Raw genomic sequence first — 86455 nt, forward strand, 5'->3', positions numbered from 1 at the left:
GCTGCCGAACTGTGCCCCGCCTGGGCCGCCGGACTGGGCCCCGGGCGAGCCGCCCGGTAGTGCCCCGGCCGAGCCGCCGGGTGTTGCCGCGGTCGGCCAGTCGCCTCCGAGTGCCGCCGGGGTCGGCCACTCCTCCGCGGCGGACGCGCTTGCCGCGCCGCCCGGGACCGCGGCCACCGGCCACTCTTCCTCTTGCGCGGCGGCTTGCGGCGCGGCCACCGGCTGCGGGGCGCTCGACGGGCGGGCCTGCTGGGGCGCGGAGTACGACTGGCCGTTGCTCCCAGGTGCCGGACCGGAAGGCGGCGCGGGTGACGACGGGCCGGAGGGCTGGGGCGTCGGCTTCGGGGGCGCCGGGCGGTTGCCGCCGCCTCCTCCGCCGGGCGGGCCGCCGATTTCGCAGCGCACCTGCCAGCGGCCGCCCAGGAGCTCCTGGAGCGCCTTGAGCAGCACGTCCGGGGAGGCGTTGAGCATGTCGGCGTGCGTGGAGTACTTGAAGCCGAGCACCAGCGTGGTGCCCTCCACGCTCTGGACCGTCGCCTCGCGCACGATGGCGCCGGCCTTCTTGCTCTTGTCGTTCACCAGGGCCAGCAGGTCGGGCCAGACGCGGCGGATGGCATCGGCGTCCATGCCGCCTCCACCGCTCGCCGGCGGGGCGGACACGACCGGCTCGGGAGGCTGAGGCGCGGGTGCCTGGGCGGCCTCAGGCTGGGGTGCAGGGGCGACCGGCGCCGGGGGATCGGGATCGGGTGCGGGCTCGGACCAGGTGCCCGGCGGCGGCGCGGCGGCCGGCGGCCCCGGCGTGGCGCCGTTCGAACGCGCGTCCCTGATGTAGTCGAGGCCCCGGTTGCCGCCATCGCCCGCCGCCGGCGAGACCGGAGCGGCGGAAACGGGGCCCGGAGCCGCGGAAACGTGGGCCGGCGCGGCAGAAACGGGTGGTGCGGCGGAAACGGGTGGTGCGGCGGAAACGGGTGGTGCGGCGGAAACGGGTGGTGCGGCGGAAACGGGTGGTGCGGCGGAAACGGGTGGCGCGGTGGACACGGCGGGTGGAGCGGAAGCTGGGGCCGGGGCGGCCGCGGGCACGCCGCCGGCCTGGAGGCGGCGCTCCATGCGCTCCAGGCGCTGCAACAGCGCCGAGCTGGAATCGTCGGCGCCCGGCAGGAGCATGCGCGCGGTGACGAGCTCGAGCAGCAGCCGCGGGGCCGTGGTGCCGCGCATCTCGGTGAGGCCGTTGTGCACGATGTCCGCGTAGCGCGAGAGGGTCGCCTGGCCCAGCTGGGCGGCCTGGGCGCCCATCCGCTCGAGCTGGTCGTGCGGCGCGTCGAGCAGGCCCTTCTCGACGGCGTCGGGCACCTGCTGCAGGACGATCAGGTCGCGCAGGCGCTCGAGCAGGTCAGAGGCGAAGCGGCGCGGGTCGTGGCCGGCCTCGACCACGCGGTCGATGACCCCGTAGGCGCCGCGGCCGTCGTCGGCGGCGAGGGCCTCGCACATCTCGTCGATGAGGGCCACGTCGGTGACGCCGAGCAGGGCGACCGCGCGGCTGTAGGTGACGCCGTCCTCGCCCGCGCCGGCGATGAGCTGGTCGAGCACCGAGAGGGTGTCCCGGGCGGAGCCGGCCCCGGCGCGCACCACCAACGGGAAGACGGCGGGCTCGACCTTCACGCCCTCCATGGCGGTCATCTGCTCGATGTACGGCCGCAGGACCCCCGGGGGGATCAGCCGGAAGGGATAGTGGTGCGTCCGGGACTTGATCGTGCCGAGCACCTTCTCGGGCTCGGTGGTGGCGAAGACGAACTTGACGTAGTCGGGCGGCTCCTCGACCAGCTTGAGGAGCGCGTTGAAGCCGGCCGAGGACACCATGTGGGCCTCGTCGATGACGTACACCTTGAAGCGGCTCGAAACCGGGGCGAAGAATGCCCGCTCGCGCAGGTCGCGCGCGTCGTCGACGCCGCCGTGGCTGGCCGCGTCGATCTCGATGACGTCGATCGAGCCGGAGCCGTCGGGCGCTAGGTCTCGGCAGGACTGGCACTCGCCGCACGGCTCCGGGGTCGGCCCGCGCTCGCAGTTGAGCGAGCGGGCCAGGATGCGGGCGCTACTGGTCTTGCCGCAGCCGCGGGGGCCGGAGAAGAGGTACGCGTGGTTGAGCCGCCCCGAGCGCAGGGCCTGCGACAGAGGTTCGGTGACGTGTTCCTGGCCGATGATCTCGGCGAACGTGCGAGGCCGGTACTTGCGGTAGAGCGCGAGCGCCACCAGCGGTCCTCCGTTCGACTAGAGCCGGGACCACCGTACTCCCGACCACCGACAATTTCGGCGGGCGTCACCGGGCGGGCTCAGGATGCAAAGAGGCCACCCGTGCACCCGACAGAGCTCACTTATCCTTGCTGCCTTCCGGCCCTGGGGAGGTTCATGAGGTGCCGCCGCACGAGTGGCTTACGGACCACAATACCCGGTGCGCGAACCCCGCGAGCGATGGGTATCCTGGCGCACGGAGGATTCGCCTAGTGGCCTAGGGCGCACGCTTGGAAAGCGTGTTGGGATAAAACCCTCACGAGTTCGAATCTCGTATCCTCCGCCGTTCGACCAGGCAAAACGCCGGGCTGCCCACTGCGGGCGCCCGGCGTTCGGCTTTGCGGGTGCGAAGAGCGCCGCCGGAGCCGGGCCGCCGGGGGCGCACGGCGGGGTGTGGTGCGCGTCTCACACCGGCCTCCCGCTCACCCGATCGTGGTCCGAGATCCCGGAACGCCATCCACCGGTCAGGCAATCGTCACGTCGCCATCTGCGATATGGCAGGTTGACGCCTGTTCCGGGGTGACGGCGCATGGGACCATCTGAATACCGGCACGCTGTTGGAGGGGGCGGCGATGTTCTATCGGAGCTCGGACATCCTGATCACCAGCACGCACGTGGTTGTGATGTACCCCGAGGCCCAGCGGTTTCCGCTCGACGAGATGGAGGCGCCGTACATCGTGAGGCACGGTCGGGGGGCCGGCTTCCGTACGGGGCACGAGATCCGGGCACGCTTCGGATCGACCGACGTGCGCATCTTCTACACCACCGACCGCGCCACGTTCGGGGCCGTCCGAAGGGCTCTGATCCGCGCTCTGGAGTACCGCTCCGACCCGCTGCCGATCTGACGTCGACCCCCGGGGCGTCACCGTGCGTAATTTGCAACCGGCTTTTCGGCTATCTGCGATATAGCAGGTTGTGAGCTAGCGCGTAGGGATGCGGCCATGCAACCATCGAAGGAGAGCCACGAGGGGGTTAGTGGCGGAAGCGCACCAGCGCCCGGCGGCGAGCGGGCGCTGTTCTGGTTGCGGCCGCCACGTCCGGTTATGCGGAGAGGCGGCATCGACGTCCGATGCCATCCTCACCGCACGGCCGGCCCCTCGAGCAAGGCCGAGGGGAAAGGGATATGCGAATGTTCTACCAAAGCCCCGACCTGGTCGTGACCAGCGATCACTTCGTGATCCTGCGCCCGGCGCAAGTGCAGTACCGCCTGGACTTCCTCGAGGGCGTGTACGTGCTGCAGCACCCTCGCTCGGGCCGGTCCCGCCCGGCTCAGGAGATCCGCGCCCAGTACGGACCCCATGACGTCAGACTTTTCCACAGCACCGACCGCCAGACCTTCGGGCAGGTGCGGCGGGCCCTGATCCGGGCCCTGGAGTGGCGCGCTCGCTACGCGACGTCGGGTTGACCACTTTCGCCGGGTCGTTACCCTACTGTCCGGTAGGTAACGATCCGGCGAAACTGCCATATCCCCGAGTGCCGTATCGCAGTTAGGTTCTACACTGGGCGACGGCCTGACAGGGTCACCCGTGCGAGTGACATATTTCCCGACAAGGTGGGGTATGGCCGACTCGCAACTTTTCATGGCTTACCCACACGCCACGGCCCGGCGCGTAGGCTGAACTACGACCAGCGATATGGCAACTAGGCATACGTCCAACGAGGGACACGATGAGTTCGGGTGACGCGCCCGCGGCCGCTCGCCGGAAGGTTCGGCTGGCGATCAAGGATGCCCGCTCCCGCAAGGGAGACACCCAGTCTCAGGTCGCCGAGGCGATGGAGTGGTCCCTCTCGAAGGTGATGCGGATCGAGTCCGGCGAGGTCACCATCTCGGCGAACGACCTCCGCCCGCTGCTGTCCCACCTCGGCATCAGGGATCGCGAGATCGTTGAAGATCTGATCCAGGCGGCCAAGGCATCCAAGCGGCAGCGGAAGCAGTGGTGGGACGACCGGCGCTATCAGGACATGCTGACGCCGGCCATGCGTCAGATGATCAGCTACGAGGCCGAGGCCACGGTGATGCTGAGCTTCGCGCCGGCGGTCATCCCCGGATGGCTGCAGACCGAGGCCTATGCCCTCGCCGTGAACAGCGGCTTCGTGGGTGATCTGACCGATGCCGAGATTCGCACGCGCGCCGAGATCCGGACCGCGCGTCGCCACGCGCTGCGCGATCGCGATCCGCGCCCCAAGCTTTTTGCGTTGTTCGACGAGTCGGTACTCCTGCGCCAGTACGGCGGGGCCGAGGCACTTGGTGAGGCGCTGTCCGCGGTCAGTTCGGCGATCGCCGAAGGCTGGATCAGCGTGCGCATCCACCCGCTCTCGAGCCCTTATCCGCCGTTCGGCCAATTCGATTTGCTGTACCTGTCGAGCGAAGACAACAGCCACGCCGTGTTGTACCGAGAGAGCTACACCATCGACGAAATCGTCGACGATTCCGTCCGCATCGCGCGTCATCGCGAGGGCTGGGATCGGATGTGGGACGCCTCTATCGGGGAAGTCGAATCGGCCCGGAGGATTGCTGCCGCCGCGAAGGCCCCCGCCGCCGCGGATCTCTGGCCGGCCGATGAAGGATCTTCGGCCTGAAGCCGAAGAACCCGACCGGAGGCGATCTGCCTCCCTGTCAGAAACCCAGGTGAACCATGCACGAATCGGCCATGCCACGCGTCTTCCGCCGCAGCTCCTACTGCAGCAACACGACGTGCGTCGAGGTCGCCGCCGCGAACAGTGTGCTCGTTCGCGACGGTAAGAACCCCGGCGAGGCTGTGCTCTCCTTCGAGTCCGGCCCGTGGCGGGCATTCATGGCCGGCGTCAAGATCGGCCAATTCGACCGCGCCTAGTCGTCAGCGGTTCGCCGCGATTTCGTCAGACCGCAGGCCGGCGATGAAGGTCCGCCAGGCCGGGCGGTCGAATCTCAAACGGGCGGAGTCCCGATCCTTGCCGTCGCGAACGAGCACCACGTCAGCGCTGGATGCCACCTCAACGCACGTGTTCGCGCCGCAGAATCGGGACCTGCGCCAGTCGAGGGCGTTGCTGTTCTCGGCCATCGGGTCGACCTCCTGAAACCCCAGGACGTGAGCCCTCAGCATACGTAGCGCCTTGCAACACGACACGTGAGTATGCAAGGTTGGCCCATGAATGCATATTTCCGGCAAACCGGGCAACGGGCGTTGCCCGCGGGACTACGAGTCCCGCGGGCAGGCGCTGGAGTCCACCCCTCAGGGCAGGGAGTTCAGCCTCCGGTAAGCCTCGGCGTAACCGGTGCGGTCGAGGCGCTCCAGGCTCGCCGCGTTGGCGGCGAAGGCGCGCATCAGGCTGCGCCGTATACGCAAAACCGTAATCGCGTTGTTCGATGCGAATAGCGTGACCCCGGCGCCGGCGTAACTGGCGCGAAGCAGCCAGACGACCGGGGTGAAGATCCGGATCGCCCGGCCGGTCAGCGGCGGCACCGACAGCACCACCGCGGCGACCACGAATTGACCGGGGCCATCGGTGAGCGTCATCGCGGCCACGGCCCCCACCGTGACCAGGGCGCCCGCGGCAACGAGCGCCGCGCGACCGGAGCGGCCGCCGTGCTCGATGCGCAGATCTTCGAGGGCCTCCAGGTCGTACACCTGGGGCTCGGGTTTCCAGACCGCGAAGACATCGTCAGTGATGACGATGTCGTGACTCTGATAGAAGACGGTCGGCATCGGTTCCCCCCTTAGCCTCGTCAAACAGTATGAGTCGGCTGCGTCACAGATCGCCAGACCACAAGGTGCCATATCGCAACCTGCGAAACTCCTACTCGCCGTGCGACCGTCGTCACCGTGGGTGGGCCGTGTCGTCCTGAACGCCCCACCAGCGTGGCGAAGGCGGACGGATGCGCGCAAACGAATTCGGAAGAACCAATCCCTCGGTCGGTGGGTGCCGGTACCGTCCCGGGGTGATGCGGCGCGACAGGCCCTAAGCTGGATCGACGGTCACGCTGACAACAATGAAGGAGCGCTCTGTGCGGCCCGGTGGACAGCCCAACCTGCAGCAGATGATGAAGCAGGCCCAGAAGATGCAGCAGCAGATGGTCGCCGCCCAGGCGGAGCTGGCCGAGGCCGAGCTCACCGGCACGGCCGGCGGCGGGCTCGTCACGGCGACGGTCAAGGGGACCGGCGAGGTCGTCGCGGTGAAGATCGACCCGAAGGCGGTCGACCCGGACGACGTCGAGACGCTCGAGGACCTCGTCGTCGCGGCGGTGCACAACGCGGCTCAGGCCGCCAAGGAGCTGACCGAGCAGAAGATGGGCCCGCTCACCGCCGGCCTCGGGGGCCTGGGCGGCGGGCTCGGCCTGCCCGGCTTCTAAGGGCGACCGGCGTGTACGAAGGCGCCATCCAGGACCTGATCGACGAGCTTGGGCGCCTGCCCGGGGTCGGTCCGAAGAGCGCGCAGCGCATCGCGTTCCACGTGCTCGCGGCCGACCCCGTGGACGTCAAGCGGCTCGCCCAGGCGCTGCAGCGCGTCAAGGAGCTCGTGCGCTTCTGCACGCGCTGCTTCAACGTGGCCGAGGCCGAGCTCTGCCGGATCTGCCGCGACCCGCGCCGCAGCGATGACGTGTTCTGCGTCGTCGAGGAGCCCAAGGACGTCGTGGCGATCGAGCGCACGGGTGAGTTTCGCGGGCGGTACCACGTGCTCGGCGGCGCGATCAACCCGCTCGAGGGCGTCGGCCCCGACAACCTGCATATCCGGGAGCTGATGATCCGGCTGGCCGAGGGCACCTGCAAGGAGCTGATCCTCGCGACGGACCCCAACACCGAGGGCGAGGCCACCGCGACGTACCTCGCGCTGCTGGTCAAGCCGATGGGCCTCAACGTGACCCGGCTCGCCAGCGGCCTGCCCGTCGGCGGCGACCTGGAGTACGCGGACGAGATCACCCTCGGCCGGGCGTTCGAGGGGCGCCGGGCGGTCTAGCCCTCGGGACGGTTCAGGATTCCGGCGACGACCGCGTGGACGGCGGCCAGGTCGGCCGGGTCCTTCAGCGTGCCCCGGGCGCCGGTCACGGAGTACCACTCCTCGGCGTCCTTGTATTGAACCTTCACGACGAACGACCCGTCGGCGCCGGGCGCGGACTCCAGGGTCAGGTCCCCGGTCACGACCCCGACCTCGTCGGTCATGACGCCGCCGGGGCCGGCCGTGATGTCGGTCCGCAACGGCGCGGGGGGAGGAACCGGAACCGCAGTCGTGGTCGTCTCCGTCATCCGGTTCCTCCAGAAACGCATCAGCAGGTCGCCAGCATGTCCGCGAGCGCGGTCTTCTCGGCCTGGGTGACCGACAGCTTGTAGTACACCTTCACTGTTACCCAGTCCGTCGCGTACGTGCACCAGAACGCGTGGTTCGGCGGCTTCCACGTCGACGGGTCCTGGTCACCCTTGGACCGGTTGGACTGGAGGCTGACCGCGAACAGCTGCGGCCGGGTGAGGTCGTTGGCGAAGTCCTTGCGCTGGTCGTCGGTCCACTTCGCGGCGCCCGAGCGCCAGGCGGCCGCGAGCGGCACCATGTGGTCGATGTCGAGGTCCTGCGGGTCCGTGAGGTTCTTGTCGTCGTACGGGCTGTGCCACGAGCCGGCGGTGATCTTGCAGTCGGCGGTGGCCTTGACGCTCTTGCCGTCGCGCTTCAGTACGACGTCGCGCGTGTCGCAGCCGTTCCCCTGGCTGATCCAGTGCGTGAACTTCTCGCGGCTGTACCCGGACATCGAGCCGGCCGCGGCGACGGTCAGCCCGTTCAGCGACGCGGCCCCGCCGCCACCGCCGGAGCCCGCCGTCGGGCCGGAGGTGCCCTGGGCCGAGCCGGGGGTGGAGGAGACGTCGCAGCTGCCGGCGCCGGTGAGCACCGTTGCGAGCGCTAGAGCGATGAGAACGGCTTTGCCGTTGGTGGAGGGGCGCACGCCCTTACTGTGCGGCATCGATGCCCGCAACGCGCGCAGGACCCGCCCGTGACGATCACCACGGGCGGGTCCGATTGCCGACTAACCGCGGTTGGCCGCGCTCAGCACCGCGCGCAGGGATGCCGTGACGATGTTCGCGTCGATGCCGACGCCCCAGTAAGTCGTGCCGTCGACCGAGCACTCGACGTACGCCGCGGCCTGGGCCCCCTCGCCCGACGTCAGCGCGTGCTCGGCGTAGTCCAGCACCCGCACGTCGACGCCTACGTCGCCCAGCGCGTGGACGAACGCGTCGATGGGGCCGTTGCCTGTCGCGTGGACGCTGCGGGCCTCGCCGTCGACGGTGATCTCCGCGGCCAGCGTGACCTTGCCGTCGGCGGTGTTGGCCTCGTACGAGTTCAGCGTGAAGCGCCGGTCGGAGAAGTACTCGCCGGAGAAGATGTCCCACATCTGCTGCGGGCCGACCTCGCCGCCCTCGTCGTCGGTGTGCCGCTGCACGACGCCCGAGAACTCGATCTGCAGCCGGCGCGGGAGGTCCAGGTGGTGCTCGGACTTCATGACGTACGCGACGCCGCCCTTGCCCGACTGCGAGTTGACCCGGATGACGGCCTCGTAGGAGCGGCCCAGGTCCTTCGGGTCGACCGGCAGGTAGGGCACGCCCCACGTGAACTGGTCGACCTCGACCCCGGCCGCCAGCGCGTCGCGGTTGAGGGCGTCGAAGCCCTTCTTGATCGCGTCCTGGTGCGAGCCCGAGAACGCGGTGTAGACCAGGTCGCCCGCGTACGGGTGGCGCTCGTGCACCGGCAGCTGGTTGCAGTACTCGACCGTGCGCTTGATCTCGTCGATGTCGGAGAAGTCCACCTGCGGGTCGATGCCCTGCGAGAACAGGTTCAGCCCGAGGGTTACCAGGTCGACGTTGCCGGTGCGCTCGCCGTTGCCGAACAGGCACCCCTCGACCCGGTCGGCGCCGGCCAGCAGGCCCAGCTCCGTGGCCGCGACAGCGGTACCCCGGTCGTTGTGCGGGTGCAGCGACAGTACGACCGACTCCCGGCGCGGCAGGTTGCGCGACATCCACTCGATGGAGTCGGCGTAGACGTTGGGCGTCGCCATCTCCACCGTCGCCGGCAGGTTGACGATCAGCGGGCGGTCCGGGGTCGGCTGCAGTACCTCGATGACCGCGCTGCAGACCTCCAGCGCGTAGTCCAGCTCCGTGCCGGTGTACGACTCGGGCGAGTACTCGTAGAAGATCTCGGTGTCCGGGGTGATCGCCTCGGCGTACTTCTGGCACAGCCGCGCGCCCGAGGTGGCGATGTCGGTGATCCCGGCCTTGTCCAGCCCGAACACCACGCGCCGCTGCAGCGTCGACGTCGAGTTGTAGAAGTGCACGATCGCGCGGCGGGCGCCGACCAGCGACTGGAAGGTGCGCTCGATCAGGTTGTCCCGGCACTGGGTCAGGACCTGGATCGTGACGTCCTCGGGGATCAGGTCCTGCTCGATCAGGGTGCGCACGAAGTCGAAGTCGGTCTGGGAGGCGGCCGGGAACCCGACCTCGATCTCCTTGTACCCCATCCGGACCAGCAGGTTGAACATCCGCCGCTTGCGCTCGACCGACATCGGGTCGATCAGGGCCTGATTGCCGTCGCGCAGGTCGACCGCGCACCAGCGGGGCGCGACCGTGACCTCTTTGCCCGGCCATTGCCGGTCGGTCAGCGGGATCGTGAACTGTTCAGAGAACGGCTTGTACCGGTGAATGGGCATGCGGCTGGCGGTCTGGCGGGCGATCTCAGACATGTTCTTCATGCTCCTGGGTTGTCGCGCTCGATGCGCGGGAAAGGTCTGGGATGTCAGACCGGCAGGAGCGCGGACGCGCGCATCATCCCCGCGACGAGGTGCCGGCCTGTAGGGCCTCGTCGCGGCGACGAAGAAGAAGCGTCTGCCACATGTCGAAAGCCACCTTACGCCCCGAGCCCCCGTCGGCGAACCCGGTCCCGCTCAGTGAGAGGACGCGGAGGCGTTCGGCGGGGCCGGGGCCGGGGGCGCGGTGCCCAGCGGCGCGCCGGCCCCGACCGGGCCGGGCAGCGAGACCGTCGCCTGCGCGGCCACCACCTCGCCGGTCAGCATGAGCTGGCCGATCGGCAGCTTGGCCGCGGTCAGGATGCCGTTGTCGTTGTAGCAGAACGTGCCCGGGTCGATCGGGGGCGCGATCGCGGTGACACCCGGCTCGACCGCGAAGCACGGCGCCGAGGTGCCCGCCAGCGGCTCGGCCGTGGCCACCGACAGGGGGATCTGGCGGTCCAGCAGCACGTCGAGCCAGCTCACGAAGACGTACTGCACCCGCGGATCGATCGCCGCGGGCAGCTTCTTGCCGGCCGCCGCGACCCGGACACAGCCGCCGCCGGACGGGTTGATCGGGCACTGGAACTGCCCGTCCGGCCGGCCCACGATCGCCACGTCCGCGGTGCCGCCGAGCGCGCCGCCCTGGATGTCGACCCGCCAGGTCCGGTCGGAGGCGATCGACACCAGGATCGAGCGGGGTGCCCGGCCCTGGGCGGTGAGGGTGTACGCGGCGACGTACCGCTGGTCCTTGGCCACCGCCACCCGCGCCGCGAGCAGCCCGCGCGGGTCCGGCTGGGCCGGCACCGGGATGCCGGCCGGAGTGGTCGGCGACTCCGGCGACGGGCTCCCGGAGGAGCCGCACCCGGACAGCAGCAGGCCGGTGAGCACGGCCAGCGCCGTGCCCGTGGTCACAGTGATCGCACAATGGCCGATCCGACGCTCCCGCACCCGCGTATTCTCGCCCGGCGGGCGGGCCGGATCGTGGAACGCCACTCCCGGGGGGTTTGCAACCCCGGTAGGCTCGGCTGCGTTGGATTCACCCGGAAGGAGCTCGGCGGCGTGGCGCTGATCGTGCAGAAGTATGGCGGTTCCTCTGTCGCCAACGCCGAGCGCATCAAGCGTGTCGCCGAGCGCATCGTCGACACGCGCAAGGCCGGCCACGAGGTCGTCGTGGTGGTCTCCGCCATGGGCGACACGACCGACGAGCTGCTCGACCTCGCGTCGCAGGTGAGCCCGGTCCCGGCCGGCCGCGAGCTCGACATGCTGCTGACCGCGGGCGAGCGCATCTCCATGTCGCTGCTCGCGATGGCGATCAACAACCTCGGGTTCGAGGCCCGCTCCTACACCGGCAGCCAGGCCGGCGTCATCACGACGTCGACGCACGGCCGGGCCCGCATCATCGACGTGACCCCGGGCCGCCTGCGCAGCGCGCTCGACGAGGGCGCGATCGCGATCGTGGCCGGCTTCCAGGGCGTCTCGCAGGACACCAAGGACATCACCACCCTCGGCCGGGGCGGCTCCGACACCACCGCGGTGGCGCTGGCCGCCGCGCTGCAGTCGGACGTCTGCGAGATCTACACCGACGTCGACGGCATCTTCACGGCCGACCCGCGGGTCGCCAAGAACGCCCGGCACATCAAGCAGATCACCTACGAGGAGATGCTCGAGCTGGCCGCGTGCGGCGCCAAGGTGCTGCACCTGCGCAGCGTGGAGTACGCGCGGCGGTTCTCGCTGCCGATCCACGTGCGCTCTTCGTACTCAACCGCCAACGGCACCATGGTCACCGGATCGATGGAGGACCTTTCCGTGGAGCAAGCGCTCATCACCGGCGTCGCGCACGACCGCAGCGAGGCGAAGATCACCATCGTCGGCGTGCCCGACCAGCCCGGTGTCGCCGCGCGGATCTTCCAGACGGTCGCGGCCGCGGAGACCAACATCGACATGATCGTGCAGAACGTGTCGACCGAGAGCACCGGCCGCACCGACATCTCCTTCACGCTGCCGAAGACCGACGGCCCCGCCGCCAAGGCGGCCCTGGAGCGGATCAAGTCCACGGTGGACTACCGGACGATCCTCTTCGACGACCACGTCGGAAAGGTCTCGCTCATCGGCGCCGGCATGCGCTCCAACCCGGGCGTGGCGGCCACGCTGTTCGCGGCCCTCGCCGAGGCCGGCGTGAACATCGAGATGATCTCCACCTCGGAGATCCGGGTCTCGGTCGTGTGCCGCGACACCGACCTCGATGTCGCCGTCCGGGCGATCCACGACGCTTTCGAGCTGGGTGGAGACGAGGAAGCCGTGGTGTACGGCGGGACCGGAAGGTAGGTTCGTCCATCATGGGCGGTCTACCGAGCCTGGCCGTAGTCGGAGCCACCGGGGCCGTCGGCTCCGTGATGTGCGAGCTGCTTTCGTCCCGCAAGAACGTGTGGGGCGAGATCCGCCTCGTGGCGTCCAAGCGCTCGGCGGGCCGCAAGCTCACCGTGCGGGGCGAGGAACTGCTCGTCCACGAGCTGGCGCCCGACGTCTTCGACGGGATCGACGTCGCCATGTTCGACGTGCCCGACGAGGTCTCCGCCGAGTGGGCCCCGATCGCGGTCGCGCGCGGCGCCATCGCGGTGGACAACTCCGCCGCCTTCCGCATGGACCCCGACGTGCCGCTCGTGGTGCCCGAGATCAACCCGGAGCAGGTGCGCAACCGCCCCAAGGGCATCATCGCCAACGCGAACTGCACCACGCTGACGATGATCGTGGCGCTCTCGCCGCTGCACCGCGAGTACGGCCTCAAGGAGCTCGTCCTCGCCTCCTACCAGGCCGTCTCCGGCGCCGGCCAGGACGGCGTCGACACCCTGCTCGACCAGCTCGAACGCGTCGGCGGCGACCGCACGCTGGGCTCGCGCTCGGGCAACGTGCGCCGCGCCGTCGGCGACGACCTCGGCCCGTTCCCGGCGCCGCTGGCCCTCAACGTCGTACCGTGGGCGGGCTCCCTCCGCGAGGCCGGCTGGTCCTCGGAGGAGCTCAAGCTCCGCAACGAGTCCCGCAAGATCCTCGGACTGCCCGACCTCAAGGTCTCGGCCACGTGCGTCCGCGTTCCCGTCGTCACCGGCCACTCGGTCGCCGTGCACGCGGTCTTCGGCACCGAGGTCGACGCCGACGGCGCCCGCGAGGTGCTGAGGCACGCGCCGGGCGTGATCCTGGTCGACGACCCGGCCGCGGGCGAGTTCCCGATGCCGATCGACGCCGTCGGTACCGATCCCTCGTGGGTCGGCCGCATCCGGCGCTCGGTCGACGACCCGCGCGCGCTGGACTTCTTCGTGACGGGGGACAACCTGCGCAAGGGGGCGGCCCTGAACACCGCGCAGATCGCGGAGCTGCTGTCCGCCGAACTCACCGCCTGATCCGGCGCCACCGGGTTTCGCGAAAAGTCGGGCGCTTCGCGCCGCGACTTTTCGGACTTATCATCATTTTTCCGGGCGTGGCTCGCGGGCCTGGCGGGCGCCGGTCGCGGAGCCCGATGGGCCGCAGTTCATGCGATGGCTGGGCGCGGGTCGTGGCGCGCTGGTTGCTGTCCGAGGGGCGGGCCGCTTCATGCAGGTGTGGAGCGCGAGGGGCGCGGCGTGAGCGCGAACGTGCGGGGGTGCGGCGTGCGAGGGCGCGGCGCGCGGTGTGCGAGCGCGAAGGGTGCGAGCGCGAAGGGTGCGAGGGGCGCGGTGTGCGGGGCGCGGCGCGCGGGGTGCGAGCGCGAAGGGCGCGGCGCGGGGTGCGAGGGGCGCGGTGTGCGGGGCGCGGCGCGCGGGGTGCGAGCGCGAAGGGCGCGGCGCGGGGTGCGAGCGTGAGGGCGCGGCGTGCGGGGTGCGAGCGCGAAGGGCGCGGCGCGTCGGCGTGCCGGCGCGAGACCGTGGAGTGCTGAGTGGGGGCGCCGACCGCGCGGGGCTGGATCGATCTGACGGCTGCCGGGGCGTTGTCGGGACACGCAAAGCGCGAACCGCCGAGGAGCCATCCAAAAAATGTGAAGTAGCCCGCAATTGACAGAGGCACTCAAGTGGTAGTTACTGTCAAAATATGAATGCTGTTACCGCGAGCCCCCGCCGGTGGTGGGCGCTCATCGCGATCGTGCTCTGCGTGCTCACCGTCGGCTTCGACACCACGATCCTCAACGTCGCGCTGCCCACGCTCGCGACCGCGCTCGATGCCGGCTCCGACGACCTGCAGTGGATCGTCAACGCGTATGTCCTGGTCTTTGCCGGGCTGCTGCTCCCCATGGGGGCGCTCGGCGACCGGTACGGCCGCAAGCGACTCCTGGCCATCGGCCTGCTGCTCTTCGCCGCTGCGTCGCTCGTCGCCGTGTTCGCCACCGACGCGGCGCAGGTCATCGCGGCGCGGGCGCTGATGGGCGTTGGTGGTGCGATTCTGACCCCGCTGACCATGGCCGTGCTGCCGGTCCTGTTCGACGAGCGGGAGCGCGGCAAGGCGATCTCCCTGCTCACGATGGGCATGGGCCTCGGCCTGCCGCTCGGGCCGATCATGGGCGGCTACCTGCTCGAGCACTTCTGGTGGGGCTCGATCTTCGTGATCAACGTGCCGGTCGCGCTCATCGCCCTGGTGGCGGTGTTGTTCCTGGTTCCGGAGTCGCGCTCGGCCACGCCGAAGCGCGTCGACCTGCCCGGTGCCGGATTGTCCACGCTGGGGCTGATTTTCCTGGTGTACGGCGTGATCGAGGCGCCCACCCAGGGCTGGACGGCCCCGAAGGTCCTGGGCGTCCTGGTCGCGGGCGCGGTCCTCCTGGCGACGTTCGTCCTGGTGGAGCGCCGCGCCGCGAGCCCGATGATCGACCTGAGGCTCTTCCGGAAGCCACGTTTTGCCTGGGGTACCGCCGCCGGAACGCTGGCGTCGTTCGCGCTCTTCGGCGTGCTGTTCATCCTGCCGCAGTACCTGCAGGCGGTTCGCGGCAACGACGCGCTCGGCGTGGGCCTGCGCCTGCTCCCGCTGATCGCCGGCCTGTTCGTGGGCGCCCCGCTGGGCGAGCGCATCGCCCGGCTGACCGCGACGAGGCTTCCGGTGGCGCTCGGCCTGCTGATCGGCGGGGTCGGGCTGGCCCTGGGCGCGCGGACCGAGGTCGGCTCCGGGTACGGGTCGGTCGCGACCTGGCTGGCGATCGCCGGCGCCGGCATCGGGCTGGCCCTGACGCCGGCCATGGACGCGGTCCTGGGCTCCCTGCCGCGCGACGAGGCGGGCTCCGGCACCGCGATCACGATGACCTTCCGCCAGGTGGCCGGCGCCCTGGGCGTGGCCCTGCTGGGCAGCCTGACCACCGCCGTGTACCGCGACCGCCTCGACCAGGCCCCCGAGGCGGCGAAGCGCTCGATCGCCGCGGCCGTCAGCCTGGGCGATCCGGCGCTGGCCGCGGCCGCCCGAACGGCGTTCGTGGACGCGATGTCGGCGGTCATGCTGATCTGCGCGGCCATCGCCGTCGTGGGCTCGATCCTGGTGGCGGTGTTCCTGCCCAATGCCCAAACGCGCCGGGGTACGGAAGAATCGTCGGATGAGCTCACCAGGGTTGCGTGAACGCAAGAAGCAGAAGACCCGCTGGGCGATTCAGGAGCACGCCGTGCGCCTGTTCGTCCAGCAGGGTTACGACGCGACCACGATCGAGCAGATCGCCGAGGCCGCCGAGATCTCCCCGAGCACGTTCTTCCGGTACTTCAAGACCAAGGAAGACGTGGTGATCCAGGACCGCTACGACGAGCTGATGGCGGAGAAGATCCGGCAGGCCCCGGCCGAACTGGCCCCGCTCGAGGTGATCCGCCGCGCGTTTGTGGACGGCTTCCAGGCCATCACCGAGGACGAGATGGACCAGGCCCTGCAGCGCGCGAAGCTCCAGCTGAGCGTGCCCGCGCTGCGCATGCGCGCCCTGGACAACCTGCAGGACTCGATCCGCTACCTGGCCGTGCCGTTGGCCGAGCGGCTGGGCCGCCCGGCCGACGACTTCAGATGTCAGGCCTTCGTCGGGGCCTGCGTGGGCGCAATGATCAACGCCCTGCTGGCCTGGGCGAACGACGGCGGCGACGGCAAGGCCGCCCTGCAGCTGATCGACCAGGCCCTGGACGTGGTGGCCAAGGGCCCCTGAACGCTTTTACGCCACGACGTCATCGGCATCGGTGATCGTGTAGGCGTAACCCTGCTCCGCCAGGAACCGCTGCCGGTGCGCCGCATACTCCGTGTCGATGGTGTCGCGGGCCACCACCGTGTAGAAATGCGCCTGCCGGCCGTCGGACTTGGGGCGGAGCACCCGCCCGAGCCGCTGCGCCTCCTCCTGCCGGGACCCGAAGGTCCCGGACACCTGAACGGCCACGGCCGCCTCCGGCAGGTCGATCGAGAAGTTGCCGACCTTGGAGATCACGAGCGTCCGCAGTGACCCGCTCCGGAACTCGTCGAACAGCTTCTCCCGCTCCCGGTTGGTGGTCGAGCCCTGGATGATCGGCGCGGCCAGGAACTCCCCGAGCTGTTGCAGCTGGTCGATATAACCCCCGATGACCAGCACCTGGTCGTCCTTGTGCCGGTCGATCAGCGCCCGGACCACCGGCAGCTTCGTCTTGGCCGTGGCCGCCACCCGATACCGCTCCTCGGGCTCCGCCACCGCATACGCCATCCGCTCCTCGTCGGTGAGCGTCACCCGCACCTCGACGCACTCGGCCGGCGCGATCCAGCCCTGCGACTCGATGTCCTTCCACGGCGCGTCGTAGCGCTTCGGCCCGATCAGCGAGAACACGTCGCCCTCGCGCCCGTCTTCCCGCACGAGGGTCGCGGTCAGCCCGAGCCGCCGCCGGGCCTGCAGGTCGGCGGTGAACCGGAAGATCGGGGCCGGCAGCAGGTGCACCTCGTCGTAGACGACCAGGCCCCAGTCGCGGGCGTTGAACAGGTCGAGGTGGGCGAACGTGCCGCTGCGGCGGGTCGTCAGCACCTGGTAGGTCGCGATGGTGACCGGCCGGATCTCCTTGCGCTCGCCGGAGTATTCGCCGATCTCCTCATCGGTCAGGCTCGTGCGCGCGATCAGCTCGCGCTTCCACTGCCGGCCCGCGACCGTGTTGGTGACCAGGATGAGCGTCGTCGCCTTGGCCTCCGCCATCGCCGCCGCGCCGACCAGGGTCTTGCCGGCCCCGCAGGGCAGCACCACGACGCCGGAGCCGCCGGCCCAGAAGGACTCGACCGCCTCGCGCTGGTAGGAGCGCAGGACCCAGCCGTTCTCGGCCAGGTCGATGTTGTGGGCCTCGCCGTCGACGTAACCGGCCATATCCTCGGCCGGCCAGCCCAGCTTCAGCAGTGCCTGCTTGAGCCGCCCGCGCTCGGACGCGTGGACGATCATGGTGTCGGGGTCGAGCTGGGCGCCGAGCATCCCGGCCAGCTTCTTGCTCTTGGCCACCTCGATCAGCACCGCCCGGTCGGACGCGTGCAGGACCAGGCCGTGGACCGGGTCGTTGAGCAGCCGCAGCCGCCCGTAGCGGTCCATCGTCTCGGCGATGTCCACCAGTAGTGCGTGGGGCACCGGATAGCGCGAGTAGCGCAGCAGGGAGTCGACCACGCCCTCGGCGTCGTGGCCCGCGGCGCGCGCATTCCACAGCCCGAGCGGGGTCAGGCGATAGGTGTGCACATGCTCCGGCGACCGCTCGAGCTCGGCGAACGGAGCGATCGCCATGCGGCACGCCTGGGCATCGGGGTGGTCGACCTCGAGCAGGAGCGTCTTGTCGGACTGGACGATCAGGGGACCTTCAGGCACCGGACCAGTGTTGCATGGAGGTGTGACATTTCTCGGATAGTGGGAACGATCCATACCCATGCAACCGCGGACCCCGTGGGATGCGTTCCAAGAATTGACGGTCTCGGCCGGACGCGCTCGGGGGGATCAGTTCGGGGGCGAGCGCGTCCCGCCGATTCCGCCCCGCCCCGACATCCGGATTTTCACCGGATCCGCAAGCGGGCCGGACCGGCCTACCATCGATACATGCGTCCGAGGGTGACCTTGACGTTCGGGGGAATCGCCGCCCTCGCGGTGGCGGTCGGCTGGTTTTTGCTCTCGCACCAGGTCGCGCACACCGACGTGGAGACCGCGGTGAGCGAGTCGCTCGGTGCCATCCTCGTCGTCATGCTCGTGGCTTCGGTCATCGGCTCGATCCGCCGCAGCGACGGGAAACGGAAATGAGCGAACTCGACCACGCGCGGCCGCAGACCCTCTCACCCCTGGCCAAGCTCGGCGTCACCGTGGTCGTCATCGCGGCCCTGAGCTGGTTCTTCGTCTCCTGGCTGGTGCTCGGCAGCCCGCTGACCGACGCCATCGGCGAGACGGCCGGCAGCCTGGCGGTGGTGCTGCTGATCGTCTCCGTGATCGGCACGGCCCGGGCCGACGACGGGGCTTAGGGGCTGTGTCGAAGTGGATGGCCGGGCTGCGGCGGACTCAGACGCCGCCGGGAACCGTAGCGGTCACACCCCGATACAACCCCGGTATCGGGGCGCGCCCGGCGCGGCCCCAGCCGACGCCTGAGCCTCGCCTCGCTCCGACCCCCACTTCGACACAGCCCCTAAGCCTCGGCCTCCGGCACGGCGCCGGTGATCCGGTGCAGCGCGAACGTGTGCAGCATCTCCGTGCGCTCGTCCTCCGCCCGCAGGTAGCCCGAGCCCATCGACACCGGCCGGACCAGCCGCGACGCCGTGGCCCCGTGCGCGTCGACGTAGCCCACCCAGACCCGCGTCTTGTCCCGCAGCGCCTGCTGGAGCACCTCGAGCGCCTCGGTGTGCGAGGCCCCGGAGCCCCCGTTGGTCCGCACGGTCACCGGCGCCCGCCGCGCGACCCGGGCCGCCGCGTCGCCGCGCCGGATCTGCTCGATGACCCCGGCCAGCCGCGGCGGGGAGAGCCGGACCGCCGAGGTCGGGTCCTCCACGCCACGCGAGGCCCAGGTCGGCCGCGGCGCCCCCCGGCGCGCCTTCGGCCGGCTCAGCACCGCGGCGCCGGTCGAGTCCTCCTGCACCGGCGGGTAGCCGGCCTCGCGCAGCGCCTCCAGCAGTCGGGCCGGCGTGTGGCGGCAGGCCAGCACCGTCGGGGCCAGGCGGCGCAGGCCGAGGGTCTGCAGGCGCCGGTCGGCGAGCACCTCGGCGACCAGCGACTCGTCGTCGCTGCGCACGTAGGAGTTGGCCGAGCCGATGCGCATGCCACCGTGCCGGCGGGCGACGTCGTCGATGAGGTACGTCAGCGTCTGTGGCACCGGCGTGCGCGAGCGCCGGGCCAGCAGCGCGTGCAGGTCGGCCGCGGAGTAGCCGGCGTCGAGGCTCCGGCGGACCGTGTCGGCGGTGATGCGGTACACGCTGGCGGACTCCTGCTGCCCGAGCAGCTCCAGCTCCCCGGCGAGGGTCGGCTCGGGCGGGCCCGGGACGATAGCGGACAGGTCGGCCTGCAGCAGGAGGTGGTCGACCGGCTCCGGCAGCAGCGTGTGCAGCAGCGCGGCCGAGCCGGACAGCGCGTAGCCCTCGGGCGAGCCGATGCCGAGCGGGTCCTCCGGGTCGGGGGCCTCCGCGGCGAGCTCGGCCAGCAGCAGGCGCCCGTAGCCGGTCAGGCCGCCGAACCCGGTCAGCCCGACGAACGCGGCCTCGGCCAGGCTCGCCTCGATCGCGGCCGACGCGCCCCGGCTGATCCGCCGCGGCGTGCGCCAGGCGAGGGTCTCCACCACTCCCGCCGGGGTCGCGGTGCGGCCCGGGGCCAGGTCGGCGAGCACCTGCAGCGCGGAGCGGCGCTGGGCCGGCGCGCCGGGGCGCGACAGCTCGGGCGCGAGCGCGTTGAGCGGGCGGTCGCGGTCGTCGCGCTGGCCGACGAGGGCGGGCGCGCGGGTCATGGTCAGCCAGGCCACCGCGAGCCGGTGCCAGCGGGCGGCGATGCCGAAGGCGCGCCAGGCGTCGTACGCCACCGTGGGCAGGAAGACGCTCTCCACCCGCTTGTTGTCGACGATCTCCTCGCCGACCAGCCCCGCGGCGGTGACGATCTCCACCAGCAGCGCGGCCTGCTGCTCGTCCACGCCGGTGTTCTTGGCGAAACGGCGCAGCTCGCGGATGCCGAGGCCGCCTGAGCGCAGTACCGACGGCGGCTCCTGACCCATCGCCTCGATCAGCGTCTCGGCGTTGCGGACCAGCTCCAGCACCTGCCCGGCCCCGGCCCGGTCCAGCTGGGCGGGCTCGCGCTGCGGGGTCTCCGTCGGCGGTGGGTCGGGGTGCAGCGGCCCGAGCGGCCCGGCGTCGCGGCGCAGCAGCAGCGCGACCTCGACCGGCAGCTCCACCGCGTCGCGGCCGACGATGACGAGCAGGTGCCGGTCGACCAGCCAGCGCACCGGCGAGTCGGAGCCGGGCTGCAGGCCGGCCGCGGCGACGGTGCCGACCGGCGGGCCGGCGGCGAGGCGGTCGAGCACGGCGCGGGCCGCGGGGGAGGCGGCCAGGAGCGTGCGGCGCAGCCCGGCGGCGTCGGCGACCAGCGCACCCGCCACCGGGTCGAGCTCCTCGGCGGGGCGGCCCAGCCCGGCCGGGTAGGGCGAGCAGACCTCGTCGACGGCGTTCACGATCCGCAGCGCCGGGTCGGGGCCGAAGACCACCGCGCAGGCCCGCAGCCGGTCGATCGCCGCGCGCACGCGGGCCGCCTCCACGCCGGACTGCGCGGTGAGCGCCAGCACCGATTCGGCCGACGAGCCGTGGCCGACGCGGGTGTACCGCAACGCGTCGAGGATCTCCAGCGTGAACTGGTCCAGCGCGTCGAGCGCGCGGGCCACCGCCACCCGCGACTGCGCCCGGTGCGCCAGCGCCGAGAAGTCCGGCGGCGGCGGGATGACCAGGTCAGGGCGCAGCCGGATGAGCGCCGTCAGCTCGTCGTCGGGCAGGGCGCGCAGGTGGTCGGCCAGCGTAGTCGTCGTCATCTCGCCTAATACGCTAACCGGCGGGTACGACAAAAGAGGGCGGGCCCCGGGGGCCCGCCCTCGATTGCTGAACTCGGTGTTACTTCAGGCCGCCGCTCACGGCGGTCATGAGCTCGCCGTTGCTGGTGTCACCCGAGAGCTCCCAGACGAACGCGCCGCCGAGGCTCTGCTGCTTGGCGTAGGCCATCTTGCTGTTGATCGTGGCCGGGGTGTCGTAGCTCCACCAGTTGTTGCCGCACTTGGCGTAGGCGGTGCCGCCGACGGTGCCGGTGGCCGGGCAGCTGGTCTTCAGGACCTTGTAGTCCTCGATGCCGGCCTCGTAGGTGCCGGGGGCGGCGCCGGTCGCGCTGCCGCCCGGGGCGTCCTGCGTCACACCCGTCCAGCCACGGCCGTAGAAGCCGATGCCGAGCAGGAGCTTGCTGGCCGGGATGCCCTTGGACTTGAGCTTCTGGATCGCCGCATCGGAGCAGAAACCGGCCGTCGGGATGCCCGAGTAGCAGGTCAGCGGCGAATGGGGGGCGGTCGGGCCCTGCGCGCTGAAGGCGCCGAAGTAGTCGTACGTCATCGGGTCGATGAAGTCGAGGTTCGAGATCGCCCCGGCGTAGTCGGCCAGGTCGATCTTGCCGCCGTTGGAGCCGTCGGCCGTGATGGCCGCGGTGACCAGGGCGCTGGAGCCGAACTTGGCGCGCAGCGCGGCGATCACGCTCTTGAACGCGTTGGGGCCGCTGGAGTCGCACTGCAGGCCACAGGCGTTCGGGTACTCCCAGTCGATGTCGATCCCGTCGAACACGCCGGCCCAGCGGGGGTCGTTGACCAGGTTGTAGCAGGAGTTCGCGAACGCGGTCGGGTTCGCGGCGGCCTGCGTGAAGCCGGCCGACCAGCTCCAGCCGCCGAAGGACCAGATGACCTTCAGGCCCGGGTGCTTCGCCTTGAGCTTCTTGAGCTGGTTGAAGTTGCCGCGCAGCGGCTGGTCCCAGGTGTCGGCGACGCCGTCGACGGAGTCGGCCGTGGTGTAGGCCTTGTCGTAGTCGGCGTAGCTGTCACCGATGGAGCACTGGCCGTTCGTGGTGTTGCCGAACGCGTACATGATGTGGGTGAGCTTGGCCGCCGAGCCGCTCGTCTCGATGTTCTTCACCTGGTAGTTGCGGCCGTAGACGCCCCAGTCGGTGAAGTACGCGACGACCTTCTTGCCGCCCGTGGCGGGGGGCGTGGTCGTGGTCGGCGGCGGGGTCGTCGGCGGCTTTGTCGTCGGTGAGGTCGTCACCGGCGGGGTCGTCGGCGGCTTCGTGGTGGTCGGCGGGGCCGTGGTCGGGCTGCCACCGCTACAGCTCACGCCGTTGATCGTGCAGTTGCTCGGCGGCTTGGCCCCGGCCCCGTTCATGCCCCAGCTGAAGGTCGCGCCCGCGGCCAGCGTCGGGGCCCAGGACTTGTTCTTGGCGACGTAGTGCTGACCCGCGTGGGTCACGTCGGCGTCCCAGAAGCTGGTGATCTGACCGCCCGCGGGCAGGTCGAACTCGAGCGTCCACCCGTTGATCGTGCTCGAGGTCCCGTTGGTGATCTTGTAGCTGGCGCCCCAGCCGGAGCCCCAGTCCTGGTCGACGGTGAACGTCGCGCTCAGGTTGCCGGCGGCGTTGGCGGTGGTCGTGACGATGGGAACCACGGCCCCGGCCACCGCCAGAGCGGCGGCGACGATGAGGCCGTTGCGGACGGATCGTTTCATCGCGTCTCCTGGATGGTCTCTTAGGAAACTTTCCTAAAAGTGAAGGTGACGGTAGTGGTCTAGATCTCACCCGTCAATAGATGCGCGAGCGCGTATTTCGATGGCATACCCACTGTGACCTGGGCATCCTTAAGGGTGTCTCAACAACCGGTTGTCATTGGCTTTGACCTTGACATGACGCTCCTCGACACCCGCCCCGGTATCGCTGCCACGTGGCGGGCACTCACCGCGAAGACCGGCGTCCCGGTCGATGCCGACCTCGCCGTGACCAGGCTGGGCCCGCCGCTGCGGCTGGAGGTGGCCGAGTGGTTCCCGCCCGAGCGCGTCGAAGAAGCGGTCGGGATCTATCGGGCGCTCTACCCGGACCACGCCATAGCGCCCTCGGTGCCGCTGCCGGGCGCGGCGGAGGCGCTGGCGGCGGTCCGCACGGTGCCCGGCCGGGTCGTCGTCATCACCTCGAAGCTCGGCCGCCTGGCGGAGCTCCACCTGGCGTACCTCGGCATCGAGGTCGACCGCGTGTACGGCGACGTCTTCCACGCCGAGAAGGCCGAGGTGCTGCGGGAGATCGGCGCCGCCCTCTACGTCGGCGACCACGTGGCCGACATGCAGGCGGGCGTGCTGGCCGGCATCCCGGCCGTCGGGGTGACCTCGGGCCCGTGCTCGGAGGAGGAGCTCCGCGCGGCCGGAGCGACCGCCGTCTTCGCGGATCTGCGCCCGTTTCCCGCATTCCTCCAAGGCATGATCTCGGTTGGCCGGGCCGTTTCGGGTGACTAGCCTTGTTGTGCAATCCCGGGTGCCGGTGACGCGGCCGCCCGGGACGGGTCCGACACTGGGGAGTAGGGCAGCGTGCCGACGGGTCGAGTGAAGTGGTACGACCAGGAGAAGGGTTTCGGTTTCCTCACCAGCGACGACGGCGGAGACGTCTTCGTGCACAAGGCGGCGCTGCCGTCGGGCGTGGATGAGCTGAAAACCGGTCAGCGGGTCGAGTTCGGGGTGGCCGAGAGCCGCAAGGGCAGCCAGGCCCTGCAGGTCAAGCTGCTCGACGCGCCGCCGTCGGTCGCCGAGGCCCGGGCGGTGGCCAGCCGTCGCCCGCCGGAGGAGCTGCACGGCCTGATCGAGGACATGATCAAGGTCCTGGAGGCCAAGATCCAGCCCGACCTGCAGCGCGGCCGCTACCCGGACCGCAAGGCCGCGCGCACCGTGGCCGAGGCCGTCCACCTGGTGGCTCGGGAACTCGAGGTGTGAGCCGAAGAGGGGGCCGACCGGCCCCCTCTTCGCTTATCGCTTCAGGCTCCGACGAGCGGCGTGGCGGGCACCAGCCCCTCGGCCGCGGCCCGGTTGAGCAGCGCGTCCACGGCGGCGTGCCCGTCGGGCCCGAGGGACGCGGTGAACTCGTTGACGTACAGGCCGATGTGCTGGTCGACGACCGACTGCTCCATCTCCTGCGCGTGCTCGAGCACGAACGACCGGCTGGCGCCCGGGTTCTCCCAGGCCAGCCGCACCGACTCCTTGATCCAGGCGGTCGCCTGCCCGGGATCGACGCGCTCGCGGTGCGCGAGGATCGCGCCGAGCGGGATCGGCAGTCCGGTGTCGTCCTCCCACCACTCCCCGAGATCGGCGAGGGCGTGCAGGCCGTACCGCTGGTACGTGAACCGCGCCTCGTGGATCACGAGCCCGGCGTCGAACCGCCCGGCCGCGACGGCGGGCATGATCTCGGCGAACGGCACGACCTCGATGTGCGCGGGCGGCTCGGCGGCCGACCAGAGGCGCATGAGCAGATAGGCGGTGGTCCGATCGCCGGGGACGGCGACGCTCTTGCCCGCGAGCGAGGCGATCCCGGCGTCCTTGACCAGCACGAGCGGCCCGCAGCCCCGGCCGAGGGCCCCGCCGCAGGGCAGGAGGGTGTACTTGTCGAGCAGCCACGGCAGCGCCGCGTAACTGACCTTGACCAGGTCGAACTGCCCGGAGAGCGCCGCCGTGTTGGTGACGTCGACATCGGCGAAGGTCACGTCGAAGTCGGGCGCACCGGGCACGAGCCCGTGGGTCAGCGCGTGGAAGACGAACGTGTCGTTCGGACACGGCGAAAAGGCGAGCGAAAGCGTCACAAACCCGAATCTAGACCCGCAGCGGAACGGCGCACCTCAAGCGGAAAAACCGCCGGTGTGACACTGAGCGCACCCCACCGCGCCGCGAGCGCACCTCACCTTGCCGGACACCTCCGCGGAGCAGCGCCGCCGCCGGGGGTCCGTCACGTCGCCCAGGCCGCCCGCGCCCCTCGCGGCGTCATGAGTGCCCAAATCCGCGCACCCGTCATGGTGCCGCGAGCTCCCCACGTCGCACCCCCTCACAGTGCGCGAGTGCCCCGCATCGCACCCCCTCACAGTGCGCGAGTGCCCCGCGCTGCATCCCCTCACGGTGCAGCGACCCCTGCACCGCCCGCCCGTCGTGGGTGCGCTGAAGATCTCGCAGACCAGCGGCCCGGGGGAGTCCGCCACGCCGCCCGTGCCCGTCGCGGTGTCGTGAGTGCCCGCACCGAGCGCCCGTCGTGGGGGCCGCACGCGCCGCACCGTGCGCATCTCGCGGGGCCGCGTGTGCGCCTCAGCGCGCCGCTAGTGCGCCGAAGACCTCTCGCAGCACGGAGAGCGCCTGGGGGATCCGCCACGCCGCTCGGTCGCGCGGGCCGACCGCGTTCGACACCGTTCGGATCTCGCCGAAGGCCGTGCCCGGCCAGAGTCGCGCCGCCGACGCCACGCCGAACCCCTCCATGCCCTCGGCCACGGCGTCCGGGTGCCGCTTCTGTACCAACTCCTTGGACTGGGTCGACCCGGTGACGGTCGACACGGTCAGGACGGGGCCGCCGACGGCCTCGGGCAGCGCCAGCCGGAGGGTCCGGAGCAGCTGCGGGTCGGCGTCCAGCCGCGACGACCCGAATCCGAGCTCGTCCACGCTGAGGAACCCGTCGGGCCCCTCCGCCCCGAGGTCGGCCGCGATCGACTCGGTGGCCACGACCAGGCCCCCGATCTCGACCCGCCCGGCGAACCCGCCGGCGATGCCCGCCGAGAGCACGAGATCGAAGGCGGGGCCCATGTGCATGGCCGTGGTCAGGTGCTGCGACGTCGCCGCCGCGCTCGCCGCCGGGCCGACGCCGCCCGCCACCACGACGACCGGGGCGCCCTCCTCCAGCGCCTCGGGCCCCTGCTCGCCCAGGCCCAGCCCGGCCAGCACGCTCTCGCGTTCGGCCGCGACCGCGGTCACGATCAGCGTCCGCGAGTACCCCAGTAACGGCCTCATCGCTCGTCGCCCTCCAGCCGGGCCGTCGGGTCGGTCCCCGACGGCCGATACAGCGTGTACCCCGGCGGGGCGAGCGGCGAACCGTCCTCGACGTCGACGGCGGGCATCTTCTTCGTCTCCGTTGCGGCCGCGGCCGGGGCCGGCGCGGTGACCGTCGGCTCCGCGCTCTCCCGCCGCCGGCCGAACCCGAACCGCCGCCGCTCGCCGTCGTCCCCGGCGGCCGCCGGGCGCGGGACGGTGCGGGCCTCGGGCGCCGGCGCGGCGGGGGCGGCGGGCGCGGCGGGCGTGACCGGGGTTGCGACCGTGGTGGCCTCGGCGTCGGGCACGTCCGGCGGGGCGCCGCGCAGCCGTTCCTTGCGCAGGACCACGGCCGAGTACAGCGCCCGCACCGCCGCCAGCGTCACGAACGACGCGGCCACGAACAGCCCCCACGCCCCGCCGAACGGGATGAGCCCGACCGCCCCGCCGGCCACCCACGCGATCATGAGCAGCGTCTCGGAGTGCGCGAACGCGCTGGCCCGCACGTTCTCGTCGATCCGCTCCTGGATCGAGGCGTCGACGGCCAGCTTGGCCAGGCCGCTGGCGACCGCCGTGAACAGGCACAGGAGCGCCACCGTGCCGAGTGAGTCGCGGTCGGCGGCGAGGATGGCCATGAACGCGGTGAGCACCACGCCGATCGCCTGCAGCAGCGCGGGCCGATGGATGCGCAGCCGGGTGCCGATGGCCGTGGCGAGGAACGACCCCACGCCCAGCGCGCCCGCCACCACGACGACCGCCACCTGCTCGGAGAGCCGCCAGGTCAGCAGCGTGACCGGGAGCGTGCCCTCCTTGATGGCGAACGCGAGATACAGCGTGAGGAACCCGTAGAGCGCCCGCAGCGTCGCGCTGCCGACCAGCGCCGCGATCACAACGCGCCCGCTGAGTACCTTGACCCCGCGCCCGGACGGCCGCAGGACCCGCGGCATGGTCTCGGGCGGGTCGGAGTCGGCGCGGGGTGGCAGGCGCAGGGAGGTCACCATGCCGTACACGAAGACGAGGATCGAAACGCGCAGCGGCCACTGCGGGCCGAACTGCCCCGCGAGCAGGCCGATCGGCAGCGCGATGGCGCCGGCGAACGTGCCGAACACGGAGGCGCGCGCGCCCGCCTCGGACAGCCCGAGCCCGGGCGGCAGGACCCGGGGCACGGCGGCGCTGCGGGCCACGCCGTAGGCGCGGGACAGCACGAGCATGCCGAACGCGGCCGGGTACAGCAGCCAGCTCGTCAGGTGTTCGGAGAGCAGGAAGGCCAGGAACGCCCGGCCGAGCATGGTGACCGCGAGCGCGTAGCGGCGGCCGTGCCGGAACCGGTCGAGCACGGGGCCGACGACCGGGGCGAGCAGCGCGAACGGGAGCATGGTGATGAGCAGGTAGAGCGCCACCCGGCCGCGGGCCTCGCCGGCCGGCACCGAGAAGAAGACCGTGCCCGCGAGCCCCAGCGCGACCAGGGTGTCGCCCGCACACGAGGCCGCGTGCAGGTCGAGCAGGCGGAGCATGCCGGACTCGCCGCCCGCGCCGCGCTCGCGCACGCGCAGCAGGTTGCGGCCGAGATACCGGCCCGCCCTCGTGGTGCCGACCGTCGCGACCCGCGCCGCACGCACGGTGGTCACCATGGTCTGCGCCACTCCTCGAATCACCGACATGCCACCCATCTTGACTGACGGGTACGACAGTTTTGGGCGCGCCGGGGCCGCCGTGCTCGTCGGGCGTGGCGATGAGGAACAATGGACCTGTGACTGCCTCGACTGCGCCCACCCGGGGAAGCCGTGCCGCCAAGCCCGACCAGGTCCTGACGGACGCGGTCGAGATCGCGCTGCAGGGCCTCGACGTTGTCGATCCCGACCACATCGGTGCCCATTTGGGCGTTGTCGCAGAAGGCGAACGCCTGGTCACCCACTTCTTCGAGTGCGGCCTGCCCGGGTACCGCGGCTGGCGCTGGGCCGTCACCGTGACGCGCATCTCGCGCAGCAAGCAGGTCACGATCTGCGAGACGACGATGCTGCCCGGCCCCGAGGCGCTGCGCGCGCCCGAGTGGGTGCCGTGGCAGGAGCGCCTGCAGCCCGGCGACCTCGGCGTCGGCGACCTGCTGCCGACCCCGTCCGACGACCCGCGCCTGCAGCCCGGTTACGTGCAGTCCGACGACCCGGCCGACGAGTCGCTCAACTGGGAGCTCGGCCTCGGCCGCCCCCGCGTGATGTCCCGCGACGGGCGCCTCGACGCGGCCCAGCGCTGGTACGACGGCGACCGTGGCCCCAACGCGCCGATCTCCGTGGCCGCCCCGTCCGCGGCCCGCTGCGGCTCGTGCGGCTTCTACCTGCAGCTCGCCGGCTCGCTGCGCCAGGCGTTCGGGGTGTGCGGCAACGAGTACGCGCCCGACGACGCCCAGGTCGTCTCGGCCGACCACGGCTGCGGCGCCCACTCCGAGGTGCTCGTGGAGCAGGCCCAGGCGGTCGACGAACTGCCGACCGTGTTCGACGACAGCGAGGTCGAGGCGGTCGCGGTCAGCCGTGCCCCGGGCTCCGTCGACGGTGACGAACCGGCCGAACCCTATGGGCACGGCTGATTTCGGCTACACGGAACGCGCGTCGCGGCTGCGCGGCGCGGTCGCCTGGCGCCACCGCGCGGGGGCGGGCGGCCCGGCCCGCATCCTGCCCGACGGCTGCATGGACGTCATCCACAGCGACGGCCGCCTGATCGTCGCCGGCCCCGACACGATCGCGCACCTGACCTGGATCCCGGACGGCGCGCGGACGGCGGCGGTGCGATTCGCGCCCGGCCAGGGCCCGGCGCTGCTGGGGATCTCGGCGGACGAGGTGCGCGATCAGCGGGTACCACTGGATGCGTTTTGGCCTTCCGACCAGGTGCGCCGCCTGACGGAACGGCTCGAGGAGGCGCTCGATCCGGTCGCCGTGCTCGAGGCCGCCCTGCTCGCCGTCGACCGGGCGCCCGACCCGCTGGCGCCGCGCCTGCTGGCTCCCCTGCGCGCCGGTCGGCCGGTGGCCGGGATCGCGGCGGAGGTCGGGCTCAGCGAGCGGCAGTTGCATCGGCGGGGGCTGCGGTTGTACGGGTACGGCCTCAAGCACCTCGCCCGTGTCCTGCGCCTCGGCGCCGCGCTCGACCTGGCGCGGGGCGGGGTGGCGCTGGCGGCGGTGGCCGCGAGCGCCGGCTACGCCGACCAGGCCCACCTCGCGCGCGACGTCAAGGCGCTGGCGGGGGTACCGATGAAGGAGCTTGTTCCTTAGTTGTTGCCGGCGTACAGGTCGACGCCGTTGCCGTCGGGATCGTGGACGACGGCGTACCGCATCCCCCAGAACGCGTCCCACGGCTCCTTGTGGCCCTCGTAGCCGGCCGTGAGCAGCTCGGCGTACACCTTGTCGACCTCGGCCGGCGACTCGCACTCGAACGCGAGCCCGATGCGGCTGCCCCCGACCGGCGGCTGCCATTCGGGGTCGAACGAGTGGATCGTCTCGATGGTGTCCCAGGTCAGCTTGACCCCGCCGGCGAGGACGTGCTCCACGTGCGGGCTCGCGTCCTCGGCGGCCGGTACGTCGAGCCCGAGCCGGCGGTAGAAGGCGAGTGAGCGCGGCATGTCGGCCACGACCAGGCCGAATACGTTCAGTCTCATGCCGCCCACGCTAGGGTGCGGCCGGGGTGTCCGTCTTGAACGAATCGGACGCGGCCCGGGCTCCCTCGCGGCGCCGCCGCCGGTTCCGGTCGTGCACGACCATCGTGAGCCCGCCCGGAATGCCCCACAGGGCGCCGGCGACCGCGATGCCGAACCAGTTGCCGTGCCCGTGCGCGGCCAGCTCGTCCCGGAACGGCAGCATGATCAACGCCGCGACGACCCACAGCGCGATCCCCGCGATCGCGAAGGGCACCATCGGCGGGTCGAGCGGCTTGGGCGGGGTGGTCACGCCGCTCACGGTACCCGCCCGGATCTCCTCGCCGCAGGCCTCCCGTGACCCAACCCACAGGTCGTTAGCCATGCTCATTAGATAAGCTAACTAACGTGATGGTTCGCGTGCCCCGCCTCGCCGCCGCCCAGCTCGCGGCGGCCCTCCGGGACAGCATCACCCGCCTCAACCGCCGCTTGCGCCAGGCCCGCCCGATGGGCGACCTGACAATCACGCAGCTGTCGGCGCTGACGAGCCTGGAGCTCGGGGGCGCGCTGACGCCGCGGGAGCTGGCCGAGCTCGAGCGGGTACAACCGCCGACCCTCACCAAGATCGTCGCGAAGCTGGAGGAACGCGGTCTCGTCCAGCGCTCGCCGCACCCGACCGACGGACGGCAGGTAATCCTCGCCGCCAGCGAGTCGGGGCGCGCCGTCGTGGCCGAGCACCGCCGCACCCGCGACGAGTGGCTCGCCAAGCACCTCATGGCTCTGACCCCGGAGGAGCGCGAGGTGCTGACCAAGGCCGCCGAGATACTGGGGAGGATCGGTCGCAGCACATGATCGGCAGTACGTTCGGCTCGTTGCGGGTTCGCAACTATCGATTGTTCACCATCGGCCAGCTCATCAAGCTTCTCGGCACCTGGATGCTCTTCACGGCGCAGGACTGGCTCGTCCTGCAGCTCTCCGACAACTCCGCATCCGCCCTCGGCGTCGTCACGGCGCTGCAGTTCACGCCGGTGCTCCTGCTCACCCTGTACGGCGGCCAGCTCGCCGACCGCTTCGACAAGCGGCGCCTCCTGCAGCTCGCCAACGCCGGCTCGGCGGTCGTCGCCACCCTCCTCGGAGTCCTGGTCGTCTCCGGCATCGTGAACCTGTGGTGGGTGTTCGTGACCGCCGCGCTCTTCGGGGCGATCAGCGCGATCGAGACGCCCGTGCGGCAGTCGTTCGTCTCCGAACTGGTCGGCAAGGAACTCCTGCCCAACGCGCTGTCGCTGTCCTCGGCGACGTTCAACACCGCCCGCATCGTCGGCCCCGCCGTGGCCGGCCTGATCATCGCGGGCCTGCACGACCGCACCGGACCGATCTTCCTGCTCACCGCCGCGTTGTGCACGGCCCCGCTGGTGGCGCTGGCCCGGATGAGCCCTTCCGAGTTGTACCGTGTCGAGCGCGACGCCCTCGCCGCGAGCGAGGCGCGCACGATCGACGGGCTGCGGTACGTCCGGCAGCGCCCCGACCTCAGCCTCGCGATCCTGCTCGTCTTCCTCGTGAGCCTCTTCGGCTTCAACTTCCAGCTGACCCTGGCCGTGCTCGCGCGCGTCGAGTTCCACGTCGACGCGAAGTACTTCGGCCTGCTCACCACCGCGATCGCGGTCGGCGCACTGGCCGGCGCCCTGTCCAGCTCGCGGCGCCGGGGCCGCCCGTCGGTGTACCGCGTGCTCGCCGCGGCCATCCTGTTCGCCGGCTTCGAGTCGCTGGTCGGCCTGGCGCCGAACTTCGTGACCGCCGTGGTCCTGCTCCTGCCGACCGGCTTCTTCATGATCTACTTCGCCCAGGCCGCCAACCAGCGCATCCAGCTCGGCGTGGAGGCCGCCTTCCGCGGCCGGGTGATGGCGCTGTACGTGCTCGTCTTCCTCGGCAGCACGCCGGTGGGCTCGCTGATCATCGGCTGGTGCGCGGAGCGGTTCGGGCCGCGCTCGGGCCTGTGGACGGGCGGGCTGATCTCGCTCTTCGCGGCCGTCCTCCTGGGGGTGCTGCAGCTGCGCCGCGTGCGGGGGCGCATCCACGTGGCCTGGCGCCCTCGCCCGCGGATGCATGTGCACGAGCGGGCCGGGGGCGTGCCGGCGGTGCGTCCGGCGGTGCGCTGAGCCGAGCACTCGGGCTGCCGGGATTTTGTCGTACCCGTGTGGTTGAGTCAGGTTCATGGAGCGATCGCGACTGCTGCAGTGCCTGGCCGCCGACTACATGCGCCTGCGCGAGGTGGCGGGCGCCGGCCTGACCGCCAAGGTCCCCACCTGCCTGCCCTGGACGGTGTCCGACCTGGTGCGCCACGTCGGCCAGGTGTACCTGCACAAGGCCGAGGTCATGCGCATCGGCTCCTGGCCCGACCCGTGGCCGCCGGCGGAGGTGCTCAGCGAGCATCCGATCGCGCTCCTGGACCGCGGGTACGGCGCCCTGACCCATGAGTTCTCCCGCCGCCACGACACCGACCGGGCCAAGACCTGGCACAACCCCGACCAGACCGTGAAATTCTGGATTCGCCGCATGGCGCTGGAGACCGTCATCCACCGCCTCGACGCCGAGCTCGCCCACGACGTCGAGGCGGCCCCGATCCCGGACGACCTGGCGTCCGACGGCGTGGCCGAGCTCCTGGAGCTGTTCGTCGGCTACGCCTCCCGCGAGTCGCCGGACGAGTTCAAGCCGGCCCTGGAGCACGCGAAGGGCCACGCCGTGCTGGTCCGCCTGCTGGCGCCGCCGCCCTTGTCGCGGTCCTGGCTGGTGACGGCCGCAAACAACCATGTGGCGGTGACCGCGGTCAACGGTTCGCCGCCCACTCCTCCCCCGGCGGCGACGGTAACGGCCGCTCCGGTCCCTTTGTTGCGGTGGCTTTGGGCACGCGAATCGACCCCAACGACCGATGCGCATTCCCCGATCGAGGTGGATGGTGACGAGGAGGCCATCGCAGAACTCCGATCTCTGTTGCAGGCCGGCACGCAGTAGGCGCTCCCGGGCGGGCCCTTGGGAATCGCGGCAGTGAGGCCTGGGTAGGCGACGGCGAGGGGGCGCCGCCTGCTCGGCCTCACCGCCGCGCAGTCCGCTTCGGATCCCGAGGTGTGCCTCGCGCCTGCCTGTGCCTCGAGTCCTGCAGTGTGCCTCGTGCCTGTGGTGTGTCTCGTGCCTGTGGTGTGTCTCGCGCCTGCCTGTGCTTCGGGTCCTGCGGTGTGTCTCGGGTCCCCCGGTGTGTCTCGTGCCTGCGGTGTGTCTCGCGCCTGCCTGTGCTTCGGGTCCTGCGGTGTGCTTCGGGTGCCTGCGGTGTGTCTCGGGTCCCCCGGTGTGTCTCGTGCCTGCGGTCTTGGCGGCGCTGTGCAGCTGTGCCCGTCGCCGAGCGAGCTCGTGGTCGCCCTCTTTCGCCATCGCACCCGGGTTGGCCGGTGCAGCGCAGGGAGCTGGGCCGACGGTTTTGACTTGCCGGTGCGGTGCGGTGCGGTGCGGTGCGGTGCGGTGCGGTGCGGTGCGGTGCGGTGCGGTGGTCTCAGCGCGCCATGTGGCTTGGCGAGTTGCCGCGCTGTTTCGTCTGTGGAGCCTGATCGGCTGGTGCAGGGAGGAAGATCGGCACTCTGCGCGACCGGCAATAAGTCGGGAGCAACCGGACGGCGCCGGCACCTCGTCAGCCAGGGCGCCCGCAGTGGTCGCGCTTGTCGTCACATGCCGCGACGCCCGGCTGGTTCACGTCGAGCGCCCTTGTGAACCGCCGGGGTGCGGGCAGTATTGAAACCGCTTCTTTGGGCTCGAACGCCGTGCCGTCGGTTGTTTCTCATGGCTTGCCGGGCCGTGATCGCCGCGCCTGGGCGATTTGACAACCGCGGCCGTCGCGGCACCACCGCCCGCGCGTAAGAATGGGTGCGTCGCTGTTTCGTTTGGAGCGTCTCGTGGTCGGGGCGCTCAAGGAGTTCGACACCGGTGGTCCGTTGGAATAATGGATGATCGATGGCGACGCTCGGGGATTTCGGCGGAATACGGAATGCGCCGGTCGGTGCGGCTTCGGTTGATTGTTCCGCATCTTGGTGCGTCGGCGGGATCGTGGTGCCGGTTCGGGGCGGTGTCGAGGTGCGGGGTCGGGCCGGTCGGCGTCGTCCGCGCTGTGCCCCGGCGTGGGGTCGTTGTCGGTGCTGGTCTGCTCCGCGGAGTGTGCATCCGACGGGATAGGACATTCGGTGTGCTCGCCCGGCGGGGTCGTGCGTTCGGCCTGGTCAACCGTCGGGACCGGCAGGGCGGGCCATTCGGCCTGGTCAACTCGCGGGACCGGCGGGACGGGCCATTTGGCCGGGTCAACCACTGGGGCCGGTGGAGCCGGGCATGCGGCCTGCTCAACCGGCGGAATCAACAGGACCGGGCTTTCGGTCTGCTCAGTCGATGGCACTGGCCCAGCTGGCGCAAGGGCAGCCGCCGAACGCTGCTCGTAGGCCGCCTTCGCCTCCGCGGCCCGTCGCCCGAAGCTCGCATACCCAGCCGCCTCGCTGCCGTATTGCCGTCGAAGCTTCTCCGCATACCGCCGCCGCAGCCCCCAGTAGCGACGCTCCGAATGCTCCCGCCGAAACGCATCCCGAGAAGGCGACCAATTCCGCGCCCGAGTCCGATCCCGCATAGCAGCCACTTGCGCCCGACTGAACAACGATATCTGCCCCACCACAAAACAATTATCCCAACCACCCCCGAACCCCGCCGCCCCACTTCAAATGGCGCACAAATCCGGGACCACCGAATGACGACCCGCACGAACCCGCCGGCAAACCACAACGTTGCCGGAGCGCAGGCTCCCGCCACCATCGGCCGAGCGTCGGGGCAGCCCACGAGCGGCCACCGCGGAAGGTTGGCGCGGCGAAGGTCGGCAAATCGGTGGCGATCGTTCCCCTGTGAGCTTAGTCTCATATCGTGGGCGTGTTGCACGGCCTGCTGGTGGCCGGGGTCATTGGGCTGATCGCCGTGGCTCCGTGTCTTGTCTGTGTGCTGCTCATGTCGGCCGATGAAGTGTTCGCTCGAGGGTGGGAGCGGGTTCTCAAGGTGTTGCCCGAAGGCGTTCGGCGGCGGATCGAGGAGCGGTCGCGGCGGCGGGGTGAAGAGCGTGTCGCTGAGCACCGGTGGGGGGCGCGCGGTCGGGAGTTGCGCGGTGGTGGGTGGTTGCGGCGGCGGTGGGTGATCGGCCGCGTCGGGCGTGGTGTCGACCGGGTTGTCGGTGCTCGTGGGGCGCGGGCCGTCGGGCCGCCGATCGAGCAGGTCGCCGGGGATCTTCGGCGGCTCAATCGGCTTCGGGAGAGTGTGGCCACGCGGTCTCGGGTGTGGTTCGTTGCGGTGCAGGAAGCGTATGACGAAGGGTTGCACACGGCGTGTGTGCAGCTTGGCATCGAGGAGCACCTCGACGAGGTCTCCGGGATCGATCTCGAGCTCGAGCGGCTCCGGGTCGAGGGGGAGCTGCAGCGAGCCGGCCTGGTGCTCCGTAACGCCAGTGCGCAGCCGCGGTGAGCAGGGTGTTCATGGCGGTCTACCCGCCGGCCGAGGTGCGGGAGCACTTCAAGCGCATGGTTGACGGGCTGGCGGTGGCGCGGCCGCGGGAGAAGTCCGTTCGGCTTGCGCCGCCCGAGCGGTGGCATCTCACCGTCGCGTTCATCGGGGACGTCGAGGACGAGGACGCCGCCGTGGAGGCTTTGCTCGAGGTCGGAGAGGCCGAGGCGCCCACCGTGCGTATCGCGGGCGGGAAGACGCTCGGGCGCAAGCAGTTCAAGCATCTCGTCGCCGAGGTCGAGAGCGACGACGGGGGGATCGCGCTGCGGCGGCTGGGGGATGCGGTGCGCAAGGCGTTGCGCCGGCGCCGGCTGCCGTTCGACCGGCGGGACTGGCAGCCGCACCTGACGATCGCTCGGCCCGGGCAGCTGGTCGGGGCCGAGGAGCTGGCGATGGATCTCGAGCATCTCGCCGCGTACCGCTCGCCCGAGTGGCGGCTCGACGAGGTACGACTGATGCGCAGTCGCCTTGGGCCCCAGCCCGAGTATGACGTCATCAGGACCGTCGGCCTGCGATGAAAACGGCGCCGGTCCGGCTGGGACCGACGCCGAAGACAAACGAACTACCAGGCCCAGGCCTCCGGGCCGGGACCGCCCTTGCCCACAGGCGGGAAGATCTCGTCCAGCCGGTCCAGCGTCGCCTGCGACAGCTCCAGCGACAGCGCGCCCAGCGTGCTGTCCAGCTGCTCGAGCGTGCGCGGGCCGATGATCGGGGCCGTCACGCCGTCCTGGGCCAGGAGCCAGGCCAGGGCCAGGTTGGACGGGTCGGCGCCCAGCTCGGCCGCGAGCTTCTCGAACTGCTCGATCGCGCCGCGGTGCTTCTCCAGGTCTTCGGCGGAGCGGCCCTCGCCGCTGCGGCCGGCCGCGCCCGCGGCGATCTTCGCAAGGGCGCCGCTCAGCAGGCCGCCGTGCAGCGGGGACCACGGGATGACGCCGAGGCCGTACTGACGGGCGGCCGGCAGCACCTCGAGCTCGACCGTGCGGGCCATGAGGTTGTAGATGCACTGCTCGGCGACGAGGCCCAGGAAGTGGCGCGCCTTCGCCGACTCCTGCGCGGCCGCGATGTGCCAGCCGGCGAAGTTGGAGGACCCGACGTACAACACCTTGCCCTGGGCGACAAGGAGCTCCATCGCCTGCCAGATCTCCTCCCAGGGCGTGCTGCGGGAGATGTGGTGCATCTGGTACACGTCGATGTAGTCGGTCTGCAGGCGCCGCAAGGACGCGTTGGCCTCGGCGACGATGTGCCGCGCGGAGAGGCCCTGGCCGTTGGGCCACTCCTGCATCTTGCCGTAGACCTTGGTGGCCAGCACGACCTTCTCGCGCCGGCCACCGCCCTGGGCGAACCAGTTGCCGATGATGTTCTCGGTGATGCCCTCGCCGGTCTTCCAGCCGTACACGTTCGCGGTGTCGAAGAAGTTGATGCCGTGCTCCAGCGCGCGGTCCATGATCGCGAAGCTGTCGGGCTCGGTGGTCTTCGGCCCGAAGTTCATGGTGCCCAGGCAGAGCCGGCTGACGGACAGGCCGGTGCGCCCGAGGTTGGTGTACTCCATGGACACCAACCTACTCAGGAAGTCTCCCGGGCCGCCGGGGCGCCGCCGAAGAGCACGTCGTCCCAGCTGGGCAGGCGCTTGCGCGGCTTCTCGTTGGCCGCCGAGGGCTGCTCGACCGCGTTCGCCGCCGAGGTCGTGTTGCGCCGCGGGCGCAGGACGGCCAGCGACGGGACCGCCGGCACCTCCTTGGCCTGGTCGGTGTCCTCGTCGAACGGGGAGCGGCCGATCAGCGCGGCGGCCCCGCGGGCGCGGCTCTCGTGCTTGGCCGGCGGCGTGACGACCGGGGCCGCCTCGGCGCCCGGCTGCGAGCCGAGCGGGCGGTCCAGCGAGGCCAGCAGCGCGTCGCGCCCGGCGCGGATCGGGTCGTTGCCGAGCGTGCGGCCGCCGGGGCGGCGCTCCGGCGCGGACGGGCGCATGGGCTCGTGGCCGCCGCCGCGCATCGAGTCGGTGCGCAGGCCGAGGTCGCCGCGGCTGGTCTCGCCGCGGCTGGGCAGCGCGCGCTCGGGCGCGGGCGGCTCCGCGCCGAGGGCGTTGGGGCCGCGCTCGGTGCACAGGTACTGCGCCATGTCGTCGTGCGGCGCGACCAGCTGCCGGGCCTTGTCCAACTCCCAGACCGCCTGGGCCGTCGCCTTGCCGCTCGGCCAGGTCGCGGTGATGCGCCACGTGCCGTCCTCGCGGCGGTACGCGTCCCAGGAGATCTTCTCCGTGTCGATGCCGTGCTGCCCGAGGCGCGTGTCGACGACCTCGGCCAGGGACGAGCCCCGATCCGAGGTCTTCAGCCGCGTCCGCCGGGCGTGCTGGGCGAGCATGGCCCGCTCCTGCAGCACCGGGCCCGCGTAGCGCAGCACCCGGTCGACGGGCACGCCGGCGACCCGCGCGACCTCCTCGGCCGACTCGCCGGAGCGGATGCGGGCCTGGATGTCGCGCGGCGCGAGCTGCGAGGAGCCGGTCTCGGGCGTGCTGGTCGGGTGGCTGTGGTCGGCGCGCAGGGCGCCGTGGACACGGTCATCGATGGGCAGCGCCAGCAGTCGCCCAACCTCGTCGGCAAGAACGAACGCCTGGCCGTCCTCCGAGAGGGCGACGAATCGCACAGGCCGCATCGCGTGCCTCCGTCCCACCCGCATCAGGCGCCATCGGCCGGCGCCTTCCGGTCACAGTACGGCAACCCTAGCTGGCGTCACGTGCGCCGCGCCGACAAAAAGCTGATCAGAGCCGTTCGATCACGTGGTCGATGCACACGGTCAGCGCCTCCACGTCCGCCGGGTCGACGCCCGGGAACATCGCGACGCGCAGCTGGTTGCGGCCCAGCTTGCGGTACGGCTCCGTGTCCACGATCCCGTTCGCGCGCAACGCCTTGGAGATGGCCGTCGCGTCGATCGAGTCAACGAAGTCGATCGTGCCGACCACGTTGGAGCGGACCGCCGGGTCGGCGACGAACGGGGTCGCCACGCTGGAGCGCTCGGCCCAGCCGTACAGCAGCGCCGCCGACTCCTCGCTGCGCTTGGCGGCGAAGGAGAGCCCGCCGCCGGCCAGCATCCAGTCGACCTGCTCGGCGGCGATGAAGATGGTGGCCAGGGCCGGGGTGTTGTAGGTCTGCTCGAGCCGCGAGTTGTCGATGGCGGTCTGCAGGTCGAGGAAGTCGGGGATGTAGCGGCCCGACTCCTTGATCTCGGCGGCCCGCGCGATGGCGGCCGGCGACATGAGGGCGATCCACAGGCCGCCATCGGAGCCGAAGCCCTTCTGCGGCGCGAAGTAGTACACGTCCGTCTGGCTGACGTCGAGGTCGAGCCCGCCGGCGCCCGACGTCCCGTCGGTCAAGTGCAAAGAGCCGGCGTCGGTACCGCTCAGCCGCTGCACCGGCACCGCGACGCCCGTCGAGGTCTCGTTGTGGGGCGAGCAGTACGCGTCGACGCCCTCCTCGGCACGCAGGAACGCGCCGGTGCCCGGGTCGGCCTTGATCACGGTCGGCTCGCCCAGGAACGGGGCCTTCCTGGCCGCCGAGGCGAACTTGGCGCCGAACTCGCCGAAGCTGGCGAACTGGGCCCGGTCCCGGATCAGGCCGAAGACCGCGACCTCCCAGAACGCGGTGCTGCCGCCGTTGCCGAGCACCACCTCGTAGCCCTCGGGCAGGCTGAACAGCTCGGCGAGGCCGCGGCGCAGCCGGGCGACCTGGTCGCGGACCGGCTTCTGGCGGTGGCTCGTCCCCATCCACGTCGAGGCGACGGCCGCGAGGGCCTGCAGGGCCTCGGGCCGCACCTTGCTCGGGCCGGAGCCGAAGCGGCCGTCCTTGGGCTTGATCTCGTCGGGGATGCGGATTTCAGCCATGTGAGTACTCCGGGGTGCGGCGGGCGAGCGGGTACCTCGCGGATCCTGCCACCTTCTGCGCCGCACCCCTGGGAAAATTAACCTTCGTCACACGCGGCGCCTCCGCTTCGCCCCGGACCGCTACACGGTCAGACGCCGTGGGTGACCTTGTCCCACCCCTCGACGTCCTGCGGCTTGCGCGGGGCCGGCCCGACGTACGTCGCCGACGGCCGCACCAGCCGGCCCAGGTCCTTCTGTTCGAGGATGTGCGCGCTCCACCCGGCCACGCGGGCGCAGGTGAACATCGACGTGAACATGTGCGCCGGTACCTCGGCGAAGTCCAGGACGACGGCCGACCAGAACTCCACGTTGGTGGCGAGCACGCGATCGGGGCGGCGGCTGTGCAGCTCGGCCAGCGCGGCCTTCTCCAGCGCCTCGGCGACCTGGAAGCGGGGCGCGCTGAGCTCCTTGGCGGTGCGGCGCAGCACGCGGGCGCGGGGGTCCTCGGCCCGGTACACGCGGTGCCCGAAGCCCATCAGGCGCTCGCCGCGGTCGAGGACGCTCTTGACGTAGCCCTCGGCGTCACCGCTGCGCTCGACCGCCTCGATCATGCCGAGGACCCGCGACGGCGCGCCGCCGTGCAGCGGGCCGGACAGGGCGCCGATCCCCGAGGAGATGCAGGCGGCCGCGTCGGCGCCGGTGGAGGCGACCACGCGGGCGGTGAACGTGGAGGCGTTCATGCCGTGCTCGGCGGCGGAGATGAAGTACGCGTCGACGGCCTTGACGTGCCGCGGGTCGGGGTCGCCCCGCCAGCGGCGCATGAACCGCTCGACGATGGTCTCGGCCTTGTCGATCTCCTTCTGCGGCACGGCCGGCAGCCCGAGGCCGCGGGCGGCCTGGGCGACGAAGGAGAGCGCGGTGACGCTGACCCGGGCCAGGTCCTCGCGGGCCTGCGGGGTCTCGATGTCCAGCAGCTGGCCCAGGCCCCAGTACGGGGCGAGCATGGCGACCGCGGACTGCACGTCGACGCGGATGTCGCCGGAGTGGACGGGCACGGGGAACGGCTCGGCGGGCGGCAGGCCGGGGCCGAACTTCCCGTCGACCAGCAATGCCCAAACGTTGCCGAAGGACACCTGGCCGATGAGATCCTCGATGTCGACGCCGCGATAGCGCAGGGCGCCGCCTTCCTTGTCGGGCTCAGCGATCTGCGATTCGAAGGCGATCACGCCCTCGAGTCCCGGCTTGAAATCGGACATGACGCACTCCTGCATGAAATCGGGGTGTCAACCTCCAGCCATCTTCGCCCAGGAGCGTGGCGACTGCCGACTGAACGTTGGCTCAAATGTGTCCTGCACGACACATCTTCACGCAAATCCGATCTCCGGAGGAAGGATGTGGGCGTGACACCCAGCACATCACCGCAAGATTTGTCCCGCATGCGTACCGAGTACACCGGCGAACTGGCCGAGGAAAAGCTCGCCGCTTCGTGGTTCGACCAATTCGCCACCTGGTTCGCCGACGCCCTCGAGGCCGGCCTTCCCGAGCCGAACGCGATGCTGCTGGCCACCGCCACGGCGGAAGGCCGGCCTTCCGCGCGCACGGTGCTGCTCAAGGCGTACGACCAGCGCGGTTTTACGTTCTTCACGAACTACGACTCGCGCAAGGGACACGATCTTGCGGGGAACCCGCGGGCGACGCTGGTCTTCCCCTGGTACCACCTCCACCGCCAGGTAATCGTCGGCGGAACGGTCACGAAGATCCCGCGGGAGGAGACCGAGGAGTACTTCGCGGTGCGCCCGCGCGGGGCCCAGCTCGGCGCCTGGGCGAGCCCCCAGTCGACGGTGATCGGCTCCCGGGCCGACATCGAGGGCTGGCTGGCGGCGGCCGAGCGCCGCTTCGGCGATGGGCCGATCGAGGCGCCGCCGCACTGGGGCGGGTTCCGGGTCGCTCCCGACGAGGTCGAGTTCTGGCAGGGCCGGGCGAGCCGGCTGCACGACCGGCTGCGGTATGTCACCGCGGACGGCGTGACCCGGGTCGAGCGGCTCGCGCCGTGACCGCGGTCGAGGACGAACATCAGCAGACCGAGCGCAAGGGGTGGCTGCGCCGGCACGCGATCGACATCCGGCCGCTGCGCCACAGCGCGTACCGCCGCATCTTCGTCGGCAACGCGGTGTCCTTCTTCGGCGTGCAGTTCACCGCCGTCGCCGTACCCGTGCAGGTCTACGCCATCACGAAGTCCTCGCTGTGGGTCGGCGTGGCCAGCTTCGTCGGCCTCGTCCCGCTCATCGTCTTCTCGATCTGGGGCGGCGCCATCGCCGACGCCTACGACCGGCGCAAGGTGCTGCTGACCAGCTCGGTCCTGATGTGGCTGACCACGCTCGGGCTGCTGGTCCAGGCCGTGCTGCACCTGAACAACGCCTGGCTGATGCTCGGGCTCATCGCCGCCCAGTCGGCCGCGTTCGGCATCAACAGCCCGGTGCGCCAGGCGATCATCCCGTCGCTGGTCGGCTCCGAGGAGGTGGCCTCGGCCAACACGCTGGGCTTCACCGTGTCGAACGTGGCCGCGATCGGCGGCCCGGTCGGGGCCGGCATCATCATCGCCGCGGTCGACTTCTCGGCCGCCTACGCGGTCGACGCCGTGCTGTTCACGGTGGTGCTGTGGGCCACGCTGCGCCTGCCCGCCCTGCCCCCCACCGGCGAGAAGCAGTCGGCCGGCCTGCGCGACATCGGCGTGGGGCTGCGCTTCCTGGCCGGGCACCGCCTGATCCTGCTCACCTTCGCCATCGACATCGCCGCGATGGTGCTGGCCATGCCCAAGGCGCTGTTCCCGGTCGTCGCCGACGAGCGCTTCGGGGCGGCCTCGCTGGGCTGGCTGTACTCCTCGATCGCGATCGGCGCCGTGCTGGCCGGGCTCACGTCGGGCTGGATCAACCGGGTGCACCGCCGCGGTGTGGCGCTCGTGGGCGCCGTCGTCGGCTGGGGGCTCGCGGTCGCGGCGGCCGGGGCGGTGCCATGGCTGTGGGCGTGTGTAGCTTTCATGGCATTGGCCGGGGCGGCGGACATGATCAGCGGGGTGTACCGCCAGACCGTGCTCCTCAGCGCGCCCGACGAGATGCGCGGCCGGCTCCAGGGCGTCTTCTTCGCCGTGGTCGCCGGAGGTCCACGTCTGGGTGACCTTCGGGCCGGATCGGTGGCCGACGTGGCGGGCTCGACGTTCTCCTGGGTCGCCGGCGGCATCGCGGCCGCCGTGGTGGCGGTGCTGCTCGCGGCGGCGTTCCCGGTCCTCCTCCGCTACACCGACTCGACGGGGTGACGATATTGTCACTGACCATGGAAACCGCCGCCGCCGCGCAGCTACAGCAGGCGCCCTCGGGTACACAGTGGACGATCCGCTCCGGCGGCCAGGAGGCCGTCATCGTGGAGGTGGGCGGTGGCGTCCGCACCTTCACCTCGGATGGGCGCGACGTCGTCTCCGGCTATGAGGAGCGCGAGCACGCCGTCGGCAGCGCCGGGCAGGTGCTGGCCCCGTGGCCGAACCGGATCCGCGACGGGCAGTACGCGTTCGAGGGCGAGCACTACCAGCTGCCGCTCACCGAGCCGGAGCGGCACAACGCCATCCACGGGCTCGTGAACTGGACGCGTTGGACCGCCGTGGACGTCGCCGAGGACCGCGTGACCGTCGAGCACGACATCGTGCCCCAGCCCGGGTACCGGTGGCCGCTGCGCCTGCGCACCACCTGGTCGGTGAGCGAGGACGGCCTGCGCGCCGAGCACGAGGTGACGAACAACGGCGGCACCGCGGCCCCGTTCGGGCTCGCCACGCACCCGTACGTCCTCGTGCCGGGCGTGCCGGTGGACGACCTGACCCTGCGCGTGCCGGCCCGCAGCCGCGTCCTCGTCGACGTGCGCCTGCTGCCCATCGGCGCGGCGCGGGTGACGGGCACCGAGTACGACTTCGTGGAAGGCCGCCGGCTCGGCGCCACCGTGCTCGACACCGCCTTCGGCGATGTGGACGCCGGCCCCGACGGCGGCTCGGAGGTGGAGATCACCGCGCCCGACGGCCGCGGGGTGACCGTCTGGGCCGACGCCGCCTTCACCTGGTGGCAGGTGTACTCCTCCGACACGCTCCCGACCGACCGGCTGCGCAAGGCCCTGGCGATCGAGCCGATGACCTGCCCGCCGGACGCTTTCCGCTCCGGCCGCGACGTGGTGATCCTCGAGCCCGGTTCGACCTGGCGCGGTACGTGGGGAATTCGCGCGATCTAGGCTGCACTTCGTGGAGCTTTCCGAGGTGATCCGCCGGCGGCGGATGGTGCGCAACTACGACCCCGACCGTCCGGTGCCGGCGGAGGCCGTCGAGCGGCTGCTCGGCTACGCCACCCACGCCCCGTCGGCGGGCTTCTCCCAGGGCTGGGAGTTCCTGCTGCTCGACACCCCCGGGGACGTCGAGCGGTTCTGGACCGTCACGACGCCCGAGGAGCAGCCGCCGACGGGCTGGATGGAGGGCATGACCAAGGCGCCCGTCATCGTCGTGCCGCTGAGCCACCGCGACGCCTACCTCGACCGTTATGCGCAGCCGGACAAGGGCTGGACCGACCGCGACGAGGCCCGGTGGCCGGTGCCCTACTGGCACATCGACACCGGGATGGCGAGCCTGCTCGTGCTGCTCGGCGCGGTCGACGAGGGTCTGGGGGCGTGCTTCTTCGGCATCACCCCGGACCGGATCCCGCAGTTCCGGGTCGAGTTCGGGGTCCCGGAGGCGTACACCCCGATCGGGGCCATGACCATCGGCTTCCGCGCGCAGGACAAGAAGTCGCCGTCGCTCAAGCGGGGCCGGCGGGAGTCACCGAGCGTCACGCACCGCGGCAACTGGGGTAACCGGCCGGTCTCGTGAGGCGGTTCTTGTCGCACCCAGTCGGTACCCTGGCACGGTCAGGGGGGTGACGCGTTCATGATCTTCAAGGCGGTCCGGGAGGGTCGGCCGTATCCGGAGCATGGGCTCACGCTGAAACAGTGGTCCGAGATTCCGCCGCGGCCGGTGCGGCTCGACCAGCTCATCACCACCAAGCGGGAGCTGGCGCTCGACCACCTGCTCGCGGAGGACTCGACGTTCTACGGCGACCTGTTCCCGCACGTCGTGCAGTGGGACGGCGGGCTCTACCTGGAGGACGGGCTGCACCGGGCGCTGCGTGCGGCGCTGCAGCAGCGAACCTCGATCCACGCCCGGGTCCTGCAGGCATAGCGCCTGCTTCATGACTGAGGCCGGGCTGCGCCATGCCCGGTCATGAAGCAGGCGGTGTGCATATTCTGGGGGCGTGACGACACCGGCGCGCCCCCTCGACCTGCTCGACATCGACGGACTGCACTCCGAGGAGGAGCTGGCGATCCGGGCGCTGGTGCGCCGGGTCGTCGACGACCACGTCCGGCCCAACGTGGCCGAGTGGTACGAGCGGGGTGTCGTGCCCGTCCGGGAGCTGGCCAAGGAGCTGGCCGGGGTCGGGCTGCTCGGCATGCACCTGGAGGGCTACGGGTGCGCCGGGGCGAGCGCCGTGGCCTACGGGCTGGCGTGCCTGGAGCTCGAGGCCGGCGACTCCGGCGTGCGCAGCCTGGTGTCGGTGCAGGGGTCGCTGGCGATGTTCGCGATCTGGAAGTTCGGCTCCGAGGAGCAGAAGGCCGAGTGGCTGCCCCGGATGGCGACCGGCGACGCGATCGGCTGCTTCGGGCTGACCGAGCCCGATCACGGCTCCGACCCGGCCTCGATGACGACCCGGGCCCGGCGCGACGGCGACGACTGGGTGCTCAGCGGCGGCAAGATGTGGATCACCAATGCTCCCGTCGCGGACGTGGCGGTGGTGTGGGCGCGCACCGACGACGGGGTGAGCGGTTTCGCGGTACCGACGCGGACGCCCGGATTCAGCGCGCGCGAGGTGAGCCACAAGCTCTCGCTGCGGGCATCCTGCACCGGGCAGATCTTCCTCGACGAGGTCCGGCTGCCCGCCTCGGCCCAGCTGCCCCTCGCGCGCGGGCTGAAGGCGCCGCTGTCGTGCCTCACCGAGGCGCGCTACGGCATTGTGTGGGGCGCCCTGGGGGCGGCCCGTGACAGCCTGCACACCGCGCTGGACTACGCCGGCACCCGGGAGCAGTTCGGCCGGCCGATCGCCGGATTCCAGCTGACCCAGGCCAAGCTCGCCGATGCGGCGGTGGAGCTGCAGAAGGGTTACCTGCTCGCGCTGCACCTGGGCCGCCTCGCCGACGCCGGGAAGCTGCTCCCCGAGCAGGTAAGCGTGGGCAAGCTCAACAACGTGCGCGAGGCGATCGGCATCGCCCGGCAGTGCCGCACGATCCTCGGGGCCAACGGGATCAGCGCGGAGTACCCGGTCATGCGTCACGCCGCCAACCTGGAGACGGTCCTCACGTACGAGGGAACCTCGGAGATCCATCAGCTGGTCATCGGCCAGCGCCTGACGGGACTCGCCGCGTTCGGCTGAGATCGATTCGCGGGGCTTTACTGTGCCCCTTACCGTTGTCGGTAGGTAGATCCGCCGCCATCCAGGAGTCAGCATGGCCGACAGCGAAGAGTCGAAGACCTCCGAGTACCCGGAGGTCACGTCTGGTCCTGGAAAAAGCCTGGAGATAGGCGACCGCCTCGATCCGCGCGACGACCGGGAGCCGCGCAAGACCGAGCCGCCTCAGCCGGTGATCCTGAAGCAGGGCGGCGGCGCGATGCGCGGGCTGTTCTGGCTCGTGGCCGCCATCGGCCTGGTCGTCGCGCTCGTGCTCGGCGCCAAGACCATCGGGCTGTTCCCCGGCCTGAAGAACCCGTTCGCCCAGGAGCAGACCGACCGCTCCGGCCCCGCGCTGCTCAAGTCCGTGCAGGACCTCAACCAGTTCGTCGCGGCTGAGGGTAACTTCCAGGTCATCGTCGATGTGCAGAAGGACCGCAAGTACATCCCGGACTTCCTGCTCAACGAGCGCATCCTGTTCGTGGCGGCGGGCTCGGTCGAGGTGTACGTCGACTTCTCCAGCATCGGCCAGGGCGCGGTCAAGGAGTCCGAGGACCGCCGCACGGCCGAGATCACGCTGCCCGCCCCGCAGCTGCGGCCGGTCCGGATCGACAACGACCACAGTTACGTGTATCAAGAGGAGCGCGGCGTCTTCAACCGCATCGGCGACGCGTTCAGTTCGGACCCGAACCGTCTCCAGGAGGTCTACAAGCTCGCCGAGCAGAAGATCGGTGACGCCGCCAAGGACGCCGGCCTGCAGAAACGCGCCGAGGACAACACGCGCAAGATGCTGCAGCAGTTCCTGGGAGCCCTTGGCTACACATCGGTCACGGTGAACTTCCCCGCCGGGTGACCCGGAGGACCACCAGGAAACTTTCGCGACAGTAGTTGCGCGGTGACGCCTTGAACACTGGTCATTTACCCGATGGACCAACTTGCGTGCGCCTCATCACAGTATTTGACTCGGGGTAACTGACCGAACCGCGAATTGCTGACCTGGGGTGGAGGTGACGGTGGCTACCGTCGCACTCAAAGATGTTATGAAGGTCTTCGCCGACGGCACGGTTGCCGTCGACCGAGTGAATTTGGATGTGGGCCAGGGCGAGTTCATGGTGCTGCTCGGTCCCAGCGGCTGCGGGAAGTCGACGCTGCTGCGCATGGTGGCCGGGCTGGAGGACCCCACCTCCGGCGCGATCATCATGGACGGGGAACTGGCAAACGACCTGCCGCCGCGGGAGCGGGGGGTCGCGATGGTCTTCCAGGACTTCGCGCTCTATCCGCACATGACGGTAGGCGAGAACATCGGGTTCCCGCTGCGGCTGTCCGGTATCGAGCCCGAGCCGCGGGCCGAGCAGGTCGCGGAGGTGGCCAGCGCGCTGGGCATCGGCGACGTGCTCGCGCGCAAGCCCGGACAGCTCTCGGGTGGTCAGCGCCAGCGCGTTGCGATGGGGCGGGCGATAGTGCGGCGGCCGAAGCTGTTCCTCATGGATGAGCCGCTGTCCAACCTGGACAGTGGTCTGCGCGCCGAGCTACGGGCCGAGATCTCGGGCCTGGTACGGGAGCTCGGCGTCACGACGATCTACGTCACGCACGACCAGGCCGAGGCGCTCACCATGGCCGACCGGGTCGCGATCCTGCGCAAGGGCGTCCTGCAGGACGTGGGAACGCCGACGCAGGTGTACGGCCGCCCGGCCACCCTCTACGTGGCCGCCTTCCTGGGCAGCCCGCGGATGAACCTGCTCGAGGCCGAGGTGTACGTCCACCTCGACCGCCACATCGCGCTGCACATGGGCGACCAGGTGCTGCACCTGCCGTGGAACGACCTGCGCTCGCGTCAGGTCGCGCACTTCCACGGCGAGCGCATCGTCATCGGGGTGCGGGCGGAGGCGTTGACCCCGGTGCCGGACTCGACCACGGGTGACGTGCTGAGGGGCCGCATCCGGTACCTCGAGCACCACGGTCACGAGTCGCTGGCGTTCCTGGACATCGGCGCGACCGCCGTGATCGTCGACGAGATCGGCAAGCCTCCGACCGACGTCCCGATCAACGGCGGCGGCCTGCGCCGGTTCGTCACCAAGCTCACCGGGCGTGGCGGCGAGGACGAGCTCGTCGGGGCCGGCGTCAACGGCCGCGGCGGCACCCAGCGCCGTCCGCAGAACCGGGAGAGCGTGCTGAGCGACCCGGGCCGGCACCACCGGCGCCCGGCCGAACTGGCCGTGCGTCTGGCGCCGTACCCGAATGTCACGCATGGTCATCCTTTGACCGTCGCTGTGCGCATGGAAGCTCTGCACTTTTTCGACGAAAGGGGACAACGCATCGACGTGGGGTGGCGCTGAGTGATGTGCGTCGCTTAGCCTGCGCCGATGGCAGCCTATGGCGAATCCAGTTCCGGCTTGCTCATCATCGAACGCATCCTGCGTGACCGCGAGGGAATCTGGCGGCAGATCGGTGAGGAGCGCGAGCTCGGCAAGCTGACGAGGCAGATGCTGTACAGCTCCGTAGTAGCCCTGGCCTGCTACGGAGCTGTACTCGGAGCCTCCCACAGCGTCGCGATGGCGGCGCTCTCGGCGGTGAAGCTGCCGCTGTTGTTCCTCATGACGCTGGCGATCTGCCTTCCCACGCTGTACCTGTTCAACCTGGTCTTCGGGGCCAGGCTCCAGGTGAAGCAGGCATTGTCGCTCGTCATGGTCACGATCACCGTGACGTCGGTGCTCTCGCTGGCGTTCGCGCCGATCAGCCTGTTCTTTCTCATCACCGCGTTCAGCTACGACTTCTACAAGGTCCTGAACGTCGGCATCCTCACTCTCACCGCCTTCGTCGGCCTGCGGTTCCTGACCAGCGGCATGCGCTCGCTCAACGAGCACACCGCGGCCACGGCCCGGGCCCGGCGGCTGGAGCGGGAGCGCCAGGAGAGCGAGGCGGCCGCCGCCCTGGCCGCGCTCTCGGCCCCGGCCGCCGCCCCCGAGTCCGAACCCGTCCCGGCCGGATCCGTCCCGGCCGAGTCCGAGGCCGTCTCGCCGGTCTCCGCGGTCCCGGCCTCCGCGCCCGTCGCGGCCTCCGCGCCGGCCGTCCAGCCGAACGGGCTCGTCACCACCATCGTGTCCCCGCCCCTGCCGCCGGGGGCGCTCGTGCCGCTGGGGCCGGACGGGCTGCCGCTGTACCGGCAGATCCAGGTGCCCCCGCGGCCCATGCCGCGCCCGGTCGACCTGCCGCCGGGGGAGCGGCCGGCCAGCATGACCCTGCTCAACGTGTGGATTCTGCTGTTCGGCTTCGTCGGCACGCAGCTGGCCTGGACGCTGCGGCCGTTCTTCGGGTCCCCGGACGAGCCGTTCCAGATCTTCCGTCAGATCGAGGGCAACTTCTACGTCGAGATCGTCCGGGCGATCGGTCGGCTGTTCTCCTGAGCTCCGCCGGACCTACTCGCCGGTAACATCTCCGGCATGACTCTCGACATGAAGGCGGTCGCCGCGAACCTCATCGCGGCCGTACCGTTCGCGCGCACCCTCGGCATCGAGATCACCGATCTGGAGGCCGAGGGTGACGCCGTCCGGGCTGTGGCGACGCTCCCCGACGAGGAGCGCCTGCACAACCACGTGGCCGGGCCGCACGCCGGGGCCCTGTTCACGCTCGGCGAGACCGCGTCCGGGGCCGTGGGGATGGCCGCGTTCGGGCCGTACATGCACCTGGGGACGCCGCTGGCGGTGCGGTCGGAGATCGCGTACCTGAAGCTGGCCCGCGGCCCCGTCCGCGCCACCGCGACCCTCGGCCGGCCGGTGAGCGAGGTCGTCGAGGAGCTGACCGCCGGCGGGCGCCCCGAGTTTCCCGTGCACGTCGAGATCAACCGCGCCGACGGCGCCGTCACAACGACCATGACGGTGGTGTGGACGATCCGCCCGAACGGGTAGTTCTGAACTGGGAAGACCCTGTTAACTACTGGAAAGTTTCTTGACTATTACCAAGCCGTGATGTGACCATTTTCGCCAAGCGAAGGGTGGGTCACGCATGGATGCACGCACGGGGGTCGAACTCGGGAGCATGGCCGACGCCGTGCTCCAGCCGGGATTCGTGGGCAAAGAGCCACCACCCTGGCTCCGGCGCCGCCTCGCCGAAGGGCTGGGCGGCGTCGCGCTGTTCGCCCGCAACGTGGTCGACCGCGACCAGGTCGCCGCGCTGACCGCCGCCCTGCGCGCCGAGAAGCCGGACGTCATCGTCGCCATCGACGAGGAGGCCGGCGACGTCACGCGGATCGACGCGCACACCGGCAGCCCCTGGCCCGGCAACCTCGCGCTCGGCGCGATCGACGACCCGGCGCTGACCCGCGACGTCGCCTGCCACATCGGGCGCGACCTGGCCGCGGCCGGCATCACCCTCGACTACGCGCCCGACGCGGACGTCAACAACGACCCGAACAACCCGGTCATCGGCTCCCGCGCGTTCGGCGCCGAGCCCGACCGCGTGGCCCGGCACACCGCGGCCTGGATCATCGGGCTGCAGGAGGCCGGCGTCGCCGCCTGCGCCAAGCACTTCCCCGGGCACGGCAACACCAGCGTCGACTCGCACCTGGACGTGCCGCTGATCAAGGCCGGCCGCGCCGAGCTCGACGCCCTCGAACTGGTCCCGTTCCGGGCCGCCATCGCCGCGGGCGTACAGGCGGTGATGAGCGCGCATCTGCGGGTACCGTCGCTGGATCCCGAAATGCCGGCAACGCTCAGCCGCCGGATCATGACGGACCTGCTCCGGGGCGAACTCGGCTTCGACGGCCTCATCGTCACCGACGGCATCGAGATGCGCGCCATCTCCGACCGCTACGGCCTGGCCAACGCCACAGTCCTCGCGCTCGCCGCCGGCGCCGACGCCATCTGCGTGGGCGGGGAACACGCCGACGAGGAGACCGCGATCATGCTGCGCGACGCGATCGTCGCCGCCGTGCACGCGGGCGAGCTCTCCGAGGAGCGGCTCGCCGACGCCGCCGCGCGGGTCGCCCGCCTGGCCGCCTGGTCGGTCGCGGCCCCGAAGATCGCCCCGGACCCGCGCGCGGCCGCCCTCGGCCTGTCCGCGGCCCGGCGCGCGCTGCGCATCTCCGCCCCCGACGCGCTGTTCCCGCTCGCCGCCGCGCCGCACGTGATCGAGTTCCAGCCCCAGCTCAACCTCGCCATCGCCCCCGAGACCCCCTGGGGCCTGCTGGCGCCGCTGGCCGAGCTGGTGCCGGCGACGGGCGTGCGGCTGTCGTCCCCGGACGGCCTGCCCGACGCGCTGGCGGCCTCGATCGGGCGCCCGCTCGTGCTGGTCGTGCGGGACCCGCACCGCTATCCGTGGATGACGGATTCCCTCAAAGGCGCGTTATCGGTACGTCCCGATGCGATAGTCGTCGAGATGGGCGTCCCGGCCGCGCCTCTGGGTGACGTGCACATCGCGACCTTCGGCGCGACGGCCGCGGCCGGACGCGCGGTGGCGGAGCTGCTCGCGGGACGCCCCTGAGACACCGGGTTGTTACCCGTGTCGGTCTAGCATGCCGGTATGTCTCGCACCCAGTCCCGCCCCGGTCTGCTCGTCGCCGGCATCGTCGCGCTGACGGCCGCCGTCGTCGCGCTCTCCGGCTGCTCCGACGGCACGGCGAGCTCACAGCCCGCGACCGACCCCGACCTGCCGGCCGCCCAGAACCTGCTCAAGGACTCGTCGACGGCGATGGGCGGCATCAAGACCGCCAAGTTCCTCATCACCGCCGACGGCACGATCGCGGGCCTGGCCCTCAAGCGCGCCGAGGGCGTGCTCACCAAGGAGGGCAACGCCCAGGGCACGGCGCAGGTGGAGCAGATGGGCACCACGACCGACCTGAACTTCACGATCGTGGGCCAGACGATGTACCTCAAGGGCCCGACCGGCGACTACCAGCAGCTCCCGCTCGCGCTGGCCGCGTCGGTCTACGACCCGTCGGCGATCCTCGACCCCGAGCGCGGCATCGCGAAGGTGCTGAGCACCGCGACCGACGGCAAGACGGAGGCGTCGGAGAGCGTGGACGGCCAGGCGACGTTCCGTGTGGGCGCCAAGTTCCCGGCCGAGAACCTCTCGAAGATCATCCCCGGCGTGACCGGCTCGGTGCCGGGCAAGGTGTGGATCGCCAAGAACAACACGCGCGTGCTCAAGGCCACCTTCGACCTGCCGGGCACGGGCGACGCCAAGGGCGGCACGGTGACGGTCACCTTCACGGAGTTCGACGCCGCCGTGACGATCACGCCGCCGAAGTGATGCCGCTCGCCGTCGCTCTCGCCCCGGACGCGTGGGCCGCTTCGCGTGGCGTGAAGCCGGATATGTCGGGCGCTTCGCACCGCGACATATCCGACATATCCGGATTGCCGGTAGGTTTCGGTGTTGGCGCTGGTCAGGGCGGCGGGGAGTGATGTGAGCGCGGGTGGCGGTGGCGAGGCTGGGGTTCCCCGCGGGGGCGCGGGGGTGCCGGCCGGCGGGGACGTTGCGGATGCGGGCGCCGCTTCCGGGGACGGAGTGGGGGCGCCTGCGGGCGCTTTGGGCGTGGGCGGGGCGGTTGTTGGCGGCGCGGGGGCGGGTGGCGGCGTGGGCGTGGCGAACGAGGGTGGCGACCCGGACGGGACCGGCGCGCGCGGGGGAACGGGTGGCGGTGTGGCCGAGGCGGCTCTGGCCGGCGCGGGCGCGTGGGCCGGTGGCGACCCGGGCGCGGCGGCTGGGAGCGACACGGGCGGGGCCGCTGGCGGCGGCGGGGGCGCCGTGGCTGGGAGTGGCGTGGGCGGGGCGGCTGGGAGTGGCGGCGTTCGGGTCCGGCGGCGGCTGGCTATCGGGGTCGGCGGGGTCACGGTGTTGCTGGCGGCTTTGGACGCGTACGTCGTTGTGGGGGTGCTGACCGACATCCTCGACGCGCTGCACATTGCGACCAATCGGCTCGAGCGCGTTACGCCGGTCGTGACGTTGTTCCTGCTCGGGTACATCGCTGGGATGCCGTTGCTCGGGTCTCTCTCGGATCGGCTCGGGCGGCGGGCGGTGCTCGTCGGGTGCCTGGTCGGGTTCGCGGGCGGGTCGGCGCTCACCGCGGCGTCCGGAGACTCCGTCTGGCTGCTCGCGAGCGGGCGGGCGGTGCAGGGGCTGGCCGGCGGGGCGCTGCTGCCGGTTACGCTCGCGCTGGCCGGGGACCTCTGGGCCGAACGGCGGCGGGCGGCCGTGCTCGGGGTCGTCGGGGCCGCGCAGGAGCTCGGGAGTGTGCTCGGGCCGCTGTACGGGGTCGGGCTCGCCGCGCTCTTCGGCTCGTGGCGCGGGATCTTCTGGCTCAACATTCCGCTTGCGGCGGTTGCGATTGTGCTCGTGTGGGCGGCGTTGCCGGGGCGGGCTCAGGGGGTACCGCCGCGAAAAACTGATGTCGTTGGTGGGTTGTTGCTGGCCGTGACGCTCGGTGCGGCGGTGGTGGCGCTCTACAACCCGGATCCCGAGCGCGCCGTGCTGCCGCCGTGGGGCGGGTGGGCGCTCGCCGGGGCCGGGGGCGTGGCGCTGCTGTTCGTGCTCTGGGAGGCGCGGGCGCGTACGCGGCTGGTCGACCTGCGCGGGGCGCGGCGGCGGCCGTTCTTGGCCGCGCTGGGGGCCAGCTTCTGCGCGGGCGCGGCGCTGATGGTGACGCTGGTCGACGTGGAGCTGGTGGCTCAGACGCTGCTCGGGCGCGGCGGGGTGCAGGGGACACTGGTGCTCACCCGGTTCCTGGTCGCCCTGCCGGTCGGTGCGGTCCTGGGCGGGTGGCTGGTGGCGCGCCTCGGGGAGCGTCTGGTCGCCGTGGCGGGACTGGTGGTGGCCGCGGCCGGGTACGTTCTCGTGGCCGGCTGGCCCGCCGACGTGCTGTCCCGGCACTACCTGGGCTTCCTGCCCCGCCTCGACACCGACCTCGTGATCGCGGGCTTCGGGCTCGGGCTCGTCATCGGCCCGCTGTCGTCGGCGATCCTGCGCGCGACGCCGGCCGCCCAGCACGGCGTGGCGTCGTCGGCGGTGGTCGTGGCGCGCATGATGGGCATGCTGATCGGGGTCGCGGCGCTCACCGCCTGGGGGCTGCACCGATTCCACGAGCTCACCGCGCACCTGAACTTCCCGCTCGTGTTCGGCAAGTCCCCGGACGAGCAGCGCCGGCTCCTGGACGCCTACAAGGGGGCGCTGCAGGCGGCGTTGCGCACGGAGTACCGCGAGATCTTCCTCGCCACCGCGGTCATCTGCGTGCTGGGGGCGGTGTGCGCTCTGCTCCTGCCCGGGCGTACGGCGGCGTCCGCCGTGGGTCAGACGTAGCCGCCCGCGCGGGCGAGGGAGCAGATCGCGATCAGGCGCAGGGCCGGCCACTCCACGCTCGACCAGTCGATGTCGGCCGTCGGGGGCAGCTGCCACTGGGCCTCGATGAGGGCGTCGCGCACGGCGGCGGCGTGCTGGTCGATCACGGCCTGCAGGCCCGCGGACTCGCGCGCCGCGGCCAGCCCGGTCTCGCCGAGCCAGGTCATGAGGCCGTTGAGCGTCGATCGCGCGACGCTGCGGCGGGTGGCCTCCGCGTAGTCTCCGAAGGCGCCCTTACCGGCTGCGGTGTAGCTCGTGTCGTTGGACATGCCACCGACTTCGGCCGTCGCGAACCCGGCTGAAACGCCTGAACCGGCCCGCACCCCGCAATACCCGGGCCGCTCCCGAACGCCCGGTGCCCGCATCTCCCGGGCCGGCCGCGTGGCGGGTTGGGAGCGTTCCGCAGAGCAACCGCACGGCGCACCAGACCCGTCCCAAGCGCCGTGAACGCCGCGAGGGCGAAAGCCGACACGCCCGGCGCCGCGCGGGATGAGCGGGAACGCCAGGTGGCAACACGAGACTCCGTCATATTCGGACCTGACAGGCCTATACCCCGGCAGGCGATAAATCCGATAAGTCGAGGCGCGGAGCGCCCGACTTATCGGGCCGAACACCAGGCGAGGCGGTGGCCCGGGCCGCACCCCGGGCCACCCCGTTCCCCGCCACCGAGTCCGCTGTGGAGAGAGGAGGGCGGACTCAGTTGTAGCTGCGGGCCTTGGACTCGTCCGGCATCAGCACCCACAGCACGATGTAGATCACGAACTGCGGGCCCGGCAGCAGGCACGAGATGACGAAGATCAGCCGCATGATGTTGGGCGAAATGCCGAAGCGGCGGGCGAGGCCTGAGCAGACGCCGGCGATCCAACGGTTGTCACGGGGCCTGACGAGACTGGACATCCTCGCTCCTTCGTCGATGTGTATCTCCAACGGTAGGAATGCCCGGGCGTTCTTCCCTCCAACCTTTGACCGAAATCGTGCGCCCCAACCACTAGGGATTGCTCCGCACGGGTAGCCGGTCGGTTGCCGCGCGTTGCTTGCCGGTTGACCGGCTAACACCCACCGTGACGGACCCGATGCCCACTGCGTCAGACCTCACCTGTTCCCGAACGGAAGGCCTACGTCCAGTGACCCGGTTCGCCCGCCGCGCCCGTCTCGGCCGGTGTCGCGCACGTCGTCGAGGCGGTGGGTGCCGTCGCCGCGGACGACGCGGCCGCCTCGTCGCCGCCGCGCGCAAGCACAGCAGCTACATGGTCAGCAGGAACTTCTTCGATCACACGGGCTCCGGCGGCAGCAACTTCGTGCAGCGCGAGGTCGCGGCCGGGTGCACCGCCGGTGCCTCGGCCGAGAACATCGCGTGGGGTTACCGCACCGCGCAGGACGTGGTCACCGGCTGGATCAACAGCCCGGGGCGCCGCGCCGACATCCTCAACTGCACGAGCGTGGCGGTCGGCGTCGGCCTGGCCTACAAGGCGGACGGCACCCGTACTGGACGCAGGACTTCGGCCGAGTGTGAACAGCGTGTAGAAAGCATGAGTGACCCTCACTCTTCGTAGAGTGCTGCTGCTGGCGAGCGCCGCCCTGGTGCTCGCCGGCTGCGGCGACGAACAGGCGGCCAAGCCGCCCGAGGCGAAGTCCAACGCGGCCGCCTACGACGCCGTCGACGTGTGCGCGCTCGCCACCGACGAGCAGTACAAGACCGCGCTGGGCGAGAACGCCGCCGGCAAGGAGCGCCGGGACACCGCGAGCCTCAAGGCGTGCGCGGTCGACGGCTCGTCCGGCGCGTTCTACATCTTCCTGAGCATCCTGCGCCCGGCCATGGCCGCGCCCGAGCAGGTCGACTACGACAAGGCCGCGGCACAGGGGGCCAAGGACGTGGATGCCAGGACGTTCTCGTTCTTCGATGACGGCCAGGCGTACGTCGAGACCTCTGACGGCGACCTGGTGCTGCGCGCGTCGTTCGTGTACTACGTCGACAGCGGCAAGATCACCGATGGGCCGGGAATCGTCAACCGCCTACATACGCTGCTCGGGCAGATGACACAGAAAGTCTAGGAGCGGTTCACTGCGCCTGCCTACCGTGCGGGCGATGAAGAATCTTCGACGCGTCGGCCTCGGCGTAGGCATCGGCGCGCTGGCGCTCACCCTCACGGCGCCGAGTGCCGGCGCCCACGAGGGCCACGACGGCCGGGCGACCCTCACCGGCTGGGCCCAGCTGCCGGCGGCGACGTTCGTCTCCGCGAGCGACCCCTCCGGTGCGCTGCTGGGCGGCACCCCGTCCAACGGCATCACCCCGCCCTTCGACGACCAGCCGATCCAGGGCTTCAGCGGCATCGTCAAGAACGGCGACGGCACGTTCGACGTCATCTCCGACAACGGCTACGGCAACAAGGCCAACAGCGGCGACTTCGTGCTGCGCATCCACCACCTGGCGCCCGACTACGGCAACAAGACCGTCGACGTGCTGGGCGGCATCAACCTGACCGACCCGAACAGCTTCGTACCGTTCGCACTGACCCGCAAGGACAGGGTGCTCACCGGCGCCGACTTCGACATCGAGTCGATCCAGCGGGTCAAGGACGGCTCGTACTGGATCGGCGACGAGTTCGGCCCGTACCTGCTGCACTTCGACCGGGCCGGGCGCCTGCTGCAGGCCCCGATCTCGCTGCCCGGCGTGCGCGCGCCGGAGAACCCCGAGGGCAACCCGAACCTGAACAGCAGCAAGGGCTTCGAGGGCATGGCGCAGTCGCCCGACGGCCGCACGCTCTACCCGCTGCTGGAGGGCACGGTGGCCGGCGACCCGGCCGGTGCGCTGCGCTTCAACGAGTTCGACCTGGGCAAGCAGAAGTACACCGGCAAGGTGTACACGTACCAGCTGGAGGACCCCAGCAACTCGATCGGCGACGCGATCGCCGTCGACGACGACCGGTTCCTGATCATCGAGCGCGACCAGGGCCAGGGCGCCACCGCCAAGCTCAAGCGGATCTACCTGGCCGACAAGCGCGACCGCAACCACGACGGCAAGATGGACAAGACGCTGGTCGCCGACCTCATGAACATCGCCGACCCGCGCCACCTGTTCAGCTCGGCCGACACGTTCACGTTCCCGTTCCAGACCATCGAGGACGTCGTGATCCTCGACGACCGCACGCTGGGCGTGGTGAACGACAACAACTTCCCGTTCTCCAGCGGCCGCACCGCGGGCCAGCCGGACAACGACGAGTTCATCACCATCCGCCTGGCCGACAACCTGCACGCGGACAAGCGTTTCCTGCGCTGATGCAAACAGCGGTGTGCGGCCCGGGAAGCCGTGGAAGTTACGGCACCAGGCTGCACACCGCGAGCAGGCGCAGCATCGCCCACGTCGGGCGCGACCAGTCGTCGAGAGGGTCGTCGGCGTCGCGGGCCGCGTCGCGGATCGCCGCCGAGTAGCCGGCCAGGGCGACCGGGTCGAGCAGGGACCCGCCGAGCGAGTCGCGGATCGCGGCCGCGTGCTGGTCGACCCGCGCGAGCAGGTCGGGGCGTCCGGCGATCGCCGCGCGGCCGGGGAGGCCGATGGTGTTGGCGAGCTCGGCCAGACCGGCGCGCGCGATCCAGGCGCGGCGGCCGGCGGTCAGCTCATCGAATGGGGCACTCACGTCGCGACGATAAGCCGAGCGTGCAAGCTTGCACAGCCCCGACATGCCCGCACCCGGCCGGGCCCGGGCCAGGACGAGCCGAACCGCCAGGTTCGCCCGGTTCGTCCGGTGGGTAATTGGACCCGCATGGCCGATCGCGAGGAGCCCACGAACCGGCGCGGTGAGACGCCCGACGAGCGGTTCGACCGGAATTGGACCGAACTGCTCCAGGAACTGCGGGTCGCGCAGACGGGCGTGCAGATCCTCTTCGCGTTCCTGCTGACGCTGCCGTTCAACGACCGATTCGCGACAGTGTCCCCGGAACAGAAGATCACCTATATCGCCACACTGGTGTGCACCGGTCTGTCCACGCTGTGCCTCATCGCGCCGGTGAGCCACCATCGCATTCTCTTCCGGCGCGGCCGCAAGCGGGAACTGGTCGAGTCGAGCAGCAATCTCGCGGGTGTGGGCCTCTGGTTTCTGTGGCTCTCGATCGTGGGCGCGATATTCCTGATCTTTCAGGTCGTCGTGGGAATGTCCTGGGCGGTCGGCGTGAGCGCCGCGTTCGCTGCAGCTTTCATCGGGATCTGGTACATCCTGCCCACCGTGAAGCGTTGAAGCGCTTCACATCTTGACAGTCCCGCCGCGCTGAGACACCTTGGGAACGCTCCCACCGTCTTTCCGCCAAAGGGGTGTCTGTGCAGCGCAAATTACCCATCGCCATTGCGGCGGCATTGTTGGTCGTCCCGCTGAGCGCATCGGTGGCCCACGCCGACCCAGCGGAACAGATCGTCAACGGTACCTTCGACAACGGCACCGACCCGTGGTGGTGGACCGGGAACTCGCCGGCGTCCGTCATCGACGGGCGACTGTGTGCCAACATTCCCGCGGGCACCACCAACCCGTGGGACGCCATCATCGGGCAGAACGCGATCACCTTGCAGGCCGGCGAGTCGTACCGTCTCGCGTTCTCGGCCAGCGCCTCGGTCCCGGTCACCGTGCGCGCCAACGTGCAGCTCGCCGACCCGCCGTACACGCAGGAGATTTCGGAGGCCCCGCAGCTGACCCCGGAGCCCCAGAACTTCAGCTACACGTTCACCGCGGCCGCCGACACCGGCGGTGGGCAGGTCGCGTTCCAGGTCGGCGGCAGCGCGTCCGCCTACACCTTCTGCGTCGACGACGTCTCGCTGCAGGGCGGCGCCCCGCCGCCCGTGTACGTGCCGGACACCGGTCCGCGGGTGCGGGTCAACCAGGTCGGGTACCTCGCGAACGGCCCGAAGCAGGCCACCGTCGTGACCGAGGCGACCGCGGCCCTGCCCTGGCAGCTGCGCAACGCCGCCGGCACCGTGGTCGCGAGCGGCACCACGACCCCGCGCGGGGTCGACGCCACGAGCGGGCAGAACGTGCAGACGGCCGACTTCTCACGGTACAAGACCCAGGGGAAGGGCTTCACGCTCACCGCCGACGGCGAGACCAGCGTGCCCTTCGACATCGGCGCGAACGGCTCCTACGAGCAGCTGCGCGCCGACGCGCTGTCCTGGTTCTACGTGCAGCGCAGCGGCATCGAGATCTCCGACGCGATCGCGCCCGGGTACGGCCGCAAGGCCGGGCACCTCGGCGTCGCGCCGAACCAGGGCGACACCGACGTGCCGTGCCAGGCCGGCGTGTGCGACTACCGGCTGGACGTGCGCGGCGGCTGGTACGACGCCGGCGACCACGGCAAGTACGTCGTCAACGGTGGCATCGCGGCGTACCAGCTGATGAGCACCTTCGAGCGCTCGAAGGTGGCCACCAGTGCCCAGCCCCAGGAGCTCGCCGACGGCTCCCTGCGCCTGCCGGAGCACGGCAACCAGGTGCCGGACGTGCTCGACGAGGCCCGCTGGGAGCTCGAGTTCCTGCTGCGCATGCAGGTGCCCGCGGGCCAGCCGCTGGCCGGGATGGTGCACCACAAGGTGCACGACCAGAACTGGACCGGCCTGCCGCTCGACCCGGCGGCCGACCCGCAGCCGCGCGAGCTGCACCCGCCGTCGACCGCGGCCACGCTGAACCTGGCGGCCACGGCGGCGCAGGGCGCCCGGCTCTTCGCCCCGTACGACAAGGCGTTCGCGGCCAAGCTGCTCGCGGCGTCCCGGACGGCGTACGCGGCGGCGGTGGCCCACCCGGCGGTCTACGCCCTGGGCAGCGACGGCAACGGCGGAGGCGCGTACGACGACGCCGACGTGACCGACGAGTTCTACTGGGCGGCGGCGGAGCTGTACATCAGCACCGGCGAGAAGACCTACCGCGACGCGGTCACCACCTCCAAGTGGCACACCGCTGACGTCTTCAAGCCCGAGGGCTTCAGCTGGGGCTTCACCGCCGCGCTGGGCCGGCTCGACCTGGCGACCGTGCCCAACGGCCTGCCGGACCGCGACCGGGTGCGCCAGTCCGTGGTGGACGGCGCGAAGGGGTACCTCGCGACGGTGCGCGCCAACCCGTACGGCATCGCGTACGCGCCCGGCACCGGCAAGTACGAGTGGGGCTCGAACAGCGCCGTGCTCAACAACCTCGTCGTCATCGCGACCGCCTACGACCTGACCGGGTCGGCGGACTTCCGCGACGGGGTCGCGAGCGGCATGGACTACCTGCTCGGCCGCAACGCGCTCAACCAGTCCTACGTCACGGGCTACGGCGAGCGCGCGTCGCAGAACCAGCACACGCGCATCTACGCGCACCAGCTCAACGCGGCGCTGCCGCACCCGCCGGCGGGCTCCCTCGCGGGCGGGCCGAACTCCAACCTGCAGGACCCGCTCGCGCAGAAGCTGCTGCAGGGCTGTTCGCCGCAGTTCTGCTACGTGGATGACATCAACTCGTACTCCACGAACGAGATCGCCATCAACTGGAACTCGACGCTGTCCTGGGTGGCCTCGTTCATGGCCGACCAGGGCGAGGGCGGCGCGCCGGCGGCGTCGGCGTGCTCGGTGCAGTACAGCACCGTGCTCAACCTCGGCGGCGTGTTCATCGCGCAGGCGACGGTGCGCAACACGAGCCGGCAGACGCTGAACGACGTGCGGGTGCGCTTCGCCTACACCGGCACCCAGAAGGTGGAGCTGGCCGTGAACGGCACGGCGACGCAGACCGCCGCGAGCGTCGAGCTGGCGCCGCGGGACTCGCGGCTGAGGCCGGGCGAGCAGACCACGGTCCTGCTCGTCGGGACCGTGGCGTGGGGCCCGAACGCGGCCCCGGCGACGTTCCGCTGCGGTTAGAGAACTATCGGCGGCCCCCTGCTCGGAGCGCTTCGAGCAGGGGGCCGATCGCGTCCAGGGAGTGCCCGCTCACCACGGCGTCGCAGTGCGGCCACGCGGCTGCCATGCCGCCCACGAGCGGGCGGTAGCGCGGGCTCTGGGTGCGCGGGTTGACCCAGACGATGCGGTGGGCGAGGCGGCGCAGGCGGGCCATCTCGACGCCGACCGGGGCCGGGTCGCCGGTCTCCCAGCCGTCCGACACGATGAGCACGACGGCGCCGCGGGCCAGGCCCCGGCGGCCGTACTCGTCGTTGAACCGCCGCAGCGCCGCCCCGATGCGCGTGCCGCCCGACCAGTCCGGGGCGGCCTGCCCGGCCCGCTGCAGCGCCGCCGCCGGGCTCGTGCGGCGGGCCAGGAGCCGGGTCAGGCGCGTCAGCCGCGTGGCGAACGTGAACACCTCGGCGCGGGAGGCGCCGGCCGCGCAGTACAACAGCTGGATCATGGCCCGCGCGTAGGGCTCCATCGACCCGGAGATGTCGCACAGCACCACGAGCCGGCGGGGCTTCTCGCGGCGCGTCCGGCGGGGCAGCGCCAGCGGCTCGCCGCCCGTCCGGCGGGCCTTGCGCAGGGTGGCCCGCAGGTCGATGCGGCGCCCGTCGGCGGCCGGGCGCCAGCGGCGGCTGCGGCGCGGCGGGGTGGCGAACCGCAGGAGCTTCATGAGCTCGGCGAGGCGGGCGAGCTCGTCGTCGCTGAGCGTGGCGAAGTCCCGCGTGGCCAGCCGCTCGGAGGCGCTGCCCGTGACCCCGACCGAGACCTCGCGGGACGGCGACTCGCCCGGGCCGTCGGCCAGGTTCAGGCCGGTGGAGCTGGGCGAGGACAGGGCCCCGGCGGCGTTGAGGTCACCGCGGAACTCGGCGATGTCGCTGTAGCCCCGGAAGACCGCGTCGAAGACGGCGTCCAGCACCGCGAACTGGGTGGGCGAGGAGACGAGCGTCGCCCGGGCGCAGCGGTGCAGCTCGTCGACCGTCCGCGGGTCCAGCACCGCGATGGCCTGGGCGAAGCGGGCGGCGCGGTCCGGCCCGACGGAGAGGCCGGCCTGGTGCAGGGCCGCGCCGAACGCGGCGACCAGGTCAGCCAGCGATGTCGGCGAGACCGGCACGCGCCGTCTCCTCGTCCTCGCGGTACTTCAGCACGGCGCCGAGCGTCATGTCCGCCGACGCCGAGTCGAGCCCCAGGCCGAGCAGCTGCAGGGCGTTGGCCCACGAGATCGCCTCGGCCACGCCCGGCGGCTTGACCAGGTCCATCCCCCGCAGCCGGGACACCGCGCCGGCGACCCGCTCGGCGAGCGGCCCCGCCGCGCCGGGCACGCGGCGGCGGATGATGGCGGCCACGCGCGCCTGGTCCGGGTAGCCGATCCAGTGGTACAGGCAGCGGCGCAGGAGCGCGTCGTGCAGGTCGCGGGTCCGGTTCGAGGTGAGGACCACGACGGGCGGCACGACCGCGACCCGGGTGCCCAGCTCGGGGATGGTGACCGAGCCCTCGGCGAGCAGCTCGAACAGGAATGCCTCGAACTCGTCGTCGGCCCGGTCGACCTCGTCGATGAGCAGCACCGCCGGGCGCGGCCCCGGGTGCTCGATCGCGGCCAGCAGCGGGCGGCGCAGCAGGTACTCGGGGGCGAAGAGGTCCGCCTCGCGCGGGGTCTCGCCGCGCGCCTCGGCCAGCCGGATGCCGAGCAGCTGACGCGGGTAGTTCCACTCGTACAGCGCCTCGGCCGCGCTGAGCCCCTCGTAGCACTGCAGCCGGATCAGCGGCGTGTCCAGCGCGGCCGCGAGCGCCCCGGCCGCGGCCGTCTTGCCGACCCCGGGCTCGCCCTCCAGCAGGATCGGCTGGCCCATCCGCACGGCCAGGAACAGCGCGGTGCCCAGCGCGGGATCGGTGAGGTACCCCTGGCGGTCCAGCCCCGCGACGAGCCCGTCGACGCCGTCGATCACAGGTACCGGGCCGGGTCGTCGGCGAACGCGCGGCGGCAGCCGGTGCCGCAGAAGTAGTACGCGACCCCCTCGTGCTGGTAGTGCAGCGCGTCGGGGGCGATCACCACGTCCATGTTGCAGACCGGGTCCTTGGCCGTCGCGACGGGCACCGGCGTCGGCGCGGTCTGCCGGGGGCGCAGCGCGATGATCTCGGCCAGCACCGACAGCGCGATCTCGTGCGGCGTCCGCGCGCCGATGTCCAGCCCGGCGGGGGCGTGGATCGAGCCCCGCTCGTCCTCGGTCACCGCGAGCTCGCCCAGCACCGCGGCCGCGCGCTTGCGGCTGGCGACCAGCGCGATGTACGGCGTCCGGGCCTTCAGGGCGGCGGCCAGGACCCCGGCCTCGTCGCGGCCGTGCGAGGCGACCACGACGGCGTCGGCGTCGGGCGGGACCGCGGCGCCGGGCTCGTCCACCCGGCGCCCCTCCCAGCCCACGGCCCCGGCCACGTCGACCAGGGCCCGGGCGACGGGCGCCTCGCCGAACACGAAGACCAGCGGCGCGGGGATCATGGCTTCCAGAAAGATTTCGAGCGTACCGCCGGAAAGGCAGGGATTCGCCACGGTCAGCAGCCCCTCCGCGCCCGGGCGGTCCTCGGGACCGTCGTCGTCGGGCGTGATGCGCAGCAGGGCCGACTCGCCCGTCGCCAGGAGCTTGAGCCCCTGGAGACGGACGGTCGACTCGGCACAGGTGCCGCCGACGAACCCCTCCAGCGTGCCGTCCGGCAGGACCAGCGCGCGGTCGCCGGCCTTGGCGCTGGTGGGGCGCTCCGCCCGCACCACCGTCGCCAGGACGAAGGGGGTGCGGGCGTCGCGCAGCTGATCGGCGCGGTGCAGGAGGCTCATTTAGCTGATCGCCATATCGGTTCGGATCGGGTTGCCCTGCACGGCCCGCCACACGTTGGACGGCGTGAGGGGCATGTCGGCGTGGCGTACCCCGAAGGGCTTGACGGCGTCGAGGACGGCGTTGACGACCGCGGCCGGGGAACCGACCGTGGCGGACTCGCCGACGCCCTTGGCGCCGATCGGGTGGTGCGGCGACGGCGTGACGGTCTCGCCGAGCTCCCACGAGGGGCACTCCAGCGACGTCGGCAGTAGGTAGTCCATGAGCGACGCGCCGAGGTGGTTGCCGTCCTCGTCGAACGCCATGAGCTGCATGAGCGCCATGCCGATGCCGTCCGCGAGGCCGCCGTGGACCTGCCCCTCGACGATCATCGGGTTGATGCGCACGCCGCAGTCGTCGACCGCGATGAACCGGCGCACCTTGACCTGGCCCGTCGCCGGGTCCACGTCCACGACGCAGACGTAGGCGCCGAACGGGTACGTCAGGTTCGGAGGGTTGTAGACCGTCGTCGCGTCGAGGTGGCCCTCGACGCCCTCGGGCAGCTCGAGGCTCGAGTGCGCGGCCATGGCGATCTCCTGGATCGTCCGGCCCTGGTCCGGGTCGCCCTTGACGAAGAAGCGGCCCTTCTCCCAGTCCAGGTCGTCCGGGGACACCTCCAGCATCGCCGAGGCCACGATCCGGGCCCGGTCGCGCACCTTGCGGGCGACGATCGCCGTGGCCGCGCCGGAGACCGGGGTCGAGCGCGAGCCGTAGGTACCGAGGCCGAAGGGGGTCTGATCGGTGTCGCCGTGCACGACGTCGATGTCGTCGGGGGAGATGCCGAGCTCCTCGGCCACGATCTGCGCGAACGTGGTCTCGTGGCCCTGGCCCTGGGTCTGCACCGACAGGCGCAGCACCGCCTTGCCGGTCGGGTGTACCCGCAGCTCGGCGCCGTCGGCCATGCCCAGCCCGAGGATGTCCATGTGCTTGCGCGGGCCCGCGCCCACGCCCTCGGTGAAGAAGCTCAGGCCGATGCCCATGTACTCGCCCCGCTCGCGCTTCTCCGCCTGCTCCTTGCGCAGCTGCTCGTACCCGACCATGTCCAGCGCCAGCCGCAGCGCCTTCGGGTAGTCGCCGGAGTCGTACTCCCAGCCGGTCGGCGTGGTGTAGGGGAACTGCTCCGGCTTGAGCAGGTTCTTCATCCGCAGCTCGGCCGGGTCCATCTTCAGCTCGTAGGCCAGCACGTCGATCATGCGCTCGACGAGGTACACCGCCTCGGTGATCCGGAACGAGCAGGCGTACGCCACGCCGCCGGGCGCCTTGTTCGTGTACACCCCCGTGACGTCGCACGAGGCCGCCTCCAGGTCGTAGGACCCGGTGAAGATGTGGAAGAAGCCGGCCGGGAACTTCGTCGGCTGGGCGGTGCCGTTGAAGGCGCCGTGGTCGGCGAGCACCTTGACCCGCAGGGCGCGGATCTTGCCGTCCTTCGTCGCCGCGATCTCGCCGTGCATGTGGTAGTCGCGGGCGAACGCGGTGGAGGTCAGGTGCTCGTTGCGGTCCTCCATCCACTTGACCGGCTTGCCGGTGACGATCGAGCCGACGATCGCCAGGACGTAGCCGGGGTAGATGCCGACCTTGCCGCCGAAGCCGCCGCCGATGTCGGGCGAGATCACCCGGATCTTGTGCTCGGGCAGGCCGGCGACGAGCGCGTACACGGTGCGGTGGGCGTGCGGCGCCTGCGTGGTCGAGTAGATCGTGAGCTTGCCGCTGACCTTGTCGAAGTCGGCGACGGCGCCGCAGGTCTCCAGCGGCGACGGGTGGACCCGCGGGTAGAGCACGTCCTCGGCCACCACGACCTCGGAGTCGGCGAAGACCGCATCGGTCTTCTCCTTGTCGCCCGCGCTCCAGTCGAAGATGTGGTTGTCGGTCTTGCCCTCCTTGTCGTCCCGGATGACCGGGGCGCCGGGGGCGAGGGCCTGCTTGGCGTCGGCGACGACCGGCAGCGGCTCGTAGTCGACCTCGATGAGCTCCAGGGCGTCGCGCGCGATGTAGTGGTTCTCCGCCACCACGAACGCGACCTCCTGGTTCTGGAAGCGCACCTTGTCCGTCGCGAGCACCGCCTGGGTGTCGTACGACAGCGTGGGCATCCAGGCCAGCTTGAGGCTCTCGAGCGTGGCGCCGGTGATGACCGCCTTGACGCCGGGCAGCGCCTCGGCGGCGCTCGTGTCGATCGAGATGATCTTCGCGTGCGCGTACGGGCTGCGCAGGAAGGCCCCGTGCAGCATCCCGGGCAGGCGGACGTCGTCGACGTAGTTGCCCCTGCCCCGCACGAACCGCGCGTCCTCCTTGCGGTGCATGCGGCCGAAGCCCATGGGCGTCTCAGTAACTGTCATTTGGTCGCCGCCCACTGGATCGATCGGACGATGTTTTCGTACCCGGTGCAACGGCAGAGCTGGCCGGAGATGGCCTCGCGGATCTCGCGCTCCGACGGGTCGGGGTTCTGGTCCAGCAGCGCGCGGGCGGTGATCAGCATGCCCGGGGTACAGAAGCCGCACTGCAGGCCGTGGCACTGCACGAAGCCCTCCTGCACCGGGTCGAGGCCGTCGGCGCGCTCGAGGCCCTCGACGGTGCCGACCCGCTTGCCGTCGGCCATGACCGCGAGCACGGTGCACGACTTGACCGGCACGTCGTCAAGCGTCACGGTGCACACGCCGCAGTTGGAGGTGTCGCAGCCCCAGTGCGTGCCAGTGAGGCCGAGCTCGTTGCGCAGGAAGTGCACGAGCAGCAGGCGGGGCTCGACATCGCGGGTGTGTTGCTCGCCGTTGACCGTCACGGTGATCTGCATGCTCAGGCCTCCTGCCCCCGGGCCCGGGCGGCCGCGGCGCGCAACGCGCGCGTGGTGAGCTCGCCGGCGAGGTGGCGCTTGTAGTCGACCGGTCCGCGCTGGTCGGCGACCGGGTTGGTGTGCTCGGCGGCGATGCGCCCCGCCTCGGCGAACGTCTCCTCGGTGGCCGGCCGGCCGACCAGGAACTCCTGGGCCGCGGTGGCCCGGAAGTGCTCGGCGCCGACGGCGGCCAGGCCGATGCCGGCGCGCTGGACGGTGCCGCCGGACAGCCACAGGGCGGCCCCGGCCGCGGCGACGGCCCAGTCGCCGACGCGGCGCTCGACCTTGAGGTACGCCGAGCCCCCGCCCGGCCGGATCGGCACCAGGATCTCGATGAGCAGCTCGCCGGCCTCGACCACGGTCTCGTACGGCCCGACGTGGAACTCCGTCAGCGGCACGGTCCGCGACCCCCGCGGGCCCTGCACGACCACCGACGCGTCGACGGCGGCGAACGCGGCCGAGAGGTCCTCGGCCGGGTCGGCCTGGCACAGCGAGCCGCCGACCGTGCCGCGGTTGCGCACCAGCGGGTCGGCGATCACCTTCTCGGCGTCGGCGAAGATGCGGTAGTGCTCCTCGACCAGCGGCGAGGCGAGCAGCTCGGCGTGGCGCGTGAGGGCGCCGATGCGCAGCTGCGAGCCGTCGACCCGGATATAGGACAGTTCGGCCACATCGTTGATGTCGATCAGTGCGGTGGGCCGGGCCAGGCGGAGCTTCATCATCGGGATGAGGCTGTGTCCGCCGGCGATGACCCGGGCGTCCTCCCCGTACTGCTCCAGCAGTTGCAGGGTTTGACCGACGCTCGTGGCCTTCGCGTACTCGAATGCGGCGGGTACTTGCATCGCGCCTCCGGTCTTTCGGATACAGACAATCAGCATCGTCGTCCTCGGGCCGTTATCGGACAACCCCCGAGTGTCTGTGGATCTGCTGCGCGAATGCAAGATTGACGCGTGGGCGGGCGGAAGCGGGCGACGGGAATCGTCGAGCAGGTCGATGGCGGCGTGGCCGAGCTGTGCCCGGACGACGGGCGGCCCGGGCGGTGGACGCTGCTGCTGGACGGGTACCCGCAGTCCGCGCTCGACCTGGAGGATCCGCGGCAGCTGGACTTCGAGTACATGCGGCGCATCGCCTCGGTCATCGACGCGATGGCCCCGGCCCGCGCGCCGCTGTCGGTGCTGCACCTGGGCGGGGGCGCGCTGACGCTGCCGCGGTACGTGGCGGCGACCCGGCCCGCCTCGGCCCAGCGCGTGGTCGAGCGCGACGCGGCGCTCATCGCGTTCGTGCGCCGCGAGCTGCCGCTGCCGCGCGGGGCCGACATCCGGGTGCGCGCGGCCGACGCCCGGGAGGCGGTCGAGACGCTCGCCCCGGGCCGCTTCGACCTGGTCATCGCCGACGTCTACGGCGGGGCCCGGGTGCCGGCCCACCTGGCCTCGCTGGAGTTCCTGACCGCGGCCGCGCGGCTGCTGCGCCCCGGCGGGGTCTACGTGGCCAACCTGGCCGACGGCTCCGGGCTCGCGTTCACCCGGGGGCAGGTCGCCACGCTGCGGCGGGTGTACGGCGAGGTCGTACTGCTCGCCGAGCCGGGCGTGCTGCGCGGGCGCCGCTTCGGCAACGTGATCCTGGCCGCCGCGGCCGAGCCGGGGCGCATCCCGCAGGCGCCGCTGGCCCGGGCGGGCGCGGCCGACCCGTTCCCGGCCCGGCTCGTGGCCGGCGACGACCTGACCGACCTGGTCGCGGGCGCCCGAGTGGTGACGGACGCGACGGCCACGGCGAGCCCCCCGCCGCCGGCCAATTTGTTCTGAGTGGTTGTTACCGACCAGTTCCCGGGATGCGGCTTAGTGATCGTTCAGGTTCCGCTTACAGTTCCGGAATGCTCGAATTCGACATCGTCCCGGCCGAGCGCCGCCCGGCGGCCGAGCGCGCCGCCCTGCTCGTCGACCCTGGGTTCGGCCGCGTGTTCACCGACCACATGGTCACGATCCGGTACGCCGAGGGCGAGGGCTGGCACGACGCCCGCCTGGTTCCGTTCGGGCCGCTCTCGCTCTCCCCGGCCACCGCGGCGCTGCACTACAGCCAGGAGCTGTTCGAGGGGCTGAAGGCGTACGCGCTGCCGGACGGCAGCGTCGGGCTGTTCCGCCCCGACGCCAACGCGCGCCGGCTGAACGCGACCGCCGAGCGCCTGGCGATGCCGCAGTTGCCGGAGGAGCTGTTCCTGAAGGCGGTCCGGACGCTGGTCGAGGCCGACCGGGACTGGGTGCCGGCGGGCGAGGGGCAGAGCCTGTACGTCCGACCGTTCATGATCGCCACGGACCCGTTCCTGGGCGTGCGGCCCTCGTCGGAGTACCTCTTCGCCGTGATCGCCTCCCCGTCGGGCGCGTACTTCTCCGGCGGCGCGAAGCCGGTCACGGTCTGGATCTCGCAGGACTACTCGCGGGCCGCGCCGGGCGGGACGGGCCACGTGAAGGCCGCCGCCAACTACGCGGTGAGCCTGCGCGCCCAGGCCCAGGCCCAGGACGCGGGCTGCGACCAGACGGTCTTCCTCGACGCGGTGGAGCACCGCTGGATCGAGGAGTCGGGCAGCATGAACCTCTTCTTCGTGTACGGCTCGCCCGACGCGCCCGTGCTGGTGACCCCGCCGCTGAACGGCTCGATCCTGCCCGGCGTGACCCGCGACTCCGTCATCGCGCTGGCCCGCCACCGCGGCTGGACGGTGCACGAGCGGCCGTACTCCGTCGACGAGTGGAGCGCCGACGCCGCCGCCGGCGAGCTGCTGGAGACGTTCGCCTGCGGCACCGGCGTGGTCATCACGTCGATCGGCCGGGCGCGCTCACGCGACGGCGAGTTCGAGATCGGCGGCGCCGCGGAAGGCCCGGTCACGGCCTCGATCCGCGACGCCCTCGTGGGCATCCAGCGCGGCCGGGCCGAGGACCCCTTCGGCTGGTCGGTGCGCGCCTGACTGTCCGCCGGCGCGAACGGCCCCCGCCCGGGTCCGGGCGGGGGCCGCTTCTCGTTGGTGGCCCCGGCGCGAATCGAACGCGCGACACCCGCTTTAGGAGAGCGGTGCTCTATCCCCTGAGCTACGAGGCCTCTGTGCTGCAGGACCGAGTCTAGGGGAACCATGGCATCGACCGAAATCGCGTATCCGTGCAACCTTCCACCGGGCGATGGGAGAGGGCGTTCCTAACGATCGGAGCGGTTCGACCGCGTGCCTGTGGACGTGCCGATGAGGGCCCGCGCCCGGGCCACCTTCACCGCCTCGGTGAGGGTGGCCAGGTCGTAGGCGCCGTAGTGGCGCTGGCCGTTGATGAAGAAGGTCGGGGTGCCGCCGACGCCGCTCAGGTCCGCGGACTCGACGTCCTGGGCGATCCGGGCCTCGTGGGCGTGGCGCATGAGGTCCTCGTGGAAGCGCCGGCGGTCGAGGCCGAGGCGCTCGGCGTACTCCACCAGGGCCATCGGCTTGAGCTCGTCCTGGTGGTCGAGCAGCAGGTCGTGCATGGGCCAGAAGGCGCCCTGCGCGGCGGCCGCCTCGGTCGCCTCCGCCGCCAGCTGGGCCTGCGGGTGCACGTCGGTCAGCGGCAGGTGCCGCCACACGTAGCGCAGGTCGGCGTCGGACAGCAGCTCGCGCACCACGGGCTCGGCCTGGCCGCAGTAGGGGCACTGGAAGTCGCCGTACTCCACGATGGTCACCGATGCCCCGGCCGCCCCGCGCACGTGGTCGACGTCCGGGTCGACCGGCGGGATGAGGTCGGTGAGCACGTCGGCGTCGCCCAGCAGGGCCCGGGCGCGCTTGTGCTTGGGCAGGAGGGCGGTGACGCGGTACACCACCCAGGTGAGCAGGGACGCGACGGCGGCCGCGGCGAGCACGCCCAGCTTGGCCTCGGCGAGCTCGTCGCCGGTGAACGCCAGGCTGGCGATGAGCAGCGACACCGTGAAGCCGATGCCGGCGATCGTGCCGCTGCCCAGCACCGCCGCCCACCCGGCGCCGGGCCGCACCCGCCCGCCGGAGAGCCGGGTCACCAGCCACGACGTGCCGACGACGGCGACCGGCTTGCCGAAAACGTAGCCGGCGATCACGCCCAGCGTGACCGGCGAGGCGAAGGCCCGCGCCAGGAACGCCCCGTCGACCGGGATGCCGGCGTTGGCCAGGCCGAAGAGCGGGACGATCAGGTAGCTGCTCCACGGGTGGTACATCCGCTGGAGGCGGTCGTTCGGCGACAGCGTGCGCGTCAGGCCCAGCGACGCCGACCGGGCCAGCTCGGCCGTCGGCTGCTCGCGGAACAGCTTGAACAGGCCGCTGGCCGCCTCCAGCGCGCCGCGGGCCGGGGTGTACGCGGTCGCGGTGAGGCCGATGGCCAGGCCGGACACGACGGGGTCGACTCCGGAGCGCAGCATGAGGTACCACAGCAGGATTGCGAACGGCGCGTAGACGAAGCCGGCCCGCACCCCGAGGGCGCGCAGGCCGAGCAGGCCGCCGAAGACCGCCAGGGCCAGCAGCAGCGGCATCATCGCGATGTGCTCGGAGTAGGCCACGGCGATGACGATCAGGGCGACGACGTCGTCGACGACGAACACGGTCAGCAGGAACACCCGCGCCTGCTCGGGCACGCCCCGGCCGACCAGCGCGAGCAGCCCCAGGGCGAGCGCGGTGTCGGTCGACATGGCCACGCCCCAGCCGTGCGTGCCGGGGCCGCCGTGGTTGACCGCGAGGTACACGCCGACCGGCAGCACCATGCCCGCCACCCCGGCCGCGAACGGCAGCAGGAAGCGGCGGCGGTCGCGCAGGTCGCCCAGGTCCAGCTCGCGCCGCGCCTCCAGGCCGACGACGAGGAAGAACAGCGTCATGAGCCCGCTGTTGACCCAGGTGCGCAGGTCGCACGCGAGCTCCCAGCCGCCGACCTTCAGCGCCAGCTCGGTGTGCCACAGCCGCTCGTAGCCGCCCTCGTCCACGTTCGCCCAGATCAGGGCCGCGACGATGGCGGCGACGAGCACCCCGGCGCTGCCGGACTCGGTCGCCATGAAGGTGCGCAGCGGCGCCGCGATGTCGCGGCGCCAGAGGGATTTTCCGCCCTCGGTCGACGGGTCGGCCATAGCGGCAAAGTCTAGGCTCAATGATCGTGAGCGCTCTCGTGAACGGGTTCGGCGGCGACGCGGGTGCGAACGGCATTCGGGTGGTCATCGCGGACGACCAGGCAATGGTTCGCGACGGCCTGCGGCGCATCCTCGGGGCGGCCGGGGACATCGAGGTCGTGGGCGAGGCCGCGGACGGGGTCGAGGCCCTGGAACTGGTGCGCGCCGTGCGGCCCGACGTGGCGCTTGTCGACATCCGGATGCCGCGCATGGACGGGCTCACCCTCACCCGCGACCTCGCCGGCGGCCCCACCCGGGTCGTCGTGGTCACCACGTTCGACCTGGACGAGTACGTGTACGCGGCCCTGCGCAACGGGGCGGCCGGGTTCCTGCTCAAGCGCTCCGGCCCGGCCCTGCTCACCGAGGCCGTCCGGGCCGCTGTCTCCGGCGAGAGCCTGATCAGCCCGGCGATCACCGTCAAGCTGCTGCGGCATCTCTCCCGCCCGCGCCCGGAGTCGCCGGAGCCGCTGACCGAGCGGGAGCTGGAGATCGCCGCCCACGTCGGCGCGGGCCACACCAACGCCGAGATCGGCGCGGAGCTGTTCATCTCGGCCGGCACGGTGAAGACGCACGTGGCCGCGGTCCAGCGCAAGCTTGCCGTGCGCAACCGGGTCGGGATCGCGGTCTGGGCCTGGAACCACGGGGTCGTCGTGCCGTGAGGGCGTACTGGCTGCTGCTCCTGGTCGTCCCGGTGCTGTGCGGGCTGCCCTTCACCCGCCCGGCCGGGATCCTGGTGAGCATCGCGGCCATGGTCGCCGTGGCGGCGGCGGTCCGCCCGTCCCTCGGCCTTGTGGCGGCCGCGGTCTCGATCGGGGTGACCGTGATCTACCGGGGCCCGCCGCAGCCGCCGGGGCTGTGGCTCATCTTCGAGCTCACCCCGCTGCTCGTCCTGCTGACCCGCACCGCCCGCGCGGGCCGGTCGGTCGCGGCCCTCGTCGCACTCGCCGTCACCGTCCTGCCGCTGCGGGTCACCCTCCACCAGCCGGCCCACCACCTGGACGGCTCGGTCCTCGTGGTCGCCACCGCGTTCGCGTGCGCCGTGGCCGCCGCCGGGCTCGGACTGTACCGGCGGGCGCAGGACGGCCGGCGCGCCCACGCCCTGGCCGCGGCGCGGCGCTCGCAGCGGCTGGAGCTGGCCCGTGACCTGCACGACCTTGTCGCCCACGAGGTCACCGGGATCGTGCTGGAGGCGCAGGCGGCCCGGGTCGCGCCGGCCGCCGGGTCATACGAGCGGATCGAGGCGGCCGGGCAGCGGGCGCTCACCGCGATGGACAACATGGTGGCGGCCCTGCGCACCTCCGACGAGGACGTCCCGCCGCGGGTCCACGGGCTCGCCGACCTGCCCGGGGTCGTTTCACGCTTCGGCCCCGCGGCCACGCTGGCGATCGAGCCGGGGGCCGCGCTCCCGGCGGCGGCCGGGAGCGTGGCCTACCACGTCGTGATCGAGGCGCTGACGAACGTGCGCCGCCACGCGCCGGCGGCCGGCGTCGCGATCACGCTGTCAACGGCGGGCATCTTGACCGTCGTTTCGGATATGCCGGAAATATCGGCCACGCGCCCTACCGGCGGCCACGGACTCGAAGGACTCCGCGAACGCGTCGAAGCCGTGGGCGGCGCGTTCGGCGCCGGGCCGCGCGACGGGCGGTGGGAAGTGCGCTGCGATCTCTCCCGTTCGGCAGATGTGCCCGGGAACGGCCGCCCGCAGCCTTGAGGCATGCTCGAACTGGTCGAGATCACGAAGGTCTACAAGGGACAGAAACGCGCCGTCGACGGCCTCACGCTGCGGCTCACGCCGGGGCTGGTCGGGCTGCTCGGGCCCAACGGCGCCGGGAAGTCGTCGCTGCTGCGGATCGCCGCCACCGTCACCCGGCCCACGAGCGGCCAGGTGCGCTTCGACGGCCAGGACGCGGTCGCGCGCCCGGACGGGCTGCGGCGGGCGCTGGGGTACCTGCCGCAGGACTTCGGCGTGTACCCGAACCTGAACGCGGTCGAGTTCCTGCGGTACCTCGCCGCGGTCAAGGGGCTCTCGGCCCGCTCGGCGCGGGCGCGGATCGACGAGGTCCTCGAGCTGGTGAACCTCACGCACGCGGCGAAGCGGGCGCTGGGCGGGTACAGCGGCGGCATGCTGCGCCGGGTGGGCATCGCGCAGACGCTGCTCGGGGATCCCCGCGTGATCATCGTGGACGAGCCGACCGCCGGGCTCGACCCGGAGGAGCGGGTGCGGTTCCGCAACCTGCTCAGCGATCTCGCGGCTACGCGGGTCGTGCTGCTCTCCACGCACATCGTCGGCGACGTCGAGTCGGCCGCGGCGCGGATCGCGGTCGTCAAGGGCGGCCGGATCCGCCTCGACGGGGCGCCCGAGGACCTCGTGCGCGGCGTCGCCGGGCACGTGTGGGAGGCGACCGTCGCGCCCGCGGACGCCGCGGCCCTGCAGCAGCGGCTGCTGACGACGCGGGCGGTGCGCACGGCCCAGGGGGTACGGCTGCGGATCCTGGCCGTGAACCGGCCGCTGCCCGACGCCGTGCCGGCCGCGCCCGACCTCGAGGACGCCTACGTCGGGGCGGTGCACGCGTGATCGCCGCGGCCGTCGCCGATTTCCGGGAGCGGGTGCGGCGCCCGGCGTACCTGTTGATGCTCATCTCGGCCATCGGGCTGGGGCTCCTCGCGGTGCCCGCCGTCGACGCGCACTGGTCGGTCCTCGTGATCGGGGGGTTCCGCGGGCGGTACACCAGCGGGTACGTCGGGATGGTGACCGCTCTGACCAGCGCGCTCTGGCTGACGCTGGTCGGCTTCTACCTGGTGCGCGACGCCGTGGCCCGCGACGAGCGCACCGGCGTCGGGCAGCTGATCGCGGCCTCGCCGATGCGCACGCCGGCTTACCTCGCGGCGAAGCTGCTCAGCAACGTCGCCGTGCTCGTCTCGATGACCGCCGTGCTGGCCGGCACCGCGCTGGTCCTGCAGCTGCTGCGGGGCGAGTCGCGGGTCGTCGACCCGGTCGCGCTGCTGCTGCCGTTCGGGCTCGTCGCCCTGCCCATGCTCGTGGTCACGGGCGCGGTGGCGCTGCTGTTCGAGGCGACGCCGGTGCTGCGCGGCGGGCTGGGCAACGTGCTGTGGGTCTTCGTGTGGATGGTCGGCGCGATCGGTGGGCAGTCCGCGCACGCGCCCTTCGGCGGGCTCGGCCTGCAGCCGGTGAACCTCCCCGCGGGGGCGTCGCAGGACGTGGGGCTCGGGCTGATGTACGTCGACGAGCCCCTCAAGGTCTTCGAGTGGCCCGGCCTGCGCCTCTCGCCCGAGTTCCTCGGCGGCCGGGCGGGGCTGCTGCTCGTGGCCCTCGCGCTCGCGCTGCTGCCCGCGCTGTGGTTCCACCGGTTCGACCGCCCGGCCCGAGCAGGTCGCGCGGCGCCGGCCGCCGAGCCGCCGGCCCGGTACGCGGGGCTGCCGCGGACCGCGCCCCGCCGCGGCGCCACGTTCGCGCGGCTGCTGGCCGGCGAGGCGCGCATCCTGGTCGCGGGGGCGCCGCCGTGGTGGTGGCTGGGGGCGGGCGCGCTGGGCCTGGCGGGGCTCGCGCTGCCGCGCGGGGCCGTGCTCGCGTTCGCCTGGGTGTGGCCGCTGCTGCTGTGGTCGCGGCTGGGCACGCAGCCGGCGCTGTCCGGGACCGCGGCGATCCTGGGCGCGTACCCGGCGCCGCGGCGGCGCCGGCTCGCCGAGTTCGGCGCGGGCGTGCTGCTGGCGGTGGCGATCGGGCTCGGCTCGGCGGTCCGCCTGGCGATCGGCGGCGACTGGCGCGGGCTGGCGGGGTGGGCCGCCGGGGCGTTGTTCATCCCGGCCCTGGCCCTGCTGCTGGGCACGCTGACCGGCGCGCCGAGGGTCTTCCAGGCCGTGTACACGCTGCTCTGGTACCTCATGATCAACGATACGGACGCGCTGGACTACATGGGCATCCTCCGGGGCGGACCGGGCGCCGCCTTCTGGGCCGGGGCCGCGCTCGTCTTCGTCGCGGGGTCCCTGAGCTGGGCGGCGATGCGGGAGGCGCGCCGGTAGCGGCTGACTCCCGTAACGACACCCACGGCCACCAGGCCGGCGATGAGCTGCTGAGCGTGGTCGGGCACCGCCTGCGCGACGCCGCCTTCGCCGGGCCGCGCACCGCACCGCAGCGCTCGGTGGTGGCCCGGCTCGGCGGCGACGAGTTCGCGGTGCTGCTGCCGGGCGCGGACGCCGCGACGGCCGACCGGCTGGCCCCGGCGCTGCGGGCCGTGTTCGACAGGCCGTTCCCCACGAGCGAGGGCCGCCTGGCCGTGCGGGCGAGCATCGCGGTGTCGACCACGATGCTCGCCGACGCCTGGCTAGGCCCTGTCCTGCCGGGTCAGAGGCCGGCCACGTCGAGGGCCAGCGTCACCGCGCCGCACGCGACGAGCAGCCCGGTGACCAGGTTGACCCGGGCCGGGGCGCCGCCGGTCCGGCGCGCGGCGCGCCAGTAGAGGGCGGCCCCGACCAGGATCAGCAGCCCCTCGATGACGGCGGTCAGGAGGTGGTACCGCCACAGGCCCAGCCCCAGCCGCGGCAGGTCGCCCGCGTTGCCGGGCAGCAGCGGCAGGTCGGCGCGGTGCACGAGCAGGTCGAGCAGCCAGTGCGAGAAGACGACGGCGCCGATGACCGTCCCGCCGCGGCGGCCCCACCAGCGGGCGGCCACCAGGCCGGTGAGGGCCGCGATGACGAGCGCGCCCAGCAGGGAGTGGGTGTAGTCGGCGTAGATGATCCCGTCGCCATAGCCGCCGTCGGTGCCCGGGACCGGGTCGATGTGCTCGGCGCCGGCGAGGTACAGCGGGACGAACACGACGTCGAGCCAGACCGTCGCGAGCATGAGCGACCACAGCGGGACCGGCCGCTCGACCGACTTCACGGCCGCGGCCAGGCCGAAGTGCCCCGTGATCATCGCTTCGGCCAGGGCAGCTTCGCGTCCAGCGCGCCGACGAGTGCGGCGAACAGGATCGCGCCCACGAAGAACGCCATCTCGGATACTCCTTCACTAAGTGAACTCCAGTTGCGTTAGCATGAGCATGACAGGACGACCGCCACTAACGCAACTGGAGTTGCATTGACCGGCAACACCCGGCCCGGCGGGCGCACCGCCCGCACGCGCGCGGCGGTGGCCGAGGCGCTGCAGGCCGAGCTGCTCGAAGTCGGCTACGCGGGCACCACGATGGAGCGGATCGCGCAGCGGGCGGGGGTGGCGAAGACCACGCTGTACCGCCGCTGGGGCTCCGTCGGCCAGCTCGTCGCCGACCTGTTCGCCGGCACGGCGGCGGCGCAGATCCCGCCGCCGGACACCGGCACGCTCGAGGGCGACCTGCGCGAGCTCGGCCGGGCGAGCATCGCGCTGCTGTCGGCGCCGCCGCTGCGGGCCGTGTTCGACGTCGTCGTGCGCGAGGCGGTGCACGACCCGGCCGTCCGGGAGGTGCTCACCGGGTTCTTCGCGACGCGAATCGTGCTCGCCGCGACGCTTGTCGAGCGGGCCGTGGAGCGCGGCGAGGCCCCGGCCGGCACCGACGCGGCCGAGGTGATCCGGCTCGTCGGCGCGCCCTACTACGCGCGCGCCTACATCACCGGGGAGCCGCTCGACCCCGCGATCGCCGACCGCACCGCGCGCATCCTGGCCCTGGCCGTGCGCAAGGGGCTACTGGTCTGCTGACTCGCGGTACAGCAGCGCCGCCTGCACGCGGTTCGTGCAGTCGAGCTTGGTGAGCACGCGGCTGACGTACGTCTTCACGCTCGGCTCGCTCATCCGCAGCCGCGCCCCGATGCCGGCGTTGGAGAGCCCCTCCGCGACCAGCCGCAACACGTCGGCCTCCCGCGGGCTGAGCGCGGCCAGCCGGTCCCCGGCGGCCCGGCGCCGCTGCGCCCCGGCCGCGCCGGACGGCCCGATGAGGCCGATGACCTGGCGGGCGACCGGCGGCGAGAGGTACGCGTCGCCGGCGTGCGCGGCCCGCACCGCGCGCAGGAGCTCCTCGGGGGTGCAGGTCTTCAGCACGTACCCGGACGTGCCCTGCCGCAGCGCGCGCAGCACGTTCGCCTCGTCGCCGAACGACGTGAGCAGCACGATCGCCGCGCCCGGGCGCGCGGCCCGCAGGGCGGCCATCGCGTCCAGGCCGCCGAGCAGCGGCATGCGCACGTCGAGCAGGGCCACGTCCACCGCGACCCGCTCCGCCGCCGCCACGGCCGCGGCGCCGTCCCCGGCCACGGCGACGATCTCCAGGTCGGGCGCGGACTCGAGCACGGCCTGGATGCCGGCCAGCATCAGCGGCTCGTCGTCGGCGACGAGGACCCTGATCCGGCTCATCCGGCGACGCCGACGACCAGGCTGAGCGGCACCAGGCCGAACATGATGCCGGCCAGGGCCACGCCGAGCAGCGCGGGCGGGCGGCGCACGGGAGCGTCCGGGAAGACCGCCCACAGCCGGAACGCGCCGCCGTCGACGCCGTGCCCGACCAGCCCGCCGGCGAGCTCGGCCCGCTCGGCCAGGCCGAGCAGCCCCCGCCCGGGCGCGGGCACGGTGCCGGGCGGGACCGGGTTGACGACGGAGAGCAGCAGCGCGTCGTCGTCCCACTCGGCCCGCACGGTCAGCGGCGCGCCGGGCGCGTGCTTGCAGCCGTTGGTGAGGCCCTCCTGCACCAGCCGGTACGCCTCCGGGGGCACCTCCCGCTCGCGGCCGCGCCGGACGAGCTCGACCGGCACGCCCGCCGCCCGGGCCCGCTCCACCAGCTCGACCAGCCCGGCCCGCGGCGCCCGCAGCCCGCCGAGCACGTCGTGCAGGTCGCCGGCGGCCCCGCGGGCGGACTCGGCGAGGCGGCGCACCGCCTCCCGCTGCGCCTCCGGCAGGCCGGCCACCTCCAGCGCCGCGGCCTGGATGGACACGAGGCTGAGCCGGTGCCCGAGCGCGTCGTGCATGTCGCGGGCGATCCGCAGCCGCTCCTGCGCGGCGAGCGCGGCCGCGTGCCGCTCCTGCTCGGCGACGTAGGCCCCGACGAGCAGCGGCAGCAGCGCGAACACGACGGCCGACACGACGACGGGCGCGACCGCCGGGGCCCGCCCGGCCTGCACCGCGGCGAACCCGGCCACCGCCAGGGCCAGCCACGGCGTCGAGGCCTTCCCGGCCCGGTAGGCGGTGAACGGCAGCAGCGCCCCGGCCCCGCCCGTGACCAGCGCCGGGCCGAGCGCGGCGAGGAACCCGAGCCCGGGCCGGCGCCGGGCGAGGGCGAGGACGCCGGCCACGGCCAGCGCCCAGACCGGCAGCAGCCAGGGCCGGACGATTCCCGGATGCGCATACGTGAGCAGCACGCTGTCGACGCAGACGATGCCCGCGGCGGCGAGATATCGGCGCATGCGAGCAGGCTACCGCCGACGTTCGTCGCGGTGGCGGGGCGACTTTCGGCGACTGTGGCCGCGGCCGGCCCGCCCTAGCGTCACGGGACGTGATCGTTGTGGAGGAACTCAGCAAGCGCTACGGCCGCACCGTCGCCGTCGACGGGTTGTCGTTCGCCGTCCGGCCGGGGTGCGTGACCGGCTTCCTCGGGCCCAACGGGGCCGGGAAGTCGACCACCATGCGGATGATCCTCGGGCTCGACCGGCCGTCGGGCGGGCGGGCCCGGATCGACGGGCGGCCCTACGAGGCCCTGGACCGTCCGCTGTGCGCGGTCGGGGCGATGCTGGAGGGCCGCTCCGCCCACCCGGGCCGGCGGGCGCGGCACCACCTGCTGTACCTGGCCCGCAGCAACGGCATATCCGACCGGCGCGTGGACGAGGTGCTGGAGCTCGTGGGGCTGGCCGGGGACGCGCGGCGGCGGGCCGGCGGGTTCTCCCTCGGGATGGCCCAGCGGCTCGGGCTGGCCGCGGCGCTGCTCGGCGACCCGCCGATCCTGCTGCTCGACGAGCCGGTCAACGGGCTCGACCCCGAGGGGGTGCACTGGCTGCGGGCGCTGCTGAAGGGGTACGCCGCGCAGGGTCGCACCGTGCTGGTCTCCAGCCACCTGATGGCCGAGACTGCGCTCACCGCCGACCGGCTCGTGGTCATCAGCCGCGGGCGGCTCGTCGCCGACGCGACCGTGGACGAGTTCGTGGCCGGCGCCCCGTCGCTGGAGGCGGCGTTCCTGCTGGCGGTCGGGCGATGAGCGGCCCGGCCGCGCTCGCGGCGGAGTGGGTCAAGGTCCGCACCCTGCGCTCGACCGCCTGGACGCTCGCGCTGACCGTCGTCGCCGGGGGCGGGCTGGCGTACCTGACCGGCTGGAGCCTGCGCCGCGCCGAGCCCGAGCACTTCGACGCGCTGTTCGCCTCCTTCTATGGGCTGAGCCTGGCCCAGCTGGCGCTCGTCGTGTTCGCGGTGCTGACGGTCGGTGGGGAGTACGGCTCCGGCACGATCCGCCCGACCCTCGCCGCCGTTCCGCGCCGCGGCCGGTACTACCTCGCCAAGCTCGCCGTGCTCGCCCTGTGCGCCGCGGCGGTCTCGGCGCTGACCGTCGCCGCCGCGTGGTTCGCCGGGCAGGCCGGGCTCGCGTCGCGGCACACCACGCTGACGGCCGACGGGGTGCCGCGCACGGTCGCCGGGGCGTTCGTCTACCTCGTGCTCATCGCCCTGTTCGCGGCGGGCGTGGCGCAGACCCTGCGCGGGTCGACCGCGGCCCTGGCGGTACTGCTGCCGCTGTTCTTCCTCGGTTCGCAGGGCCTGGGCAACATCCCGGGGCTGCGCCGGGTCACCCAGTTCCTGCCCGACCAGGCCGGCGTGGCGATCCTGCACTACTTCGGGGCGCCGGACGGGCCGCGCTACGACCGTGCGTTCGGCCCTTGGGGCGGCATCGGGATCATGGCGCTGTGGACGGCGCTCGCGCTCGCCGCCGGGCACGTCAGCCTCCGGCGACGCGACGCATAGACGGCTTAGACCTGCTTTACGTTCGACTTAGGAGGCTTCAGCGAGCGCCCGGTCGTGCATACGGTCGGGAAATGCCGCTCGACCCTCGGCTCAACCCGTACGTGGTGCCGCCGCGCCGCGAGCCGAAACGGCGCCCGGCGCTGCTGGCGCTCGTGCTGGTCCCGATCGCCGGGGCCGTGGCCACCTCGCTGATCGTCACCACGTCGGCGGGCGCCGAGCAGGTCGACACCGAGGGCGTGGTGCAGGCCGAGGCGTGGGCCGCCCAGAGCGGCGCCCGCACCGAGAACACCGGCGACGCCGGCGGCGGCAGGAACGTGGGCTGGCTCGCCGACGGGGACTGGATGCGGTACGACAACGTCGACCTCGGCGGCCCCGGCTCGCTGACCGCGAGCGTGCGGGTCGCCGCGGGCGGCCGCACGGGAGGGACGGTGGAGCTGCGGGCCGGCGCCCCGGACGGCGAACTGCTGGCCAGCTACCAGGTCGGGAACACCGGCGGCTGGCAGAGCTGGACCACGAAGACCCGGGTGAGCACCACGGGCCGGACCGGCCTCCAGACCGTGTTCGTCCTGATCCGCAGCGAACACGGCGGCGACTTCGTCAACGTGAACTGGCTGCGGTTCCACCGCACGCCCACCGCCGCGATCCCGGGATCGCCCTCGGCGTCGCCCTGAGTCTTCCGGCTACCAGCAAGGCGGTCCCACCCGGCCTCGTGGCACGGTCGTATCATGACGATCCGCTGCGTCATCGTCGACGACTCGGAGCGGTTCCGGGCCAGCGCCCGGCGGCTTCTCTCGAGCCAGGGCATCGCAGTGGTCGCGACCGCTTCGGACAGCCGGCAGGCGCTGCGGGCGGTCGAGGAGCAGGAGCCGGATGTCGTACTCCTCGATGTCGGCCTCGGCGCGGAGAGCGGCTTCGACCTGGCCCCCCGCATCCGCCACGGCGCCGTCATCATGGTGTCGAGCCTCGCCCCGGACGACCTGGCCGAGCTGCTCGAGGAGAGCCCGGCGATCGGCTTCCTGCCCAAGGACCAGCTGTCCGGGTGCGCGATCACGTACCTGCTGCGGAAGACGCCGCCTCCAGGAATGTGAGGACCGCGAGGACCCGGCGGTGCGTCTCGTCGGTCTCGGGCAGGTCGAGCTTGGTCAGGATCGACCGGACATGCTTCTCGACCGTGCCCTCGGTGACCCACAGCGCCTTGGCCACGCCCGCGTTCGAGCGCCCCTCGGCCATGAGCGCCAGCACCTCCCGCTCGCGCGGGCTGAGCACGTCGAGCGGGTCGCGGCGGCGGTGGGCGGCCACGAGCTCCTGGACGACGGCCGGGTCGACGACGGTGCCCCCGTCGTGCACCCGGTGGATCGTCTCGACGAACTCGTCGACGTCGGTGACGCGGCTCTTCAGCAGGTAGCCGATGCGCTCACCGCTGGCCAGCAGCTCGATCGCGTGCTCGACCTCGACGAAGGCGGACAGCACCAGAATCGCCACCGACGGGAAGCGTCGGCGGATCTCCCGGGCCGCGCCGAGCCCCTCGGTGGTGTGCGTCGGGGGCATGCGGATGTCGACCACGGCGATGTCGGGCGTCGCCTTCTCGACCAGGTCCAGTAGGTGGGTGCCGTCGTCGGCGAGCCCGATCACGTCGAACCCGTGCCGGTCGAGGAGGCTTGCCAGCCCCTCGCGCAGCAGCACGTCGTCGTCCGCGATCACCACCGAACGACGCAGCGCCGCGCTTGCCTCGAATGCCATCAAATCCAACATATCCCCGCGATCCGGGGTAGTCACCACCCCATGCACGGGGGGTTGACCTTCCGCCTCGCGTTGACCAGCGCGCTGTTCACCGTCCTGATCTCGGCGGCGTTCGCGGTGATCCTCGTGTCCGTTTACGAGCTGCGGGCCTCCGTCATGGTCGTCACCCGCGCCGAGCACGCCGTCTCGGCCTCCAACACGCTGGAGCGGCTGGTCCTCGACGTGGAGGCGGGCCGGCGCGGGTACGCCCTCACCCACGACCGGGCGCTGCTGGAGCCCTGGATCAGGGCCCAGCAGCAGATTCCGCTGCGCCAGCAGGAGCTCGCCTCGTCCGTGGCGGGTGACCCGGCCCAGGCCGCGCGGGTGGCCCGGCTCAACAGCGACGTCACCGCGTACCTCGACAGCTACGCCGACCCCGCGATCACCGAGGGGGAGTCGGGGGAGCCGGCCAACATCGACCCGCAGTCCGTCACCGAGGGGCAGAAGCAGATCGCCGCGATGCGCATGGAGTTCAACGACTTCATCAACAGCCAGCGCATGACCGTGGACCAGATGCACGCCGCGGCGACCCGGGCCGGCAAGCAGGCCCTGTTCGCCGGGATCGCCGGCTTCGTGGTGGCCCTGCTCGCGGTCGCGATCCTGACTCGCTCGCTGGCGGTCATGGTGGTGCGGCCGCTGCACCGGATGGTGTTGGCGGCCGACCGGGTGGCGGGCGGCGACCTGGAGGTGAGGGTCCCGACGGACGCCCCGGTGGAGATCGGGGCGCTGCAGCGGACCTTCAACTCGATGGTCGCCGCGCTCGACAAGGGCCGCCGGATGCTCGGCGCGGTGGCGGCCGAGCAGGCGGCGCTGCGCCGTGTGGCGACCGTCGCGGCGCGCGGCATGCCCGCCGAGGACGTCTTCGCCGCGGTGACCGAGGAGGCCGGCAAGCTCTTCGGCGCCGACGCGGCCGTGCTGCTGCGCTTCGAGCCCGACGGCAACGGCACCGTGGTGGCGAGCTGGAGCCAGGACCCCGTCCACCGCGTCGGCCTGGGCCGGGTGAAGGTGGCCGACAGCGGTGTGGCCGGGGAGATCCTGCGGTCCGGCCGCCCGATCCGCCTCGCCGGCATGCGCAGCGCCGACTTCCTGCAGCACGAGTTCGGCGACGGGACCATCCGCTCCGCGATCGGCGCCCCCGTCTCCGTGGCCGGGCGCACCTGGGGCGCCCTCAAGGCCCTCTCCACGTGCGCGTCCCCGCTGCAGCAGCACGACGCCGAGCGGGCCGCCGAGTTCACCGAGCTGGTGGCCAGCGCGATTGCCAACTCCCAGGCGCGCGCCGACCTGACCGCCTCCCGCGCCCGCGTGGTGGCCGCGACCGACGAGAGCCGCCGCCGCATCGAGCGCGACCTGCACGACGGCACCCAGCAGCGGCTGATCGCCCTGCTGCTGGCCCTGCGCGCGACGGAGACGCAGGTGACGGGCCCGCTGCAGGACCGCCTGCACGGCATCGGCAGCGACCTGTCGGAGGCGATCGACGAACTGCGCGAGCTGGCCCGCGGCATCCATCCGTCGATCCTGTCGGAGGGTGGCCTGTCCCCGGCGATCCGCTCCCTGGCGCGCCGCTCCCCGATCCCGGTGGAGACGCGGCTCGACCTGCCCTCCAGGCTCGACGCCTCGGTGGAGATCGGGGTGTACTACGTCGTGGCCGAGGCCCTCACGAACGCCATCCGCCACGCGCACGCCACGGTGATCTCGGTGTCGGCCGCCGTCACGGACGCCCGGCTGTCCCTGTCGATCGAGGACGACGGCGTGGGGGGCGCGGATCCTGGTACGGGCACGGGCCTGACCGGCCTCGGCGACCGCGTGGCCGCGCTGGGCGGCACCATGCAGATCTCGAGCCGCCCCGGCGCCGGGACCCGCCTGCGCATCGGCATCCCCCTCCCGGAGGGTGAGGCCGGTTGAGGGGCCGGTGGCAGCCAGCAGGTATGCCGGGGTCGGAAAACCCACCACAGGGAAACCCCGCTGGCCGCGAGGCATCGGACACCCGTCCGGAGGCACGGTGGAACAGTCAAACACACCCCCTTGAACAGGTGATCCACCATGACGACTCGCCCGGTCGACCCGGTGCTGTGCATGGCACTGTTCGTCTCCGACACTCCGTGCTTCTCCAACCCCGACGACGCCGAGGTCCGCGCCACGGTGGACGACACCTTGGACCGGCTCGGCCCGCAAGAGTGCTACGCCCGGGCCGCCGAGGTCTTCGGCGACCGCCCGGATGTGGCCCTGAACCGCATTCAGTGGGCCCGCTCGGTCTGCGAGCGCGCGCTGACCGCGGCCGGTGCACGATGAGCCGGCCGGTCCCCGGATACCGGCGATAAATCCAGACACCGACGTGTCCGGATTTATCGCCCTTCCGTCACAACACCGACAGGTGCACGTGGTTCGTGTGGTCGCTGGACGGGTCCCCGTTGCCGCCGCTGTACGCGTGCCAGCCCGCCGCCGGCGTCCAGACCTGACGGAACCAGATCACGTACAGCACGCCCAGCGAGGACGCGTTCTTCACGAAGAAGGCCGCCAGGTTCGTGCCGTAGGTCTTGTCGGCCCCGCTGGCCACGCCGCCGAAGCCGTCCGACGCCGCGGCGAAGTCGCAGGCCCGGCCCTTCGGATGCTCGTACGGGCCCGACGGGCGGAAGCACGAGTAGAAGTGCGTGAAGCCGGCCTTGCGCGCCTCCTGCGCCGCGTGCAGCAGACGCGGCGTGATGCAGCCGGTGGTCGTCGGGTCGTCGATGATGCAGTTCTCGGCCGGCCAGGAGCCGTCGGCGTTGCGCGGGGCGGGCGTCGCCAGCGGTGAGTTCACGCTGACGTAGCCGTCGGCCTTCCCCTTCATCTTGGCCAGCGCCGCTTCGGCGTCGGCCTTTTTCTTTGCCTGGATGACCGCCTGCGCCTGCTGCTTGGCCACCTCGTCGTCGGCCGCCTTCTTCGCGTCCGCGAGCTCCTTCTCGAGCTTGGTCAGACGGGCGATCTGGCGGTCGTTGTACTGCGCGATCGTGTTCACCAGCAGCACGCGGTCCATGAACTGCTCGGCCGAGCCGGTGTTCACGAGGGCGGCGGTCAGGCGCACGTTGCCGCCGGTCCGGTACGCCGCGGCGGCGATGACGTTCACGCTCGCGCGGACCGGCTCCAGCTCCTTCTGTATCGAGTCCATCTGCGCGGTCAGCTCGGCCTGGTGCTTCTTCGACGTGTCGAGCACCGCCTGGGCCTGCAGCCACTCCGTGTTGGCCGCGTCCAGCTTCTCGCCGAGCGTGAGATCGGTGCCCTCGTTCGGCGCACCCGTCGGATCGCCCGGCGCCGCGCCCGCGGGGCCGGCCCAGGCGCCGATCAGCACGAGCGCCGCAACCATGAGCATGAGCACCCGGCGCCGCATGCGGCCGAGCGTACCGAACCGGAAAGGCGCCGCACAGCACCAAGAATGCGGCCGAATGAACACGGAAAGTAGTGCTGAACCTTCGCGGAGCGACCGTCGTAATGGTATTTCGGGTTCGAACATACGTCCGGCGTGTCGGATTCGGTCATCGACGGTTGCTTTGCTAGCGTGCGCGCTAGCAAACGGCTAGCGGGAGTGATGTTGGAAGCGACAGAGAAGGCGGTGGCGATGCCACCGCAGCGGCCGCGGTTCGAGCGGGTCCAGCTCAACACCCGGGTTCGGGTCGAGATCGAGCAGACCCTGCAGCGGTTCGTCGTCGACCACAACACCACCGTGCAGAGCTCGGTGGATCTCGCGCTGGCCGAATTTCTCGAGGCGCGGGGCTATCGGCTGCCCCGGCCCGACGACGACGGGAGAAGCCGGTGAGCACGCCGGGCATCAACCAGCTCGACGCCGATCTGCAGAAGACTGTCAAGCGCACCTCGTACATGCGGCAGCTGTTCTACTTCGTGGTGCTGCTCGTGGCCCTGGCCGGGCAGGTGTCCGGTGCGGTGGAGGCGCTGGGCATCCCGATGATCTGGGCGATCCCGGCGGTGGGCGCGCTGGAGCTCGGCGGCATCGTCGTGCTCGCCAACGCCGACGTTCGGCGCCGGCTGGGTGAGCGGGCGGTGGCCTCGCGGATCCTGTCGGCGGCGATCGCGGCGTTCGCTGTCGCGTTCAACTGGATGGCCCACAACAACAAGCTGCTCGCCGGGTTCTTCGCGGGGATGTCGGCGCTGGGCTACCTGGTCTGGCTGATGCACACCGAGAACCAGCGCCGCGACCGGCTG

At 71.9% G+C, this 86455-nt stretch carries 87 protein-coding genes, 2 tRNA genes, 1 other RNA gene and 2 pseudogenes; 56 read left to right on the forward strand and 36 right to left on the reverse strand.

Features of this window, described 5'->3' with window-relative positions; all coding sequences use genetic code 11:
• Both AB0B76_RS16285 and ffs read right to left on the reverse strand, forming a co-directional pair.
• A partial coding sequence (locus AB0B76_RS16285) for a DNA polymerase III subunit gamma and tau (RefSeq protein WP_360375299.1) occupies positions 1-2247 on the reverse strand: 2247 nt, incomplete at its 3' end.
• Between the two features lie 89 nt (positions 2248-2336).
• An RNA gene (gene ffs, locus AB0B76_RS16290) (signal recognition particle sRNA small type) lies at positions 2337-2430 on the reverse strand.
• 54 nt (positions 2431-2484) lie between these two features.
• Between ffs and AB0B76_RS16295 the strand changes: the two genes are divergently transcribed.
• The 5 genes from AB0B76_RS16295 (at position 2485) to AB0B76_RS16315 (ending at position 5120) form a co-directional block, all read left to right on the forward strand.
• A tRNA-Ser gene (locus AB0B76_RS16295) sits at positions 2485-2569 on the forward strand.
• A gap of 289 nt (positions 2570-2858) precedes the next feature.
• The gene (locus AB0B76_RS16300) at positions 2859-3131 is read left to right on the forward strand and encodes a hypothetical protein (RefSeq protein WP_360375301.1); all 273 of its coding nucleotides are present in this window, start codon (positions 2859-2861) and stop codon (positions 3129-3131) included.
• 284 nt (positions 3132-3415) lie between these two features.
• Complete coding sequence (locus AB0B76_RS16305; protein WP_360375303.1) at positions 3416-3691, forward strand: hypothetical protein; 276 nt, start codon at positions 3416-3418, stop codon at positions 3689-3691.
• Positions 3692-3954: 263 nt separating this feature from the next.
• Positions 3955-4866 (forward strand): helix-turn-helix transcriptional regulator, encoded by a 912-nt coding sequence (locus AB0B76_RS16310; protein WP_360375305.1) that lies wholly within the window; start codon positions 3955-3957, stop codon positions 4864-4866.
• 71 nt (positions 4867-4937) lie between these two features.
• Positions 4938-5120, forward strand: a complete 183-nt coding sequence (locus AB0B76_RS16315; protein WP_360375307.1) for a DUF397 domain-containing protein — start codon at positions 4938-4940, stop codon at positions 5118-5120.
• Between the two features lie 3 nt (positions 5121-5123).
• Here AB0B76_RS16315 and AB0B76_RS16320 read toward each other — a convergent pair whose 3' ends face one another.
• Positions 5124-5327, reverse strand: coding sequence for a DUF397 domain-containing protein (locus AB0B76_RS16320; RefSeq protein WP_360375309.1), 204 nt, complete (start codon positions 5325-5327; stop codon positions 5124-5126).
• A 171-nt stretch (positions 5328-5498) separates the two neighbouring features.
• Positions 5499-5972 (reverse strand): DUF6232 family protein, encoded by a 474-nt coding sequence (locus AB0B76_RS16325; RefSeq protein ID WP_360375311.1) that lies wholly within the window; start codon positions 5970-5972, stop codon positions 5499-5501.
• 284 nt (positions 5973-6256) lie between these two features.
• Here AB0B76_RS16325 and AB0B76_RS16330 point away from each other — a divergent pair, with 284 nt between their 5' ends.
• Positions 6257-6616 (forward strand): YbaB/EbfC family nucleoid-associated protein, encoded by a 360-nt coding sequence (locus AB0B76_RS16330; protein ID WP_360375313.1) that lies wholly within the window; start codon positions 6257-6259, stop codon positions 6614-6616.
• A gap of 11 nt (positions 6617-6627) precedes the next feature.
• Positions 6628-7221, forward strand: coding sequence for a recombination mediator RecR (gene recR, locus AB0B76_RS16335; protein WP_360375315.1), 594 nt, complete (start codon positions 6628-6630; stop codon positions 7219-7221).
• Here recR and AB0B76_RS16340 read toward each other — a convergent pair.
• The 4 genes from AB0B76_RS16340 to AB0B76_RS16355 form a co-directional block, all read right to left on the reverse strand.
• Positions 7218-7508, reverse strand: coding sequence for a hypothetical protein (locus tag AB0B76_RS16340; RefSeq protein WP_360375317.1), 291 nt, complete (start codon positions 7506-7508; stop codon positions 7218-7220). The two genes, recR and AB0B76_RS16340, sit on opposite strands and share 4 nt — an antisense overlap.
• A 20-nt stretch (positions 7509-7528) precedes the next feature.
• Complete coding sequence (locus tag AB0B76_RS16345) at positions 7529-8194, reverse strand: HNH endonuclease family protein (protein ID WP_360375319.1); 666 nt, start codon at positions 8192-8194, stop codon at positions 7529-7531.
• 81 nt (positions 8195-8275) lie between these two features.
• Positions 8276-9982: a 2-isopropylmalate synthase gene (leuA, locus tag AB0B76_RS16350; RefSeq protein WP_360375321.1), complete on the reverse strand. Its 1707-nt coding sequence runs from the start codon at positions 9980-9982 to the stop codon at positions 8276-8278.
• 201 nt (positions 9983-10183) lie between these two features.
• Positions 10184-10939 (reverse strand): hypothetical protein, encoded by a 756-nt coding sequence (locus AB0B76_RS16355; protein ID WP_360375322.1) that lies wholly within the window; start codon positions 10937-10939, stop codon positions 10184-10186.
• A gap of 147 nt (positions 10940-11086) precedes the next feature.
• On the opposite strand from AB0B76_RS16355, the gene AB0B76_RS16360 reads away from it, so the two are divergent.
• The 4 genes from AB0B76_RS16360 to AB0B76_RS16375 all read left to right on the forward strand — a co-directional run bounded on the left by AB0B76_RS16360 (position 11087) and on the right by AB0B76_RS16375 (position 16151).
• A complete protein-coding gene (locus AB0B76_RS16360; RefSeq protein ID WP_360375324.1) occupies positions 11087-12352 on the forward strand; it encodes an aspartate kinase in 1266 nt (421 codons plus the stop codon).
• Between the two features lie 11 nt (positions 12353-12363).
• Positions 12364-13422: an aspartate-semialdehyde dehydrogenase gene (locus AB0B76_RS16365; RefSeq protein ID WP_360375326.1), complete on the forward strand. Its 1059-nt coding sequence runs from the start codon at positions 12364-12366 to the stop codon at positions 13420-13422.
• A 664-nt stretch (positions 13423-14086) separates the two neighbouring features.
• Positions 14087-15589, forward strand: a complete 1503-nt coding sequence (locus AB0B76_RS16370; protein WP_360375328.1) for an MFS transporter — start codon at positions 14087-14089, stop codon at positions 15587-15589.
• Positions 15567-16151 (forward strand): TetR family transcriptional regulator, encoded by a 585-nt coding sequence (locus AB0B76_RS16375; RefSeq protein WP_360375330.1) that lies wholly within the window; start codon positions 15567-15569, stop codon positions 16149-16151. The genes AB0B76_RS16370 and AB0B76_RS16375 overlap by 23 nt, the downstream gene beginning before the upstream one ends.
• Before the next feature lie 6 nt (positions 16152-16157).
• On the opposite strand, the gene AB0B76_RS16380 is transcribed toward AB0B76_RS16375, so the two are convergent.
• A complete protein-coding gene (locus AB0B76_RS16380) occupies positions 16158-17798 on the reverse strand; it encodes a DNA repair helicase XPB (protein ID WP_360375332.1) in 1641 nt (546 codons plus the stop codon).
• A gap of 225 nt (positions 17799-18023) precedes the next feature.
• Between AB0B76_RS16380 and AB0B76_RS16385 the strand changes: the two genes are divergently transcribed.
• Together AB0B76_RS16385 and AB0B76_RS16390 are read left to right on the forward strand one after the other, a co-directional pair.
• Complete coding sequence (locus AB0B76_RS16385; RefSeq protein ID WP_360375334.1) at positions 18024-18221, forward strand: hypothetical protein; 198 nt, start codon at positions 18024-18026, stop codon at positions 18219-18221.
• A complete protein-coding gene (locus tag AB0B76_RS16390; protein ID WP_360375336.1) occupies positions 18218-18436 on the forward strand; it encodes a hypothetical protein in 219 nt (72 codons plus the stop codon). The genes AB0B76_RS16385 and AB0B76_RS16390 overlap by 4 nt, the downstream gene beginning before the upstream one ends.
• Positions 18437-18597: 161 nt before the next feature.
• On the opposite strand, the gene AB0B76_RS16395 is transcribed toward AB0B76_RS16390, so the two are convergent.
• Positions 18598-20967 (reverse strand): helicase-associated domain-containing protein, encoded by a 2370-nt coding sequence (locus tag AB0B76_RS16395; protein ID WP_360375338.1) that lies wholly within the window; start codon positions 20965-20967, stop codon positions 18598-18600.
• A 79-nt stretch (positions 20968-21046) separates the two neighbouring features.
• On the reverse strand, positions 21047-22687 hold the full coding sequence (locus tag AB0B76_RS16400; protein WP_360375340.1) for a glycosyl hydrolase family 18 protein: 1641 nt from the start codon (positions 22685-22687) through the stop codon (positions 21047-21049).
• Between the two features lie 135 nt (positions 22688-22822).
• On the opposite strand from AB0B76_RS16400, the gene AB0B76_RS16405 reads away from it, so the two are divergent.
• Both AB0B76_RS16405 and AB0B76_RS16410 read left to right on the forward strand, forming a co-directional pair.
• Positions 22823-23461 (forward strand): HAD family hydrolase, encoded by a 639-nt coding sequence (locus AB0B76_RS16405; protein WP_360375342.1) that lies wholly within the window; start codon positions 22823-22825, stop codon positions 23459-23461.
• A gap of 72 nt (positions 23462-23533) precedes the next feature.
• Positions 23534-23932, forward strand: coding sequence for a cold-shock protein (locus AB0B76_RS16410; RefSeq protein WP_360375344.1), 399 nt, complete (start codon positions 23534-23536; stop codon positions 23930-23932).
• A gap of 41 nt (positions 23933-23973) precedes the next feature.
• Here AB0B76_RS16410 and AB0B76_RS16415 read toward each other — a convergent pair whose 3' ends face one another.
• The 3 genes from AB0B76_RS16415 to AB0B76_RS16425 form a co-directional block, all read right to left on the reverse strand.
• Complete coding sequence (locus tag AB0B76_RS16415) at positions 23974-24792, reverse strand: 1,4-dihydroxy-6-naphthoate synthase (protein ID WP_360375346.1); 819 nt, start codon at positions 24790-24792, stop codon at positions 23974-23976.
• Positions 24793-25285: 493 nt separating this feature from the next.
• A complete protein-coding gene (locus AB0B76_RS16420; protein ID WP_360375348.1) occupies positions 25286-25978 on the reverse strand; it encodes a futalosine hydrolase in 693 nt (230 codons plus the stop codon).
• Positions 25975-27657 carry an MFS transporter gene (locus AB0B76_RS16425; RefSeq protein WP_360375350.1) on the reverse strand — a complete coding sequence of 561 codons (1683 nt, stop codon included), beginning with the start codon at positions 27655-27657 and terminating at the stop codon, positions 25975-25977. Before AB0B76_RS16425 ends, AB0B76_RS16420 begins: the two co-directional genes overlap by 4 nt.
• A gap of 71 nt (positions 27658-27728) precedes the next feature.
• Here AB0B76_RS16425 and AB0B76_RS16430 point away from each other — a divergent pair, with 71 nt between their 5' ends.
• Together AB0B76_RS16430 and AB0B76_RS16435 are read left to right on the forward strand one after the other, a co-directional pair.
• A complete protein-coding gene (locus AB0B76_RS16430) occupies positions 27729-28577 on the forward strand; it encodes a DUF3027 domain-containing protein (RefSeq protein WP_360375352.1) in 849 nt (282 codons plus the stop codon).
• Entirely contained in the window at positions 28564-29256 is a 693-nt protein-coding gene (locus AB0B76_RS16435) for a helix-turn-helix domain-containing protein (RefSeq protein ID WP_360375354.1), read from the forward strand. The genes AB0B76_RS16430 and AB0B76_RS16435 overlap by 14 nt, the downstream gene beginning before the upstream one ends.
• Here AB0B76_RS16435 and AB0B76_RS16440 read toward each other — a convergent pair.
• Positions 29253-29639: a VOC family protein gene (locus AB0B76_RS16440; protein ID WP_360375356.1), complete on the reverse strand. Its 387-nt coding sequence runs from the start codon at positions 29637-29639 to the stop codon at positions 29253-29255. The genes AB0B76_RS16435 and AB0B76_RS16440 overlap by 4 nt on opposite strands.
• A gap of 10 nt (positions 29640-29649) precedes the next feature.
• Positions 29650-29895, reverse strand: a complete 246-nt coding sequence (locus AB0B76_RS16445) for a DUF2530 domain-containing protein (RefSeq protein WP_360375487.1) — start codon at positions 29893-29895, stop codon at positions 29650-29652.
• A gap of 131 nt (positions 29896-30026) precedes the next feature.
• Here AB0B76_RS16445 and AB0B76_RS16450 point away from each other — a divergent pair, with 131 nt between their 5' ends.
• From AB0B76_RS16450 to thpR, 5 genes are all read left to right on the forward strand, one after another.
• Positions 30027-30467, forward strand: coding sequence for a MarR family transcriptional regulator (locus tag AB0B76_RS16450; protein ID WP_360375489.1), 441 nt, complete (start codon positions 30027-30029; stop codon positions 30465-30467).
• The gene (locus AB0B76_RS16455; RefSeq protein ID WP_360375358.1) at positions 30464-31771 is read left to right on the forward strand and encodes an MFS transporter; all 1308 of its coding nucleotides are present in this window, start codon (positions 30464-30466) and stop codon (positions 31769-31771) included. Before AB0B76_RS16450 ends, AB0B76_RS16455 begins: the two co-directional genes overlap by 4 nt.
• A 55-nt stretch (positions 31772-31826) precedes the next feature.
• Positions 31827-32624, forward strand: coding sequence for a maleylpyruvate isomerase N-terminal domain-containing protein (locus AB0B76_RS16460; RefSeq protein ID WP_360375360.1), 798 nt, complete (start codon positions 31827-31829; stop codon positions 32622-32624).
• Between the two features lie 1932 nt (positions 32625-34556).
• Positions 34557-35144, forward strand: a complete 588-nt coding sequence (locus AB0B76_RS16465) for a hypothetical protein (RefSeq protein ID WP_360375362.1) — start codon at positions 34557-34559, stop codon at positions 35142-35144.
• Entirely contained in the window at positions 35141-35701 is a 561-nt protein-coding gene (gene thpR, locus AB0B76_RS16470; protein ID WP_360375364.1) for an RNA 2',3'-cyclic phosphodiesterase, read from the forward strand. The genes AB0B76_RS16465 and thpR overlap by 4 nt, the downstream gene beginning before the upstream one ends.
• A 44-nt stretch (positions 35702-35745) precedes the next feature.
• On the opposite strand, the gene AB0B76_RS16475 is transcribed toward thpR, so the two are convergent.
• The 4 genes from AB0B76_RS16475 to AB0B76_RS16490 form a co-directional block, all read right to left on the reverse strand.
• The gene (locus AB0B76_RS16475; protein WP_360375366.1) at positions 35746-36732 is read right to left on the reverse strand and encodes an aldo/keto reductase; all 987 of its coding nucleotides are present in this window, start codon (positions 36730-36732) and stop codon (positions 35746-35748) included.
• Positions 36733-36746: 14 nt separating this feature from the next.
• On the reverse strand, positions 36747-37832 hold the full coding sequence (sepH, locus tag AB0B76_RS16480; RefSeq protein WP_360375368.1) for a septation protein SepH: 1086 nt from the start codon (positions 37830-37832) through the stop codon (positions 36747-36749).
• A gap of 106 nt (positions 37833-37938) precedes the next feature.
• Complete coding sequence (gene serC, locus AB0B76_RS16485; protein WP_360375370.1) at positions 37939-39057, reverse strand: phosphoserine transaminase; 1119 nt, start codon at positions 39055-39057, stop codon at positions 37939-37941.
• A 128-nt stretch (positions 39058-39185) separates the two neighbouring features.
• Positions 39186-40292: a citrate synthase 2 gene (locus AB0B76_RS16490; protein WP_360375372.1), complete on the reverse strand. Its 1107-nt coding sequence runs from the start codon at positions 40290-40292 to the stop codon at positions 39186-39188.
• Between the two features lie 180 nt (positions 40293-40472).
• Here AB0B76_RS16490 and pdxH point away from each other — a divergent pair, with 180 nt between their 5' ends.
• From pdxH to AB0B76_RS16555, 13 genes are all read left to right on the forward strand, one after another.
• Positions 40473-41090, forward strand: coding sequence for a pyridoxamine 5'-phosphate oxidase (gene pdxH, locus AB0B76_RS16495; RefSeq protein ID WP_360375374.1), 618 nt, complete (start codon positions 40473-40475; stop codon positions 41088-41090).
• Positions 41087-42349, forward strand: a complete 1263-nt coding sequence (locus tag AB0B76_RS16500) for an MFS transporter (RefSeq protein ID WP_360375376.1) — start codon at positions 41087-41089, stop codon at positions 42347-42349. The genes pdxH and AB0B76_RS16500 overlap by 4 nt, the downstream gene beginning before the upstream one ends.
• A gap of 17 nt (positions 42350-42366) precedes the next feature.
• Positions 42367-43302 carry an aldose 1-epimerase family protein gene (locus tag AB0B76_RS16505; protein ID WP_360375378.1) on the forward strand — a complete coding sequence of 312 codons (936 nt, stop codon included), beginning with the start codon at positions 42367-42369 and terminating at the stop codon, positions 43300-43302.
• Positions 43303-43312: 10 nt separating this feature from the next.
• Positions 43313-43930: a nitroreductase family protein gene (locus AB0B76_RS16510; RefSeq protein WP_360375380.1), complete on the forward strand. Its 618-nt coding sequence runs from the start codon at positions 43313-43315 to the stop codon at positions 43928-43930.
• Positions 43931-43987: 57 nt separating this feature from the next.
• Positions 43988-44278, forward strand: coding sequence for a type II toxin-antitoxin system VapB family antitoxin (locus tag AB0B76_RS16515; protein WP_360375382.1), 291 nt, complete (start codon positions 43988-43990; stop codon positions 44276-44278).
• 73 nt (positions 44279-44351) lie between these two features.
• Positions 44352-45524 carry an acyl-CoA dehydrogenase family protein gene (locus tag AB0B76_RS16520; RefSeq protein ID WP_360375384.1) on the forward strand — a complete coding sequence of 391 codons (1173 nt, stop codon included), beginning with the start codon at positions 44352-44354 and terminating at the stop codon, positions 45522-45524.
• A gap of 73 nt (positions 45525-45597) precedes the next feature.
• Positions 45598-46392, forward strand: a complete 795-nt coding sequence (locus AB0B76_RS16525) for a DUF4230 domain-containing protein (RefSeq protein ID WP_360375386.1) — start codon at positions 45598-45600, stop codon at positions 46390-46392.
• Positions 46393-46552: 160 nt separating this feature from the next.
• Positions 46553-47875, forward strand: a complete 1323-nt coding sequence (locus AB0B76_RS16530) for an ABC transporter ATP-binding protein (protein ID WP_360375388.1) — start codon at positions 46553-46555, stop codon at positions 47873-47875.
• Positions 47876-47932: 57 nt separating this feature from the next.
• Complete coding sequence (locus AB0B76_RS16535; protein WP_360375390.1) at positions 47933-48943, forward strand: hypothetical protein; 1011 nt, start codon at positions 47933-47935, stop codon at positions 48941-48943.
• A 36-nt stretch (positions 48944-48979) separates the two neighbouring features.
• Complete coding sequence (locus AB0B76_RS16540) at positions 48980-49444, forward strand: DUF4442 domain-containing protein (RefSeq protein WP_360375392.1); 465 nt, start codon at positions 48980-48982, stop codon at positions 49442-49444.
• Between the two features lie 97 nt (positions 49445-49541).
• Positions 49542-51017 (forward strand): glycoside hydrolase family 3 N-terminal domain-containing protein, encoded by a 1476-nt coding sequence (locus AB0B76_RS16545; RefSeq protein WP_360375394.1) that lies wholly within the window; start codon positions 49542-49544, stop codon positions 51015-51017.
• Between the two features lie 39 nt (positions 51018-51056).
• Positions 51057-51785, forward strand: a complete 729-nt coding sequence (locus AB0B76_RS16550) for an LppX_LprAFG lipoprotein (RefSeq protein ID WP_360375396.1) — start codon at positions 51057-51059, stop codon at positions 51783-51785.
• A gap of 324 nt (positions 51786-52109) precedes the next feature.
• Complete coding sequence (locus AB0B76_RS16555; RefSeq protein ID WP_360375398.1) at positions 52110-53828, forward strand: MFS transporter; 1719 nt, start codon at positions 52110-52112, stop codon at positions 53826-53828.
• On the opposite strand, the gene AB0B76_RS16560 is transcribed toward AB0B76_RS16555, so the two are convergent.
• Both AB0B76_RS16560 and AB0B76_RS16565 read right to left on the reverse strand, forming a co-directional pair.
• Entirely contained in the window at positions 53819-54136 is a 318-nt protein-coding gene (locus AB0B76_RS16560) for a DUF6401 family natural product biosynthesis protein (RefSeq protein WP_360375400.1), read from the reverse strand. The genes AB0B76_RS16555 and AB0B76_RS16560 overlap by 10 nt on opposite strands.
• 427 nt (positions 54137-54563) lie before the next feature.
• On the reverse strand, positions 54564-54764 hold the full coding sequence (locus AB0B76_RS16565) for a PspC domain-containing protein (protein WP_360375402.1): 201 nt from the start codon (positions 54762-54764) through the stop codon (positions 54564-54566).
• A gap of 350 nt (positions 54765-55114) precedes the next feature.
• On the opposite strand from AB0B76_RS16565, the gene AB0B76_RS16570 reads away from it, so the two are divergent.
• Genes AB0B76_RS16570 through AB0B76_RS16580 form a run of 3 tightly spaced genes read left to right on the forward strand, consistent with a single transcriptional unit; the run spans position 55115 to position 57144 of the window.
• Complete coding sequence (locus tag AB0B76_RS16570; protein ID WP_360375404.1) at positions 55115-55420, forward strand: CAP domain-containing protein; 306 nt, start codon at positions 55115-55117, stop codon at positions 55418-55420.
• A gap of 1 nt (position 55421) precedes the next feature.
• The gene (locus AB0B76_RS16575; protein WP_360375406.1) at positions 55422-55919 is read left to right on the forward strand and encodes a hypothetical protein; all 498 of its coding nucleotides are present in this window, start codon (positions 55422-55424) and stop codon (positions 55917-55919) included.
• Positions 55920-55953: 34 nt separating this feature from the next.
• Positions 55954-57144 (forward strand): esterase-like activity of phytase family protein, encoded by a 1191-nt coding sequence (locus AB0B76_RS16580; protein WP_360375408.1) that lies wholly within the window; start codon positions 55954-55956, stop codon positions 57142-57144.
• A 37-nt stretch (positions 57145-57181) separates the two neighbouring features.
• On the opposite strand, the gene AB0B76_RS16585 is transcribed toward AB0B76_RS16580, so the two are convergent.
• Positions 57182-57502: a DUF6401 family natural product biosynthesis protein gene (locus tag AB0B76_RS16585; protein ID WP_360375410.1), complete on the reverse strand. Its 321-nt coding sequence runs from the start codon at positions 57500-57502 to the stop codon at positions 57182-57184.
• Positions 57503-57628: 126 nt separating this feature from the next.
• On the opposite strand from AB0B76_RS16585, the gene AB0B76_RS16590 reads away from it, so the two are divergent.
• Positions 57629-58099 carry a DUF6328 family protein gene (locus AB0B76_RS16590; RefSeq protein WP_360375412.1) on the forward strand — a complete coding sequence of 157 codons (471 nt, stop codon included), beginning with the start codon at positions 57629-57631 and terminating at the stop codon, positions 58097-58099.
• A 104-nt stretch (positions 58100-58203) separates the two neighbouring features.
• A complete protein-coding gene (locus AB0B76_RS16595) occupies positions 58204-60726 on the forward strand; it encodes a glycoside hydrolase family 9 protein (protein ID WP_360375491.1) in 2523 nt (840 codons plus the stop codon).
• A gap of 4 nt (positions 60727-60730) precedes the next feature.
• Here the strand turns inward: AB0B76_RS16595 and AB0B76_RS16600 are convergent, their stop codons facing one another.
• From AB0B76_RS16600 to AB0B76_RS16625, 6 genes are read right to left on the reverse strand one after another with little or no spacing between them, the layout of a single operon-like run.
• A complete protein-coding gene (locus AB0B76_RS16600) occupies positions 60731-61864 on the reverse strand; it encodes a VWA domain-containing protein (protein ID WP_360375413.1) in 1134 nt (377 codons plus the stop codon).
• Entirely contained in the window at positions 61836-62696 is an 861-nt protein-coding gene (locus tag AB0B76_RS16605; RefSeq protein ID WP_360375415.1) for a MoxR family ATPase, read from the reverse strand. Before AB0B76_RS16605 ends, AB0B76_RS16600 begins: the two co-directional genes overlap by 29 nt.
• Positions 62693-63577, reverse strand: a complete 885-nt coding sequence (locus AB0B76_RS16610; protein ID WP_360375417.1) for an XdhC family protein — start codon at positions 63575-63577, stop codon at positions 62693-62695. The genes AB0B76_RS16605 and AB0B76_RS16610 overlap by 4 nt, the downstream gene beginning before the upstream one ends.
• Complete coding sequence (locus tag AB0B76_RS16615; RefSeq protein ID WP_360375419.1) at positions 63578-65947, reverse strand: aerobic carbon-monoxide dehydrogenase large subunit; 2370 nt, start codon at positions 65945-65947, stop codon at positions 63578-63580.
• Positions 65944-66399 carry a (2Fe-2S)-binding protein gene (locus AB0B76_RS16620; RefSeq protein WP_360375421.1) on the reverse strand — a complete coding sequence of 152 codons (456 nt, stop codon included), beginning with the start codon at positions 66397-66399 and terminating at the stop codon, positions 65944-65946. The genes AB0B76_RS16615 and AB0B76_RS16620 overlap by 4 nt, the downstream gene beginning before the upstream one ends.
• Positions 66400-66401: 2 nt before the next feature.
• On the reverse strand, positions 66402-67277 hold the full coding sequence (locus AB0B76_RS16625; protein WP_360375423.1) for a xanthine dehydrogenase family protein subunit M: 876 nt from the start codon (positions 67275-67277) through the stop codon (positions 66402-66404).
• A gap of 108 nt (positions 67278-67385) precedes the next feature.
• Here AB0B76_RS16625 and AB0B76_RS16630 point away from each other — a divergent pair, with 108 nt between their 5' ends.
• Positions 67386-68237, forward strand: coding sequence for a fused MFS/spermidine synthase (locus AB0B76_RS16630; RefSeq protein WP_360375425.1), 852 nt, complete (start codon positions 67386-67388; stop codon positions 68235-68237).
• A gap of 68 nt (positions 68238-68305) precedes the next feature.
• Positions 68306-69391 carry a branched-chain amino acid aminotransferase gene (locus tag AB0B76_RS16635; RefSeq protein ID WP_360375427.1) on the forward strand — a complete coding sequence of 362 codons (1086 nt, stop codon included), beginning with the start codon at positions 68306-68308 and terminating at the stop codon, positions 69389-69391.
• A gap of 55 nt (positions 69392-69446) precedes the next feature.
• Here the strand turns inward: AB0B76_RS16635 and AB0B76_RS16640 are convergent.
• Both AB0B76_RS16640 and nhaA read right to left on the reverse strand, forming a co-directional pair.
• A tRNA-Arg gene (locus tag AB0B76_RS16640) sits at positions 69447-69522 on the reverse strand.
• 93 nt (positions 69523-69615) lie between these two features.
• Positions 69616-71523, reverse strand: coding sequence for a Na+/H+ antiporter NhaA (gene nhaA / locus AB0B76_RS16645; RefSeq protein WP_360375429.1), 1908 nt, complete (start codon positions 71521-71523; stop codon positions 69616-69618).
• A gap of 26 nt (positions 71524-71549) precedes the next feature.
• Here nhaA and AB0B76_RS16650 point away from each other — a divergent pair, with 26 nt between their 5' ends.
• From AB0B76_RS16650 to AB0B76_RS16670, 5 genes and pseudogenes are all read left to right on the forward strand, one after another.
• Positions 71550-72221: a response regulator transcription factor gene (locus AB0B76_RS16650; RefSeq protein ID WP_360375431.1), complete on the forward strand. Its 672-nt coding sequence runs from the start codon at positions 71550-71552 to the stop codon at positions 72219-72221.
• Complete coding sequence (locus AB0B76_RS16655) at positions 72218-73273, forward strand: histidine kinase (RefSeq protein WP_360375433.1); 1056 nt, start codon at positions 72218-72220, stop codon at positions 73271-73273. The genes AB0B76_RS16650 and AB0B76_RS16655 overlap by 4 nt, the downstream gene beginning before the upstream one ends.
• A 3-nt stretch (positions 73274-73276) precedes the next feature.
• Entirely contained in the window at positions 73277-74137 is an 861-nt protein-coding gene (locus AB0B76_RS16660; protein ID WP_360375435.1) for an ABC transporter ATP-binding protein, read from the forward strand.
• A complete protein-coding gene (locus AB0B76_RS16665) occupies positions 74134-75603 on the forward strand; it encodes a hypothetical protein (protein WP_360375437.1) in 1470 nt (489 codons plus the stop codon). The genes AB0B76_RS16660 and AB0B76_RS16665 overlap by 4 nt, the downstream gene beginning before the upstream one ends.
• A 14-nt stretch (positions 75604-75617) precedes the next feature.
• A pseudogene (locus AB0B76_RS16670) lies at positions 75618-76040 on the forward strand (GGDEF domain-containing protein); the annotation flags it as partial.
• On the opposite strand, the gene AB0B76_RS16675 reads toward AB0B76_RS16670, so the two are convergent.
• The gene (locus AB0B76_RS16675; protein WP_360375439.1) at positions 75926-76495 is read right to left on the reverse strand and encodes a permease; all 570 of its coding nucleotides are present in this window, start codon (positions 76493-76495) and stop codon (positions 75926-75928) included. The pseudogene AB0B76_RS16670 and the gene AB0B76_RS16675 overlap by 115 nt on opposite strands.
• A 162-nt stretch (positions 76496-76657) precedes the next feature.
• Here AB0B76_RS16675 and AB0B76_RS16680 point away from each other — a divergent pair, with 162 nt between their 5' ends.
• The gene (locus tag AB0B76_RS16680; RefSeq protein WP_360375441.1) at positions 76658-77251 is read left to right on the forward strand and encodes a TetR/AcrR family transcriptional regulator; all 594 of its coding nucleotides are present in this window, start codon (positions 76658-76660) and stop codon (positions 77249-77251) included.
• Here AB0B76_RS16680 and AB0B76_RS16685 read toward each other — a convergent pair.
• A complete protein-coding gene (locus tag AB0B76_RS16685) occupies positions 77237-77899 on the reverse strand; it encodes a response regulator transcription factor (RefSeq protein WP_360375443.1) in 663 nt (220 codons plus the stop codon). The genes AB0B76_RS16680 and AB0B76_RS16685 overlap by 15 nt on opposite strands.
• Complete coding sequence (locus AB0B76_RS16690; RefSeq protein WP_360375445.1) at positions 77896-78942, reverse strand: histidine kinase; 1047 nt, start codon at positions 78940-78942, stop codon at positions 77896-77898. Before AB0B76_RS16690 ends, AB0B76_RS16685 begins: the two co-directional genes overlap by 4 nt.
• A gap of 89 nt (positions 78943-79031) precedes the next feature.
• Here AB0B76_RS16690 and AB0B76_RS16695 point away from each other — a divergent pair, with 89 nt between their 5' ends.
• The 4 genes from AB0B76_RS16695 to AB0B76_RS16710 all read left to right on the forward strand — a co-directional run bounded on the left by AB0B76_RS16695 (position 79032) and on the right by AB0B76_RS16710 (position 81570).
• Positions 79032-79727: an ATP-binding cassette domain-containing protein gene (locus tag AB0B76_RS16695; protein WP_360375447.1), complete on the forward strand. Its 696-nt coding sequence runs from the start codon at positions 79032-79034 to the stop codon at positions 79725-79727.
• Positions 79724-80482 carry an ABC transporter permease gene (locus tag AB0B76_RS16700; RefSeq protein ID WP_360375449.1) on the forward strand — a complete coding sequence of 253 codons (759 nt, stop codon included), beginning with the start codon at positions 79724-79726 and terminating at the stop codon, positions 80480-80482. Before AB0B76_RS16695 ends, AB0B76_RS16700 begins: the two co-directional genes overlap by 4 nt.
• Before the next feature lie 71 nt (positions 80483-80553).
• Positions 80554-81153, forward strand: a complete 600-nt coding sequence (locus AB0B76_RS16705) for a carbohydrate-binding protein (protein ID WP_360375451.1) — start codon at positions 80554-80556, stop codon at positions 81151-81153.
• Between the two features lie 54 nt (positions 81154-81207).
• Entirely contained in the window at positions 81208-81570 is a 363-nt protein-coding gene (locus AB0B76_RS16710) for a response regulator transcription factor (RefSeq protein WP_360375453.1), read from the forward strand.
• Here the strand turns inward: AB0B76_RS16710 and AB0B76_RS16715 are convergent.
• Positions 81530-82222: a response regulator transcription factor gene (locus AB0B76_RS16715; protein ID WP_360375455.1), complete on the reverse strand. Its 693-nt coding sequence runs from the start codon at positions 82220-82222 to the stop codon at positions 81530-81532. The two genes, AB0B76_RS16710 and AB0B76_RS16715, sit on opposite strands and share 41 nt — an antisense overlap.
• A gap of 42 nt (positions 82223-82264) precedes the next feature.
• On the opposite strand from AB0B76_RS16715, the gene AB0B76_RS16720 reads away from it, so the two are divergent.
• Together AB0B76_RS16720 and AB0B76_RS16725 are read left to right on the forward strand one after the other, a co-directional pair.
• Positions 82265-84163 carry a CHASE3 domain-containing protein gene (locus AB0B76_RS16720; RefSeq protein WP_360375457.1) on the forward strand — a complete coding sequence of 633 codons (1899 nt, stop codon included), beginning with the start codon at positions 82265-82267 and terminating at the stop codon, positions 84161-84163.
• A gap of 138 nt (positions 84164-84301) precedes the next feature.
• A complete protein-coding gene (locus tag AB0B76_RS16725) occupies positions 84302-84550 on the forward strand; it encodes a hypothetical protein (protein ID WP_360375459.1) in 249 nt (82 codons plus the stop codon).
• A 67-nt stretch (positions 84551-84617) separates the two neighbouring features.
• Here the strand turns inward: AB0B76_RS16725 and AB0B76_RS16730 are convergent, their stop codons facing one another.
• Positions 84618-85625, reverse strand: coding sequence for a hypothetical protein (locus AB0B76_RS16730; RefSeq protein WP_360375461.1), 1008 nt, complete (start codon positions 85623-85625; stop codon positions 84618-84620).
• Positions 85626-85823: 198 nt separating this feature from the next.
• Between AB0B76_RS16730 and AB0B76_RS16735 the strand changes: the two genes are divergently transcribed.
• Positions 85824-86051, forward strand: coding sequence for a hypothetical protein (locus AB0B76_RS16735; RefSeq protein WP_360375463.1), 228 nt, complete (start codon positions 85824-85826; stop codon positions 86049-86051).
• Positions 86048-86455 (forward strand): annotated as a pseudogene (locus AB0B76_RS16740) (hypothetical protein); the annotation flags it as partial. The gene AB0B76_RS16735 and the pseudogene AB0B76_RS16740, both read left to right, overlap by 4 nt.

The organism is Dactylosporangium sp. NPDC049140 (assembly GCF_040648435.1).

Coding starts and splice junctions, on each gene's coding strand:
- AB0B76_RS16300 (WP_360375301.1), top strand. CDS start 2,859: ATGTTCTATCGGAGCTCGGACATCCTGATCACCAGCACGCACGTGGTT.
- AB0B76_RS16305 (WP_360375303.1), top strand. CDS start 3,416: ATGTTCTACCAAAGCCCCGACCTGGTCGTGACCAGCGATCACTTCGTG.
- AB0B76_RS16310 (WP_360375305.1), top strand. CDS start 3,955: ATGAGTTCGGGTGACGCGCCCGCGGCCGCTCGCCGGAAGGTTCGGCTG.
- AB0B76_RS16315 (WP_360375307.1), top strand. CDS start 4,938: ATGCCACGCGTCTTCCGCCGCAGCTCCTACTGCAGCAACACGACGTGC.
- AB0B76_RS16320 (WP_360375309.1), bottom strand. CDS start 5,327: ATGGCCGAGAACAGCAACGCCCTCGACTGGCGCAGGTCCCGATTCTGC.
- AB0B76_RS16325 (WP_360375311.1), bottom strand. CDS start 5,972: ATGCCGACCGTCTTCTATCAGAGTCACGACATCGTCATCACTGACGAT.
- AB0B76_RS16330 (WP_360375313.1), top strand. CDS start 6,257: ATGAAGGAGCGCTCTGTGCGGCCCGGTGGACAGCCCAACCTGCAGCAG.
- AB0B76_RS16340 (WP_360375317.1), bottom strand. CDS start 7,508: ATGACGGAGACGACCACGACTGCGGTTCCGGTTCCTCCCCCCGCGCCG.
- leuA (WP_360375321.1), bottom strand. CDS start 9,982: ATGTCTGAGATCGCCCGCCAGACCGCCAGCCGCATGCCCATTCACCGG.
- AB0B76_RS16365 (WP_360375326.1), top strand. CDS start 12,364: ATGGGCGGTCTACCGAGCCTGGCCGTAGTCGGAGCCACCGGGGCCGTC.
- AB0B76_RS16370 (WP_360375328.1), top strand. CDS start 14,087: ATGAATGCTGTTACCGCGAGCCCCCGCCGGTGGTGGGCGCTCATCGCG.
- AB0B76_RS16375 (WP_360375330.1), top strand. CDS start 15,567: ATGAGCTCACCAGGGTTGCGTGAACGCAAGAAGCAGAAGACCCGCTGG.
- AB0B76_RS16385 (WP_360375334.1), top strand. CDS start 18,024: ATGCGTCCGAGGGTGACCTTGACGTTCGGGGGAATCGCCGCCCTCGCG.
- AB0B76_RS16390 (WP_360375336.1), top strand. CDS start 18,218: ATGAGCGAACTCGACCACGCGCGGCCGCAGACCCTCTCACCCCTGGCC.
- AB0B76_RS16395 (WP_360375338.1), bottom strand. CDS start 20,967: ATGACGACGACTACGCTGGCCGACCACCTGCGCGCCCTGCCCGACGAC.
- AB0B76_RS16400 (WP_360375340.1), bottom strand. CDS start 22,687: ATGAAACGATCCGTCCGCAACGGCCTCATCGTCGCCGCCGCTCTGGCG.
- AB0B76_RS16420 (WP_360375348.1), bottom strand. CDS start 25,978: ATGAGGCCGTTACTGGGGTACTCGCGGACGCTGATCGTGACCGCGGTC.
- AB0B76_RS16425 (WP_360375350.1), bottom strand. CDS start 27,657: ATGTCGGTGATTCGAGGAGTGGCGCAGACCATGGTGACCACCGTGCGT.
- AB0B76_RS16430 (WP_360375352.1), top strand. CDS start 27,729: ATGAGGAACAATGGACCTGTGACTGCCTCGACTGCGCCCACCCGGGGA.
- AB0B76_RS16435 (WP_360375354.1), top strand. CDS start 28,564: ATGGGCACGGCTGATTTCGGCTACACGGAACGCGCGTCGCGGCTGCGC.
- AB0B76_RS16440 (WP_360375356.1), bottom strand. CDS start 29,639: ATGAGACTGAACGTATTCGGCCTGGTCGTGGCCGACATGCCGCGCTCA.
- AB0B76_RS16445 (WP_360375487.1), bottom strand. CDS start 29,895: ATGGTGCCCTTCGCGATCGCGGGGATCGCGCTGTGGGTCGTCGCGGCG.
- AB0B76_RS16450 (WP_360375489.1), top strand. CDS start 30,027: ATGGTTCGCGTGCCCCGCCTCGCCGCCGCCCAGCTCGCGGCGGCCCTC.
- AB0B76_RS16455 (WP_360375358.1), top strand. CDS start 30,464: ATGATCGGCAGTACGTTCGGCTCGTTGCGGGTTCGCAACTATCGATTG.
- AB0B76_RS16460 (WP_360375360.1), top strand. CDS start 31,827: ATGGAGCGATCGCGACTGCTGCAGTGCCTGGCCGCCGACTACATGCGC.
- AB0B76_RS16475 (WP_360375366.1), bottom strand. CDS start 36,732: ATGGAGTACACCAACCTCGGGCGCACCGGCCTGTCCGTCAGCCGGCTC.
- sepH (WP_360375368.1), bottom strand. CDS start 37,832: ATGCGGCCTGTGCGATTCGTCGCCCTCTCGGAGGACGGCCAGGCGTTC.
- serC (WP_360375370.1), bottom strand. CDS start 39,057: ATGGCTGAAATCCGCATCCCCGACGAGATCAAGCCCAAGGACGGCCGC.
- AB0B76_RS16490 (WP_360375372.1), bottom strand. CDS start 40,292: ATGTCCGATTTCAAGCCGGGACTCGAGGGCGTGATCGCCTTCGAATCG.
- pdxH (WP_360375374.1), top strand. CDS start 40,473: ATGCGTACCGAGTACACCGGCGAACTGGCCGAGGAAAAGCTCGCCGCT.
- AB0B76_RS16505 (WP_360375378.1), top strand. CDS start 42,367: ATGGAAACCGCCGCCGCCGCGCAGCTACAGCAGGCGCCCTCGGGTACA.
- AB0B76_RS16515 (WP_360375382.1), top strand. CDS start 43,988: ATGATCTTCAAGGCGGTCCGGGAGGGTCGGCCGTATCCGGAGCATGGG.
- AB0B76_RS16525 (WP_360375386.1), top strand. CDS start 45,598: ATGGCCGACAGCGAAGAGTCGAAGACCTCCGAGTACCCGGAGGTCACG.
- AB0B76_RS16540 (WP_360375392.1), top strand. CDS start 48,980: ATGACTCTCGACATGAAGGCGGTCGCCGCGAACCTCATCGCGGCCGTA.
- AB0B76_RS16545 (WP_360375394.1), top strand. CDS start 49,542: ATGGATGCACGCACGGGGGTCGAACTCGGGAGCATGGCCGACGCCGTG.
- AB0B76_RS16550 (WP_360375396.1), top strand. CDS start 51,057: ATGTCTCGCACCCAGTCCCGCCCCGGTCTGCTCGTCGCCGGCATCGTC.
- AB0B76_RS16560 (WP_360375400.1), bottom strand. CDS start 54,136: ATGTCCAACGACACGAGCTACACCGCAGCCGGTAAGGGCGCCTTCGGA.
- AB0B76_RS16565 (WP_360375402.1), bottom strand. CDS start 54,764: ATGTCCAGTCTCGTCAGGCCCCGTGACAACCGTTGGATCGCCGGCGTC.
- AB0B76_RS16570 (WP_360375404.1), top strand. CDS start 55,115: ATGGTCAGCAGGAACTTCTTCGATCACACGGGCTCCGGCGGCAGCAAC.
- AB0B76_RS16580 (WP_360375408.1), top strand. CDS start 55,954: ATGAAGAATCTTCGACGCGTCGGCCTCGGCGTAGGCATCGGCGCGCTG.
- AB0B76_RS16590 (WP_360375412.1), top strand. CDS start 57,629: ATGGCCGATCGCGAGGAGCCCACGAACCGGCGCGGTGAGACGCCCGAC.
- AB0B76_RS16610 (WP_360375417.1), bottom strand. CDS start 63,577: ATGAGCCTCCTGCACCGCGCCGATCAGCTGCGCGACGCCCGCACCCCC.
- AB0B76_RS16615 (WP_360375419.1), bottom strand. CDS start 65,947: ATGACAGTTACTGAGACGCCCATGGGCTTCGGCCGCATGCACCGCAAG.
- AB0B76_RS16620 (WP_360375421.1), bottom strand. CDS start 66,399: ATGCAGATCACCGTGACGGTCAACGGCGAGCAACACACCCGCGATGTC.
- AB0B76_RS16625 (WP_360375423.1), bottom strand. CDS start 67,277: ATGCAAGTACCCGCCGCATTCGAGTACGCGAAGGCCACGAGCGTCGGT.
- AB0B76_RS16635 (WP_360375427.1), top strand. CDS start 68,306: ATGCTCGAATTCGACATCGTCCCGGCCGAGCGCCGCCCGGCGGCCGAG.
- nhaA (WP_360375429.1), bottom strand. CDS start 71,523: ATGGCCGACCCGTCGACCGAGGGCGGAAAATCCCTCTGGCGCCGCGAC.
- AB0B76_RS16660 (WP_360375435.1), top strand. CDS start 73,277: ATGCTCGAACTGGTCGAGATCACGAAGGTCTACAAGGGACAGAAACGC.
- AB0B76_RS16675 (WP_360375439.1), bottom strand. CDS start 76,495: ATGATCACGGGGCACTTCGGCCTGGCCGCGGCCGTGAAGTCGGTCGAG.
- AB0B76_RS16685 (WP_360375443.1), bottom strand. CDS start 77,899: ATGAGCCGGATCAGGGTCCTCGTCGCCGACGACGAGCCGCTGATGCTG.
- AB0B76_RS16690 (WP_360375445.1), bottom strand. CDS start 78,942: ATGCGCCGATATCTCGCCGCCGCGGGCATCGTCTGCGTCGACAGCGTG.
- AB0B76_RS16700 (WP_360375449.1), top strand. CDS start 79,724: ATGAGCGGCCCGGCCGCGCTCGCGGCGGAGTGGGTCAAGGTCCGCACC.
- AB0B76_RS16705 (WP_360375451.1), top strand. CDS start 80,554: ATGCCGCTCGACCCTCGGCTCAACCCGTACGTGGTGCCGCCGCGCCGC.
- AB0B76_RS16710 (WP_360375453.1), top strand. CDS start 81,208: ATGACGATCCGCTGCGTCATCGTCGACGACTCGGAGCGGTTCCGGGCC.
- AB0B76_RS16715 (WP_360375455.1), bottom strand. CDS start 82,222: ATGGCATTCGAGGCAAGCGCGGCGCTGCGTCGTTCGGTGGTGATCGCG.
- AB0B76_RS16720 (WP_360375457.1), top strand. CDS start 82,265: ATGCACGGGGGGTTGACCTTCCGCCTCGCGTTGACCAGCGCGCTGTTC.
- AB0B76_RS16725 (WP_360375459.1), top strand. CDS start 84,302: ATGACGACTCGCCCGGTCGACCCGGTGCTGTGCATGGCACTGTTCGTC.
- AB0B76_RS16730 (WP_360375461.1), bottom strand. CDS start 85,625: ATGCGGCGCCGGGTGCTCATGCTCATGGTTGCGGCGCTCGTGCTGATC.
- AB0B76_RS16735 (WP_360375463.1), top strand. CDS start 85,824: ATGTTGGAAGCGACAGAGAAGGCGGTGGCGATGCCACCGCAGCGGCCG.